Below are 110696 nucleotides of genomic sequence, written 5' to 3'. Positions count from 1 at the left end.
CAGCAGCCGCGCGCATAATCTGGTTTTCATTGACGTCATCCCCGTCGAGAACCTCGACAAGAGCGCCCTCTCGCATCACGGCCACGCGGGCGCAAAGGCCAATGATTTCTGGCATTTCCGATGAGATAACGATGACCGAGTGCCCCTCATGGGCAAGCACGGAGATGAATTGGTAAATCTGTTGTTTGGTGCCGACATCAATCCCGCGCGTGGGTTCATCGATGATGACGATCCCGGGCTCGGTTTCCATGATCTTGGCCAAAAGGAGCTTTTGTTGATTGCCCCCTGACATGCGTCCGGCGGCGACGCGGGTATCTCGGACGCGGATATCAAACCGGCGCTTTGCCCGCCCCATAGCCTGCACTTCGCTCGCGGGCGACAGAAGGCCTCGACGCGCGTGACGGTCAAGTGATTGCAGCGTCAGATTCGGGGTCATCCCCTCATCGAGCAAAAGCCCCTTCCCTTTGCGGTCTTTGGTCATATAGGCGAGACCCATTGCCGTTGCGGTCTTCATATCTCCTGCATGAAGAGCCACACCGTTGACCTCAACCGTGCCACTGACACGCGGATGCAATCCTATGACCGCTTCCATTAATTCCGTGCGGCCCGCACCGATGAGGCCCGAAAATCCGAGGATCTCACCCTTGCGCAAAGTGAACGACGCATTCTTCACGAAGCCCGTGCTCAGATTGTCCACCTTCAGAACCACAGGCGCATCGACATCGGGTTCGGATTTGGACGGATAGAGGCTCGACAATTCGCGCCCGACCATAAGCCGCGCGATCATTTCGCTGTCGAGATTTCTTGTGTCTTCTGTTTTGATCCACTGGCCATCGCGCAGGACAGTCACACGGTCGGTCAGCTCCATCACTTCGTCTAGCTTATGCGAAACAAAAACGAAGCTCGCGCCCTGCTCGCGCAATTTGCGCACCTGCACAAAAAGGCGGTCCACTTCTTCTTGCGACAGCACGGCGGTTGGCTCGTCCATAAAAATCACCCGCGCATTGCGGCTGATGGCTTTGGCGATCTCCACCATTTGTTTGTCGGCAATAGTAAGGTCGGAAATCAACGTATTTTCGTGGATATTCGCGCCTAGTTCATCAAGCGCCTCTCGTGCCTTTTGCCGCATCGTTTTACGATCCAACATGCCGTAGCGCGTGATCTCACGGCCCAAAAACAGGCTTTCCGTGACGGTCAAATGGTCAGCGAGGTTCATTTCCTGGTGGATCAGAGCGATCCCGAGTACTTCAGCCATGCCATCGGGCGGCAGTTCAACCTCAACACCATCAAGGCACAGCACACCTGACGTCGGCGCTTCGAATCCCGAAAGGATTTTGACAAGCGTGGATTTCCCCGCGCCATTCTCCCCCATCAACGCATGTATCTCGCCTTTCCGAATGTCGAAGTCGACACTGAAAAGCACAGGTACATCATTGAAAGATTTAGAAATTCCGCGCGCAGACAGAATCACGGCACCGGCATCGCCTTGCATGTCAGTCATCATTCCTCCCAGAAGCTTCTAAACCTCTCCCTCCAAGGTATGTAAACCTTTTCATAATTCATGTAAAGGTTTACATAAAGTCGGCAAGACTGGCGAAAGCGCCGCGTTTCTGCCATGACCCTACGGGAACACGAGCTGGCATCAACAGGTCAAAACAAGGGGAGATTTTGGTGGCACCTAAGGATCAAGCCACAATTGAAGATGTCGCCCGCATTGCAGGCGTCTCGATTGCGACGGTCAGCCGTGCGGTCCACTCCCCTGAACGCGTTGCCGACTCCACCCGTAAAAAGGTCAACCAAGCGATCCTTGTGACGGGCTATACGACCAATGCGATGGCCCGCAGCCTGCGGATGGGCCGCTCCAATATCATCCTTGTTCTAGCTCCTGACATTGGTGACCCCAATTTCTCATCCACCTTGATCGGCATAGAAACCGAGGCCCGCGCACGTGGTCACGCCATTCTGATCGGCCACACCCAGAACGACCCCGCACGCGCCATTGATTACCTGAAATATGTCACCTCACACCAAGCCGCAGGCATGATCCTGTTCACAGGCCGCCTTCCCACAGGCGACGCCGTAAGCGCCATGCCATTGCCGCCCACTGTCGCGGCATTCGAGCCGATTCAGGACGGGACATTTCCCTACGTTGGCGTCGATGATTGCGCAGGCGGGCGTAAAGCCACCGAACACCTATTGGCCGCCGGACATCGCACCATTGCCTTTGTCGGCGACACACAGATGCGCATCGCTTATCAGCGGCGGCGGCAAGGGTTCGATTCAGCAATGGATGGCGCCCGCATCCCGCAGGAAAACAGGATCATCATCAACGGCGACGGAACAACAGCATCGGGGCAACATGCGGTCGAGCTTTTGTTTATGCGAGATCGGTTGCCCACCGCCTTTATGTGCGTCAATGACACCACCGCCATTGGCGTCATGAACGCACTCGCCGCACGACATTACAACGTCCCGCTCGACTTTTCCGTCATTGGGTTTGATGACGTGCCACAGGCCACCTATGTGTCCCCCCCGCTCACCACGATCCGCCAACCCCGCTCCATCATAGGGAAAGCTGCCATTTCACGGCTGTTCGACATGATTGAGAAGAAGGAAGGCGCGCAGGCTCCAACGGAGCAACTCATTGCACCCGATCTGGTTTTGCGCGGCTCGGTCACATCCCCCAAATTCACCCCCGACCACTAGGGGCCGCATCTGTACGTTACCGCTTGGCCAGGGCTTCATTCGCCTTTTTTAACGCTTGGCGGAAGACTGGCCCCGGAGCGCGCGCAATGACTGCCTCACAATAGCGAGCGACCCAGACAGGGCGCTGCATCTTCTTGAGCCGCTCCAGCATCTCTTTTTGATAGCGGCGATTTTCACGGCGACCGCGCAGCAGATGATAGAATTCCTTGTCGGTGAGCGTGCCAGATATCGCGCCCTCGACAATAGGCGTCAAAATCCCGAGCTGCACCCAAAGCGACGCTATGCGGTGCCCGAAATAGCGGCATCGCATCTTGCGGATATTATCGCCACGAAACAGCGCCGCGTGCATCGCATCAAGCGACGAAAGAGGATCATAGAACAGGTAAACATATTCAGCCGTTTTCACCATGTCAGGCGCGTATCCGTAGCGAGAAGAAAAATCCCGCGGCCATGCCTTGCGGTAGCGCGTCTCCCACGAGGCATCAAGACGTGACAAAGTGGCCTGCGGTGAGATCAAGACAACCCCCGCGCCGGGATGGGCAGCAGAGAACGCGGCTGCGGCATAGCCCCCCATAGATGCGCCGTAGAAAATCACCCGCTTGTAGCGATCAAAGAAGCCCTCGGCTTTGAGCCGGTCAAAGAAATCAAACACGGCCTCATCGCGATACCATGTCCAATCGTGAGCCATCATGCCAAGCATCGACCAACCGCGTTTCTCCACGAATCCGTAGCCCCACGGCATTTTCCCCACGCCGCGCGAATAGACATCGTCAAGGTTCTCGAACGTCACGATCAACGTATCGCCACGGTTCACCAAAAGTGCGGTATGCTGCGGACCCAACTCCTCATAGAAGCCTTCACGCTCCCCGATCTCGCGCAGGGAGGCCCGCCATTCGTCTTTGCTTTGCTCTGGAGCAATGTCCTCGGCCATTACGCACACTCCTTCAAGCGTTGCGTCACCTGCTCATACATCTCAAGGTCGGGCGCAAATGCTGTCTCAAGATTTTTGATGTCCTGTGCGGACAGACCCTCACGCCAGTCTTTCGATGTGGTTTGATGGCCAAATGACTTGCGGGTATCCTCGATCTCACCTGCTGCATCTCCACCAAAAATGGCCGTGATGATATGCGCCATTGCGGGCTTGATATCCTCAACCACACCCACAAAGTCGTAGGGGATTTGATCATAGGACATTTCCAATCGTTGCGACCGCCAATGACGATCCAGATTACGCGCTCCTTCGTCATGGGCCAGAATGTCTATGAAGGACGAAAGCGACATCGGCGCATCAATCGGACGCCCCAAATAGGTCATCAGGTTCGCGCGTTGCTTACCCACCGCATCGACCTTGTCCGCCCATGCCGACACCGTGCGGGAAATCGGCTCTCGTACAATGGTAAATTTGAACACATCATCACTGCGCACCGCGTCCTCAACCATCGCATTTGTCAAACCGCGCGGCCCCGTGAGCAGCAACGATTTGGGCGGGGCATGGACACGCTCCATCGACAAGTCTTCAACAATGCCCTTCGCCGCAGCGAGGTGCTTCATCAAAGTTGCAAGCACCGTTGTGCATGCAGCTTTGTGCATCTTCATATACAAAAAACGGCTCTCGGGCGGATCAAACGCAGGCAAATTCACAGTTTGCAAGAAATGGCGGCGATGCGGATAGTTCATCAGCATCTCATCAAAAAGAGCCATTACCGTTCCTCCGGAACAAATAACTTGGATGCATTTTGCACGATGGTATCGCGGCATTCCTTTATGAACTGCTTATCCACAAGAAAATCACGGGAAAGCTTATCCATAGAAGCATCGCTTTTTATCGCCGCAAGGCCGACCTTGGCCCGGAACAGTGCTTCATCCTCGGGCGTTCTCACTTTGGCCTTGACCACTTTAGGCGGAATAAGAGCCTCGTCAGGGTTGATCTCATGCTTATCCAGCAGCCGATCCATGTAGGAACCACGACGCGGGCGATTGTTTTCTTTCTCCTCGAGCCGCGGCTTCATTCGACGCGCCCAAAAATGCACGCCTCGCGTCTCGTCGGTAAACCGCTCCTCGACGTTGAAACGGCTAATGATCATATGGTTCCGATCTGGATAGCTCACGGGATAAAATGCAGCTTCAGGGCGCGCATGTTCGATCTCTCCCGTCTTTTGCAAAAAGTAGGTCACGGAGGCAGGGCCTGTAAAACCCCAATTTTGCGCAGTCATATGGACGGGGTGTCCAGCGTCACGCTCTGCTTCCAATTCACGGATTTGCCAAGGTTTCAACCACGGAGCAATGGCGTATTCATCTTTGAAAAAGTCCAGAAGTGCGTTGAGCGTTTCGCTCTCGCGCGGCAAACCCAAAACAGCATTGCACACCAACCCTGGCTTTTCCCAACCGAACACAAACCCAGACGGATCATCGAAAGGGCGATGACAATACATATCGGCATCGACCCAAATTTTGTCCGTTTTCTTGAGCAGATTGAGCCGCCACATATCAGCATGGATGGCAGGGCTGCCTGTGCGCACGTGGCGCAGCATCGGAGTAGATGGGTAAATCTCCTCGGCATCTGCGACATGCACACCTTTTGGCACATTAGGAATAGGTTCATAGGAATACAGGGTGATGTGATGCCCCATATCCGCAAAGCTCTTCAAACACAGCTGTTCCAGCCAACTCAATCGCCCACCGATCCAAAGAGACGCGATTTCTGGGAGTTGTTTCACCATAATAATGCCCTTAGCGCCGTAGGCGCCCCTCGTTACTTTGCCCCATGGATAGCATGGCATTAGTCACCTATCTACGCATATCGGAAGGCAACCGCATTCAATTTTCCTTAGACTACCCATGCCTCCCCAAAGCGTAAAGCATTGTCATTATACATAGAACAGCCCCCACCCAACTTGACTTAACGCCACCCATATGAGACCAATCAGGCCATAAAAACAGGCGTCTCAAGCGGTGAGCCACAGGTGCAAACCGGCCTTGGGATAACAGGTGGATACGAGTTTGAGTGCAGTTGGGATCACATGTGTCCGCGACGAAGGTCCGTGGCTTCTCGATTGGATTGCCCACCACCGCGCCCACGGTTTCACCCATTTCGTCATTGCATCACATGACTGTCTCGACGGATCGGACGCTATGCTTGACGCCTTGGATGAGGCGGGAATTATCACGCATCTGCGGTTCTCACCGAAAGCGGGCAAAGCCGTGCAATGGCAAGCCCTGCGCCTTTTGCAAGAACATCCGGCATATCGCGACGCCGACATGGCGCTCTTTTTTGACGCCGACGAATACCTTGTCCTGACAGAGGGGACGACCCTCGAAACCCTGTTGCCCGCAGAAGCCGACGCTGTGCCGCTGCGATGGCATCTGTTCGGAAACGGGGGGCATTCCGAGTGGGTAGACCGCCCCGTCACAGAGCGATTTACGAAGGGCAGTGCAAACGGAATACCCGTGCCCTTGGCGCATCTGTTCAAGTCGCTACACAGACCACAATCCTTTAACGGATTGGGCGTTCATCGCCCCAAAGGTCGCGCCACATGGTGGCTCGCGTCGGGCAAACCCGCCCACGACAAATTCAATGAATTGGAAGCGCTGATTCACTTACTCGGCGTGCCACAGCAAGACGAGCGTGCGTGGCTGAACCACTACTCCGTGCGCTCCATCGAAGAGTTCATTCTGAAATCGGATCGCGGGCTGCCAAACCATTTCAGAAAGCCCGTTGATGCAGGCTATTGGGCGCTGCGCAATTTCAACACGGTTGAAGACAAAAGGATCGCACCGATGCTTGACGCCAGCCGCAAGGAGCGTGCGGGATTGGCCGCGTTTGACGCGATGCATGACGCCTGTGTGGCCTATCACCGCGACCGCCTGTCCCGCCTCAAAAAAGACAAAGAAATCGTAGACTTGTTCTGGCAGTGTGAACTCATACCGACCTCGGTTGCCCCGTCAGGGGCGCGGTTTATGGCGCACATCGAAATGCTAAAGAACGCGGAGAGCAAAAAGACCGATGGCTAATTACGTCGCACACACCCTAAAGGCACAAGTCTTTGGGGATGTTATCTTGCTCGATGCCCTTGTGTCGGGCGAGACCACGGAGCTTTTCTTTCATCACGCCAGTGGTCTGACCGAACGCGTCGCTCGAAATCTGCTCTCCAAAGCGGAGATCAAATCTGTGGGCGGCGCAGCATGGATCACAGGCTCGACACCCACAGGCCCCGTAACAATGCCCGTGGGCGACCAGACGCGAGCCATCGCGTTTTCGACACCGACTCCCGAGTTAATGAGCGGACGCAATGTCGCCCTCGCCACACGTAACGGCGAGAGCGCGCATATGGTGTTGGACTGGCTACGCTTTCACATCACCCATCAAGGGCTCACAGGGGCGATCATCCTCGATCGCGCAGATCCCGACGCGAATGCGGCCTTTACCCAAGAGCTACAAGACGGGGTTGCCGCGCTCGACGCCGATCTTGTCGTGCTCCACCTTCACGCAACTGTTCCGCTCGGCAAGGACAGTCTCCCCCCCGAAGCGCATCCGTTTTCAACCCCTGGCGCACCGGGGAAAGACCGCATGGACATCCCCGCAAACGATGCATGGTCTGCGCCGCTGGCCGATGTTTTGGTCTATGAACTATTGCGACGCAAATACCTCGAACAGGCACGCGCCGTTGCCAATATCGAGGTCTATGATCTCGTGCCCAAAAGCGGCGACCTCACAATGTTCGATCTCGCACAGACGGCACCGAACGGTGTGGTGCAGCTGCTCGGGCGTCAGGCCTACCCATGGCGCGTAAAGGGCAACGAGCCGTCCTTTGCCGATCACATTTGCATTCAGTTTGACGAAACCCGCCGCCGTGCGCGGTGGTGTGCCGCCCCTGCCCGTCTGTCATCAGGGTCGGTTTTCCGTCTGATCCGCGTCGGCGGTGCGTCCCCCAAAGCAGGGTATGAGTTCTACCGCTTTATGGGACTTCGCCATCGCGCCCCCTCCGTGTCTAAAATCGTTCCGAAATCCTCACTGATCGAACATGCGCCACTCATAGAGATGTCAGAGGCCGAATGGGGCTATCAGCCCGTCTTGATGCCCGAGGAAACCGTGTCCAAGCCGCCACGCGGTGACAACTCTGTGGCCATTGTCACCTGTATGAAAAACGAGGGGCCGTTCATCCTTGAGTGGCTCGCCTATCACCGCGCCATCGGGGTCGAGGGGTTCTTGGTCTACACCAATGACTGCACCGACGGGACCGACACCTTCCTCGATCTGCTTCAGGAAAAGGGATACGTGCAGCACCGCGAAAACCCGTTCAAAGGCACAGGCCTCAAACCACAGCACGCCGCACTCCAAGCCGCCGAGCATGAAGAGGTTGTCGCAAATGTGGATTGGGCCATTTCGATGGATGTGGACGAGTTCATCAACGTCAAAGTCGGCGACGGCACCATGAGTGCGCTGTTCGACGCGCTACCTGATGCAAACCTGATTTCCTGCACGTGGCGTCTGTTTGGCAATGCGAACGTTCATGAGTACGAAGACAGCTTTCTACTTGAGCAATTCGACCGCGCCGCCCCTGAATTCGCCAACAAACCGCACCAAGCATGGGGCTTTAAAACCCTATTCAAGAATATCGGCCTGTTCAAAAAATTCGGGGTTCACCGCCCCAAGGGTCTCAAACCTCAAATTTGGGACAAAATCCGGTGGTATAACGGGTCAGGTAAACCCATGCCGCGCACAGAGTTTCGCAACGCATGGCGCTCCACCTCGGCGACCTACGGCTACGATCTGGTGCAACTCAATCACTACGCCGTTCGCTCGGCGGAGAGCTTCTTGGTCAAACGTGACCGTGGGCGTGTGAACCACGTGGATCGTGATCAAGGCCTTGCATACTGGTTTCGGATGAATAACAATTTCGAGCAAGAGACATCCATACAGCGCATGATCCCGAAACTGCGTGCCGAATTTGACCGTCTTATGTCCGACCCGGAGATCGCGGCCCAACATAAGGCCTGCGTTGCGGCGCACAGCGCGAAGATTGCCGAACTACGAGCCACCGAGACCTATACAAAGTTCTACAACGAACTGACGGGCCCACGGCTGGAAAAGCTCAGTCGCTTGCATACCCATTTCGGGGCCAATGTCTTCCTGAACGGGCCCGAATGCGTCCCGGATGAGGTGGTCGACAAAGACCCGAAGGAAAAATTCTTCTTTACGGTTGAGCGCGGAGAAACAGCACACTAAGGCGTGTGAAAGAGGAGGCAAACTGATGAAAGTCCATCTACATATCGGGGTGCATTTCACCAACACGACCCGCTTACTAAAGGCAGTACGCAAAAATGAACGCGTGTATCGCCGCCACGACGTCATCGCCCCTCCCGTCACTGCTTACCGCGCACAGATCGACGACATAGTCCAGCGCCTGAACGGTCAACCGGCCGCCCCTGAGGACAGCGAAGCATTCCTCAAAACGCTCACCGCAGGACAAACCGATGCCAGTGGCCTCATCATGATCGATGAACGGTGGTCTGGCCCCCTTGAACAGGCATTTGAAGAACGCATGCTCTACGCGGGTATTGCCGATCGTGTGCGGCGTGTCGCAAACGTGTTTACAGGCTCGGATGTGCGTCTATCCATGTCGATTATCAATCCCGCAACCTTTGTCGGCAGCCTTCTCGACAAGGGACGCGCAGCGGGTCAGGCGAATTGGTTTACCAAACACGTTCCCGCGCATGAGGTTTCATGGCTCCCCTGCATCGACCGCACACAGGAAGCCCTCCCCGATGTGCCTATCTCACTATGGACAGAAGAAGATGCCCCGCTGGTATGGGTGCGTATTTTACGCCATCTGGGCGATTTGGGCGATGATGTCACTATGCGCTCGCCGCTATCCGCAGTCCGCAGCATGTTATCTCATGAGGGTAGCGAACGTCTTTACGCTTATGCACAGAAATTTCCCCCCACGACCACCGAAGCCTTTGAGCGGATCGCCCTCGCGTTTCTCGACAAATACGAACAGGTCGACATCGTCGGTCCCGCCGAAGGCATTCCAGGATGGAACGAAGACGATCTCGAAGAGATCACAGCGGGATATGACGAGGACATCGCAGCCCTCTCCAAACGTGATGGCATCACAGTCATTCAGCCGCAGCAAGTCGCCGAGGATCTGGGCCTTAATCAATAAAAGACACGAAAACCGCCCCATATAAATCTAAATGATACTATAGGGCGTAAAATGTGGTAAGCTGAAGCATGCCACATATTCACCTTCGCCAATCAGATATCTTGGACAATGGAGCGACGTTCCACGTCTCACGTGCGGTTTTGAATCGCGCGCGCCCCAAAGCATTGCACACCCAAGACTACCATGAGCTTTTCTGGTTGGTGAATGGCAAAGCCCGTCTCCATCTAGAGGATCACAAGCACACTTTGATCGAAGGTGATTTGGTGTTTGTCCCTTGCGACACGCCCCATGGGCTGCAAGGCGTGGGTGAGGCCTGTCACATCGTCAATGTCATTGTGCTCTCGAACGAGGTAACCGCCCTTCTTAATCGCTATCCACGGGCCGCCGACTTTTTCGCGCCATCTGGACATGCGCCCGTGCTTCTGCATCGCGGTATCCGCGCCTTGTCACGGCTATCTTCTGCGGCTGTCACTCTTGAGTCTGCCCCCCGCACGACACTATCCCTTGAGGCGTTTTTGCTGCCCCTGATCTCGGAGCTTGTAGGCGACACCCGAAAGATGCCCGATGGCGTCCCCGCATGGCTCAAAACGGCATTGATTGCCGCGGACGACCCCGACACATTTCAGGACGGCGCAGCGGGTCTTGTGGCCGCCACAGGAAAATCACATGCGCATGTCTCGCGCTCGATGCAAAAATACTTCGCCATGACGCCATCCGACTACATCAACGCCCGCCGTATGGATCACGCCGCACGGCTCTTGGCGGGCACACCCGACTCGCTTGCGGAAATCGCCGAATCCCTCGGCATTTCCAACATGAGCCATTTTCACCGCCTGTTTCGGGCGCAATTCAACATGACGCCGCGTCGCTATCGCGAGAAAAATCAGAAGGGCGTCATTCAACCCGTTTGACCAACGGGTCAAATTCTTGTCTTTATTCTCAAGACCTGTCAGATTTGACGCGGAAAGAAGGATCACCCGATGACCGCCACACAGACCTCCGCCCCTCGCACCGACACGCCCGAGGCTATTTCGCAGCTTCCGCAACTCCACGAGCCGCGCAATCCCGGCATGGACCTCGACCTTGACTGGGTGCGCGGCGTGCAAGCCAACACCTCCGCCATCGAGCGGCGTTGCGCGACCTTGCCTGGCCGCAGAAGCGTCAAAAAAGACCACCAAGCGGCATGGCTGCTCAAAGCGATCACCATGATCGACCTGACCACCCTGTCGGGCGACGACACGGCAGGGCGCGTCAAACGGCTCTGCGCCAAGGCCGCGCATCCTGTGCGGGCCGACATCATGGCCGCTCTCGACATGCCCCCTATCACCACCGGTGCGGTCTGTGTGTATCACGACATGGTGGAAACGGCTGTGGCGGCTTTGGATGGCACAGGCATTCCTGTTGCAGCCGTGTCCACGGGATTTCCGGCGGGTCTGTCGCCGTTCCATTTGCGCGTCAAAGAGATCGAAGAAAGCGTGAAGGCAGGCGCCAAGGAGATCGACATCGTGATTTCGCGCCGCCATGTCCTTACGGGAAATTGGCAAGCCCTTTATGACGAGATGCGCGCCTTTCGCGAGGCCTGCGGCGAGGCCCATGTCAAAGCAATCCTGGCCACGGGTGAACTGGGCTCGCTGCGCAATGTCGCCCGCGCCTCTTATGTGTGCATGATGGCAGGTGCGGATTTCATCAAGACCTCGACAGGCAAGGAAAGCGTCAATGCCACCCTGCCCGTCTCGCTCACCATGATCCGCGCCATCCGCGATTATTATGAGCGCACGGGATACCGCGTCGGTTACAAACCCGCAGGAGGCATTTCCAAAGCGAAAGACTCTCTTGTCTACCTGTCGCTAATCAAAGAGGAGTTGGGCAACCACTGGCTATCTCCCCACCTGTTCCGCTTTGGCGCATCGTCGCTGTTGGGCGATATCGAACGCCAGCTTGAGCACCACGTGACAGGCCACTATTCCGCCGCTTGGCGTCACCCCATCGGTTAAGCCCGCCAGAAGGACCAAAGATATGACCGTTAAAGATATTTTCGAGACGATGGACTATGGCGCTGCTCCCGAAAGTGCGAGCGAAGCCTTGGCATGGATTGCAAACCGTGGCGGTATCGCGGGCAACTACGTGGATGGGACATGGGGGCCACTACGCGCCGACATCGACGTGATGAACCCCGCCACAGGCGAACGTCTCGCAGGGCTGACAAAATCCACGCCGGACGAGGTCGCCGCCGCAGTTGCCGCAGCACGTAAGGCACAACCCAAATGGGCCAAATTGGGCGGGCACAAACGCGCCAAGTTTCTCTATGCCATCGCGCGGCTCGTGCAAAAACATGCGCGGCTTTTGTCAGTCATGGAAACCTTGGACAACGGCAAGCCGATCCGCGAAGCCCGCGACGTTGATATCCCTCTGGTCGCGCGACATTTCTACTATCACGCGGGCATTGCCCAGTTGATGGACACTGAAATGAGCGACCGCGAGCCGCTTGGCGTTTGCGGTCAGATCATCCCGTGGAACTTCCCGCTGTTGATGCTCGCTTGGAAAATTGCGCCCGCGATTGCAGCGGGCAACACCGTGGTTCTCAAACCTGCGGAATACACATCGCTGACTGCGATGGTCTTTGCCGAGATTTGCACCGAGGCAGGTCTGCCCAAGGGCGTGGTCAACATCATCACGGGCGACGGGGACACAGGTGCGGCTTTGGTCGCCTCTGACGTCGATAAAATCGCCTTTACCGGATCGACAGGCGTCGGACGCGCCATTCGGACGGCCACCGCCGGAACGGGCAAATCGCTCACCTTGGAGCTGGGCGGGAAATCCCCATACATCGTGTTCGAGGACGCCGATCTGGACAGCGCTATCGAAGGATTAGTCGATGCGATCTTTTTCAACCAAGGGCAGGTCTGCTGTGCAGGATCGCGCCTCTTGGTCCAAGAGGGCATCGCGGAGGACTTCCATCGCCGCCTGATCGAACGCATGTCAAAACTGCGCATTGGCAACCCGCTTGATAAATGTATCGACGTGGGCGCAATCGTTGATCCTGTACAGCTTAATCGCATCAAAGAGCTGATGGCCAAGGGCGGGGCAGAAGGCACGGTTCATCAACCCTGCTCCGCGCCCGAGGGCTGCTATTACCCGCCCACCTTGGTCACGGGATTGCATAGCTCGTCCATGTTGATGCAGGAAGAAATCTTCGGGCCTGTTCTGGTTTCCACCACCTTCCGCACGCCCGCCGAGGCCGTGCAGGTCGCCAACGACACGCGATACGGTTTGGCCGCATCCGTGTGGTCCGAAAACATCAACCTTGCGCTCGACATTGCGCCAAAACTGGCCGCAGGTGTGGTTTGGATCAACGGCGCGAATATGTTCGATGCAGCAGCCGGATTTGGCGGCGTGCGTGAAAGCGGATTTGGTCGCGAGGGCGGATGGGAAGGCATGATGGCCTACACCAAACCCGCGGGCAAAACCGTGGCAATCAAGCCAGCGACCAAGCATCTCAAGCCCGACGCCGTGGCCGTCCTCGATCTCGACCGCACCTCGAAACTCTACATCGGAGGCAAACAATCGCGCCCTGACGGAGGTTACTCTGAGGCGGTCTTCTCCCCCAAAGGCAAACTGCTCGGTCATGCGTCACTGGCCAACCGCAAGGACGTGCGCAACGCTGTCGAGGCCGCGCACGCAGCAAAGGGGTGGAGCAAAGCCACCGCGCATTTGCGGGCGCAAATTCTGTATTATGTGGGTGAGAACCTCTCTGCGCGCAGCGACGAATTTGCCGCACGGATTTCGGCCCTCACAGGCACACCAAACGGCAAGGCACAGGCAGAGGTCGAAGAGGCCATTTCGACACTGTTCACCTTTGCAGCGTGGTGCGACAAATACGACAGCTCGGCCAAGCCCGTGCCAATGCGCGGCGTGGCCCTCGCGATGAAAGACCCCGTTGGCGTGATCGGCGCATTCTGTGATGATCGCCCGCTTGGCGGCCTGATCGACGTGATCGCCCCTGCCATCGCGATGGGCAACCGCGTGGTCGCCGTGGCCTCCGAGGCCTATCCGCTCGCCGCCACCGATTTCTATCAGGTGCTCGACACATCCGACGTGCCTGCGGGCGTGGTAAACATCCTTACGGGCAGCCACAGCGAGTTGGCCAAGCCTCTCGCTGGTCACTTGAACGTCGATGCTGTCTGGTCGTTTTCCTCCGCCGATCTGTCATCCACGATCGAGCGCGAAAGCGCGGGCAATTTGAAACGCACATGGGTGAACAACGGCCAGAGCCGCAGCTATCCCGCGCGGGAATGGCTTGCCCATTCAACCGAGATCAAAACGGTTTGGGTGCCCTACGGCGAAGGCTAATCTGTCAGGTCAGCGTTTCTTGCTGAACCATCCCTTGATGCCACGAGCAGTGTCACGGGTACGCTCGGTCGCGTCGTCCCATGCCTCGTCCACATCCTCGACCAGAGGATCAATGGTGCGTTCACGAAACTGTAGCCACATACGACGGATGAGCAAAAGAACGGTCGCAAAGAAGATCAAGAAGACAATGTTGAACCACGGAATGATCCGAACGTCCGGACCCTCGACTGCTTTGAACGCGATGGCATTTGGGAAGATCGACAAGATCTCGTTGCGCCAACCATAGTGCGTGACCGAATACCATTCGGGCGCGGCTTTCGTCGAAATGGCGTCGTTGGCCTCGGTATAGAGATTGGCCGTATCGAATTTGAAATAAGGCGGCCATCCCCAACCTGTGTCCTCATTCCGGTAAACCATCGATTTTCCGTTGGGATAGACTGCCTGAATGAATTGAACATCACGGGTTTGGTTGGTGGTCGAGCCATTGTCGGGCGCTTGCCAGAACATCGTCGTCCAACCTGTTAGATCTTGGCGCTCTTCATAGGTGTTCACGATCCGCACAATATCGTGCTGCGGCAAAACATAGTGAAAGAAACCGCCCACAAAGAGCACAACAAGGGTAACAAAGGTCCATTTAACGTAGCGCATTGGCGGCAGGCCTCACATGAAGTTCGTTATAAAGAAAATCGCACAAAATGCGATTAGGGGAAGGATGTAGACCAGAAGCAGAAGCTTTGGCCGAAAGGAGGCTTTATAGGCCTCCAGCCCAGCTTCGACATAGGCATCGCGGTCGCCTTTTTCACCCTCTTCGGCCCACTCATATTCCAATCGTTCGCGCATCAGAGAACGGGTGTAGATTGTGAGCAACAGATACAGAACGGTCAGTCCGGCAAATCCGAACAAGAAAAAGCGGAAAAATCCAAGCATGGGTCTTATCCCCGAAATAGGTCTGCGCCCAGTTTACGCCGCATGTGCGAAAAGTGCGAGGCTTATTGGGTGTTCGGTCCTTGCCCCACGCGCATTCCGTCCTGCGCATTGAGCCGTTCAATGCGTTGCGCCACCGAGAACCACCCAAGCGCCAGCATCGGCCCCAGACAATCACCGCCGATGCCGCGCGTTTGAGAAAATAGACCACTGTGACAACGGGCGCTGCGACACCCGCAGCGGCCACGGGAGCGCCGCCCAATCCGTATAGCCCCGCCATCATAGCGGCGGTGCCCCACCACAGCACCACAGCCGAAACACATGTCGCATAGATGGCGTGTCGCTGTCTGCGCGCCCGCTTTGGCGTCAACAGACGAGGGAGGTAGTACCCGCATACGGCCATGACCGTGACGGGTAAAGCCACCGTTAGAATAAAGCTCGCGTCGATCATCGCGCCCACGTGCTCACGCGCACCGCCTCACGCCATTTCCTTGGCAATTACAGCGCTCAAACGAGTGATACCCTCGACGATTTTCGCCGCAGACGACATTGAGAAGTTGAGCCTCAACGTGTTGGCGTTGGAGCCATCCGCGTAAAAGGCACCGCCAGGGACAAAGGCAACATTTGCCAGCAGAGCTTTTTCCAACAGGGCCTTCCCATCCATTCCTTCGGGCAATGTCACCCAGACAAACATGCCGCCCTCGGGTTTGCTCCATTGCACGCCCTCGGGCATATGTGCCGCCAACGCGTCGAGCATGGCCCGCATCCGCGTGCCGTACACCTCGCGTAGTGTCTCGACGTGGCTGTCAAAAACCGATGCGGCGACCTGTGCCACGGCGATTTGGTTGATCGTGGCGGTTTGCAGGTCTGCGGCCTGTTTGGTTAGAACAAGCTGCGCGATGACAGGCTTGGCCGCGACCACCCAACCAACCCGCAATCCGGGTGCAAGGGTTTTGGAGAATGAACCGAGATAGATCGTGCGACAGGCATCAATGTCGCCCTTTTGCGCGACCTCAAGCGCCAATATCGCAGGGCTCGCCTCACCAGTGTAACGCAGGGACTGGTAGGCAGCATCCTCGATCACAGCGCACTCAAGTGCCTCTGCACGATCCAGAATGGTGCGGCGCTCCGCTTCTGTCAGCGTGATGCCTGTCGGGTTGGCAAAGTCTGGGGACAGGTAGGCGAACTTAACATCTCCCCCTGCGTTCTCGGCCTCAGCGGCGATCTGGTCGGGCGCGCGGTTATCGGCAGGATCAAGACGATCATAGCGCGGCTCATAGGCGTTGAACGCGCCCAGTGCGCCCAAATAAGTTGGCCAACCGACGAGGGCGGTATCGTTTCGGTCGAGAAAGAGTTTGCCCAGATAGTCGAGCGCCTGCTGCGAGCCCGCGGTGATGAGGATGTTATCGCGGGTACACGGGACACCGAGCGTGGCCATATGTGCCGCGATCCAATCGCGTAGCGGCGTATAGCCCTCGGAGGTCGAATACTGCAACGCAACCCCTGCCGCTTGCTCGGAAAGCGCGGTAGTCATTGCTTCGGAAAAGGCTTCGCGCGGGAAATACGCAGGATCAGGAATACCGCCCGCAAAGGAAATGATGTCGGGCTGATCCAACAGTTTCAACAGTTCACGGATTTCAGATGCCGTCATACGCGATGTACGGTTGGCAAAGAGGTGATTCAGCGACATGGCACTTCTCCTGATAGACGTACGTGTGTCGCGCAGATTGTAATTTAAGTCAATATAGCTGACATAAATTTAAACATATTTACGCACCTCCTCAACATAGGTGCGCCCGCAGTCGGAACAACTGCGGGCGCATACAAATCACGTCGGGGAAGGACGACGCGTTTGGCGTAGTTTTGCGTTAGACCTCAACGGTCTCTGCTGTGGCGTCGGCCTCAATCGCCTTGTGCGTCTGAGGCGCACCCTTGGCGATCTCGATGCGCCGCGGTTTGAGCGCTTCGGGAACTTCACGGACCAAGTCGATATGAAGCATTCCGTTCTCGTGTGACGCACCTGTGACCTTCACATGATCAGCGAGGTGGAAACGGCGCTCGAACGCGCGTGTGGCGATGCCACGATGCAGATAGGTTTTATCCGACTCCGCCGTGCTATCCGATTTACGTCCCGAAATCACCAGAGCATTTTCTGTTTGCTCGATGGTAATATCGTCCGACGCAAATCCTGCCACGGCGATCGAAATGCGCCATCCGTCTTCAGCCGTTTTCTCGATATTAAAAGGTGGGTAGCTGGGCTGGCTGACATCTTGGGTCAGCATACGGTCCATAAGGTCGGCGATTTGGTCAAAGCCGACAGACGCACGGTAAAGTGGTGCAAGATCAAAGTTTCGCATGGGTATCCTCCTTTGAGCGATCCATAGGTTTAGCCTTCCCATAGCGTGCCATACGCGGGACAGGCGAAAGGCCGGACCCTTTCAAAGGCGTCCGACACTATCAAATTTGGGAATGGAGAATTGGAGTTTCAAGAGGGCAAGAAACGAGATCCTAGTCTTCGGTTTTCCCGACGACATATGTGGCCTCGGAAATCTCGTCCAAAAGGTCATGCGGCAATTCAACCTCAACCTTCTTGAAGAACCGCCGTTCACTCGACGCCAGTTTCATCAGGCGATCCAGTTGGCCTTCCAATGCGGTCCCGACGGATACTTTACGGCCTTGAAACTGTGCCTTGGCGGAGACAACGGAGACGATCTTCGGGCGACCGTTGCTCATTGAAAAAATCGGCGCACCTGACGAGCCAAAATCGACATCGCACGAGGTAACAAGCACACCGCCCTGCTTGGCCAAGACACTACAGGTCTCTTGCAGTGAGGCCGCTTGCGAACGGTAACGGGCATAGGACACAACGCCGACCTGTTGCCCGCTCTTTGCCGATGAGGCGACATCGAAGGGAACAACCGTTCCATCCCGCACTGGGCGGTCCAATTCAATTAGGGCTAGATCGCGGGTCAAACGCCCCTTTTTGTTCGCAGCATTGATCGAGAATTCAGGATGGATGATGGCACGGCGCACATTGCGGTAGGCCTGTGCATGTCCATTCCTGAAGCCCGCACGAAATGTAATCACCGACGGATCATGACGTTCGTGCGTTTTGATGTCGTACATGCAATGCGCTGCCGTCAAAACCAGTGACGGCGTAATCAACGCACCCGTACAAAAGCTTTCCCCCGCGAAATCCAAACGACCGACAGCTTCCCATCCTCGACTGTCATCGACCGTTCTAAACTTTTTGAGCTGGCTATCCGCATGTGCTTGGCCAGAAAAAAATGCCAACACTAGGATTGTCAGAAATCTCACCATAAGTTGTCCCCATGTCCTGTTCGGACTCATCTCTAATGAGCAATCTAGGCGCGATTATGTCAGATTTGAAAACAATTTAGGCGGTTTGGGGCCGCCTGTTGCCCAATCGAGCAACTCAACCGTATGCACGACCGGCACATTCAGGCCATCCCCCAACTGCATCATGCAGCCGATGTTTCCCGTGGCCACAACATCTGGGGTCTTCTCCGAGATTGCATTTATTTTCCGCTCTTTAAGGTTTTTTGAGATTTCAGGCTGCAAAAGATTGTAGGTGCCCGCAGATCCGCAACACAGATGCGAATCGCGTGGCTCCGTGACGGCGAATCCCGCCTGTTTGAGCAGGTCTTTTGGGTAGGTCTTGATCTGTTGCCCGTGTTGCAAAGAACAAGCGGCGTGATAGGTCACTTTCATCTCCTGCGCCCCGTCGCAATGGGCGGCCAAATCGAGTGTCATCAAAACTTCGGAGATGTCTTTTGCAAGACCTGCGACCACCGCGGCATCCTCGGCCAAGGGGTCGTTGCGAAACATATGGCCGTAGTCCTTTACGGTTGTGCCACAGCCCGATGCGTTGATCACAACAGCATCCAACCCCTCTCCACGCACTTCCGCCATCCACGCTGAAATGTTCTTTTTGGCGGAGGCATGGGACAGACTTTCCTTGCCCATGTGGTGGGTCAGCGCTCCGCAGCATCCTGCCCCTTTGGCCACGACCACATCACAGCCAAGCCGTGTGAGCAGGCGAATGGTCGCGTCGTTAATATCGGTATCCAGCGCCTTTTGCGCACAGCCTGTCATCAGGGCCACACGTTTTTTGCGTTCGCCTTGTGCGGAAAACACCTGAGCATCATCATTGCGCGATACGGGTGGGATGACCTTTGGCGCCATCGCCAACATCGCCTTGAGGCGCGGGTCGGGAATGAGGTGGCGCAACGGCTTGCCGATCTTGGCGCCCAAGAGCGCAAGACGGAACCGTGACGGGTAGGGAATGATCCGCGCCAAAGTCCATCGCAACATCCTATCCATCAGAGGGCGCTTGTAGGTTTTCTCCACATGTACCCGCGCATGATCAATGAGGTGCATATAGTGGACGCCCGACGGGCAGGTGGTCATACAGGCCAGACACGACAGGCAGCGATCAATGTGTTTGACGGTCTTTTCATCCGCAGGGCGGTCGTTTTCCAACATGTCCTTGATCAGGTAGATGCGCCCGCGCGGGCTATCCAATTCATCGCCAAGAACCGCATAGGTCGGACAGGTCGCCGTGCAAAACCCGCAATGCACACAGGAGCGCAGAATTTCATTGGCCCGCTCAATCGCAGGATCAGCCAGTTGTTCGGGGGTAAAATTCGTCTGCATTAGCCCATCATCCCACGATTGAATTTCTGATCTGGATCGAATTTGCGGCGCAGGCCCTCTGACAGCTTGGCCACCACTGTGTTCTCAGGATGGAATACGCCGAGGCGGCGTTTTGTCTCGTCACTGCCCCGTATCAATGTGGCATGGCCCGCGCCCATCTTGGCCCGCACATCCGTGCCCGCCTGCGTGAGCAACCAAAGCCGCCCGCCACCCCAGTCATAAATGACATCCTCTGGTTGCACCGCAGCCACCAACGCGGGGGCGTCTGACGGCTTAACGGCCACGCGCCACACATCGTTTGAGGAAGCTTGGAAGCGCGTCACATCACGGATCGCGCCCCATGTTGCACGATTGGCCTCCGCATCCCATTCAATTGTGCTGCTCCCAAATGTGGCAAGCGCCGATTGCAGGGCCCCCATTCGGTAGGAGACCGCGCTCTCAAATCCTTCAAGACGGATCAACGTCCGCGCAGGCTCGCCATTTTCACCGCGCAAATGCGCCGCCCCTGTGACGTCAAAGGGCGTACCAAGGGCAGCGGACATCGCGGACACCGCATCTGGCTCGGACAGGTCTTCGATGACCAATGTCGCTGCCACCTCAGGGATCGACTGGACCTTGAGGCTCACTTCGGTGAGCAGCCCAAGCGTACCGTGGCTCCCCGCCATGAGTTTGACCAGATCAAGACCGGTGACATTTTTCATCACCCGCCCACCGCTCTTGATCACCCGACCGAGCCCATCGACAAAGCCCACTCCGAGACAAAAGTCGCGACATGCGCCCACGCCCACACGGCGCGGCCCAGAAGCATTCGAGGCAACGACACCGCCAATGGTGGACCGACCGCTGCGCCCCAACAGCCCCCGAAAATCGGGGACTTCAAACGCAATGCGTTGACGCTCGGCCGCGAGCATTTTGCCTATCTCCTCCACAGGAACGCCCGCCGACACGGTCAGGGTCAAAGCCCCGGGGTCGTAATCCCACGTAGCATCACTTGCCGTGAGGGTTTCCCCCTCGGCGAGGCCAATTCTACGTGTGTCGCCTCCCTGAACGACAAAGGGGCCACCGTCACGCACACGGGTTGAGACATCGGCTTCCCATGCGGCGAATTCGGGGTGCTTTGCGCCAAGAATGCTCATGCCCGCATCCTCCGCGCATTTGATGCCGCGAGCGGGAAGACCTTGGACGGGTTCAAAATCCATGTCGGATCAAACACGTCCTTCACGGCCATTTGTGCGTCGAGATCATCAGGCGCGAATTGGTGGGTCATCAGATCGCGTTTCTCAACACCCACCCCATGTTCTCCGGTCAGACACCCGCCCACATCAACGCAGAGCTTGAGGATTTCCGCGCCAAGCGCTTCGGCACTTTCCAATTGCCCCTCTTCATTGGCATTGAACAAGATCAGCGGGTGCATGTTACCGTCGCCCGCGTGGAACACGTTTCCGACCATATGGCCGTATTGCTCGGACAACTCACCGATGCGCCGCAGTACTGTTGGCAGTTCGCCCACGGGAATAGTCCCATCGAGACAGATATAGTCGCCCATCTGCCCCATCGCCCCAAACGCCGATTTGCGGCCGAGCCAGATCCGCGCTGCCTCCTCCTCACTTTGGCTTTCGCGGATTTCAACAGGGTTGTGACGTTTGGCGATGTCGATGATGCGGGCCAGTTGGTCGGTCATTTCCTGCGCCGAGCCTTCAACCTCAATAATCAAAAGCGCCTCGCAATCAGGATAACCCGCTTTGGCAAAGGCCTCTGTCGCACGAATAATCGGACGGTCCATGAACTCGATCGCGACCGGATTAAGCCCCGCACGGATAATATCCGCGACACAGGCCCCCGCCACTTCGTTGCTGTCAAACCCCATCAACACGGGGCGCGCGCCTTCGGGTTTCGGCAAAATGCGCAGGGTAGCCTCTGTAACAACACCGAGCTGGCCTTCCGACCCACAAATCAGTCCGAGCAAATCCAAACCCGCAGCATCCGAATAGGCCCCGCCGATTTCGACGATCTCGCCATCGGCCAGAACCATCGTGACGCCAAGCAGGTTGTTCGTCGTCACACCGTATTTGAGGCAATGCGCCCCGCCGGAGTTCATCGCGATATTACCCGCAATGGCGCAAGCCAATTGGCTCGACGGATCAGGCGCATAGAAAAAGCCGTCACCTTCGACGGCCCCTGTAACGCTGAGGTTGGTCATGCCCGATTGCACCCGCACGAACCTGTTGGGGTAGTCGATTTCGAGCACCTCACGCAGACGCGCCACGCCGAGGATCACCGAATCCGCGGTTGGCAATGCCCCGCCCGCAAGTGACGTCCCCGACCCGCGCGGCACCACCGGCACACCCATATCATGGCAAATGCGCATAACATCGGAGACCTCTTTGGTCGTGCGCGGCAGCACCGCCACCAAGGGCGCACATTTATAGGCCGTCAGCGCATCGCATTCATAGGCGCGAATCTCTTCCGGAGCGTCGATCACAGCGCTCGCGGGCAACACCGCGCGAAGCCGCGTGACCAATTCGGGTTTGCGCGCAAGCACGGCGGCATTGGGGGTCGGCATATCCATAGGTCAGCTCCGAAAATGATTTCGCGACGCGATTGGTAAGTTTTTATAACCAATTTTTTCCTATAGCAACACGCCTTCTATCACGCTAAATCATCTTTCATGGAACTTCTTGAACAGCTTCATTTTTTCTCCGTCCTCGATGGGGTCGCCGTCGGTCTTTTGCTTGTCGCTTGGATTGGCATCGGTCTTATCATCGAGAATCCCCCCGCCAAGCTCCCCTCGACGTCTCACCTTGTCGCCGACTACAGGCGCATGTGGATGGTTCAGATGATCACGCGAGAGCCGCGTATTTTCGATGCCGCGGTCCTCGATAGCCTGCGCCAAGGCACCGCGTTTTTCGGCTCGGCTTGTCTTATTGCTATCGGCGGTGGGCTTGCAGCGATGTCGAACACGGAACGTCTGCGCGGCGTAGCCGAGGATTTGACGCTCGATGCGCCCTCAATCATTTGGGAAGTGAAAATTCTGCTCGCTCTGATCCTGATTACCAATGCATTTTTGAAATTCATTTGGTCCAATCGCCTGTTCGGTTACTGCGGTGTCGTCATGGCCTCAGTGCCAAACGAGATTGACGCCCCTGAAACCCTACCCCGCGCACTAAAGGCTGGGGAGTTGAACATCGCGGCGGCACGCGCCTTTAACCGTGGGTTGCGGGGCATTTATTTCGCACTTGGCGCCTTGGGATGGTTGCTCGGACCTATTGGCCTAATCGTGACGACCTGCGTCACCGTCTTTATCCTGCTGCGCCGCGAATTTGCTTCGGCATCGCGGCTTGTCCTGATGGAACGAGAAGAATAACCCCTACCCCCATTTCGATGGCCGTGCGCGATACTGTGACGGGCTTGCGCCGATGTGGCGTTTGAACTGGCGTGAAAAGAAATAGGGGTCGGAATACCCCAATTCTTCGGCAACCTGTTTGACCGTCAGCCCCATATCAAGCCGCCGAATGGCGTATTCCATCCGCTTTTGCTCGCGGTACTTCTGCGGCGTCATGCCAATGCGATCCCGAAAGGCACGGCGAAAATAGTCCTTGTTATAAGGTACCTCGGCCAAGGTTTCCTCAAAGACATAGCCCAACGGATCGGAGGCCAATTGCGAGGCCACCATAATGATGTGGACGGAAAGCTGATCCTGCGACGTCGGCATCGACGGCTCGTCTTTCCAACTTTGGAACGCTTCCTCTAAAAAGGCCAAGAGGATAACCATGAACTGGTGGTGTTGACTAACATCCGTAGCGCGGTCGGTATCTGCTTTGAGACAAAGTTCAACAATGGGTTTGATATTGTCCCAGTTCTTGAACCGCGCCTTATACGACAGGTTCATGGTGCTGATGACGTCGCCCCGGTTGAACAGGTTGAGCGTGAAATGCTGCGCCATGCCTTTGTAGGTAGGGTGCCCGTCAAGGAACCGCCCCCGAAACCGCGTAAACGACGGGATGAGCAAGGCCTCGCCCTCCTCCATCTCAAACGTCGTCCCCTCGATCTCATAAAGCGCCTTACCCTCAAGGACCATAATGAGGTCATGCACGGGCACGACTTTATCCACGCTCCACTCGGGGCCGTGAACCATCGGAATGGGCGAGCGGGCCAATTTGAGACGCAGCGCATCCATTGGCATTGAGACAAGTGAGAAATGTTCGCTTTTGTCCATCCTTTTATCCTGTAGCGCACATGTCCGCCTGCGTCACCCCCTACTAGTATACCAATCAGAAGAGGAATCGCAGTTGGCCTTTGCCATATTTTGGGTAAGCTGCGGTATTTAAGGGGGAAATGACCGAACGGCCTTTATCAGTTTTTTGAAAGCCTTCGGCATGAGAAGTTTGACATGAACGTTTTCGAACATAAGGCACATCGCGACACTGCGCCCTTTGCGGGAGGCAGCGATAATGGGCGGTGATAGCAAATATCTCGGCCTTTGGTATGTGGCTCCCTATCTGATCGGCCTGTTGATGTTCACAGGCTTTCCGTTTGTGGCGTCGTTCTATCTGAGCTTCACAGACTATGACTTGATGTCAAAGCCTGAATGGACGGGTTTGGACAACTACGTCAAACTGTTCACCCACGATCGCACCTTTGACAAATCGCTCAAGGTGACACTGATCTACGTGCTCACCACGGTGCCGCTCAAACTCACCTTTGCGTTGTTCATTGCCGTGGTGCTGAACTACCGCCTCAAAGCGATCAACCTGTTTCGCACGGCCTATTATGTGCCCTCCATCCTCGGTGGCTCCATCGCTATCGCTGTGTTGTGGCGCTATATTTTTGCCGATACGGGCCTCGTGAATATGGCAATCATCGCCCTGGGCGGCGAGGGAATTAACTGGTTCGGTGATCCCGAAAATGCGTTGTTTACGATTACACTGTTGCGGTGTTGGCAGTTCGGATCAGCAATGGTTATCTTTCTCGCCGCCCTCCAATCCGTTGACAAATCACTCTACGAGGCCGCCGCAATCGACGGTGCAGGCCCGTGGCAGATTTTCCGCAACATCACCTTGCCGCTCATCACGCCCGTGATCTTTTTCAACCTGATCATGCAAACCGTGCAAGCGTTCCAAGAGTTCAATGGCCCCTACATCATCACCCAAGGCGGCCCGCTCAAATCCACGTATCTTTTACCCCTCTATATCTACGACGAGGCGTTCAAGAGCTTTGACATGGGCTATGCCTCGGCCATCGCATGGGTGCTCTTTGCCATCATCATGGTGCTGACACTCATCGCGTTCTGGTCGTCGAAAAAGTGGGTCTATTACGCTGGCGACAAGAGGAGCTGATCTGATGACTGCGCTCGACCAACTCCCCGATACCGCGAAGGGAAAGCACCGCGAGCTTTCCCCGATGGAACTCAAGCTGCGCCGCAAAGCGCGGATCAACTCGACCCTGCGCTACACCATGCTGACGGTGATCGGTCTCCTTATGATCTATCCGCTGATCTGGCTGATTGGTGCGTCGTTCAAAACCAATGCCGAGATGTTTTCGTCGCCGTCGTTCTGGCCCAAAGAGCCGACTATTCAGGGCTACATTGATGGTTGGAAAACCTCGACGCCTTACACCTTTGGCAAGTTCTTTATGAACTCGTTGCTCATCATCATTCCCAAGGTGATCGGCACCGCGATTTCCTGCACACTCGTCGCCTACGGCTTTGCCCGCTTCGACTTTCCAGGCAAGAAATTCTGGTTCGCAACCGTGATCGCCACGCTGTTGCTGCCCAATGTTGTGACGCGCATTCCACAATACCTTCTGTTCCGCGACATCGGATGGCTCGATAGCTTCCTGCCGCTTTGGGTGCCCTCGGCACTCGCAGGGGACGCCTTCTTTGTTTTCATGGTCATTCAGTTCTTGCGCGCCATTCCGCGCGACATGGAAGAAGCCGCACGGGTAGACGGCGCCAACACCTTCCAGACGCTGATCTTCATCGTCGTGCCTATGTTGATGCCCGCGCTGATCTCCGTCTGCCTCTTCCAATTCATGTGGACGATGAACGATTTCCTCGGGCCACTGATCTACATCTCGTCGGTTGAAAACTACCCGATCAGCCTCGCGTTGAAACTGTCGATCGACACCACAGAAGCGTTCGCGTGGAACCAAATTCTCGCCATGTCGGTGTTGGCCCTCGCGCCCTCACTCTTGGTGTTCTTTGCAGCGCAGAAATATTTCATCGAAGGGATCTCGTCAGGGGGGGTCAAAGGCTGATGGCTGAACTAAAACTAAGAGCGGTCGAAAAGACCTACGGCAATGGCTTCAAGGCCGTGCATGGCATTGATCTTGATGTGGCAGAGGGCGAGTTTATGGTTCTCGTTGGCCCTTCGGGCTGCGCCAAATCCACCACCTTGCGCATGATTGCCGGCTTGGAAACCATCACGGGTGGCGAAGTCACCATCGGCGGCCAAGTGGTCAATGATCTGGTTCCGGGCAAGCGCGGCATCGCGATGGTGTTCCAGAACTATGCGCTCTACCCGCATATGAAAGTGCGGCGCAATCTGTCCTTTGGGCTCAAACTCAAACGCAAACCCAAAGCTGAGATCGAGGCGGCAACAGGCGAAGTTTCAGGCATTCTTGAAATCGAGGAGTTGCTTGACCGTTTGCCCAAACAACTGTCGGGCGGACAGGCACAACGTGTGGCCTTGGGGCGCGCACTCATCAAACACCCAGAGGTGTTTTTGTTTGATGAGCCACTGTCCAATCTCGACGCCAAACTGCGCGCCTCCATGCGGGTGCGCATCACCGATTTGCACAAACGTCTACGGGCCGAGGGACGTCCTGCGACTGTGGTCTATGTGACCCACGATCAGGTCGAGGCGATGACGATGGGCGACCGTATTTGCGTCATGAAAGATGGTCACATCATGCAAGTGGCCGATCCCGAAACGCTTTACGCCCGCCCTGCAAACGCCTTTGTCGCGGGGTTCATCGGAATGCCTGAAATGAATCTCGTGCCCGCTCGCTTGGTCAAAGGCAAGACACCCTCATTGACGCTCGATGGTCAAACAATCGCGGTGGAGGACGAACTCAAGTCCCGCATTACCAGCACCGAAGGAGACGTGACGCTCGGCATTCGTCCGCAGCACCTTGATGTGGTGCCTTTGGGCACAAGCAACGCGTTTGCGGCGCAGGTCACGCACCTCGAATTCATGGGCCACGAAGTCAACCTGCACGCCCGCGTTGGCGATGCGAGCTTTGTCGCAGTCATTCCCTCCGAGGCTTTCGATTCCTCGTGGCAACAAGGGGCAAAGGTGGGGCTCAAACCCCGTGCAGCGCGTATTCACCTGTTCGATGCCGAGACGACCGAAAACGTCTCACTCGGTGCGGACGCTTAAAACGATCCATAGATGGTTACCAAGGGAGGAACCGAACATGACCCGTAAAATCCTGAGCCTCGTGCTCGCTACAACGACGCTGGCAGGGGCGGCAAATGCCGCTGATCTGCGCATGAGCTGGTGGGGTGGTGACAGCCGCCACGAAGCCACCCAAGCCGCGCTCCAAATCTGCGGCGAGAAACACGGCCACACGATCAAGCCCGAATTCACGGGTTGGGGCGGCCACTTTGAAAAAGTCACCACCCAGATCGCGGGCGGCACAGAAGCCGACATCATGCAAATCAACTGGCCGTGGTTGCCAATTTACTCCGCAGACGGCAACGGTTTTGCCGATCTGAACACCCTGTCCGATCAAATCGACCTGTCCAACTGGTCCGCCGACCAGATCGAAGCAGGTTCCATGAATGGCAAACTCAACGGTCTTCCGATTTCCACAACAGGTCGCCTGTTTGTGTTTAACAAAACCACCTTTGACAAAGCGGGCCTCGCCCTTCCCACTACATGGGATGAGCTCTTGGCTGCCGGTCCCATCTTTGCCGAGAAACTTGGTGCTGATTACTATCCGTTCGAAGCAACATCGCTCGACGCGGCTTTGATCGTGACACTGTACGGCACGCAGATGACAGGCAAGGCACTCATTGACCCCGTCACCAACGAGATCAATTGGACCAAGGACGAGTTGGTTAAAGCCATTGAGTTCTATCAATCCCTCGTGGACAATCACGTCATCCAGTCGTGGAAAGAACAGGCCAGCACAGGCGTCAAGGCGCTGCACGAAAACCCTGCATGGGCTTCGGGTAAAATCGCAGGCACCTACCAGTGGGATTCCACATACTTCAAAATCTCCACACCACTCGAAGAGGGTCAGGAATTGGCCTACGTCGATCTGTTGAGCCAAGACGGTCAAAAGACCGCAGGCATCTACCGCAAAGCGTCGATGGTGTTCTCGATTTCCAAGAACTCCAAAGACCCTGTGGCTGCGGCTGAAATCGTGAACTGTTTGCTAAACGAAGCAGAGGGTGTTGACGCGATGGGCGCTGCGCGTGGGGTTCCGGCCTCTGCCGCAGCTCGCGCACGTTTGCTTGAGACCGACGGTATCAAGAAAGAACAGATCGACGCACAACAGCTCGTTTTGGATGCCGAAGGCCCTGCAATCCACCCCTTCATGGAGCACCCCGATGTGCGTTCCGCGATGCAAGATAACCTCGAGCTGTTTGCATACGGTGAAATCGACGCAGCCGCCGCTGCCGATGAGATGATCTACGGCATCCAAGAAGCCCTCGACGATATCTAAGCACCTCTCAATGGACGCCGCATTCAGTTGCGGCGTCCCCCTCCTCTTTTCATGGAATAATGGAATGGCCACGCTAGAGAGCCTTTGCGTGACGTCGCGGACTGCGACTGTCCTTTTGACGCCTGATGGCGCTCGTTTCACCCTGCCCGCCCCCATCGCGTGGCGCGTAACGGAAGCGACGGGCGCCGTTGTGGCGACAGGTACAGCCGTACATGCCCCCGTCTTTATCGAAGACCTCACACCCGCATCCGACTACACATTTACCTGCGATCTGGGATCTCTTTCGATCACCACGCCCGCCTGTGCGGGATTGATCGACGCTGCAACCTTCGGCGTAAACACCACCGCAAATGCGACAACAAACGCCGCTGCATTCGCCCGCGCCATCGCGGCTGTGCCAACGGGCGGGACGCTCACCGTTCCTGCAGGCATTTATGCGACCTATCCATTGTTTCTCAAATCCGACATGACGTTCTATCTGCCCGAAGGCGCGCAACTCGCTGCTCCCGAGACACGGCACGATTGGCCCATTCTGTCGGCATATGATGACCGAGACCGCGTTCTTGGCACATGGGAAGGCCAGCCCGAACCCTGTTTTGCCGCACTCATCACGGCCATAGATGCCAACGGATTACGTCTCACAGGCCGCGGCGTGATCGACGGCGGCGGGGACCGCGGCGATTGGTGGACATGGCCAAAAGAGACCCGGGACGGCGCGCGCCGTCCGCGCACTATCCATCTGGCCTATTCCGACGATGTACATCTGTCTGGCCTGACGGTGCTCAACTCTCCCTCTTGGACCATTCACCCCTACCGCTGCGATGGATTTTTGGCCGCAGCCCTCTATATTCAGAACCCGCCTGACAGTCCCAACACTGACGGGTTGGACCCCGAAAGCTGCCTCGACGCGCGGCTTGTCGGGCTTGATTTCTCCGTTGGCGACGACTGTATCGCGGTCAAAGCAGGCAAGCGTGGCGACTGCCAATCCGCTCACCTCGCGCCGACACGTCGCCTCACAGTGTCGCACTCCCGTATGGCCCGCGGACATGGCGCGGTTGTGCTGGGATCTGAAATGTCCGGCTCCATAACCGACATCGACATTTATGCCTGCGAATTCGTCGGCACCGACCGCGGTTTGCGCCTCAAAACCCGTCGCGGGCGAGGCGGTAAGCTTGCGCGGATCTCCATGCGCGATGTTCTTATGGATGGGGTTGGCACCGCCTTCTCGGCCAACGCATTCTATTTTTGCGACATCGACGGCAAGAGTGACGCCGTGCAAAACCGTGCTCCGTCGCCCGTCTCGGAGACAACACCCATAATTCACGACATCACCTTAGATCGCATTCATGCACGAAACGTCGCGACAGCAGCCGTCGCGCTACTCGGCCTCCCAGAGGCCCCGATCACGGGAGTTACGCTCTCCAATTTCTCGGTCGGCTACGATCCAAGTGCAACCGAAGACATCCCCCTCATGGCCTGCGGAGTGGCCCCCGTGCGCCATGGTGGGATCATCGCCACATTTGCCGACATTTCTGGCACGCTCACCCTCGTTGAGCCGCAAAAGGACCACGCCCTATGTTGACCGACTATTTTGACAGTTTTCTCTACAACTATGCCCCCTATAAATCTGGCGCATGGTGCTACGAAGATGGCCTGATCTACCGCGGTCTTGAGGTGCTGTATAAGGCAACAGAGGATGAGCGGTATCTTGAGGCTCTACGCGTGCGTGTCGACGCTAAGATTGACGATGACGGGCATTTGCGAGGCTATGATCCCAATGACTATAACATCGACAATGTGCAATCGGGTCGGGCGCTTGTCGCCCTTACCAAAATCACTGGCGAGCAACGATATCTTGATGTCGCAAGCCAGCTCATGCGCCAACTGACCCACCACCCACGAACGAAATCAGGCGTCTACTGGCACAAATTACGTTACCCGTGGCAGGTCTGGCTCGACGGCCTTTACATGGGGCCGCCGTTTCAAATCAGCTACGCGCAAGCCACGGATCAACCCGATTTGATCACGGATGCCATCACTCAGATTTCCACCGCTATGGAGATGACCCACAATCCCCAAACGGCCCTTTACGCCCATGCGGTTGATGAAGCCCGAATGCAGCCTTGGGCCGATCCTGTCACAGGGCAAAACCCCGCACATTGGTCACGGGCCTTGGGGTGGCTTGCAATGGCGTTGGTCGATGTAGCCGAACTTGTTGGGACAAAAGCCTTTGCCCCCTTGGAAGCTCGTACCCGTGAGTTTCTAACCGCCATTGCCGCCCACAGAACACCAAATGGTCTGTGGCAACAGGTGTTCGACCAGCCCGATCTGAACGGCAACTACGAGGAAAGTTCGGCCTCTGCGATGTTCACCTACGCCCTCGTGAAAGGGATCGACCTTGGCCTATGGGACGGAAACCGTGACGGGCTTGTTCAGACTCTATTTGACGGTGTAATGAAGGCCAAAAACGGAGGCGGTCTGGAAATGGTGAATATGTGTCATGTCGCAGGTCTGGGTCTTTATGAGGATCGGTTCCGCGATGGGTCGGCGGCCTATTACATCAGCGAAGCAACTTGTTCGGATGACGCCAAAGGAGTCGGACCATTGATGATGTGTCAGGCGCTTGATCTAAGTGCGGGCGTCCCGCGCTAATGGCGCAGGGCCTATGCCTGACACCACAGCAAGCCGCGCAGTTTCGCAAAGCGGAGGTGTTGGCGTGGACAGGCAAGGCTGGCTCCGCGCGATATGATCCGTGGGAGCCAATGCACCCGCCCCGTACTCTCGACTACATCGTCGCCGCGAATGGTCCATTTGCGACCATACAAAGCGCCGTTGATCAGGCGATCCGCGCAGGTGCGAGGCCTGATGGGGCGCCTTATGTGATCTCCATCTCCGAAGGCTATTACACTGGTCCAGTCTATATTCCCGCATCCGCGCCGCCAATGACCCTGTTTGGCGCAGGGCGAGATGTCACCACACTTGCCGCAGGCATAGATGCGCAGATGTCAGGAGATCAATACCGTGCCCGATTTGGTGCGCAGTTTGATCAAGCCGTGCCAGCGACACGCGCCATTTTTGAACGCATCGCCGCGCGTGAGACACTCACAACGTGCAACACGGGCGTGTTGCGGATCGAGGCGGATAACGTAAGCGTCTCGGGCCTAACCATTGAAAACCTCTACGCCTGTGACCGCGCATCAGCAGCACCAAAAGGGACCGAGCCCGACGCTCAGGGACGGTTCGCACACGGGCAGCACCAAGCCGTAGCGCTGCATGTCGCGGGGGCAGACCGCGTGCATCTCCATGCGCTACACCTGCGCTCGTTTCAGGATACGCTTTACGTGCAATCCCCCCTGCCTTTCTCCTCCGCACGGACCTGTGTTGAGGACTGCATTATTGAGGGCGATGTGGATTTCATCTTTGGTCAAGCCACCGCCTACTTTGACCGCTGCACCCTCATGACACGCGGCGAACGCGGGGCTATGTCATGGGTCGTCGCCCCTAGCACGAATATCAACACCCGCTACGGCTTTGTGTTTCACGACTGTGACTTCACCCATGACGGAGCGGAGACGGGCCGCAATGGCACGAGTTTTCTGGGGCGACAGTGGTTCGAAGGCGTTCGAGCGACCCCCTACGGCCCCCTTCCTCGCAATTACGCCTGTCACATAGGATCGGTATCGCAAGCACAGGATGGCGGCGGCACAATCAGCCGCCCGACACTTGAGGCGGTTGGCAAAGCGGTGGTCATCGGGTCACGCATTGGTTCCCACATCGACGCGCAAAACCCGTGGGACGATTGGGGGACGGTATGGGGACCACGCTACCGTCCCGCACAGGCCTCAGGTTCCGACTTCCTACACAACCTCGCTGCATGGCTTGACCGCGAGGGCCTTGAATATGCGCACATCGATCCATCCGACATTTGGCTCGGCATCGCGCCATAGCACGCCCCGAGGCCGACTCTATCTACGTCCTTCACGCAACCATGCGAACACGGTCAACGCCGACAGGATCAACAGCCACGCCCAAGGCGGCAACAGCGGTTTGAGCGATGTGGATTGCGTCAGATAGGCCTCACGAGGAGTAATCCCAATCCAACCGCGTCCTGCTGCGGGACGCCCCTCGGCCACGCGGCGCACATCGGGAATCCCATCAGCCAAAGCAAACACCCCACCACGCGTTGCGGCGATAGTAGGAGCAAGTTTATCGCCCGTCGCAATCGTTTCCTCGAATTCACGCGGCGCGGCAGGGCCAAGCACCATCACCGCCTCCTGCTCGCCCTCGGTGAGACGGTAAAGCCCCATCTGCGCGCCCTCGAATTCGGCCACATACCGACCAGGGCTGATCTCATCTAGCTCCACCGTGGATGTCGACCCGTCGGGGGCTTCAATCTCGACTGAACGATCTCCCTCGGATAGGGTGCGGCGCGTGATTGTCATGGTGTTGCCTTGCGCCGTGGCGGTCAGGGATTCCTCCTCCAGCTCCGGCTCTTTCATCATCCAATGGGCCAAACGGCGCAACAATTCCAACTGTGGACCACCGCCTTCGACACCGCGAGTCCAAAGCCATGCGTGATCCGAACCAAGCACCGCAACGCGCCCTTCGCCCACACGATCAAGCACCAAAAGCGGCCGCCCTTCGGCCCCCGACATCACAACCTCCCCTGACCGCGGCTCAAGCTCGATCTGGCGGAACCACCGCCCCCAAGTTGGCTCGTCGCTCGCCGACATCAAGCCACCTAAGCCTTCGGTCACGGGATGCCTTGCACCCGTTTCTGTCAGATGCGGTTTATAGCCTTCTTCGATCACGATGCCCGTCGGCGCGGCGGGGATCACACGCGACAGGGCCGAGCGGTAAATACTGTCAGCAGTTGCAAAATCCGGCCCCGCGGCAAATAGCACAGCGCCGCCATCTTCGACATAACGCGCAATGTTGTTGAGGTAGTCCCCGGGTAAAATGCCCCGCAATTTGTAGCGGTCGAAAATGATCAGATCAAAATCATCGACCTTTTCCATGAATAACTCACGGGTCGGAAAGGCGATAAGGGACAACTCATTCACTGGAACGCCATCTTGTTTGTTTGGCGGGCGCAAAATGGTAAAGTGGACGAGATCCACGGAAGCATCAGATTTCAACAGATTGCGCCATGTGCGCTCACCGTTGTGGGGCTCACCAGAGACGAGCAACACGCGCAAACGATCACGTACGCCGTTGATTTGCACCATCGCGGAATTGTTGCGTGCTGTGAGTTCGCCACGGGCCTCTGGCAGTGTAAACTGGATGACGTTCATTCCGCCATGCGGCAAGACCACAGGCACCTCAATCGGGCGCCCCACGGGGATCGTATAGGTCTGCGGCTCACCTCCGTCGATGGCTACCACGATTTGAGACGTATCACCGATGTCCGCAGGCACCGCACCTTGATCCTCGACCATCAGCGTCAAAACCACTTCCTCATCGAGGATGGCAAACGACGGCGCATTTTGCACCAACAGCCGACGATCCCAATCAGTAGCCTCGCCCGTCATCAACAGATGCAGAGGCGCAGGGAGGTCGGGCACGACACCTGCATCATGAAGTTGTCCGTCCGAGAGCAAAATCGCCCCCGCAAGCCGTCCGCGTGGCTCATTGGCCATCGCCTCGGACAATCGGGTCATCAACAGCGTTCCACGGTTATCCGCCCCGTCGCCCAGTGTGACCACACGCAGTTCCGTATCGGGAAGTCGTGCGATCTGTGCCTCGATCGCGGCACGGGCTTGCGCTACTTGTGCGGGACGGTCCGATAAAGATTGTGACGCGCTTTCATCCACCACGAGGATCACGATGTCGGTCAACGGATCGCGTTGTTCTTCCTGCACCGCAGGATTGGCCAGCGCGATCAAAATACCCGTCACGGCAAGCGTCCGCCATGCCCACCCGCTCAATCCCCGCCACGCTGCAATCGCCAAAAGCAGGACCGCGACCGCGGCAATAACAGCGAGCGCCATCAGCGGCACAAACGGGTCCAATGTTATATCGCGGATCATTGGCCCAACCTATCAAGCAGCGCAGGCACATGGACCTGATCGGATTTATAATTGCCCGTGAGAATATACATCACGAGGTTCACGCCAAAGCGGTAGGCGATCTCACGTTGACGCTCGCCACCAAACCCGCGCGCCAACGGTCGCAGCGGACGTCCTGTCTCGTCCATCGCCCAAGCCGCCGCCCAATCGTTGCCGCCGATAATGACAGGGGTTACGTTGTCGTTGAGATTGCGAAACGGCATTCCCTCTACGCCCTGCGCATCTGCGGGGGCCGCCTCGACCCAAAGATCACCGCCCGTGTAGCGCCCAGGAAAGTCCTGCAACAAATAGAACGTGCGGGTCAAAACGTGGTCGGCGGGGATCGGCTCCAAGGGAGGAATGTCCAGCGCGGAAGCCAGTGATTGAAGTTTGTTGCCCGTGGGCGTCGCCGCGCCAAAGCGGGCGACATCCCCGTCCCGCGTGTCAAAAAGGATTGTGCCTCCCGTGCGCAGGTAGGCATTCAAACGCGTGTAAGCCTCCGCCGAGGGCAATGGTTGATCGACGGTGACAGGCCAATAGAGCAGCGGGAAGAAACCCAAATCATCTGTTTCGAGGTTCACCCCTACTGGCTCGGCAGGCTCCACAGAGGTGCGTTGTGTCAGCACTTGCGACACACCAAACAGTCCTGCCCGCGATAGCCTGTCAACGGTCTCATCGCCCGTCATTACATAGGCCAAGGCCACCTCTTCCGTGGCCGCCAGAGCAAAGGCCTCATCTGTATCTTGGGCTTGAGCATCGGGGGCGGGCATCGCCAGCACAAGCGCCAAAAGCGACGCCGCCGCCCTTGGACCAAGCAACCGCCCTGAGAGCAAAAGCGAAGCAAACAGGTCCGCCGCCAACAGGGCCAGAGCCGCCAATAAGAGGCTCGGTTTGAGGGATTGTTCTGTGGCTTCACTTACCCCGACAACAACCGTCCCTGCGGGCCATGACGCTGCTTCCAATCGCGTTTCTGGCGTCACCACATTGAGCGCAAGGGAGGCCTGTGTCGATTGATACAGCCCCGCAGGTGTCTGCGCCGAGGCGACCGCAGTTGCGAAGACGTCGCCTTCAACCGGCGCACGATTTCGCGCATCCCGCAACGCCCCGAACCCATCCAATATGCTGATAGGTTGCAAAGCTTGCCCCGCGAGGTCCGTCTCATCCAATGCCACACCGCCGGTGGCCGCGCTCAACCGATCCAGCATCGACACGAACAAGCCCGATAGCGGTAAGGTCGACCATTCGGCATTGGCCGTGACATGGAACAAGACAACCTGCCCTGCGCCCACGGATTTGCGTGTCACAAGCGGTGTGCCATCGGCCAAGGTCGCAATCACCCGCGCCGCAAGATCGGGATCGGGCTGCGCCATAACCTGTGCCGAAACACTCACATCATCGGGCACATCGAGCCCGTAGAAAGGGGAGGTTTCCGCAAAGGGGCGCAACGTCTTAGGCTCGCCCCACGACATTGCACCGCCAATCGTGCGCCCCCCCGCCCGCAAGCGGACAGGCATCAACGGGTCTTCATCTTCGCGCGACACGTCGGACGCGGCAAGACGTGGCCCCGCGAAACGCAACAACAGGCCACCCTCATTCATCCAATCCAAAAGGTCCGCCGTCTCACCACCCGATAGGCGTGCAATATCGGCCAAAACAATCACATCGGGATTGGCGGCGATGAGATCCTCCAAGCCGCCCGAAATCACGTCAGCCTTATCGCTCAATGCCGTGCGGATGTAGTGCAGTTGCGACAAAAGCTCCAAGCCTTCGCGGCTTTCGCGCACCGTGACGAGGCCGACTTCGCGTCGTTTCAAGCTATCGTCTGTTAAGCGCACAGCGGCAGCGGAGCGATGCCCGTCCACCTCAAACCGCGTGACACGGTTGCGCAGTTCGGGCGGCAAATCGAAAGCCGCCGAGGTCTGTGTCTCACCCGCAGCGAAGTCCACATCCAAGCGCGCCAAAATCCGTTCAACACCGGCGGGGTCGGGACCACGGGCAACCACAGACACCCGATCCGTCCCCGCCCCATCGCGGCGCAAAACCGGCACGTTAACGCCCGTCGCGGAAACCGTCGCGGGACCAAGCGCAAAAATGGGACGCTGATTTTCAAACACCGTCACGCTGCCTTTTTGGGTCAGGAGATCAAGAATCGCCTCACGCCCTTCGCGCTCCAATCCATCTGACAGCCATAAGGAGTCGAAGGCCACATCCATCTCGGACAACGCAGCAAAAGTTGCTTCCATATCGGGCGCGAAAGGTTGTGGGGCAAATCCTGCAAGTCGTGGTCGCCACTCATTTGGCGCGCGGAACTCAAGGCCTCCTGTTGGCAAATCTGTTGCCGCGACGATCGCCACGGTTCGGTCGTCCGCTGCAGCCTCATCAAGCGCCTCGGAGACCCGCCCCATGCGCAAAGACCAATCATGCGCAGAGGCCCATGACGCATCAAGCAACACAACAAGCGGACCAGTGCCACCCCGTTCGGTACGCGGGTTCAAGACAGGACCAGCAAAGGCCAGAATGAGCGCGGCGATTGCCAACATGCGCAACACCAACAGCCACCACGGCGTACGATCTGTCTCGACCTCCTCATCCGTGAGCCCAAGCAAAAGGGCCACGCCTGGAAACCTGCGGCGCAGTGGTGCGGGGGGCACGGCACGCAGCAAGAACCACAGGATCGGCAGAGCCAACAAGCCAAGCAACATCCACGGAGCGGCAAATCCAACTGGGCCAAGAACAAGCATCAGCGTGGTCCCTCTAGCGCGGCGTAGAGCCACAAAAGTGCGGACTGTGCGGAACTGTCGGTGTGATGCGTGTCAAACCGCCAACCCGCGCTTTGCGCCAACGTCGACAGGCGGTCTTTACGCTCGGCCAATCGGTCACGATAGCGGTCGCGCAGATCTCCTGCACGTAGGGTTTCATGGGACATCGCCCCACCCATAGAGGTGAAAATCGTGCGTCCTTGGTAGGGGAACGCCTCTTCGGCAGGATCAAGAATCTGGAACAATGCCCCCTTGATGCCAAGGTCTGCGCATTTGGAAACGGCCTCCTCGACGGCTTCAATCGGCCCCATGAAATCAGACATTAACACCGCGTTTGAATGGGGCAGGAATCCTGTGGCATCGGGAGTGCCGTAATCGACCTCATCAATCGTTGAAAGACCCTCGGCAATGCGGGTCAGTTGCAATGCGCCTATGCGTGGCGGAGTGCCGAGCGAAGCAAGCGCTACCCGTTCACCGCCCTTCATCAACAGGATCGACAGCGCCATCGCAAGTAGTCCGGCACGCGCTCCTTTCGAGGGGATATCCTTGGACGAGGCGAATTGCATAGCGGCGGAGCGATCCACCCACAAATGCACCGATTGCGCAGCCTGCCATTCCTTTTCCCGCACAAACTGTGCATCGGATTGTGCCGAACGACGCCAGTCAATTGAACGCGCACTGTCGCCCATTTGTGCAGGGCGGTATTGCCAGAATTCGTCTCCCATCCCCGCCTGTCTGCGCCCGTGCCCGCCAAGCAGCAAGGTTCGCGCAAGACGCTCGGCCTGCGCTTGCAAGTCGGGCAGCGGCGCGGCGAGCGCTTCGGCGCGGCTGCGCAAAGTGGAGGGGGCTGGTTCACTCACGCGGCTGACCGTGCCTTGGAGGTAATCTCGGCCACCTGTGCGATGATTGACGCGAGGTTTTCGCCACGGGCACGCGCCGCAAAGGTCAGTGCCATACGGTGGATCAACACAGGTTGCGCCATCGCCAAAACATCCTCGGGGGACGGGGCCAATCGCCCGTCAAGCAAAGCCCGCGCACGACAGGTCAACATCAAGGCCTGAGCGGCACGCGGCCCCGGCCCCCATGCCACAGAGGCATTCACCACATCAGGCGCATCGGCGGTATCGGGACGACAGGCTCGCACCAGATCGAGGATCAATTCCACAACCTGCTCGCCGACAGGCATTTTGCGAAGTAGTTTTTGCGCGGCGATCAATTCGGTGGCGGTAAACACCGCGTGGGCCTCATTCTCCTCCGCGCCCGTGGTAGCGATGAGGATATCGCGCTCGGTGTCGCGGTCGGGGTAGCCCACGTCAACCTGCACCAAAAAACGGTCGAGTTGGGCTTCAGGCAATGGGTAAGTGCCTTCTTGCTCCAGCGGGTTTTGCGTGGCGAGCACATGGAATGGCGCCTCAAGGTCGTGGGGCTGACCCGCGATAGTGACAGATTTTTCCTGCATCGCTTGTAGAAGTGCAGACTGGGTGCGCGGCGAGGCGCGGTTGATCTCGTCGGCGAGTAAAAGCTGACAGAAAATCGGCCCTTCGATGAACCGAAACGACCGCGTGCCATCAGCGGCGGTTTCCAGCACTTCGGAGCCAAGGATGTCGGCAGGCATCAGATCGGGCGTGAATTGCACCCGTGCGCCATTTAACCCCATGACGGTTGAGAGTGTATCGACGAGACGGGTTTTCCCCAAACCGGGCAGACCTAGCAAGAGCGCGTGACCGCCGCAGAGCATGGACGACAGGACCAGATCGACCACCGTATCCTGCCCGATGAAGCGGCGGGTGATCGACACTTTGGCCGCATTGAGTTTCTCGCCGAGGGCTTCGATCTGGGGCACAAGGTCTTGATCAGACATGGCTTCACCTTTTCTACGAATTCGTGTCACTATGGTTGGGCCTATTAGTGACAGGTATCGCGCCAGACACAAATGGCAAAACCGTGAGAAAGGTGAAATTCCCGTGAGCGTTTCCGCAGAAAGTATCGCCGCCGCCGTACGCGCCGCCAAAGGACGCGGATTACCGCCTGTCGACAAATGGAACCCGCCGTTTTGCGGCGATCTGGATATGCGCATTGCGCGGGACGGGACGTGGTTTTACCTCAGCACACCTATCGGGCGGCCACAGTTGGTGCGGTTGTTTTCCACAGTGCTTAAGCGCGAAGGCGATGATTATTTCCTTGTCACCCCCGTGGAGAAAGTCGGCATCACCGTCGATGACGCGCCTTTTCTGGCCGTGGATTTTGACGTTACAGGCACGGGCAAGGATCAGTCGCTGACATTTCATACCTCGTTGGGGGATCAATGCGTAGCAGGGACCGATCATCCACTGCGGTTCGAGACACGCGACGGCGAACCCGCGCCTTATGTTGAGATCCGCTCACGGCTCGACGCGCTCATTGATCGCAAGAGCTTCTTTCGACTGGTCGAACTGGGCGTGGAACACGAGGTAGACGGCACCGTGATGTTTGGTCTCTGGTCGAGTGGGGTCTTCTTTCCCATCGCGCCTGCAAGCGATTTGTAACGCCATGAAGTTTGCCGCGAACCTCACCTTTATGTTCAAAGAGTTTCCATTCCTTGAGCGCTTTGCTGAAGCCAAAGCGGCGGGGTTTAACGCGGTTGAGGTCTTGTTTCCCTACGACGAGGCCGCGTCCGAAATTGCGCGACGCATGGCAGAGTTGAACCTCGCGATGGTGTCGCTCAACACGCCGCCACCGAACTGGGCGGGGGGAGAACGCGGCTTTGCCGCCGTACCAATGGGAGAAGCCCGCTTTCGCAAAGATTTCAAACGCGCCTTGCGCTTCGCCGATTTTCTGCGCTCGGACCACATGCTCGTCATGGCGGGCAAGGCCAAGGGGATCGTGGCCCGCGAAACGTTCAAGCGCAATTTGACGTGGGCCGCTGATGAAGCACCGCGCCAAAGCCTGACCATCGAGCCTGTGAATGCAGAAGATATGCCCGGATATTTCCTCAATGATCTGGCTGAAACCGCCCAACTGATCCGCGACATTGATCGACCTAATATCGGGCTTCAATTCGACCTCTATCATATTCATCGCATGACGGGGGATGTGATGAAAGCATGGGAAGAGCACGGGGATCTGGTGCGCCATATCCAAATTGCTTGTCCCGTGGATCGTGGCGAGCCTGACAAGGGCGAATTCGCATTCGCCGATTTCTTCAATGCCGTCAAAAAGAGCGGCTACAAAGGCTGGGTATCGGCGGAATATACGCCGCGCAAACGCACCGCCGAAGGCTTAGGCTGGATGACCGATCTCGCCCCCTTCGCTTGAAGCCGCACCTGCACACCCCAGCGACAATAACCTCCACGGCTGCGGCAACCCGTAGAGGTTTTATGGCCTATTCTGGTGGCGCAGCGCTGATAAACGAAAAACGCGCCACTCTTGCGAGGGCGCGTTTTGTCTCATTCTTGCGTTGAGGTATCAGTCGCCGAGTTTGGCGTGCACTTCGTCAAGGTCGACCTCAGACAGAGGCATCTTGTTTCCCGGATTTTCAAAGTCGTATTTGAACAGTTGGAAATCGCGATGGAAAATTTCCCACATCAGGTGCATGGACAGATCGTCAAAATAGTCCTCAACGGGATGCAGACGTTTGGGGCCGTGACCTTCGCTTTCGTTGAACCGCGGAATCTTGGAGAGGTCTACGGTGTGCGGTGTCTCAATGTGATCAAGCACCTCCTGCATCCCCTCGTTAAACTTCTCGGTGAAGAAAATTTTGTCATAGGTGCCGCCGTTCACGATGAATGTCGCTACATGTCCTGACATGCCCGACCAGTGAATGTCGGGGTCCATCGGACGACGCCAGCGAATGGTATCACGCACGAACAACAAGAACCGGCGGAACGATGCAATCTGATCGAACTCTTCCTTGCCGTCATCGCCTCCGACCTCAACACCGTATTGTTGGATCAGCTTGGGTACGAGATTACCACGATAGCGACGACCATTGCGCTGAATGCCGCAAATCTTGTCGAAAAAAGATGACAGCACACGGGTGTAAGGATTGCGCACACAGGTGAACGCATAGGAGGCATGAGCTTTAACATTCGCCTCAATCAATGGTTGGCTGTTTTCTTGCGCCCATTTATGCAGTTTTTCAGTGCTGTCATGGATGTCGCCGTCGAAAAATTCGCCATGATCCGAATAATACATAATCTGACCAATGGTCGAACACGCGCACTTCGGCACAACGCGGTAAACAACACTTTCGCTCTCGGTCATCCAGGTTCCAGGGAAGCCCATATTCACAAATACTCCTCACGACCGCCCCCCAGGGCAACCTTTTATGCTTTAAAAGCAAATTTTCCTTGTTTATTCAATGTTTGGTTACACCTATAAAGATACAATCAGGCAAAAATGAGGTCACTGGCTCCAATATGGCACGAATTGCGTTCATTCTTCTGTGCCACAGAGATCCTGAGGCAATTGTGCAACAGGCTGAGCGGCTTACGGCAGCGGGTGATTTCATATCGATCCACTTCGATGCGCGCGGAGGGAAAGAGGCCTACAACACCGTAAAAACAGCACTATCCAGAAATCCCAACGTCACCTTCGCACACAAACGAATCAAATGCGGCTGGGGGGCATGGAGCCTCGTCCAAGCGACCCTTTATGCGGTTGAAGCCGCTGAAAAAGCCTTTCCCCGCGCGACTCATTTTTACATGGTGTCTGGCGACTGCATGTCGATCAAATCCGCCGAGTTCATGCATGATTTTCTCGACCGCGACGACGCCGATTACATAGAGAGCTTTGACTTCTTCGAGAGCGACTGGATCAAAACGGGGATCAAGGAAGAGCGGCTGATTTACCGTCATTTCTTCAACGAACGTACACATAAGTGGTTGTTTTACAAAAGCATGGCCCTCCAAGAGAAACTTGGGTTAAAGAGGGAAGTGCCCGCAGATTTGCATGTGATGATCGGTTCGCAATGGTGGTGTCTGCGACGCCAAACCATCGAACGAATTCTCGAATTCACCCGCAAGCGGCGCGATGTCATGGCGTTCTTTCGCACAACGTGGATTCCTGATGAAACCTTTTTCCAGACACTGGTGCGCCACCTTGTGGCAAAGGAAGAAATCAGGAACCGGACACTCACCTTTTTGATGTTCACCGATTACGGCATGCCCGTGGTCTTTTACAACGACCACTATGACATGCTCGTCTCGCAGGACTATCTGTTTGCACGCAAAATCTCTCCCGATGCGACCATACTGAAAAAACGTCTCGGTGATTTGTTCGCCGCCCAAAACGTCACATTCAAAATCTCCAATGAGGGACGCTCGCTGTTTCAGTTTCTAACAGGCAGAGGCCGCATTGGCCGCCGCTTCGGGCAGCGGTTCTGGGAATCTGAGAGCACCTTGGGCCGTGACCGCGAACTGTTGATTGTGACCTGTAAGAAGTGGCACGTCGCCAAGCGTCTGGTCGCAAAAATCAACGAAAAGACAGAGCTTCCAAGCCTCGAATACCTGTTCAACGAAGAGAACACACCGCTCCCCGATCTGGGTGGCATCGAGAAAAGCCTGTGGAAGCGGTCACGCCACCGCCGCGCATGGGTGCGCATGTTGTTCGATTATTACCAAACCGACCGCATGCTGATTTGCATCGACCCCGGTGGGTTTGATCTGATCAATGACTTTTACGCGGATCGCTCCAGTACGCGACTATTGGATATTGAATGCAATTACACGCCCGAGTATCTGGCGGGACATGCCAAACGGGTCGGATTGGCAGGGGAAGCCACCCCGCAGGACGCGCTTGAGAGATTGTTGCCCACGATCCGTAGCGACATCAATCATGAGGCCGACCGCATTCGCGATCAGGACTATGACAACTACTTCCTCATGCGCGAAGATAATTCCCAAGACGAGAATTCCGCAATCATTGCGCGGTTCCTCGACATTTCCATTGAAGACGCGCAGGATATCGCCGCGACACCGCATCTTTTCGCTGACTAACGAGCGGCGTGAACATTCCGCGCACGGTTGCGCTGCACGACCTGAGAAAGACCCGACATGCCTTATGACTACGACGATCAAAACGTTTTTGCTAAAATCCTTCGCGGGGAAATCCCGTCGAAACCGATTTACGAAAGCGATCACGCCATCGCCTTTCCCGACATTACCCCGCAGAAAAAGCACCACATTCTTGTGATCCCAAAGGGACCGTACCGCTGCTACGACCACTTCGTTCAATCTGCATCCGATGAAGAACAGTTGGACTTCTTTCGGGCCGTGGGCACCGTTGCGAAACAACGTGGTCTTTCGGAGGCGCATGGGGGCAACGGCTATCGCCTCATCACCAACTCAGGGCGCGACAGCCACCAAGAAGTGCCCCACTTCCATGTGCACCTCTTGGGTGGAGAACCCGTTGGACCACTGACCGCGAGCTAAGATTCGTGCTGCATGTTCAAAAGATAAAGGGCGACCACTGGCCACCCTTTTTATCGAACATATCCGAATCAATTCGGCGCGGTTAGCGACCTGACGTCAGGTCGACGAACACATCTTCCAAGTCAGGCTCTTGCGTGCGCACATCCCCGATGATGACACCTTGAGCCTTAACCGCGTCCAAAACATCGTTGGCCGAGGCTTGCGCGCGTGAATAGGTAAAGGACAGAACGCCGTCCTTTTTACGTTCAAACCCAACGCCCTCAGGCAAATCAAACGTCTCGGGTGAACCTCCTTCAGGTTCGATCAACAGCGTCTTGGCATCCATACGGCCCAACAGGTTTTTCGTCGTATCGCGCACGATCATTTCACCGTGGTTAATAATCGCGATTTCGTCGCACATTTCCTGAGCTTCTTCGAGGTAATGCGTTGTCAGGATGATAGTCATTCCGCGCTCTTCGTTGAGGCGGCGCACGTTTTGCCACAGCATCTGACGCAGTTCGATATCAACCCCCGCAGTTGGCTCGTCCAGCACCAGAATTTGCGGCTTGTGGACAAGCGCTTTGCCAAGAAGAAGCCGACGTCGCATCCCGCCCGAGAGCGTCCGAGCATAGGCATTTGCCTTATCCGTCAGCCCCACAAGTTCAAGGATTTCATCCGACCACCGATCTTTCTTCGGCACGCCGTATAGCCCCGCTTGGACTTCCAAGGCTTCGCGTGGCGGAAAAAACGGATCAAGGTTCAATTCCTGCGGCATCACGCCAATCGCGGCGCGACTTTGACGGGGATTCACGTCTTGGTCAAAGCCCCAAATTTTCACACGCCCTTCTGTTTTAATCGTCAGTCCCGCAAGGATATTGATAAGCGTTGATTTGCCCGCGCCATTCGGGCCAAGCAAACCAAAAATCGATCCCTTGGGAATGTTGAGATCAACCCCTTTGAGTGCTTCTTTGGGCCCTGCGCCCCCCTCGCCGCGATAGGTTTTCCGCAGCCCTTCAATTTCAATAGCATTGCCAGTCATGGCCACTCCCTCACAGCGCAGAATCTGCACAACAATCACTTGTCGCGCCCGCATGGATCGTTATCATACGCCCTTGACTTAGGCCCTTCGGTTCCGATGGGCAACTCCCACCGCCTGCGCATGCCCCACGCGAATTTGCATGAGGCCTGAACAGTGACGACAGAAAGAGCGACATACCTATGACGATCCAAGCCCCAGAAACCGAAGTTGTCTCCAAGTGGAAAGTGGCCTGTGATGGCGGCGAAGGGGCGCTTGGCCACCCGCGTGTCTGGCTCTCCATTCCCAAAGAAACGGGTTATGTCGAATGCGGTTACTGCGACAAAAAATTCATCCACGAAAGCGCCAAACTGTCTGACGCAAAGTAACCTTAAAACTGCTGCTCTCCTTCGGACTATCTTAATGGACACCTGATAGCTTTTCTTCAAACACGAAGGGGAAGCAATCATGCTGTCACAAGAAACCATCACTCTGGTGAAGAGCAGCTACAAGGCCGTCACAGACGCCCGCCCCGAGCTATTCGAGGATTTTTATACCCGTCTGTTTGTCATCGCCCCTGAGGTGCGCGATCTCTTTCCGAACCGACCACGCGAGCAGGCGGTAAAGCTCGAAGCGATGCTACAACTAGCGCTCTCGTCCCTCGACGCACCTGAGGCCCTCACGCCTTTGTTGCATAAACTTGGCTTTGCCCATGTGGCGTATGGTGTTCAAGAAAAACACTACATCGTCGTTGGAGAAGTGCTTTTGGACACCCTTGCCGCGCAAGCGGGTGATCTTTGGACTGCGGAGGTCTCAGCCGCTTGGTTTGCCGTTGTCAACTTCATCGCCTCCTCCATGATCGACGGGGCCCGCGCAATGGCGGCGTGACGTGGAGCGACGGAGGATATCCACCCACAAGATGCAACTGAAATTGGCTCGATTGCTGCACGCATGGTTGCAGCCCCTGCACCGCCCTCTATGATCCGCATAAACGCGCATATGGAAAGGCTCGACTATGGCATTCGGCAAGGGACATCACCTGCATCTGATCGACGGATCGGCCTTCATCTTTCGCGCCTATCACGCTCTCCCACCGCTGACGCGCAAATCCGACGGTCTACCCGTCGGGGCTGTGGCGGGGTTTTGTAATATGCTCTACCGCTACATCGAGGCGAACACGGGCGCAGACGCGCCGACCCATGCGGCTGTGATCTTTGACCACTCGGGCAAGACATTTCGCAACGATCTCTACCCTGCGTATAAAGCCAACCGTCCGCCCGCGCCTGAGGATTTGCGGCCGCAATTCCCGCTCACGCGCGACGCCACCCGCGCCTTTAACGTCTCGTGCATCGAAATCGAGGGTTTCGAGGCGGACGACATCATCGCCACCCTCGCCCATCAGGCCCGCGATGCAGGCGGTAGCGTGACCATTATTTCCTCCGACAAAGACCTGATGCAATTGGTCGGTGACGGTGTGGAAATGCTCGACCCGATGAAGAACAAGCGCATTGACCGCGAAGGTGTCGAAGAGAAGTTCGGCGTCGGACCAGAGCGCGTTGTCGATGTTCAGGCCCTCGCAGGCGACTCGGTCGATAACGTCCCCGGCGCGCCCGGCATCGGCATCAAAACAGCGGCTTTGTTGATCAACGAGTACGGCGATCTCGACACCCTCTTGGCGCGTGCCGAAGAGATTAAGCAACCCAAACGCCGTCAAACCCTGATCGAGAATGCCGAGCTGATCCGCATTTCGCGCGACTTGGTGCAGCTTGATTGCGACATGACGCTCGACTTCTCACTCGACAGCCTTGAGGTGCAGGAGCCCAACACCGACGACTTGCTCGCCTTTCTTACACAGATGGAGTTTCGCACCATCGTCAAACGCGTGGCCGAGCGGTTCAATGTCGCCCCTCCAGTGATTGAGGACGCGCCCGCCGCGACACCCGCCGCAGCTGCCGAACCCGACATGCCACCCATTGATGTCGATAAGTACGAATACGTGCGCACAATGGGCGCGCTGGAGCGGTGGATCGGCGCCATCTACGAGCGCGGCTATGTCGCCGTAGACACGGAAACCACGGGTCTCGACGCGATGCAGGCGGAACTTGTGGGAATTTCGCTTTGTGTCGAAGCGGGCACTGCCTGCTACATCCCTGTCGGTCACACGATGGGCGAGGACGACCTGTTTGGCGGCTCGAACCTCGTGGATGGTCAACTACCCAAAGACATGGTTTTGGACGCGCTGCGCCCCGTTCTTGAGGATGAGTCGATCCTCAAAATCGGTCAGAATATGAAATACGACGCCAAGATTTTTGCACGCAACGGCATCCGCGTCGCGCCCTATGACGACACGATGTTGCTGTCCTATGCCTTGCATGCAGGTATCCACAATCACGGCATGGATGCGCTTTCAGAACGCTACTTGGACCACACGCCGATCCCGACCAAGGAACTCTTGGGCTCGGGAAAATCAATGATCACCTTTGACAAAGTGGACCTCGACAAAGCGGTAAAATACGCCGCCGAGGATGCCGATATCACGCTGCGCCTGTGGCAGGTGTTCAAACCCAAACTGCACACCGAAAAAGTCACCACCGTCTACGAGACACTGGAGCGTCCGCTATCGCCCGTATTGGCGCAAATGGAAATGGCAGGGATCAAAGTCGACCGTGATGTGCTCTCGCGCATGTCCAACACCTTCGCTCAGAAAATGGCGGGTCTTGAGGCTGAAATCCATGAGCTTGCAGGAACCGCATTTAACGTCGGATCGCCAAAGCAATTGGGTGAGATTCTGTTCGACCAGATGGGATTGGAAGGCGGCAAAAAGGGGAAGACAGGCGCCTATGCCACGGGGGCCGATATTCTCGAAGACCTCGCATCTGAGGGTCACGATTTGCCGGCGCGGGTTCTGGATTGGCGTCAGCTGTCCAAACTGAAATCTACCTACACCGACGCGCTTCAGACCTTTATCCACCCCGATACAGGCCGCGTGCATACCTCATATATTCAGACGGGTGCGGTGACGGGACGTCTCGCCTCTTCGGACCCCAACTTGCAGAATATTCCCGTGCGCTCCGACGAAGGTCGCCGCATTCGCGAGGCCTTTGTCGCGGATCACGGCAAGAAACTCGTATCTCTCGACTATTCCCAGATCGAGCTGCGCATCCTCGCCCATGTCGCAAACATCGAAAGCCTCAAACAGGCGTTCCGTGATGGATTGGACATTCACGCCATGACCGCGTCCGAGATGTTTGGTGTCCCGATTGAGGGCATGGACCCGATGGTCCGCCGCCAAGCCAAAGCCATCAACTTCGGCGTGATCTACGGCATCTCAGGGTTCGGCCTTGCCCGCAATCTGCGCATACCGCGCAAAGAGGCGCAGGGCTTTATCGACCGCTATTTCGAACGATTCCCCGGCATCAAGGAATATATGGACGAAACAGTGGAGTTTGCCAAAGAGCATAAATATGTGGCTACCCTGTTTGGTCGCAAAATCCACACGCCAGAAATCGGCGCAAAAGGACCACAGGCAGGTTTTGCCAAACGCGCCGCGATCAACGCGCCTATTCAGGGTACAGCCGCAGACATTATCCGTCGCGCCATGATCCGTATGCCCGAAGCGATCAAAGACCTCCCTGCCACCATGCTGTTGCAGGTGCATGACGAATTGATTTTCGAAGTGGACGAAGATGCCTGCGATCAGGTGATCGAAGTGGTCAAGGACGTGATGGAAACCGCCTCCGATCCGGCGGTGAAGCTCGATGTCCCCATCGAAGTGGACGCGGGCATTGGCGACAATTGGGCTGAGGCACACTAAACCGCGCCACAGTCACACCGACAGAAACAAAGGATCATTTAGAAGGGTTGGCTGAACCGGATCTGAATCGTCTCTGCGCCAGGGTTCACAGGGTCCAGATTGGCGTTGGAGCGGTGATCGATGCTGAGCGCAAGCCGCCTGCCGCTGTCCCATTCGTAGCCGATTTCCAAGCCCGAGCGGAACTCCACCGACGCCCCAAGGTCAATGGACCCACCGAGATCATAGAGACCCGCCATCGCCGACAAATCGCCGTAGAATCCGTTGTTCTCGAACACAGACCATGCCACGCCGACACCAGCCCAAGAATTGTCGCCCGAAGCGTAGGAAATCCCCGCCATAGGCTGAAAGCCACCGTAGTTACGACCAAATTCGTAACGCAGGTAAATTTCCGATTCAGAAAAACTTTCACGAAATCTGACACGGCCAACCGAAAGGGAAAGCCGTGCAGGTTCCATCTCTTTCTCGAAGCAGCTCGTGTCATTCGTGCAAGAGTCCCAAATCTGGTTCCCCATGCTCGCCAGAGCCAAAGCTATAAAAATTGATGCATCCATAACCGCGGTTCTATGCTCACGGTTAGAAAAGTCAAATTAAATTCGCGTCCTCGAACAGTGTCTTGAGGTCTGCTTCAGGCCGTGGACCAATGTGAGAAATGACTTCGGCTGCGGCGACACAGCCCATACGGCCACAAATCTCGAGGCTTTTTCCCGTGGCAAAACCATAGAGGAACCCCGTGGCAAACTGGTCGCCCGCCCCAGTGGTATCTACGGGTTGAACGCGGGTCACAGGCACCACAACTTCCTCATCTCCGCGCACCAGTATCACACCGCCTCCACCACGCGTGCAGACCACAAGACCACATTCAGAGGCTGCGGTTTCAAGCGCTGTTGACAGGTCTGTCTCGTAGAGGCTTTCCCACTCGTGTTCATTGCCAATCACGAAGTCCATCGATTTAACGAACTCACGGAAATCGGCGCGGTGACGATCAACACAGAACGGGTCGGAAAGCGAAATGCCCACCTTGCCGCCTGCGGCTTTGGTCAGTTTCGCGGCCTGATCAAAGGCGTGTTTGCCCTTGTCCTTGTCATAGAGGTAGCCCTCAAGGAACATAATGTCGGTATCGGCGGCCACATCGGCGCTCACGTCGTCGGCGGAAATTTCTGACGAAATGCCAAGATAGGTATTCATCGAGCGCTCGCCGTCGGGAGACACGAAAATCATTGACCGCGACGTGGGCAATTCACCTCCCTCGACAGGCGCGTTGACAAAGGCACAGCCATCTGTGGCCATCTCGGAAGCATAGAACCGACCAAGAGCGTCATCATGGACGCGCCCGATGAACCCTGTTTTCAGACCGAGATTTCCCAAGCCAGCAAGCGTATTGGCAACCGATCCGCCAGGGGTTTGGACGCGGTTGTCCATCGCCCCGTAAAGCATCTCACCACGGCCTTGTTCGACCAGTTGCATAATGCCCTTTTCGATCCCCAAAAGGTCGAGCGTGCTGTCAGTCGTGTGTGTGATGACATCCACGATGGCGTTGCCGATACCGACAATCTGATAGGCTTTAGTCAATGTTCTTCTCCTCGAAGTCGCACAGGTCCCGTATCAAACAGGTGCTACACAAAGGGTTGCGCGCTTTACATGTGTACCGACCGTGAAGGATCATCCAATGGTGCGCATGTTGTTGAAATTCTGCGGGAATATTATCTTCTATGGCGCGTTCAACCGCGACGACATCCTTGCCCACGGCCACGCCAGAGCGGTTGCCGAACCGAAAGATATGCGTATCAACGGCCTGTGTCGGGACATGCCACCACATGTTCAGAACTACATTCGCCGTTTTGCGCCCAACGCCAGGAAGGCTTTCCAGAGCAGCGCGAGACGAGGGCACTTCGCCGCCGTATTCCTCAACGAGAATCCGGCTCATCTTGATGACGTTTTTCGCCTTGTTGCGATACAGCCCGATGGTTTTGATATGCTCTATGAGGGCCTCTTCGCCGAGGTCGAGCATCTTTTGCGGCGTGTCGGCAATTTTAAACAGCTCTGCCGTGGCCTTGTTCACGCCTTTATCGGTTGCCTGCGCCGACAGGGCAACAGCAACAACAAGCGTGTAGGCATTCACGTGATCTAGCTCACCTTTCGGCTCGGCTTGTGCCGCGCGGAACCGCGTAAATATCTCGTAAATCGTTTTATAATCGAGTTGTTTGCTCATGGGATGTCCTATGCCCCGATGTGCGCCTCAGGGCAAGTAAAGGATTAACACTCGACATTTTCTTAAAACTTTCAGCAAAGGCCCAACCGTCATTCACCCACTGTTTAGAAAAACCTCGAAAGATAGTGAGGAATGAAGAGCGAGTTTGAGAATGCACGATCACACAGGAACCCGACTGAGCGGCGGGGATGACACAATTTGTCGAAACCCGAGAGAGGGCATTTCCGGTTTCGGGTCTGGCGCCATGATTGAGACCAGTGAAGGGCCTCAACCCGTCGAGTGGCTGCGCGCGGGCGATTTGGTCCTCACGCGCGACCACGGCTATAGACCGCTACGGTGGGTTGGTCGAAGTGAGATGTCACACGCCCATCCGATCCGTATTTTCGCGGGTGCGTTTGGCAAACGGACACCAGAGCACGACCTCGTCCTATCGCCACACCATCAGATCTTGATGAGCTCACCGCTTGTCCCGCTATATTTCGCTGAAGACGAAGTCCTCGCTCCCGTCAGCGCCATAACCACCGAAGCTGAGGAAGATTACGTCAGCCGGAACCCCGACCACGCCTTATGTCATCTGCTCTTTGACCAACATGAGGTCGTTCTGGCCGAGGGTGTATGGTTGGAAAGCCTGTTTCCTGATGCTCCCTATCTGGATCTTCTGGGACGCGATTCGGAACAGGATATGCGCGACGCCATCGGCACCAATCTCGACACAATGATCACGGCACGGATGGTTTTAAATTCCCGCGAAGTTGCACTACTCAAACCGCGCTCCGCCATCGCAGCGCGCCGGATGGTGGCCTGAACAGGCACATGCGCCTTTGGCCAAGTTTCGGGTCGGTGTTTGCACGCTGTCAGGTTAAGGTACGATCCAAGCCAAGAGGGATCGACCGTGACCAAATCCGTTCAAAACGCACTGACAGACGCACCAACGCGCCATGATAGCCCGCTTTCGGATCGCTATCATTACAACGTGATCCGACGGGCCATCGACCTGATTGATGCGTCTGATGTCCCTTTGTCCCTCGACGATCTGTCAAAGGACCTGGGCATGAGCCCCCATCATTTCCAAAAAACATTCTCGAAATGGGCGGGCGTGTCACCAAAACGCTATCAACAATACCTCACCCTTGGCACAGCAAAATCACTTATTCAAACGCACCACACAATGGTCGAGGCCGCCGATGCGGCAGGTCTGTCGAGTGCGGGGCGCCTGCATGATCTGTTCTTACGGTGGGAAGCCATGACCCCGGGCGAGTTCGCGCGATCTGGTGCGGATATGGTCGTCTCTTACGGATGGTTCGACACGCCATTTGGCGAAGCGCTTGCGATGGCGACACCGCGAGGGATGTGTGGCTTGGCGTTTACTTCCGAGACATCGCGCGATGCCGCGATGGCCGATCTGACCGCGCGTTGGCCTGCCGCCACTTACCACGAGGCTCCCGACCATGTCGCACCTCATGTCGAGGCGGCCCTTGGAGGCGGGCGAGCAAAGTTGCACCTGATTGGCGCTCCTTTCCAGATCAAAGTGTGGGAAGCCCTGCTTTCCATCCCCTCGGGCAAAGTCACGACCTATTCCGATATTGCCTCGGCCGTGGGCAATCCCAAAGCCGTGCGTGCAGTCGGAACTGCCGTGGGGCGCAACCCCGTGTCATGGCTCATCCCGTGCCACCGCGTGTTGCGCAAATCAGGCGAACTTGGCGGCTATCACTGGGGGTTGCCTGTCAAACGCGCGCTCTTGGCCTACGAGGTGACCCAAGCGGATGCCCGAGACGAAACACGAGCCGCGACAGCATAAGCAGGAACCCGCCACATTCGCGTGATCACGGCTATTCACAGGTGCGATAGGAACTCGTCAGCGCTAGAAGCGTTGTAAGAGCAGAAGTTTTTGAAAGAGGTCCTTCAATGAAGTCCCGTTTCCTTATTACCGCACCCCTCGCCGCTGCCGTGTTTCTAAGCGGCTGCATGGAGCCCATGGTTTCTGACAACCCAAATGCCAACGCCAAACAAGGGGCCATTGCAGGCGCTCTGATCGGCGGATTGGCAGGGCTATCCTCGAACGACGACAAGCTCGTTAAAACGGCCGTGGGCGCTGCAATCGGTGGCGCAATTGGCGGCGCAATCGGACAGCAGCTTGACCGTCAGGCCGCCGACCTGCGCAACGACCTTGGCAATGATCAGGTGAAGATCGTCAACACAGGGTCCGAGTTGATCGTCACCTTGCCACAGGACATTTTGTTCGCCGTGGACAGCGCCGTTGTGGTCCCAAGCCTACAGGCCGACCTACGCACGCTTGCCTACAACCTGCGCGACTACCCCAACACAACAGTGCAAGTCGTCGGGCACACCGACAACACCGGCTCAGCGACGTATAACCAAGAATTGTCGACCCGTCGCGCTTCCGCAGTCTCGACCATCCTGACCGCGAATGGCGTCGCCTCTGGCCGCATTCAGGCCTATGGCCGTGGCGAGGATGCTCCAGTCGCTACCAACCTCAATGCCGAGGGTCGTGCACAGAACCGTCGCGTAGAAATCATCATCACACCGATGACCTGATACAAAGACAAAGCGTCTGATAAGGGTCGGCTTTTTGTCGGCCCTTTTTTATGGCACCCTCTTATCTGCGGTCATATAATCTGACCAATTCAAATGTGAGGTCGACATGCCGTTCCAAAAAATTGACGCCGCGAAGCTAAGCGCTTCCGTGGTGCAGCAGATCGAACTTCTCATCCTGCGCGGTATATTACGCCCCGGGGAGCGCCTCCCGTCTGAGCGTGACCTGTCGGAACGCATGGGCGTCTCCCGACCGTCGATCCGCGAAGCTGTCGCCAGCCTCTCGGACAAGGGGCTGTTAGAGACCAAGGCAGGCGCAGGTATCTATGTTGCCGACGTGCTGGGCTCTGCTTTCTCCCCTGCCCTTGTGCAACTGTTCGGCGCACATGACGAGGCCGTGTTTGACTACATCGCCTTTCGCCGCGACATGGAGGGATTGGCCGCAGAACGCGCCGCACGGTTTGCATCGGATACAGACTTGCAGGTCATACAGACCATTTTTGACAAAATGGAAGCCGCTCATCCCAAGCGCAACCCGACGGATGAGGCCCGCCTTGATGCCGAATTTCACCTGTCGATCATCGAGGCGAGCCACAACGTCATCATGTTGCACATGATGCGGTCGATGTTTGATCTGTTGCGCGAGGGTGTGTTCTACAATCGCTCCGTCATGTTCAAACAGCGCACCAATAGGGCGCAACTCCTTGATCAACACCGCGACATCAATGCAGCGCTACAATCGCGTGATCCCGAGCGAGCCCGCGCCGCCGTGACCCAACATCTCGACTATGTGGAACGGGCGCTGAATGATCAGCAAAAATTTGAGCGCAACGAGGAAATCGCAAAGTTGCGCTTCGATCACGAGCAAGAGCGGCATTAACCCCCGCGACACCCCATGCGACCGCCCCAACGAAAAAGCCCCACCAATCTGGCGGGGCTTTATCATTTTGGGGTCTGATGGAGGACGCGTGGAGCGTCCGATCAGTGAAGTTTCGCGCTCACTTCTGTGATGGCATCATCAATGAGCGAGTTGGCCTCTGCGGCTGTCATGTTCTTGGCAATGACATCCTGCGCAGCACCGATTGCAACGGTGACAGCGGTGTTACGAACATCGCGGATGGCGGAGGCTTCGGCAGAAGCGATTTGCTCCTCAGCCGCGGCCAAACGACGGGCGATAGACGTTTTGAGGTCTGCTTTGGCTTTTTCGGCAGCAGCTTCAGCGTCGAGCTTGGCTTGCTTGATAATGGCATCCGCCTGTTCCTGAACTTCGCGCTGTTTGCGCTCGTAGGAGGCGAGAACCGATTGGGCCTCTTCGCGCAGAGCGCGGGCTTCGTCGAGTTCGGAACGGATGTCAGCTGCGCGTTTGTCGAGCATTCCCACGATCATGCCAGGCACGCCGAATTTCACCAGTATCCCGATGAAAACGATGAAGCCAAGCAACACAACGAAATTGGTGTTGTGCAACGAGAAGAATGGACCCGACGCAGCGAGTGCCGGTGTCGCGGCGGTGGTAGCGATAAGAGCAATAAGTTTTTTCATGATCTTACCCTTTCAACCGCGCGTTAATGGCCGCAGTAATCGATTTGGCGTCGGCCTTTGCACCGAGTGCCGCCACGATTTCCTTGGCTGTGTCTTTGGCGACGTCTTTGACGGCGTCCATTGCACCTTCGCGGATTGCCGCGATGGCCTTTTCCGATTCTGCAGCTTTCGCAGCAATATCAGCGTCCGCTTTTGCGATTGCGACGTCCAAATCGCTCTGGATCGCGTCGCGTGCGTCCTGAACAATTCGCTGTGCTTCGGCTTTCGCCTCGGCCAGTGCCTGATTATAGGCATCTTCCGCATCGACAGCCTTGAGCTTTAGCTCTTCGGCGGCGGCAATGTCATTCATGATCGTGCCGGACCGTTCTGCGAGCACACTAGAAATGCGCGGCAAAGCGATTTTCGACAGCACGAAATAGATCACGACGAGCGTGACCAAAAGCCAGAAAATCTGGTTCGGGAACGTAGAGAAGTCCAGCTGCGGCATGCCGACTTCAGCAGCACCGTGTGCTGCATCCACAGCATCAGCAGCGTGGGCCTCTGCCCCGTGCGTCTCTGTTGCCATCTTGTCCTCCTGACTCTGTCCTAATCCTTCGGTCTGACCGAAGGGACCCCTGTGTTACGCGAGGGTGGGCCGACAATGCGACCCACCCTGCCGTAAGGATGGAGCGTCAGATCAGACGGCGAACATCAACAGAAGAGCGACGAGGAACGAGAAGATCCCGAGCGCTTCTGCAAAAGCCATGCCGATGAAGAGGGTAGCAGTCTGCGAAGCAGCTGCGGATGGGTTACGCAGAGCGCCTGCGAGGTAGTTACCAGCAACGGTACCAACACCGATAGCTGCTGCGCCCGAACCGATGCCTGCAAGACCAGCACCGATGAATTGACCCATATTTGCGATATCGCCTTCCATATTCCTATCTCCTTACGTTTTGGGAATTGGTTAGTAGTTTTCGTGACGTGTTGACTTAGTGCGAAGGATGCAGCGCATCTTTCAGATACACACACGTCAGGATGGTGAACACGTAAGCCTGAATGAAGGCTACGAGTAGCTCGAGGCCGTACATGGCGGTGATTGCCAGAACGGAAACGGGGGAAATGATGGTGATCGCGGCAAAGCCTGCGAACACTTTCACCACAGCGTGACCGGCCATCATGTTACCCGCAAGACGGATAGAGTGGCTAACGGGACGCACAAAGTAGGAAATCAACTCGATGATCGCGAGAACCGGACGCATCGGAAGCGGTGCGGAGGTAATCCAGAACAGACCGAGGAATTTGGTGCCGTTTTTGACAAAGCCAAGCACGGTCACAGAGACGAACACCAACATCGCGAGCACCGCGGTGACGGCAATGTGTGTGGTCGTTGTAAAGGACAGCGGAATCAGGCCGAGCATGTTCGAGAACACGATGAACGAGAACAGTGTCATAATGTATGGGAAGTAGCGAACGGCGTCTTTGCCGGCGACATCTTCAACCATTTTATGCACAAAACCGTACATCAGTTCGGCAACAGATTGGATACGCGAAGGAACAACAGCGCGACCGCGCGAGCCCAGAACCAAGAGACCGATGACGCACAACACAGCGATGCCCATCCACAGCGTCACGTTCGTGACTGTGTACCAATGAATAGGACCGTCACCAAAAAGAGGAGTAACCTTGAACTGATCCATTGGGTGGATCGCCAGACCGCCTTCGGAGCCGTGTGCTTCTTCAGCCATTTTAATCCCTCTCGTCGTCTGCGGGGTTGCCCGCGTTGTTCTTTTCGTCGGCATCCGCCAACTGTTGCTTTTGCATCTCTGCCGCCGTGCGCATCATCGTTTTGACGCCAGCCGCGAGACCCAATCCGACAAACAGCACCAGGAAAATCGGGATCGTCCCGAACAACCCGTCAAGGGTGTACCCAATGCCGAAACCGATCATCAGACCGGCCACCAATTCGATCACCATCCGCCAAGCCATATTAGCCTGAGAAAAGTGCTCTTCTCCTTTGGAGGTGCGCGGCGCTTGCGCCCCTTTCGCCTGCGCGATCCGCTCTTCCAGTGCGCGCAAACGCTTTGGATCATGCGGGTCTGTCATAGACGTTTTACCCCCTAAGGTCGTTGACGCGGAAACTAGGGGGAGGGCGCATCAGAGTCAATAAGACACATGCAGACCCAACCCATTGAAATGTATACAATTTCAAATCATCGCATCGGGTCAGATCGGCTCTTTTGCGGCAAACGGTGACAAATACGTTATTCAACCAAATGGTTGACCAACGCACGCGTCCTCCCTATCGCTCTGGATCATGGCTCCTGATCTTGACCTCATCTTCGCCGCTTTGGCCGACCCGACCCGCAGAGCGATCCTCGTTATGCTGCTCGAGGATGATATGGCCGTGACCGATGTCGCCGAGCCATTCCAGATGTCTTTGGCCGCAGTATCGAAACATCTCACCATTCTGACCCGTGCGGGCCTCATCACCCAAGAGAAGCGCGGGCGGGTAAAATGGTGCAAACTCGAACCTGACGCGATGAGCGCCGCAAGCGTATGGATGCAGGGATTCGGTCAGTTCGAAGAATTGGATCTCGACGGGTTGGAGCGGTTTTTGGAACACGAATTGCGCGACGAAGACAATACGACCGCCTAGCCGCCGCTCACGGCTCGTGCTTGAGCAACAAATAAAGCGCGAGGATGGTCAGACCGATTCCGCCAAACACCAAGACCGAAGGCACCCCGTGGCCTAGCGCAATTTCCCAAACGATCACCCATGACGGCGTGAGATAGGTGTAGGCCATAACCTTGGCCGAGGCGAGGCGAACAGAGGCAAAGGCCAATAGAGACGCCGTGGTCGTGGTCGCCACGATCGAGATATAGGCCAAGGTAATCCAGACAATCGGCGGCAGAGCCCCCCAATCGGTGGCAACCAAGTCGCGCCACCCAAAGGCCATCAGCACAATCGTAGCGGAAACCAAAATGAAGAAGGTGAAGACAAAGGTTCGTTCGCCGCGCGAGAACTTTGGGACCAGTGGCGTGTAAAGAGCATGGGCGACAACACCTATGAAATAGATGGCCTCGCCGCGCCCGACCTCAAAAGCCAGAAGAGCCGAGAGGTCTGCGCGAAAAATCACCCAAAGCGCACCCGTCGCACCCACCGCCAAGGCAAGCGCGATGCGGCGCGTCGTGATCTGACGCATGATCAAGTAACCGAAGAACGCCGCGAATACCGGTGTAAGCGTAAATACCGCCGAGGTGGACACGGGTGTTGCCGTTTTAAGCCCCTCGAACATCATCACGAAATAAAGCGCGAAGAGACCGCCGAGAATCGCATAGCGCCACGGCGCACGTAGCGCCTCACGCGGAATACCCCCTGTGACCATCGCCAACATCCCGACGACAACAGAGGCGATGATGAAGCGCGCGCCATTGAGCGCGAATGGCGAGATTTCATTGGCCGCCATAGAGCCAAGCGAAAACGACCCAGCCACCAAGCACGAGAACACGAGCATGGCGATATGGCCCTGACGTCGATCGTGGCTCGACGCACTATGAGGCACTGGGCCAGTCCTTTGCGTGGGCTTTGAGCATGGTGAGAAACGCTTGAACTTTGGGCGTGCGGTGCAAGTCCACATGGGTGACAAGCCAACTGACGGTTGCCCATTCAGGACGTGCAGGCATCAATTCAACCAGATCGGCATGGGCCATGGCGTCGCGGGTAGACATAAAGCCCGCACCTACGCCGGCCAGAATCGCCATTGCCATTGCCTCAATCTCAGAGGTGCGAAACGTAATCCGGTCGGGACTGACGTTCTCATGCAGCCACGTCATAAAGGGCGCTCGGCTCATCGGATCATCATGGCCGACAAACCGCAATTCGCTCAACAGACGGTCTGGTGCCGGATGCCCAAAAGCCTCAAGATAAGAACGGTGCGCATACAAAGCGATATCTTGGGAAAAGAACGGCTGCGCCACGTTGTCGGGTTCTTGTGGCGGCTTGCCTGCGCGAATAGCCACATGGGCTTCGCCGTATTCGAGCCGAAACACCCGCTCCCCCGTCAAATAGCGCACGATCACGTCCGGATAGGCCTCTTGGAACTTGGCCAGGAACGGTGCCATGAGTTTCGCCATTCCCGGCAGTGACGTGACGACCAATTCGCCTGAGACATCTTCTCCGCGTCCTTTGATCCGACTGGCAAGTTGGGAAAACTGGTCATCTGTCGCCTGCGCCACCGTCAACAAGTCCATACCTGCTTCTGTAGGGGTGTAGCCGCGCGCGTGCCGCTGAAAGAGCTTCACGCCAAGCTGACCCTCTAGAGCATCAATGTGACGTATCACGGTCGCATGATGCACTCCAAGGATCTGCGCGGCGCCTGACACGGTGCCCAATTTGGCCACCTGATATGCTGTGCGAATTTCGTCCCAATTTTCAGACGTCATGACCTGCACCCGTGCGATGTTGCGAAGTGTAAGGCTCTAAATTGACTTAGCTCTGCAAAATTACAAGCGAAATTGGCATATACACTTAACCACATGGCATTGTTTCCTTCGGAAAGGCCCGAAGCCACATCGCATCAATGGAATCTAGCGTGTCTTGTGAAAACCGCGTCAATTCGGTCCAATACATGCCAGAGGGCACATAATATCCCGCCTGTGTCTCCAGATCACGCGCCGCTTCGACCTGTGTGGCGTTGAACGGCAGGGGGGCAATAGCATCAAAAAGCACCCGCACATCGTGTCGCGGATAGGGCAACACACTTTCAGCCTCGCTCAGATTGATCACGGCGCAATCTTGCGCCGCAGCGAAATACTGCAACCGCCGCGCCTTTGCGGGTAGGGATTTCAATGTCGGATCATCGCGCAACGGGTCTGCCGCGCCCGTGCCGTAGAAATGGGTCTGGCTCGACGCGGGATAGACCATATCGCAGCCGAAAAAGCACATCACCCGCGGGCGCAGCGCATGAAGCGCCCAGTAAGCGGCGGTAAACGCCATCGTTCCGCCCGCATAGACGAAACCGCCATAGGCATTTTGCGCAGGGACATACTGTGCGCTTGTGACGACCTGTTGTCCTGCTTTGACAACTTCGGGTCGGCGTTCGGGTGGAAAATCATCGGGATGGATGTGATGGGTCCAGTCAGGCACAGCCCGCCATGCGTTATTGATGGCAACCACAGCGTCAAAATTGCTCAGATCCCATCGAGCGGCATCTGGGGCCGCTGGGCCGCTGCCAAGGATCAAAACCCGCTCCATCACTTTCTCCTGACGTTTCGCCTGACATAGATCATAGCCCGCAACGGTCCACACTTCATGTCCGAAATTCTGCGCAAGCGGCATCCGCCCTGCCCTCTTGACTCACGCCCCCCCCGCGCGTAAACGCAGCACAACATTTTCCGGAAGCACTAATCCTTCCGGTCCTTAGGCCCATGCGCCAGGATCGCCCCCCGTCAGCGAGTTTCGCCCACGGGGGCCAAAATCCATTTGGCGTTTGAATTTCACCGCTTCGTCCCCAGATGAAGCATATCGTCAACAGGTAGGGAGACCGCCATAATGTTTGAAAATCTGTCAGATCGCCTCTCAGGCGTCTTCGACAAGCTCACCAAACAAGGGGCCCTGTCCGAAGATGATGTCAAAACGGCACTGCGCGAAGTGCGCGTGGCCCTGCTTGAGGCTGACGTCTCGCTGTCCGTGGCGCGTGATTTCGTCAAAGCCGTCGAGGCAAAAGCAACCGGTCAGGCCGTCACCAAATCCGTGACCCCCGGTCAGCAGGTCGTGAAAATCGTTCACGACGAGTTGGTGCATTTCCTCGCGGGAGATGAGGCCGATATCGGCGCGTTGAAGGTCGACAACCCACCTGCCCCGATCCTGATGGTCGGTCTGCAAGGTGGCGGTAAAACCACCACGACCGCCAAACTGGCCAAACGTCTCAAAGAGAAACAAGGCAAGCGCGTTCTGATGGCCTCGCTCGACGTTTATCGTCCTGCGGCGATGGAACAGTTGCGCGTCCTTGGCGAGCAAATCGGCGTCGACACCCTGCCCATCGTGGCGGGCGAGACCCCTGCGCAAATCACCAAACGCGCCAAGCAGCAAGCGACCATGGGCGGCTATGACGTCTATATGCTCGACACTGCGGGCCGCCTGTCCATCGACGACACGCTGATGGCCGAGGTCGAAGCCGTGCGCGACATCGCCAACCCGCGCGAGACGCTTCTCGTGGTCGATGGTCTCACCGGTCAGGATGCTGTGCATACAGCAGAAAACTTCGACGGGCGCATCGGGATTTCGGGCGTTGTGCTGACCCGTATGGACGGCGACGGTCGCGGTGGTGCGGCTCTCTCCATGCGTGCGGTCACGGGCAAGCCGATCAAGTTTGTCGGCCTTGGCGAGAAGATGGACGCTCTGGAGGAATTCCACCCCGAGCGGATCGCGGGCCGAATCCTTGGCATGGGCGACATTGTCTCCCTCGTTGAGAAAGCCCAAGAAACCATTGAGGCCGAACAGGCCGAACGCATGATGAAGCGCTTCCAAAAGGGTCGCTTCAACATGAACGACCTCAAGATGCAGCTCGAACAGATGCAAAAAATGGGCGGCATGGAAAGCATTATGGGCATGATGCCCGGCATGAAAAAGGCCGCATCGCAGATCAAAGACAGCGGCTTTGACGAAAGCGTGTTCAAGCGCCAGATCGCCCTGATCCAATCCATGACCAAACTGGAACGCGCCAACCCGCAGATTTTGCAAGCCAGCCGCAAGAAACGCATCGCCAAAGGGGCCGGCCTTGGCGTGCCTGAACTGAACCAGCTTCTCAAAATGCACCGCCAGATGGCCGACATGATGAAGAAGATGGGGAAAATGGGTAAAGGCGGCATGTTGAAACAGGCTGTTAAAGGCATGTTCGGCGGCAAGGGTGGAATGCCCGATATGCCCGACATGAATGACCCCAAAGCGATGGAAGAAGCCGCAAAAGCCCTCGGCGGCGCAGGTGGTCTCGGCGCACTTGGTGGCATGGGTGGCGGTCTTAAGGGCGGGCTTCCCGGGCTCGGCGGCGGCGCGCTTCCCCCTGGTCTGTCTGGCTTCGGGAAAAAGAAATAACGTGACCCAAGCCCCCACCATAACCACGCAACGCCTGACACTGCGCGCCCATCGCGCCAGTGATTTTGACGCCTACGCCGACACATTTGCCTCGGATCGTGCGCAATTCATGGGCGGCCCAATGGCGCGGCGCAAAGCATGGTTCGCCTTCTGTGCGGACATTGCCCAGTGGTCGTTGTTTGGACATGGCGCATGGGGCGTGGAGCGCAATGAGGACGGTGCATTCATCGGTCAGGTTGCTGTCGGCAAGCCACCACATTTCCCCGAAGTCGAATTGGGGTGGATGTTGTGTGACGGCGCCGAGGGGCATGGATACGCCTTTGAGGCGGCAACGGCTGCGCGTGATTGGGCCTATGTCGAACCGGGACGCGACACACTCGTGTCCTACATCGACGCAGAGAACACCCGCTCGATTGCCCTTGCAGAGCGCCTTGGTGCCGTCGTTGATCCAACCGCAGCAACACCTGACGACGAGGACTGCCTTGTCTACCGTCACCCAGACCCCGCCGCGTTGCAAGACGGCGGAATGGAGGCCTACGCATGAGTGATTCCGTGACACGCGCCCAAGAGATTTTGGCCGAGCATCGCGACAGCATCGACCGTCTCGATGCCATCCTTGTCTACACCCTTGGCGAGCGCTTTGCGCAGACCCAAGCGGTTGGCAAGCTCAAGGCTGAATACGACCTTCCGCCCTCCGATCCGGCGCGGGAAGCTACACAAATCGCACGGCTCGAAGATTTGGCAAAACGCGCCAACCTTGATCCTGAATTCGCTAAGAAATTCCTGAAATTCATCATTCAGGAAGTCATCCAACACCACAAACAACACCAAGATTGCTGAGGTTTTTCAGAGAAAAACCCAAGCTCAATAGCTATCAATAGGAGAAATTATCATGGCTATGAAAATCCGGCTCGCCCGCGGCGGTTCCAAAAAACGCCCCTTCTACCGTATCGTTGCTGCGGACGCCCGTATGCCACGCGATGGCCGCTACATCGAAAAACTCGGCACATACAACCCGCTGCTCGCCAAAGACAACGAAGATCGCGTCCAGATGGATGTAGAGCGCGTAAAATACTGGCTCAGCCAAGGCGCACAGCCAACTGACCGTATTTCCCGCATGCTCGAAGCGGCTGGCGTTATTGAGAAAAAAGTACGCGCCAACCCAATCAAAGGCGCACCAGGTCAAAAAGCTGTGGCCCGTGCCGAAGAAAAAGCAGCCAAAGCTGCCGAGGCCGCTGAAGCCGCTGCCGCACCTGCTGAAGCACCCGCAGAAGAAACCGCTGCTGAAGAGTAAATCTCGCCAGCGCAGATTTTCTGTGACTATGACAGACCCGAACGCGACACCCTCGCGTTCGGGTTTTTGTTTATTCCAAAGCGCGGGGACGCGCCTTTAACTGCAATTGGGGTATGGCATTTCGTCGAAGTATGTTCGAAATTAGCGCGGAAGATTTCGCGACTATCGCAAACGCCATGAGGGCCAAATGACAAAGAACATGATCGTAGTCGGTGCCATCGCAGGTGCATTCGGTGTGCATGGAGATGTGCGCATCAAATCGTTTTGCGCCGTGCCCGAGGATATTGCCACCTACGGCACACTCATGTCCGAAGATGGCACCCGCAGCTTTGACATTACACTGACCCGTTCAATCAAAAACGGGTTCTCCGCACGCATTGAAGGCATCGAGACCAAGGAAGAGGCTGATGCTCTTCGCGGTGTGACGCTTCACGCAAGCCGTGACGCGCTGCCCTCCTTGCCAGATGACGAGTTTTACCATGCCGATTTGATCGGTTTGGAGGTCTGCGACACGGGCGGCACGGTCTTGGGCAAGGTCAAAGATGTCCTTAACCACGGAGCAGGCGACTTGTTGGAAGTGGACGGGCCAGCTTTGAAGGCCTCCGTTTTGATGCCCTTCACCCGCGCTCATGTACCGACCGTAGACCTGACAGCGGGGCGTCTCATCGTCGATCCCCCTGAGGGTCTGTTCGAGTGACGCGACGCATCCTGATCCATCCTGGTTTCCACAAAACAGGCACGACCACGCTGCAAGAAACACTCCGCGTCAACCGTGCGCTCTTGACCCCGCATGTCGAGATGTACATTGCGGGCGACCTGACACAGGCGCTTTTGGCCGGGGCCACCATCGAGTTTTCCGCCGACCGCCGCAAACAGACCCGCGACATCATTGCCGAGGAAGCCGAAGCTCTATTCGACTCGTTTGAACCAGATGACCCCCGACCTATCCTGATGTCCAACGAAAGCCTCTCTGGCCACGGGATCGGTCACAAGGGGGTGCATCGCTACGCCGCGACCGCCCCCGCAATGAAGGTCATTCACGATGCGTGGCGCAGGGTTATGGGGCCAGAGGCCCCTTTCGAGATCTATATCTCCACCCGTCAAAAAGGATGGCTTGCGTCGTGCTATTGGCAACGGCTCAAAAAGAAACGCTTTCGCATGGCTCTCGACGAGTTCGAGGAAAAATTCGCAAGTGCCGCCGACCATGCAGCCATTATCAAGGCCACCCGCAATATGCTTCCTGATGTCCCCGTGACGAGCTGTGACGTCGCTGACGCGGGCCACCCTGTGCGTCCCGTCCTTGACCTTCTGGGCCTTGGCGAATTGTTCGACGACCTCACTCTACCCGCCAATGAGAACACTTATCCGGGCGGTGATGCGCGTGACCGCTTGCTCGCGCTCAACCGTTCCGATCTGTTTGGGCCGGAATACTGGGTGTTAAAAACGGCCATTATAAATGGCGAAAACACGTCTGACCTTCCCCTCGGTGATCAATTTGATCTAAGAGACGATCATGAGTGAAGATACCCCCAAGCCTAAATCCCACGGTCGCCTCGCAGTGCGCCCATCCTTGCGCCCGCGCGACCTGATGACCGACGCCCCCGATTTGGCAGGGGTATGGACGGCCAAGATCATCACGCTGTTCCCTGAGGCCTTTCCGGGCGTTCTTGGCGAAAGCCTCACGGGCAAAGCCTTGACCGAAGGCAAATGGCAGTTGGAGAAAATCCACCTGCGCGAATTCGGGATTGGCAAGCATCGCAACGTTGATGACACCCCTGCGGGCGGCGGTGCGGGGATGGTCTTGCGTCCCGATGTGATGGGCGAGGCGATTGATTTTGCCCAAGAGGGCACACCACCCAACCGCGAAGACTGGCCACTTGTTTACCTCTCGCCACGCGGCAAACGGTTCGATCAGGCCACCGCGCAACGATGGTCAAAGGCGCAAGGCGTGACAATGATCTGCGGGCGCTTTGAGGGGTTGGACGACCGCGTCCTCTACCACTACGGAATTGAGGAAGTCAGTTTGGGCGATTTCGTCCTGACGGGTGGAGAGATTGCCGCCCAAGCCATGATTGACGCCACGGTGCGTTTACTCCCCGATGTGCTTGGGAATGCCGAGAGCATCGAGGAAGAAAGCCACTCGAATGGCCTGCTTGAGCACCCGCAATTCACCAAACCCGCCGAATGGCGCGGGCTGCCGATCCCCGATGTTTTGATGTCGGGCCATCACGGCAAAATCGCGGAGTGGCGCCAGAAGATCGCCGAGAAAATCACGCAAGAGCGGCGCCCCGATATGTGGGACGCCTATCTTGCGCAAACCCGTGAGAAAACACTAAAGAAATGAGGTTAGAATCATCTTGCCCGAGGGTGAAATGCGGCCTATACACCGCCCGTCCAGCATCGGAATCGATGTGTGGACTGTTTTGCTGTTCGCTCGGGTGCTTTCTTCGGCCCCAGCATGAGCCGCGCCAAAACACCAACAAGTAAAGTCGACCGAAATCTCCGGCGGGCACATGATGACCCGAAAGAAGACACGGAGCTCTGGGACGCGCGAAACATTCGTGGACACATACCACGAGAATATATGGAGAAAGCGATGAACCTAATCGCACAACTGGAAGCCGAGCAGATTGAAGCTCTCGGCCATAAAATTCCGGATTTCAAAGCTGGCGACACCATCCGTGTTGGCTACAAAGTGACCGAGGGCTCGCGCTCCCGCGTCCAGATGTACGAAGGCGTGTGCATCTCCCGTAAGAACGGCACCGGCATTTCCGGCACCTTCACGGTTCGCAAGATTTCCTTTGGCGAAGGTGTGGAGCGTGTATTCCCACTGCACTCCACCAATATCGACAGCATCGAAGTTGTCCGTCGCGGCCGCGTTCGTCGCGCCAAACTGTACTACCTGCGTGATCGCCGTGGTAAATCCGCACGTATCGCAGAAGTCACCAACTACAAGCCGCTCGACGCCAAATCCTAAGGAGCAGATCGATGAAAGCCGATACACATCCCGAATACCACCTCATCGACGTCAAAATGACCGATGGCACTGTGGTCAAGATGAAATCCACTTGGGGCGCCGAAGGCGACCAACTGGCCCTCGACATCGACCCCTCCGTGCACCCTGCATGGAACGGCGGCTCGACCCGTCTGATGGACCAAGGTGGTCGCGTCTCCAAGTTCAAAAACAAATACTCCGGCCTCGGCTTCTAAGCCTAGTCCCATATTGTTTTGCAAAGGGTCCGCAGAATATTCTGCGGGCCTTTTTTCTTTTGCGCCCAGCTGCATCACCCCGTCACGGATTGCCTCGCCCGACACGAAACGCCCTTGCACAGAGGGGGGGATCAACGGCATACAGGAACACATTAAGAGGCACGCGCCCGATCCGAAAAGGGCGCGACAAAGACGAGGTCAGGGTACGTGGCACATATTATTGTTGTTGGGAATGAAAAAGGCGGAGCAGGCAAATCGACCGTCTCCATGCATGTCGCAACGGCTCTATCGCGGATGGGATATCGTGTTGGCGCATTGGATTTGGACCTGCGTCAGAAGACCTTTGCACGCTACCTTGAGAACCGTCTGTCTTATTGCCTGCGTGAGGGCATCGACCTTCCGACGCCTGAATATCGCGACCTTCCCGCAGTCAACTCCGAAGACCTTGAAGAGGGTGAAAACCTCTATGATCGCCGCCTGTCCTTGGCCGTTACGGGCCTTGAGGACACTTGCGATTTCATTCTGATCGACTGCCCGGGATCGCACACCCGCTTGAGCCAGGTCGCTCACTCCTTGGCCGATACATTGGTCACGCCACTCAATGACAGCTTCATTGATTTTGACCTTCTGGCCCGTGTCGATCCCGACACCAACAAAATTCTCGGCCCGTCGGTTTACTCCGAAATGGTATGGAACGCGCGTCAACTACGTGCACAAGCGGGCCTCAAACCGATTGATTGGGTGGTACTGCGCAACCGTCTTGGGGCGCAAAACATGCACAACAAAAAGAAGATCGGTGATGCAATGGAAGACCTGTCCAAACGGATCGGTTTCCGCGTCGCACCAGGGTTCTCGGAGCGGGTGATTTTCCGCGAATTGTTTCCACGCGGCTTGACCCTGCTCGACCTCAAAGATGTCGGCGTGAAAAATGCATTGAACATTTCCAACGTCGCCGCCCGTCAGGAAGTCCGCGATCTTCTCAAAGAGATTAGGCTGCCCGACGTCGAAGTCAATTTTTAGAACTTACACACGTTTCTATTTGAGCGTCACGACGGAAACGGATTCGGGATCTATACCCTGCGCCATCAAAGCCGCTTTCGCATCTACGCCAACTTTGTCTGACGGCACGTGAACTGATTTCGGAGTGAGCTTGACCGTTTTTGGACGGTCTCGCCACAGCTTGCGCGGGTCATATTTCTTGTAGAACGGTTGCTCATAGATCGGATCAGGGCCTGACATATCAATGTCGGAATAGGCCGATTTCACCGAACCTGACGCAAGCGCAGACAAATCCCCCGTTTGAGAGGCATGGCGCAAATTGTCAGATTTGAAAAAGATAAAAAATACCGCTGCGGCAGTCAGCATCACTGCCTGAATAACCATTTTATACATGTATCGCCCTCTCAGAAACCTGCCGTCATCTTATGATCTTGAGACAGAAATCTGGTCAAAACGGGCGAGGATTTGACCATTGCGGGCAGCACGGCCTTTTTTGTGCTTCCCGTTCACGTCGAGCGTCGCAGGATCAATATGGACGCCACGCTGCGTTTGGAATGCGATTGCCAGTAAAGACAAGACGATCAACCCGACACCAATGCCAAGCATCATGTAAATCTGTCCCGACGAAAGGGTTTCGGCAAAGGCTTCTATACGTGCTGTAAGAGGGCTAATATCAAGCATCTCAAACGTCCTTCTGTTCATTTCCTAGCCCCAAGTTGGCAGCGGATCTGGGCAGAAATCGGGCGTGGGTATGAAAAATAAGTGCCGCTTGGGCAGACCTATTCGGCGGCCACCTGTATCATCACCCAGTCCAAAATGGAGGCCACATCGGCCGCCACTGGCGTGGCAAGACCGTCACAAAAGGCATCAAATGCGGCACGTTTGTCGGGACTGACGCCAACAATAACGGGGACACCTTCGGCAAGAGCCATGCCAATCACATCGCGAAATCCACGGCCTTCGACTTCTTGTTTTCCGAATTTATTAATGATCAAAAGCGCAGGGGAGCATGTGGCCATATCCGCCTCCACGGACGCCACGGCCCGCTCCAACCCGTCAGGGTCAAGCCGACAGCCTCGTGCGTGAGGGCCAAGCGACTGGCTGATGCGCACCAAAGTGCCCGAGGACAGGATGTGCAGGTCCATATCGCACATCGACGTGCCTGCGCGGTCTGTATTCACCTGAACCGCCCCCGCCACACGCAGACCCTGATCACGCAAAGACGTGGCAACAGCTCGCAAAATCGCGTCTGTCTCGCCCTGCCCTTGCCCTGAAACGACAGCCAGCATGTTTGATCCCTTGTCAGTTCCCTATGCGGAATACAGAATGGCGGTGAGTGGGGAAAGCGCAAAACACGTACACCCATCGGGAAGCGCCCACCGATCTGGGCCGCACGCAAAAGGGGCGAGATGACACGGATCGCAGGGCTGATATTGGCGGGCGGGCAAGCTCTACGCATGGGCGGTGGCGACAAGGCGTTTGTGACGCTCGGCGGCACCACCTTGTTGCAGCGCTCCATCGCGACACTATCGGCGCAATGCGACGCGCTGGCCATTAGTGCGAATGGCGATCCCGCTCGCTATGCCGAGCATGACCTACCCGTCCTGCCTGACACCCTCCCCCAGCGCCAAGGACCGCTCGCGGGCATCCTCGCGGGGATGGAATGGGCGGCGCAGTTAGGGGTGGATCAGCTCTTTACCGCGCCCGTAGATACGCCGTTTTTGCCCGCCGACGTCGTCGCACGATTGGCCGCTCATGCGGGAGACGTAGGACTCGCCATTGCCGCAAGCCCTGTCGATGATCAACGCCGTCTGCATCCAGTTGTTGGGGTCTGGCCAGTTCGTCTCGCCGCAGCCTTGCGCGATACTTTATCACATGGGGAACGGCGGGTCGGGCGTTTTGCACAGGCCAACGGTGCCGTTGTGGTGCCGTTTGATGGCGACGATGCCCGTGACCCGTTTTTCAACATCAACACGCCTGACGATCTAGCAGCAGCCCAAGCCGTCCTCGATCAATAAGTCATCCGCGTTTGATCAGATAAGTCTGCACATCGCCTGTGTCATCGAGTGACAGAAATTCATGGCCTGCCTCGGCACAAAAATGCGGCACATCAATCACCGCAGCAGGGTCCGACGCAACCAAGCGCAACACCGCACCAACAGGCATCTCTAACAACGCCTTACGGGCCTTGAGGACGGGCAAGGGGCACAGGAGTCCGACGGCATCAATGTCGCGGTCGGCCATGTTCAGCTTTTGGGCTCGAAGGCATCGCTCGCACGATCAAGGTGACGGGCCATTGCGGCCACGGCGCCCTCTTCGTCATGGGCTGCAATCAAATCAACAATCTGCATATGCTCGGCCAAGGTAATTTCTTCTTTCCCTGACCAATGCAGCAACGACTTATGATAATCAAACAACCAGCCCAACATCGCCTCGGACACCGAGGTGATAATCGGGTTTTGGGCCGTTTGGGCAATCCTTTTGTGAAACGCGACATCGGCCTCAATAAAGGTCGTAGAATCGCCAAGACACTCTCGTTGCCGCTCTACGAGTTCGCGCAGTTCAGCCACATCCTCGGCAGTCGCGTTCTGCGCTGCCACGCGGACCAATCCCAGTTCGAACATTTGCCGCGCTTGTTTGAGGTGGGCGAGATTGGCGGGCGCTGACGACAGCACAAGACGCGCAATATCGGAGGATTGGTTGAGAACGGTACTGGCATCTACAGCGTTGACGCGGGACCGTTCCCCATGACTGATTGTGATCAGCCCGCTGTTGTGTAGGGATTGCAAAGCCTCACGGACCGCCGGACGCCCCACGCCAAAACGGTCCATCAAGACCCGCTCCGAAGGCATTGTGTCCCCAGCAGCCAAATCCCCCGAGGTAATCATATCGCGAAGCTTGTCGAGCACTTGGTCTGAAAGCTTACGGCGGGTGATCTTTTCGCGATCATCTTTACGTGGTGTATTCTTCGCCACCTGCATGTCTCCGTCAGCATTTTTTCATTTGTAGTATAGGCCCGCTCAACAGGCCGCAGCAACACAGGGATATATACCCAATGTTTCTGCACCAGTCACGCCTTACACGATATCCGCGCGACGCACAGGTCTGATAGCAGATGCAGCGCGGTTCGTATGCTAAAAAGGGAGGAAGTGGTGCACCCGAGAGGATTCGAACCTCTGACCCCCTGATTCGTAGTCAGGTACTCTATCCAGCTGAGCTACGGGTGCGCTCAGGGGGCGATTTACCGAGTGCGGCGGGGGGGCGCAAGAGGCATTCGACATGAAATTTAAAAAAGTGTCACAACGAGCGAGATCGACGGCTACTCAGCGGCCTTTGCGGTATCGGTCGAAGGCTGTTCGTTATGGGCTTCGGCAACAGGCTCTGCCTCGGTAGCAAAGCCTTTGGGCAAATGGATACCAAACACGGTGCCCGTCTCGTCGCTGCGCTCCAGGAGAAGTTTACCGCCGTGACCACGGATCAACTCCGCAGCTATCGCAAGCCCGAGACCAAAACCGCCCTTGCGAGTTCCGCCTTGGAACGGCTGAAACAGGTGGTCGCGAGCCTTTGGCGGCAGGCCGGGCCCTGTGTCGGAAACGGTCAACACCCATTGGGTTTCATCTTCGCGCGCAGCAACGCTAATCTCGCCGCCGTTGGGCTGTGTCGCCAAAGCCTGTCGCGCATTGCGCACAAGGTTGGACAGGACACGGTGCATTTGTTCGGCATCGGCCCGCATGACCATCGTGGCAGGCACATCCTCGGCGAACGAAATATCAGCATCACCCGACGAGAGCCGCTCGCCCTCGATCACATCACCGACCAGTTCCGCGACACGCACACCCGACATGGTGGGTGATGGTTCCTCCGCCTTGCCAAAGGCAAGCGTACTTTCACACAGGTTCACGGCGCGTTGGATGGAATTCATCAGTTTGGGCGCGGAGCGGATCACGGCAGGGTCTTGTGAGGTCTCCAAGCGATCGGAGAACAGTTGGGCCGTGGTCAAAATATTTCGCAGGTCATGGGAGATTTTCGCAACCGCACCACCAAGTTGTGCAAGGCGGTCTTTTTGGCGCAGCGAGGACGTCAGGTCAGTCTGCATCGAACACAGTGCGATCTCGGCCTCGCGCAACTCATAGACCTTTGCGGTCGGCTCAATGATTCGGCGCGCATCCTCAGGCGCCTCGGCATAATGCGTCATTGCTCCCACCACGCGCTTGATCGGATGGACGATGAGCGCCCGCACGGCAAGGAACAAGAGAAGCGCCGTGAACAACGAGATCGCCGCCGACAGCATCAGGATTCGCACGCCATACTCCACCATCGCCGTTCGCATAGGCTCGGTCGGCAATGTCACCTCGATCAACAAGCCCGCCTGCTTCACAGGATCACCAATCACTCGGATCACGCGGTTGGTCGGGTCCAACAGGGTCGCCGTCGCGTCACGGATCAGCTCATATGCAGAGGCATCACGCAGATCATAGGTCGCGTAGATCTGTTCGGGGATTGGTGAAGACAGCACAAGCTGGCGGATTTCATTACGGCGTAGCACGACGTTATAGACGTCTGCGTTGGCGAGTAGCTCGTCCTCAAGATTCATGTCGAGACTGTCATTGGCCAACAACGCAAGCGAGGCGATTTGTGCGCGTTCCAAACGGGACAACAGGAAGTCTTCGCGAAATCGTGCGATGGAGGGGACAAAAATCATGATCTCTGCGGCCATCACAAAGATGATCGTCAGCATCAGGAATCGTCCTGTCAGCGAGTTAATAAACCGCGAAAACCTCATAAATCCTTTCCGATCCCCCTACGGCAAAAGCCGTTGGACCAGTTTTACCACTGTTTTGACCTTTGGATTATCAAACAGTCTAGGGGTAAAATAGGCACCCGCAGCGCGTTTGTTAAGCTCTGCGAGTGTCGGATAGGGCGCAATCATGCCTGCGACTTGGCTCATCTTCAGGTTTGCCGACAGCGCCAAGCCCCAAAAGGAGATCAATTCGCCTGCATCCGGACCGACGATTGTCACGCCCACAGGGCGACCTTTGACCACCATGACCTTGATAAACCCGCCGCCTGCGCGATTGGTGGCAATGGCGCGGTCGTTGCCTGACACCTCGGCGCGGACAACTTCCAATTTGTCGCCATAGGTCTCGCGGGCATCAGCCTCTGACAAACCCACCTGCGCCAATTCGGGCGTGGTATAGGTGGCGTGCGGGATGTGGTGCGAGGAGGCTTTCGCAGGAAGACCAAACAGTAAGGAGCGGATCACAACACCCGCCTGATAGCCCGCCACATGGGTGAATTGCAGATTTCCGGACACCACATCACCAATCGCATAGGCGCGGCGGTTGGAGGTGCGCAAGCGAGCATCGACCTTGACCCCGCCACGGTTGCGATTGATCTCGCCCTTTTCCAAAGCGAGATTTTCGGAATTGGCCACACGGCCCGTCGCCACCAAAAGATGCGATCCCGTGATTCGTCCGCCGCTTTCAAGATCAAGCGTGATGTCACCCTGTGTGCCCGACACCCGCACGACCTTGTCATTTTCGATGATCTTCACACCCTCGGCTTTGAGTGCGGCGATGACGACCGCTGCGGCCTCGGGGTCTTCACGCGACAGAGCCGTTGCCGCCTCGATCACCGTGACCTCACAGCCCAAGCGCCGATGCGCCTGTGCCATTTCCATACCAATCGGCCCTGCCCCTAGAATCAACAGATGTGCGGGGGCCTCCCGCAGCGCCCAGAGGCTTTCGTTGGTCAGATACGGCACCTCGGCCAACCCGTCGATCGGTGGTACAAACGCCCGCGACCCCGTCGCAATCACAAAACGACGCGCGGTGATCTCTGTATCCCCCGCCTCAACCGTCTTGGGCGATGTAAACCGTGCATGCTCGCGGATGACCGTGCAACCCAACTCTTCAAACCGCTCTTGGCTATCGTGAGGCGCGATGGTGGCGATGGTGTTTTGCACGTGTTCCATCGCATCGGCGTAACCCATCCCCTCTTTCGCGGCATGCAGCAGCGCTTTTGACGGCACACAACCGGCGTTCAAACAATCGCCACCCATCTTGCCCTTTTCAATCAGGACCACGCGCGCGCCCATTTGAACGGCCCCTGAGGCGACGGACAATCCACCTGAACCGCCGCCAATCACACAAATATCTGTTTTAATCTTTTTCATGAGTTAAGCGTCCCGTTTCGTACGATAATTGAGAAAAATTGGCAAAATCGCCAAGGCGCAGAGGCCAAGGATCGGCAAGAGAATATGTGGCTCGAAAATTAGACCCAGATCAGGTGTCGTTCCGGCCTCGAATACTTTACCGAGCCCCGCGCCTACGGATGTGTAAATCACGGTCCCCGGAATGATCCCGACCGCGGTTGAGATCGCAAATCTATGGAAAGACGCGCCTAGCAAGGCAGGAAGCAGATTGGCCACAAAAAAGGGCACCACGGGAGCCAAACGCATCAAGAAGAGCATCGACCATTGGTTCTCATCCAGGCCGCGCTTGATCCGCTGTGTGCGTTCCGAGCCCGCCTCCATTTTGGCCGACAGCCAATCACCTAGCCCCCAACGCGCAGCAAGAAACAACAGACAGGCGCCCGATGTCGCCCCCAAGATGTTAAACAACGCCCCGGGGAAGGTTGCGAACAAAAAACCGCCAGTTAAAGTCGCAATAGTCGCTCCAGGAAGGGAGAAGGCAACGATACTCGTATAGGCCGCGATGAAAAGCGCGACAGACAGGCCATAATGCGCATCGCGATAGGCCAAAAGCACCTCACGATTCTCTGCCAAGGCCTCAAAGCTGAGCGAATCGCGAAACAAAACGGCCAATCCAAAGGCAATCGCGATCAAAATGACCAACGGCGCGGTGTGGCGACGTGACTTCGGGGGATCTATATGTGCCATATGGCCTCTCTTATTGACTGTTCGCGCTAAACTGCGCCCTATGCGCCCTAATTGCTACTGTCAGTGCCCCTCTATTGCAGCGACCTCACGCGCCATTGATCTTTCGCGAGCAGTTCTTTCGGGATTTTGTGTCTACAGGCGGAAATGTTACAGAATTCCCCTCGACACGAATTGACAAGCGGGTCTCGGGCACCTAAACGCAGGGCTTCAATGAATGTCGGCCTTCGAATCCCTCTACGCGGAATTTGGGCCATGACCAAACCGATGGAGATGGCGCGATGAAACGCACCTTTCAACCGAGTAACCTCGTCCGCAAGCGTCGCCACGGTTTCCGTGCACGTATGGCAACTAAAGCGGGCCGCAAGATCCTGAACGCACGTCGCGCACGCGGCCGCAAATCGCTGTCCGCATAAGGGCAGCCTTCGGGCTCTACGAATATGACACCGCCGGACGCACCCGAGGGAATGGCTATTGCCGGAACCGAAGGTCAGCGATCGGCGGTTTTGTCATGCTCTAATGACACCCCTCGCCCATCGTTGACAACGCTGACCAAGCGCGCAGACTTTCTGCGCGCTGCCCGCGCACGTCGTCAGGGCACGGGCAGTTTCCTGCTTCAAGCGCGCAAGCGTGACGCCGACGATCCCGCTACAGGCATCCGCGTCGGCTATACCTGTTCCAAAAAGGTCGGCAACGCGGTCAAGCGCAACCACGCCAAACGGCGGCTGCGTGAAATTGCGCGAATGGTCTTACCCGAGCTTGGCCATGACGGATGGGACTACGTGTTGATCGGCAAGGCCGGTGACACCTCCGCCCGTCCGTTTGAGCTTCTCCTCAAAGATTTGCGCTACGCGATGCGCAAAGTGCATGGCGACAGATCGGGGAAACCATCATGACCCCGCTCGCCTTTGTCGTCTCCCTGCCTGTGCGCGCCTATCGCCTGATCTTTAGTCCCATCGTGGGCTTCAACTGTCGCTACCAACCGACGTGTAGCGCCTATGCGATGGAAGCCCTCGAAAAACACGGCGCGATCAAGGGCTCCATACTGGCGGCCAAACGCATCGGGCGCTGTCACCCGATGGGCGGCACTGGTTACGATCCTGTTCCCGACCCCAAATCATCCGAAGAGGACACTCCAGATGCGTGATGAACTCGACGATATCCATCCGCTGTTCCACGGCGCACCCTCAACCACCGAGTTCAAGAAGCTGCGCAAACGTATTGTCCGCAATACCCGTGAGGCCATTGAACAATACGGGATGGTCGAGCGCGGCGCGAAATGGCTTGTCTGCCTGTCGGGCGGCAAGGATAGCTACACGCTTCTGGCTGTTCTTTACGAATTGAAATGGCGCGGGTTGCTGCCCGTTGAATTGATCGCCTGCAATCTGGACCAAGGGCAACCCGGTTTTCCCGCAACCGTTCTGCCCGAGTTTCTCGAAAAAATGGGTGTGCCCCATCGCATCGAGTATCAAGACACCTATTCCATCGTGATGGACAAGGTTCCCGAAGGCCGCACATTTTGTGCGCTGTGCTCTCGTTTACGGCGTGGCAACCTCTATCGTATTGCCCGCGAAGAGGGCTGTTCGGCGGTGGTGCTTGGCCATCACCGTGACGACATCTTGGAAACCTTTTTTATGAACCTGTTCCACGGCGGGCGGCTTGCAACCATGCCACCCAAATTGGTGAACGAGGAAGGCGACCTGTTTCTCTATCGCCCCCTTGCGCATGTCGCCGAAGAAGACTGTGAAAAGTTCGCGACCGCAATGAACTATCCGATCATTCCGTGTGACCTATGTGGGTCACAAGACGGGCTGCAACGCCAACAGGTCAAACAGATTTTGGACGGGTGGGAGAAAAACGCCCCCGGTCGCAGACAGGTCATGTTCAAAGCCCTCACCAATATACGCCCCTCGCATATGCTGGACCCAAAACTCTTTGATTTCCTCGGTTTGTCTCTCGAAGAAAAAAGTGAAAAGTCTACGGACATTCCCGACCTGCGTTAACTCGGCGGCCACCTTTTTAAGTTTAGGTCTCACCTGACGATCGTCCGTAAGGGGACGAAGCGACATGTGAGGTGGTCCGCGTGAGACAACTGGTGAAAATTCCAAACGTTGCGACAGTGAAGCGTCTGCTCGCCAGCCCTCAAAGTGCTGCGTTTTTACCAGCGATTTTCCTCGCGACCTATTGGCTTGGCGGAGAAACTGCCCTCATTATTACAACGATTTTGTTCCCTGCCGCAGTCTACGCCATGACCGGCGCCACGACATGGTCACGCGCCCCCTCTGAAACTGATGGTCTGACGGGATTACCGCTGCGCCCTGCCATTCTTGTTGCCTTGGATCACGTTTTGGAACGCCACGACGCCAATGGGCGCACCACGGCCTGCCTGTTGATTGAAATTGAAAATGTCGCCGCCCTAACAGCCTCCTACGGAACCGAGACCAGCGACAAGCTATTGAAAATAGCGGCCCGTCGCATTGGCGATACCATGCGAGAGCACGACGTGGTCGCAAAACTTGATGGCAATCGTTTTGCTGTCGCACTTGCCCCTGTACGCCGCGCTGACCTCGAAACTCTTATCCAGTTATCCTCACGCATTCAGGCCGCTCTGGCCGAGCCCTATTCGATTGACGCGGCAAAGATCTACGCCTCCGCCTCCATCGGGTTTTGCACGCCAAGACGGGCACCAGCGCAATCGGGTGCCGCCTATCTTGATGCCGCTGAAGCCGCGCTTATGGACGCGATCCACAATGGCCCTGGGTCGATTCGCGCCTATTCGGCCGACCGCATCCACCGCCCTCTCGAACATAGTATCGATCCGGATGAGGTTGGGATGGCACTCGAAAACGGGCACATCGTGCCGTGGTTTCAGCCTCAGGTCTCCACGGATACGGGCGAAGTCGCAGGAATGGAGGCCCTGGCGCGGTGGGAACACCCCGACAACGGCGTCATTCCCCCATCAAAATTTCTCCCCGTGATTGAGGAGTTGGGACTTTTGGAAAGGTTGGGGGAGGTCATACGTTTTCACGCCATGTCAGCGCTCAAGAACTGGGACCAAAACGGAGTGCATATTGGCTCGATCTCCGTCAACTTCACCGCTACAGAGCTTGCCAATCCCAAACTTGTCGAAAAGCTAAGTTGGGAACTGGACAGGTTTGAGTTAACCCCAGACCGCCTTGAAATTGAAATTCTGGAAAACGTGATTGCGGCCACCGACGATGACATCATTCCGCGAAACATTCGCGCCCTTAAGGCCATCGGATGTCGCATTGATCTCGACGACTATGGCACGGGGCATGCCTCCATCGCCAATATTCGCCGCTTTTGCGTAGACCGGATCAAAATCGACCGCTCCTACGTCACCCGCTGCGATTTGGACCGTAACCAACAGGATATGCTTGCCGCCATTCTCACAATGGCCGAACGGTTGGAGTTGGATACCTTGGCCGAAGGGGTCGAAACTCTGGGCGAACACGCCATGCTCGCGCAACTTGGCTGTGGCTATGTGCAGGGCTTTTCAGTGTCCCGCCCCCTTAGAGAATCCCAAGTCCAAGACTGGGTTGTGCAGCATCTCAAGAAAATCGGAGACGCGCCACAGATCGGGCGTCGCGCAGGCTGATCCATCGCATCAGGCCACATAGGCGCATCAATGAGTTCACTTTCCCGCAAAACCCCCAAGTTTTGGGCAAAACTGCTTGACCTTTGGGCTCTAGGCAGGTTGAACCTGCGCAGATGGAATTCCAATAATTAGGCGGCCGGAATGGACGATCAAAACAAGAATCTGATCCTTGCAGTTGTGCTCAGCGGGATTGTGTTGCTCACGTGGACCTATTTCTTCCCCGCACCAGAGCCAGTCACAGATCCGAACGCACCCGTTGTTCAAATGGGCACCGACGCGCAAAATGCGGCGGACGGGACTGTTGCACTCGCACCACCATCTGCCGACAGCGTGTCCGGCACGACAACCGTCAGCACCCAAACGGCAGAGCAAATTCCTGATGCGCCGCGCATCGACATTGAGACAGACCGCGTTGTTGGCTCGATCTCCCTGATCGGTGGTCGCATTGATGACCTCTCGCTCAAAGACTACAACGTCGAGCTTGATAGCGACGAAATCGTGACACTGCTCACACCTGTCGGTTCCGATGCGCCCTACTACGCCGTTTATGGCTGGGCGCCAGGTGGCGACATGACGGCCGACGATGTGCCCGGAGCCAATACCGAATGGTCGGTTGAGAGCGGCGAGGCCCTTAGCCTCGACTCTCCCGTCACATTGGTATGGAACAACGGCAAAGGCCTGCTCTTCCGCCGCACGATCGCCATTGACGAAAACTACCTCTTCACCATCACTCAGTCGGTCGAAAACGCTGGCGCGGATGCCAAACGCATGGCCGCTTACGGTATCGTCGCCCGCCACGGCACTCCCGAAGTGTCCCGCTACTTTGTGCTGCACGAAGGTCTCGTTCGCCTGACGGATAAGACACTCGAAGAGGCCGATTACAAAGACATCGCCGACTATGAAATGGTCGCTCGCGAAGGCGCACAAGCCTCGGTCGAAGATGTCGCGGAGAATGGTTGGATCGGCTTTACCGACAAAAACTGGATGACCACACTGGTTCCGCAACCAGGTCAGCCCTTCACCTCCGTTGTGAAATACGTGGCCAATCCAGAGATTTATCAAGTCGAGAGCCGCCTGCCCGCTCAGACGATCGAACCTGGTGCCACCATCGAAAACACCACCTATCTCTTTGCGGGTGCAAAGGAATGGGAAACGATCAAACACTACCAAGACGATACGGGCATCTATCGCTTCGTCGATTCGATCGACTGGGGTTGGTTCTTCTTCTTCACCAAGCCGATTTTCCGCCTGCTGCACGCCCTGAACGCCATCATTGGCAACATGGGGTGGTCGATCATTGTTCTGACGCTGATCATCAAAGGCATCATGTTCCCGCTGGCCTACAAATCCTATGTCTCTATGGCACGGATGAAAGAGCTTCAGCCTGAGATGGAAAAGCTCAAGGAAGAAGCTGGTGACGACCGCGAAAAAATGCAGCGCGGCATGATGGAGCTGTACAAAAAGAACAAGGTGAACCCTGCTTCCGGCTGTTTGCCCCTGATCTTGCAGATCCCTGTGTTCTTCTCTCTCTATAAGGTGATTTTCGTCACCATCGAATTGCGCCACGCACCATGGATTGGCTGGATTCGCGACCTCTCCGCGCCCGATCCCTCATCCATCCTGAACCTGTTTGGCTTGCTGTCTTTTGCCCCACCAGAACCCGGTTCGCTCTTTGCGATCCTCTCGCTTGGCATTTTGCCAATTCTGCTCGGCATTTCCATGTGGTTGCAGCAAAAACTGAACCCTGCGCCCACCGACCCAAGCCAGAAAATGATCATGGCTTGGATGCCATGGGTGTTCATGTTCATGCTCGGTAGCTTTGCCTCTGGTTTGGTGCTTTACTGGATCGCAAACAACACCATCACATTCACGCAGCAGTACCTGATTATGCGCAGCCACGGGCACAAGCCTGAAGTTCTCGGCAATATCATGAGTTCACTGCGGCTCAAGAAAAAGGAGGACGCGTCCTAACGGGCGCGTCTCACCGCATGGAACTCACTTTTCCCATCGTAGAACCTGACGCAGCGGCCCTCGAAAAGGGCCGTTTGCTGTTTGCTGGAGAGACCGATTTCGTCAAAGGTGTCGTCGCAATGGACGGTATGCCGCCCGATGATCGCATTGAGGTCTGCTTTGCAGGGCGTTCAAACGTGGGGAAATCCTCTCTGATCAACGCACTCACAGGTCGCAAGGCACTTGCCCGCGCGTCCAACACGCCAGGACGCACACAGGAGATCAACTTCTTCACCTGTGCCGACAGTCACTACCTCGTCGACCTTCCCGGCTATGGCTACGCCAAAGCGCCCGTCAAAACGGTCGAGAAATGGCAACGCCTGCTCAAAGCCTACCTGTCAGGCCGCGCTACATTACGCCGCGCTTTTGTCCTCATCGACAGCCGTCATGGTGTGAAATCCGTGGATGAGGAAATCATGTCGCGCCTCGACAAATCCGCCGTCACATTCCAGATCGTGATGACCAAAGCGGATAAGGTTAAGGATGCAGAGCGCGAAAAGATCATGGCGCAGGTCCGCTCCAAGATCGCGCAGCACCCCGCCGCCTACCCCGAAATGATCGTGACATCATCTGAAAAGGGATGGGGCGTGGACGTTTTGCGCGCAGTGATCGCCACCCTGATCTGATCCGTATCAGTCTCGTTCTCCGATCACCCACCATTGCTTGCAGGGGCATAGCCCTTCGCTGTATTGAGGAGCAACGCTCTCGATGGATGCCACGGAAATGAAGAAGCAAGATATGAACAGAGACTGGATTGCGACCGCCCGCACTCTTTCCCAAGCCCTGCCTTTTTTGCAGCGCTATGAGGGAGCAACCGTGGTGATCAAACTCGGAGGCCATGCGATGGGCTCCGACGAGGCGATGGAAGATTTCGCCCGCGACGTCGTGTTGATGCAGCAAGTCGGCGTCAAGCCCGTGATCGTGCATGGCGGCGGCCCGATGATCAACCAGATGCTCGACAAACTCGGAATCGAAAGCAGCTTTGTGGGCGGCAAGCGTGTCACTGACAAGGCCACGGTTGAAGTCGTCGAAATGGTCCTGTCAGGTCTCGTGAACAAGCGTATTGTTCAGGCCATCAACAGCCAAGGCGGCCGTGCAGTCGGCATCTCCGGCAAAGACGCCAATCTGATGGTCTGTGAGCAAACCAACCCTGATCTGGGCTTTGTCGGCACTCCTGTTGAGATGGACCCGCGTATCATCCGAGAGCTTGGCAACGAGAACCTCATTCCCGTCATCGCTCCACTCGGCGCAGGAAAAAACGGCGAGACATTCAACGTCAATGGCGACACCGCGGCAGGGGCTATCGCGGGGGCACTAGCCGCCGACCGCCTCTTGTTGCTCACCGATGTGTCTGGCGTCAAAGGTAGCGACGGACAGGTACTGACCTACCTGAACTCTGACCAAATCCGGTCCTTGACCGAAGACGGCGTGATTGCAGGGGGCATGATCCCCAAGACCCAAACGGCTCTGGACGCCCTAAAAGATGGTGTGCGCGCCGTGGTCATTCTGGATGGGCGTGCGCCCAATGCCTGTCTGCTTGAGCTGTTCACCGAGCATGGTGCTGGGTCACTGATCCGCGACACCCCGCAGAACAAGACGTCAGGATAGTCGATGTCTCTTCGTCTCATTGTAATGCGCCACGCCAAATCAAGCTGGGACGATCCGCTACTTTCCGACTTCGAGCGCACTCTCAATGAGCGCGGGCGACGCAATGCCGCGACGATGGGGCGATGGTTAGCAAAGATGGGTTACCTGCCCGATACAGTCGTCCTCTCGTCCTCTGTGCGCACCACGCAGACCAGTGAGCGCGTGTTAGACGCCGCAGGAGTCGTTCCTGCGCAGATATCGACAAAGGCGCTCTACCACGCGCCAGACTTTCAAATTCTACGCACGCTCGCACAGGCTCAGGGCGACACGGTTCTCCTGATCGCCCATAATCCCGGAATCGGTGATTTCGTCTCGCATTTCGCCGCGCAGCCCGTCGTTCACCCTGACTTTGTTCGCTACCCGACCTGCGCCACCACCGTGTTTGAGGTCAATGCGGTGACATGGACACATGCAAAGTTTGGTGAAAATACCGTGCTTGATTTCGTCATCCCGCGCGATCTGGAAGACTAATCCACCCAACATTCCGAATGTAAAAAGGGCGCCCCGTAGAGCGCCCTTTTGTTTGATCGTATGTCTTGCGCGGTCGTTAGTGACCGAGGATCTGACTAAGGAAGAGTTTTGTGCGATCCGATTGCGGATTGTTAAAGAACTCTTCTGGTTCGTTTTGCTCGACGATCTGCCCTTGGTCCATGAAGATCACCCGGTTCGCAACCTGACGGGCAAAGCCCATCTCGTGGGTCACGCACAGCATGGTCATGCCCTCTTCCGCAAGTTCGATCATGGTGTCGAGCACCTCTTTGATCATCTCGGGGTCGAGCGCGGAGGTGGGCTCATCAAACAGCATGATACGCGGCTGCATACACAGCGAACGCGCGATAGCCACACGCTGCTGCTGACCGCCCGAAAGCATACCAGGGTATTTATCGGCCTGTTCGGGGATCTTCACCTTTTCGAGGAAGTGCATCGCCAAGGCTTCGGCTTCCTTCTTGGGTGTTTTGCGTACCCACATCGGCGCGAGCGTGCAGTTCTCCAAGATGGTCAGATGCGGGAAGAGGTTGAAGTGCTGAAAGCACATACCAACTTCCGAGCGAATCTTGTCGATGTTCTTAAGATCAGACGTCAGCTCGATCCCGTCGACGATGATTTGACCCTTTTGGTGCTCCTCAAGGCGGTTGATACAACGGATCATCGTGGACTTACCAGAACCGGACGGCCCCGCGATTACGATCCGCTCGCCTTGATTCACGGTGAGATTGATGTCGCGCAGGACGTGAAAGTCCCCATACCACTTATTCATATTGGTGATCTGGATCGCGACTTCGTCGGAGACCTGCATTTGACTGCGGTCGATGGAACGTTCTTGTGCGAGAGACATGTTCTAGGTCTCCTTTCTTAATGGTGATCTGTGCGAAGCTTGCGCTCCAACCACTGCGAATATTGCGACATGGCGAAGCAGCTCGCCCAGAAGACAAGTCCGATAAAGATGAAAAGCTCCCAGTAAACCCCATTCCACGCGGAGTTAGCGCGGATGGCGTTCGACAGGCCGAGCATGTCGAAGATACCGATGAACATCACGAGCGTGGTGTCCTTGAACAGCCCGATAAAGGTGTTCACGATGCCTGGGATGGAGATTTTCAATGCCTGCGGCATGATGATCAATCGCTGCGCTTTCCAGTAGTCAAGGCCAAGCGCGTCAGCCGCTTCGTACTGGCCCTTGGGGAGAGCCGCGAGGCCACCACGGATCACTTCGGCCATATAGGCAGAGGAGAACATGGTGACCATGATGATCACACGGATGGTCAGGTCAAAGTTGGTGTTAGGCGGCAAGAAGTAGTTGAGGATCAGCGAGGCTGTAAACAGCAAGGTGATCAACGGCACACCGCGAATGAACTCGATGAAACCGACACAGATAACCTTAACGATCAGCAGGTCGGATTGACGTCCGAGGGCGAGAACCACACCAATCGGAAGCGACAGGGCAATGCCCGCGATACCGATAATCACACAGATCATAAAGCCACCAAGTTCGCGGCTTTCAACTTCCTTCAAGTGACCTATTGGGAGGGATGCATCGAGTGCATCCACGACAGACGGCCCGATAAACATCCACCACACGATTGCAGCGACAACGGCCCCGATCAGCGCGAGGACGTCCCCAAAACGCACGAGGGCTTTCATAGCGAGGGCACCAATGACAAAGCCAACAGCAACACCAACGGGGCCCCAGATCGTCCCGCCCCAGACAAGCCAAACCATGAGGAATGGAAATGCTGCCGATATCCAAAGAAGTTTGCGCGGCAAGGCGTCAAACAAAATGGGCGCAATCGCCAAAAGCATCAAAAAGAATGCCAGATTGGCACGCCAGTATTCAGTGCTTGGATAAAAACCGTAGAGCAGTTGGTTCCAACGTTCGGTCAAAACCGCCCAACAGGCATAATGCGTATTGCCGAATTTGGCGTTCAGGATGTCACGACATTCGGACAGGCTACCCGCCGACCAAACGCCCCCCAACATCCACGGAAGTGTCCCCGCAAGTATTTTGTAGACCACGAAGATCGAGACGAGTGTCAGAATGGAATTGAACCATCCCGAAAACAGATTCTCTTTGATCCACCGCACCGCCCCGATTTGGGATAGCGGAGCGGGCTTTTGTTCTAACATTGTGTCGCGGACGTAAGCGACAGGTTGTTTAGCTGTATCGCTCATCTCACCGCTCCTTCAGCTTCACAGATTTGTTGTAGAAGTTCATGCTTGACGAAATGACCAGCGAAACAAGCAAGTAGATCAACATCATCAAAAGCATGGATTCCAACTCACGGCCCGTGGTGTTGAGCGTTGTGCCCCCCAGGGTCGAACGAAGGTCCATGTACCCCACCGCGAGCGCAAGCGAGGAGTTCTTGGTCAGGTTCAGATATTGCGAGATGAGTGGCGGAATAATGACGCGCAACGCCTGTGGCAAAATCACAAGGTTCATGGTCCGTGACGGACGCAAGCCCAGTGCATAAGCCGCCTCGGTTTGCCCCTTGGAAACCGCAAGGATCCCCGAACGGACGATCTCGGCGATGTAGGAGCCCGTGTAGAAGCTCAGAGCGAGCCAGAGCGCGAGCATCGAGTTGCGCAGGTGTAAGCCGCCTGTGAAGTTGAAGCCCTTGAACTCGGGATAGGACAACCCGATCGGACGCCCCATGATGAAGTAAACCAAGAGCGACGGGACGAAAAAGATCGCCAGCTTAATCCAGAAGGTCGGCAGGATTTGACCCGTCGCCTCAAAGCGCCGCAGAGCAAATTTGGAAAACGCCCAAATGCCCAACAGCGACAGCAAGAAGACGATCACCACAATAGCAGAGCCTGACCCCCAAACGGGCACAGGGACATAGGTGCCACGGTTGGTTACGGCGACACTGTCCCAGAACCACATCGAAGAGGCCGCATCCGGTCCCTTGAACGAGCGCGGTTGCGGTAGGCTTTCTGAGAGAACCGCCATGAAGGCCAGAATCCACAACAACACTGGGATGTTGCGGAATGTCTCGACATAGACGGTCATTATTTTGGCGGTGAGCCAGTTTTTGGACAGGCGCAACACGCCCGCAACGACCCCGATGACCGTTGCAAGGATGCAGCCCATAAAGGCGATCATCAACGTGTTCAACAGCCCCACAACCGCGGCACGCAAGTGCGTATCCGAGGACACATACGGGATGAGCCTTTGGTTGATGTCGTAGTTGGCGGATGAGCCAAGGAAATTGAAATTTATATCTTTGCCGAGTGCTTCGAGGTTGATGATCGTGTTACGGACCACAAACGCAGCAAACGCCATAAACACGATCAATGCGATCACCTGAATGGTAATCGAGCGATAGCGCGTATCGTAAATCAGCTGACTTAGGCGAAAGCTCTCGTTGTTCGGCGGATCAGTCATAGTCGTCATATGAGACGGCCCCCTGTGTTCCCCTGATAGCCCTTCATTCGATACGGGTACATTTGCACCGTTCGTGAGGGATCTTTTTGTTATTCGGATAGGTCAATGAGAGAAGGGCGCGAAATATCCGCGCCCTTCAATAACAATGTTCTTAGCGGAAAGGTGGGGAGTACATCAGACCACCTTCGGTCCACTGTGCGTTCAGGCCGCGTGCGAGACCAATAGGTGTGCTTTCACCGATGTTGCGCTCGAAGCTTTCGCCATAGTTGCCGACTTGGGTGATGACGTTGAGTGCCCAGTCGTTATCGAGACCGAGCATAGCGCCCAGTTCACCTTCGACGCCCAAGAGACGGTTGATCTCTGGGTTGTCTGTACCTTTGGCCATTTCTGCCGCGTTTGCGGAAGTCACACCGAGCTCTTCAGCCGAGACCATAGCGTTGAGAGTCCAGCGGACAATATCGCCCCATGCGCTGTCGCCGTGACGAACAAGCGGGCCAAGTGGCTCTTTGGAGATGATTTCAGGCAGAACCACGTAACCTTCGGGGTTCTCGAAAGAAGAGCGCGAAGAGGCCAAAGCAGAGGCGTCTGTTGTGTAGACATCACAAGCGCCAGCAAGGAACTGCGTCTGTGCTTCGGTGAAGCTATCCACGGGCACGGGTTCGTACTCCATGCCGTTCACGCGGAAGTAATCAGCGAGGTTAAGCTCTGTTGTTGTCCCTGTTTCGATACAAACAGTTGCGCCAGAGAGTTCTTTCGCGGAGGACACGCCGAGGTCTTTGGGGACCATGAAGCCCTGACCATCGTAGTAGTTCACGCCAACGAATGTGTTTTTGAGGTCCACATCGCGTGTGAATGTCCATGTCGTGTTACGTGCAAGAACATCAATTTCGCCAGACGACAAAGCGGTGAAGCGCACGGCGGAGCTCAACGGAGTGTATTCAACGGCTTCTGGGTCGCCAAAGATTGCGGATGCCACAGCACGGCAGAAATCAATGTCGAAGCCTTTCCAAACGCCATTTGCGTCTGGAGCAGCAAAGCCAGGTGTCCCGGTGTTCACGCCACATTTCAGCGCGCCGTGCTCTTTCACGGCGGCGAGTGTTGGCGATCCGCCATCCTGAGCCATCGCGGAGCCGGCAGCAAGGCCAGCTACAGTCAGCGCACTAAGAAATACTGATTTTTTCATTTTTACCTCTTCCTGATATTGCGCCTATTGTGGCGCTCATTCCAACCGCCGGGCGGTCGGTGTAGACATCGAATTGGGCGATTGCCCCTTCAATATGTCGAGTTGAGAGGATTCATTCCAAATCGTCAAGGGCGCTATCAGGAAATCGTATGTTTACTCTACGTTTCCCGCAAAAGATGTCCAAAAGATCGAGGATTTAGGCGCGTTGTTCTAATTTTGGATCGCGTGGAAAAATTTATGCGCATTCAAAAAACTCGTACGCTTTATGGCGGCTTCTTCTGCGGCTTCTTCATCTTCACCCCATTGCTCCGACTGGAACATTTCGTCGACGCGCGAAATTGCCCAAAGCGCTTCGATGGGATGGGCATTTCGCGTCGCGGCAAGGCCAATGACAAAACTGCCCGACAAGGACACGAGATCATGAAACGCCGCCAGTTCAAATGATGACATTTCAGCGGCCAAGGCTTGAAGGCGGTCGAGCGAGTTGCGCGGTTGCGGTACGTGAATCACTCCGACACGCGGCTCGAGCGGGGCATCGAACTCGGAGGCAACCCAGTCCAGTAGCGGGTCCCACGCCGCCTTCTGCCGCTCGACCAGCGCCTCTGGGTAGGCCGCACGATAGCACAAAAGATCGCTATCGGCATAATCGGCGATCATTGTGACAACTTCACCATGCACCTGCCCTACCCGATCAATGGCCGCATTGGCACTGCGGGTCGCGGGCATGGTTTCGGGATCAATCTTACCCTCTTGAGCATCCCATTCCGCAGCGATCAGCTCGGCAAAGGTCTGGGTTGGCACGATCAGCGGCGCTTTGGCGGGGGTCCGCACGGGGCGCCCGTCGAGATGAACGGCAAAGCCATCCGCCTCAGGAACAACGGTCGCCTCTTTCCAAAATCGTTTTGCCGCCCAGTCCGCCATAGTGCCTAACCCTTCCAAATCTCATCAAGTGCCGCAGGTAGTTCTGCAAAATCATCCAGAACACGCGCCGCCCCTGCGCTCATAAGCGCGTCTCTGCCGTGATAGCCCCAAAGCACGCCAAGACCATGGCAACGTGCAGCGCGGGCCATCTCCATATCGTATGTCGTGTCGCCCACAACAATAGTCTCCGCCGCCGAGGCATTCGCATCCGCGAGACAGGCCGCAACCATAGACGGGTTGGGTTTCGAGGGATGTTCGTCGGCACTTTGTGCACTCACGAAGAGGTCCGAAAACGCCCAATCGGCCATCATCGCGTCCAAGCCTCGCCGGCTGTTTCCCGTTGCAATGGCAAGAGCAACATCGTCTCGCGCACCCAAAGCCCGCACCGCGGCTTCGGCCCCCGCATAGAGCGGAAATCCCTGCGCGCCAACATTCTGACGTATCGCACTGAACGTGTCCTTATAGGCCGCAATCATACGCTCGAGCGTGTGGGGTTCGGCCTGCGGCGCAAGTTCGGCCAAGGCATAAGGCAGAGACAAGCCTACGATGCTCAATAAGGTACTACGGTCGGGACATGGCAGCCCCGCCTCGGCAAATGCAGCCGCCATCGACGACACAATATGCGCTTGGCTGTCGACCAAGGTGCCATCAACGTCGAAGATGACGAGTTTCATCAGTGCAGGTCCTCAAAGGGGTCGTCACTGGCGATATCCTCGCTCCACCCGAAGGTGTCCCAAGAGTGCGCCATATGCTCTGGAAGCGGCGCTGTGACCGTGATGGGTTTGCGCGTGACGGGGTGCTCAAACGTCAACGAGCGCGCGTGCAGGTGCAGCTTCTTGGAGATAATTCCCCCCAATTGTGCGCCCCATCCGTCTCCAAGGTTTTCTTGGCCCGAACCACCGTATTTGCCATCCCCAATGATCGGGTGACCGATTTCGGCCATGTGGACACGCAGCTGGTGCGTGCGGCCCGTGATCGGCTCCATCGCGACCCATGAGGCCCGTGACGCCACTCGGTAAAGAGTGGCGTAATGGGTGTGAGCGCGTTTGGCGCCTTCGGTGCTGTCAATCTCACGCGGATGCACGGCGATCATCTTTTCGCCCTCGCCGCCTTTGCCGCGACCGCGAGCTTTGACCAAACCGTATTTGATCTCCCCGAGGTAGGGCGTGGGAACGCCCGCAACGAGCGCCCAATAGATTTTGCGCGTGTTGCGGTGGCGGAAAGCTTCGGTCAGCTTGCTTGCCATCGCTGGCGTTCGCGCGAGGACCAAAACGCCCGAGGTGTCTTTGTCGAGACGATGCACGAGGCGCGGTTTTTCAGCGAAATCCTCTTGCAAGGCGACCGAAAGACCATCGACGTGGCGCGTCTGTTTGGAGCCGCCTTGCGTCGGTAGCCCCGCAGGCTTGTTGATGACGATTAGATGGGCATCTTTATAGAGCACACAGTCACGCATCATCGCGGCGTCTTTGTCCGACACGCGCGTCGCCTCTTTGGCATAGGTCACATTGGTGTCGGGCAATGGCGGGATGCGAATCTCTGCGCCAGGCCCGACGCGAGTGCTGGATTTCACTTTTGCGCCATCCACACGCAGATCGCCTTTGCGGCACATCTTTTCAATCTGCCCCTGTTTGACCTGAGGAAACACTTTGCGCATCCACCGATCAAGGCGTTGCTCTGGCTGGTTGTCATCAATGATAATCGTCTGGACACGGCTCATGCGTAAAAACTCCGGGCAGCGTATAGTCCGAGGGCAATTCCCCCAAGGGCGAGGACGAGTGTGCCGATCACATAGGCCGCTGCCAACCCGATCTCGCCGCGCTCGAATATCGTTATCGCATCAAGCGAAAACGCCGAATAGGTTGTGAAGCCACCAAGTATGCCCGTCATGATGAGCGGCGCGAATTTGTTGCCGTTTTCATGGGCAAGGACCACGACGATCACCCCCATCAAAAAAGACCCCAGAAAATTCACGGTGATGGTTCCCCACGGGAATCCTTTTCCCAAAAGACGCACCATTCCAAGCCCCGTCAAATAACGGGCCGAAGCGCCGATTGCGCCACCGATGGCAACTTGGATAAGAGGCGTCATGGGTCAGGTTCCTTTCCCGCCCGTCTTGGGTCGCAATGGGCGAGATGTCAACTCTCGCGCTGTTCCCGCAGCTTCTGGAAATAGGCCACCCGCTTGGCCAGATCACGTTCAAACCCGCGTTCAACGGGATGATAGAACTGGGTGCGCGGCAAGGTGTCAGGGAAAAAGTTCTGCCCTGAAAACCCGTCTTCGGCATCATGGTCATAGGCGTAGCCTGCGCCGTAACCTTGCTCCTGCATCAGCTTAGTGGGCGCGTTGAGAATGTGTTTGGGCGGTGGCTCGGACCCCGTTTTGCGCGCGGCCTCCCGCGCGGCCTTATAGGCCACATAACCCGCATTGGTTTTAGGGGCGAGGGCGAGATAGATGACCGCCTGCGCCAAGGCCAGTTCGCCCTCGGGCGAGCCGAGCCGTTCAAAGGTTTGCCATGCAGTCATGCAAATGGTTTGCGCCTGAGGATCGGCAAGCGCGATGTCTTCCACCGACATGCGCAACAGACGACGGGCGAGATACCGGGGATCTTCACCGCCCTCCAACATTCGCCCGAACCAGTAGAGCGCAGCGTCAGGGTCAGAGCCGCGCACCGATTTATGCAGCGCCGAAATCAGATTGTAATGCTCGTCACCGGACTTGTCGTATTTCGCGGCGCGGCGCATGAGGCGTTTGGTCAATTCATCGGTGTCGAGATCACCCGACACTTTCCATGCCATGATCTGTTCGATCAGGTTCAAGAGCGTGCGCCCGTCCCCATCAGCCATCTCCCACAGCGCCCGCTTGGCTCCCTCATCAAGCGGCATCTTGCGGCCCAACTCTTGCTCGGCACGGGCTCCGAGTTTGGCCAAATCCTCGACACTGAGGCGTGTCAGCACCATGACCTGCGAGCGCGACAGCACAGCGGCGTTCAACTCGAAAGACGGGTTCTCCGTTGTGGCGCCAACAAGCAGGATGGTGCCATCTTCCATATGCGGCAAAAACGCATCCTGCTGCGCTTTGTTAAAGCGATGGATCTCGTCCACGAACAGCAACGTACCCTGCCCGTTTGCCGCGCGTATTTTCGCAGACTCGAAGACCTTTCGCAGTTCTGGGACTCCAGAAAAAATCGCCGAAATCTGAACAAAGGCAAGATCGGTCTCATGGGCAAGAAGTCGGGCGATGGTGGTTTTCCCGACGCCAGGAGGGCCCCAAAAAATGATCGAGGACAGCGAGCCCGACTCGAGCATCACACCAAGCGGAGCATCTGCGCCAAGCACCTGTTCCTGACCGATCACCTCGGCCAACACCTTTGGTCGCAAGCGGTCCGCCAAGGGACGCGTCGCGGTGTCACCCGTAGGGACCGAAGGGGTTTGTGGGGCGAAAAGATCACTCATGGCGCAATCCTACGCGCTTGCCGCGCGACAAGGAAGTGTCCAGCCACAGCAAACGCACATGGCATTACAGAAGATTAATATCTTTGGCTTTTTGAATGGCTTCCGAGGTCGTGCGGGCCATAAGGCGTTCTCGGGCAGAGACCAACCGCGCCTTGAGCGCACTCTCGGAAATGCCAAGTTTAGCGGCAGCGGCGGCGTAGCGATCCCCGGACGCGATGCAGCGCAGCGCTTGGACTTGGGCTGGGGTAAGCTGTTGTCTGGGTTCGGAAACCTGATGAAGAATACGTGCAATTTTGGCGATGCTCTTGATTTCAGCATCAGTGAATTCACGATCGGAGCGCGCGGAGGCAACAATCGAACGTGAGCGCACTTCGCCACAGGACACGGACACGCCATACTTGAGGCTATAGTCAGCAGCCTGCCCCATGATGTTGAACGGATCGGGCATGCCCGCTTCGCTCCATCGCGTTGTTCCCTCGCAGCTCAATCCCCATGCAATCATCGGGTCACGAAGCGCAAAAGCATTGGCCGTGTAATGTTTGATCCAATCGCCCGGAAAGGTGACGTCGAGCAACAAGGGAGCGGCATAGCGGATATGAAGAGCCGCAGAATATCCCGATGGACTAAGAGCGCCCAACTTCGAAAGAAGACGCGTCATCTCTGAGGGGCTACTCATCTGACTCTACCTTAATTTACACAACTATGACGAATTCTTGATCATCAAACACATAACGCCATAGGGGCACAGAGGCGTTCATGTCTTGGCCGTTTAGACGTAGGCCGAAACTTCCCTGAAAAAGGGGGGAGGTAACGGCACACAAAACCTAAACTTTTAGGCAAACGGTCTGTCTAAAATGACGTTGTCCGCCATGGAAATCAAGGCGCAAATTGCGCAGACACCTTTGCGACGTAACGAAAAAGCCCCGCCAAAATGGCGAGGCTTTCTAATTGTGCCGTTCGCAAAAAGATTAATCTTCTTCAGCGTATTCAGCTTCCTCAGCGGCAAGGCGGGCTTTGTCAGCAGCGCCTTTTGCAGCGGGATCGCGGTCAACCAATTCGATGATGGCCATAGGCGCCATGTCACCGTAGCGGAAGCCTGCTTTGAGAACGCGGGTGTAACCACCTTTGCGCTCTGCGTAGCGTGGGCCAAGCACTTCAAAGAGTTTCGCAACATCTTTGTCCTGCTTGAGCACAGCAGCAGCCTGACGGCGGGCGTGAAGATCGCCACGTTTGCCCAGAGTGATCAGCTTGTCCATGATGCGCTTAAGCTCTTTGGCTTTAGGCAGCGTGGTTTTGATCTGCTCGTGCTCGATGAGCGAGCCGGACATGTTGGCGAAGAGCGCCTTGCGGTGCTCGTGGGTACGGTTGAGGCGGCGGTAGCCTTTTGCGTGACGCATTTGGTATCTCCTAAATCGTCGTTATACTTTGTCTGACCAGCGATGCGTGTCACCGGTTCTCCTTGGAGCCACTTTCACAAGATTGCGACCCGTTTGTTCAAAACTTGCAAGACTTCAAGGCAGTCCCCTTCACCTCTTGCAAGACTTTGTGACCCGAATTTCAAACAATTCTGCGGTCGAATTCGGCCCCGAAACACTGCTTCGAGGCCGAAAAATCTTTAGAACTGGTCTTCGAACTTTTTGGCCAGATCTTCGATGTTCTCTGGTGGCCACTCTTCGACGTCCATGCCGAGGTGCAGACCCATGCCCGAGAGCACTTCCTTGATCTCGTTGAGAGACTTGCGACCGAAGTTCGGCGTGCGCAGCATTTCTGCTTCGGTCTTCTGAATGAGATCGCCGATGTAGACGATGTTGTCGTTCTTGAGGCAGTTTGCCGAACGGACAGACAATTCCAACTCGTCCACTTTCTTGAGAAGCAGCGGGTTGAATTCGAGACCGTCGTCTTCTTCCTGACGACCAGCAGCTTCTGGCTCGTCAAAGTTGACGAAGATGCCGAGTTGATCCTGAAGAATGCGCGCAGCAAAAGCCACGGCGTCCTCTGGGGTCACAGAGCCATCGGTTTCGACTTTCAGCGTGAGTTTGTCATAGTCGAGAACCTGACCTTCGCGGGTCGGTTGCACGTCATAGGACACTTTTTTCACGGGGGAGAAGATCGCGTCCACGGGGATGAGGCCGATTGGCGCATCCTCGGGTTTGTTCTTATCCGCTGCGACGTAACCTTTGCCGGTGTTGACGGTCAGTTCCATGAACAGATCGGCACCATCGTCGAGGTGACAAAGCACGTGGTCTTTGTTGAGAACCTCAATACCTGCGCTCTCGGAGATGTCACCAGCGGTGACAACAAGAGGGCCCTTTGCGGAGATGGAAAGACGCTTTGGCCCTTCGACTTCCATGCGCAGAGCAACGCCTTTGAGGTTGAGGATAACATCGGTGACATCTTCGCGGACGCCGGCGATGGAGGAAAACTCATGCAGAACGTTGTCGATCTGAACGGAAGTGATCGCCGCACCTTGCAGCGACGACATCAGAACGCGGCGCAATGCGTTGCCCAACGTCAGGCCAAAGCCGCGCTCGAGCGGTTCGGCGATGATGGTCGCTTGACGTGCTGGCTCGTTGCCAGGTTTCACTTCAAGTTGCTGGGGTTTGATGAGCTCGGCCCAATTCTTGTGGATCATGCAGTAGCCTCCATGCTTGTTTCTTGCCCATGTCCGTAAGCGAGAAACGTCCCGAGGGATCTAAAAACGCAAAAACGGACCGCGCACAGAATGGTGCGCGATCCATAAATAGTTCGCGGTGATTACACGCGGCGACGCTTTGGTGGGCGGCAGCCGTTGTGTGCAATCGGGGTCACGTCGCGAATGGACGTGATGTTGAAGCCGACAGCGGCGAGTGCGCGCAATGCGGACTCACGACCAGAGCCTGCGCCCTGCACTTCGACTTCGAGTGTTTTAACGCCGTGATCCTGCGCTTTTTTACCCGCATCTTCCGCAGCCATCTGAGCGGCGTAAGGTGTGGATTTTCGCGAGCCTTTGAAGCCCATGGTGCCAGCAGACGACCAAGCGATCGCGTTGCCCTGCACGTCGGAGATCAGGATTTTGGTGTTGTTGAAGGTCGAATTCACGTGAGCAACGCCGGAGGCGATGTTCTTGGAGACCTTTTTCTTGGTCGTACGGCGAGTATCGCGTGCCATTGATCAGATCTCCCTTATTTCTTCTTACCAGCAATGGCCTTTGCAGGACCTTTGCGAGTGCGAGCGTTGGTGTGTGTACGCTGACCGCGTACGGGGAGATTGCGACGGTGACGCAGGCCACGGTAGCAGCCGAGATCCATCAGGCGCTTGATGTTCATCTGAACTTCACGGCGCAAGTCACCTTCAACGGTGTAGTTGGCGTCGATGTGCTCGCGGATAGCGAGAACTTCGGCGTCAGACAATTCGTTAACGCGACGAGCGCGGTCGATGCCTACGGCTTCGCAGATGGCTTCAGCAGAAGTGTTGCCGATACCGGTGATGTAAGTGAGGGCGATTGGAACCCGCTTTGCAGTCGGGATGTTTACGCCGGCGATACGTGCCACGTGGTATTTCCTTTTCGTTGCGGTTCCGTAAGTCCAGAACCTTTTTTCACAACGTCAAACCCGCGGGTGTCTTTACCTGCGGGCGTCAGCTGAATTCTATGATCATCGCGACGGGAGCGACCCGTTTGCGAATCTTTAATCCCGTTAGGGATGATGTGCCATACGGAGGTTTTGGCGGACCGTCAAGAGGTCCGCCAACAATTCCCGTTTACGCCAAAGCCTTGGCGATGGCGGCTGCGACGGCATCGACGTCTTGCAGACCGTCAACCGAACGCAAATCCCCGCGGGCGTGGTAGTAGCCGATGAGGGGAGATGTTTTCTTGTAATATTCCATGAGGCGCACCTTGAGGCTTTCCTCATTGTCATCTGCGCGGGCTTGGCCACCTGCGGCGACGGCCTCTTTGGCGCGATTGACAATACGATCCACCAGAGCCTCGTCATCAACTTCCAACTGGATCACGACGTCGAGTTTAACCCCGTTACGTGACAGCAGGTCGTTGAGCGCGTCGGCCTGAGCGAGGGTGCGTGGAAAGCCGTCAAAGATAAAGCCAGCGGCGTTACCTTCGCGGATTTTCTCTTCGATCAAGCCGATCACGATCTCGTCGGTCACAAGTTGCCCTGCATCCATGATCGCGGCGACTTTTTTGCCCATATCGGTGCCGGATGTGCGTGCAGCGCGGAGCATATCGCCCGTTGAAAGCTGCACCATGCCACGCTCCTCCACGAGGCGTTGCGCTTGCGTCCCTTTGCCTGCGCCGGGTGGTCCAAGCAGAATAATATTCATCGTCTAGCGGTCCCTCTTTTGCTGCGCTTCCTCCCGCGCAGCTGCGACTTTTCGATCAGCCCCTCATACTGGTGGGCCAGCAGATGAGACTGGATTTGCTGAATCGTATCCATCGTAACAGACACAACGATCAGAACCGAAGTCCCCCCGAAGTAGAAGGGGATCGCGAACTGGGACCGCAGAATTTCAGGCAGCAGACAGACGGCTGCGAGATAAGCAGAGCCAAGAACGAGAACACGGGCGACGATATAGTCGAGGTGCTCTTCGGTTTTCTTCCCCGGACGGATGCCCGGAATGAAGCCGTTTTGGTTCTTCAGGTTCTGCGCGATATCGTCGGTCTTGAACGCGACGTTGGCCGTGTAGAAATAGGCGAAGAAGACGATCATCGCCGTGAAGAACAAGAAGTAAAGCGGTTGCCCGGGGCCGAAGTAGGCCAGAAGCGTGGACATCACGGGACCGAGGTCGTTTTGACCCGAGAAGGTCGCGATCGTGGTTGGCAACAGCAGAAGAGAGGAGGCGAAGATCGCGGGGATCACACCTGCGGGGTTCACCTTGATCGGCAGGTGGCTCGACTGGGCGTCGTAGACTTTCATGCCCTGCTGACGGCGCGGATACTGGATATGCACCTTGCGCAGAGAGCGCTCCATGAACACCACGAAGGCAATCACGGCCACGACCATCACGATCACAAAGAGGATGATGGCGGGCGAAATCGCACCCGAACGGCCCGAGGCGAAGAACTGCGCCAGCGCACCGGGCACCTCGGCGACGATGCCGACGAAGATGATGAGAGAGATACCATTGCCGATGCCGCGTTGGGTGATTTGCTCACCGAGCCACATCAGGAACATGGTGCCGCCAACGAGTGTGATGATCACGCCTGCACGGAAATACCAACCCGCTTCATGGGCCAGATCGCCCGCTTCAAGCGAGGCAGCAAGGCCGTAGGCTTGGAACAGAGCCAACAGCACGGTGCCGTAGCGTGTGTATTGGTTGATCTTTTTGCGACCTGAATCGCCCTCTTTCTTGAGTTGCTCAAGGGAGGGAACCATCGCCGTCAGGAGCTGCACGATGATCGATGCGGAGATATACGGCATGATGCCGAGCGCAAAGATGCCCATCCGCCCCAATGCCCCACCGGTGAACATCGACAAGATGCCGCCGATACCTGCGGAAGCCTGTTCCATAAACTCACGAAGTGCGTTGCCGTCGATGCCGGGCACGGGAATATACGTGCCGAGGCGATAGACGATCAACAGACCGAGGGTGAATACTATACGCTGACGAAGCTCTTTGGCTTTCCCGAGGGTGCCCCAGTTGAGGTTCGACGCCATCTGTTCTGCTGCGGATGCCATTTAGGTCTCTCTATTCACGAACAGCGCCGCCTTATCGGTTTCCCGACAGGCGGCGCTTGGAAAACTTACAAGCTGATGTAAGGGGCGAGGCCCCTCACCACAACCCTTATTCGGCTGCCGCTTCGGCCTTGGCTGCTACGGTGAGCGTTCCGCCCGCCTTTTCAACAGCTGCAATAGCAGATGCGGAAGCACCTGTGACGTTGAGCGTCAGCTTGGATTTAACGTCGCCTTTTGCGAGAACGCGGATGCCGTCAAGCTTGCGGCGCACGAGGCCGGATGCGACGAGAACATCTTCGTTGATCTCTGCTTTGGCGTCGAGTTTGCCTTCTGTCACGAACTTCTCGATCAGGCCGAGGTTCACAACAGCGAACTTTTTGCGGTTTGGTTTGTTGAAGCCACGCTTTGGAAGGCGTTGGTAGAGGGGCATTTGCCCGCCTTCGTAGCCTGCAATCGCAACACCCGAACGGGATTTTTGACCTTTGATACCACGGCCACCCATTTTACCGGTGCCGGAACCTGGACCACGGCCAACGCGTTTGCGAGGTTTGGTGGCGCCTGCGTTGTCACGCAATTCATGTAGTTTCATGTCGCTTCTCCTATGCCGGAACTGCCCTCCAGCGACGGAGTGGGCAAACACGGCTTACAAATATTGATTCTCAACGGACCTTTGTCCGCTTGGGGCGTATAAACGGCAGGGGGTGTATTGGCAAGTGGCTTGACCCTCGCCCTTCCCTCGACAGGACTACCTCTTGCCATGATCTCAGATCGTCGGTGCCTCTCGCGCGAATTGTCGCACCTCACGGAGAACCGCTAGTCACGTGTAGCTGACGCAGTTGTTATCAAGGCAAAGGCAATTCCGCCGCAGACCAAGGCGCAGGCAAGGACCGCGCGTGCCGTGAGCGGTTCATCGAGCAGAACGATTCCCGCGCCAAGAGCAATGATGGGCACCGAGAGTTGCGCCAGTGCCGCAGTGGTCGCGCCAAGGTGCGGCAGCAAGCGATACCACAGCGCATAGCCCAAGCCCGATGTCAGCCCGCCGGAGACGATGGCGATGATCACGCCCCGCGCCCCAAAAGATTCGCCACCGACAAAGGCAAGGCACAGGATCGCCGCGAGCGGCAGGGCATAGGCGAAATTCCATGCCGTCGCCCGAAGCGGGTCCGACTGGCGAGTTCCAACGAGGGAATAGATCCCCCACCCCAGAGCCGCCGCGAGCATCAGCCCCACCGCGCCAAGAGGCATATGGATTGCGCCTGTTGGCCAGACGAGGACGCAAAGCCCACCAAGCGAGATCACCATGCCGACCCAACGCCGCGCGGCAATACGTTGCCCCGCGAGGAATGCGCCGAAGAACATGGTGATCTGCACACCGCCGAACAGCAACAGCGCCCCCACCCCTGCATCAAGCGACACATAGGCGAAGGAGAAACCGACGATATAGGCGGTCAGCGCCACCACGGCGATGACATCAGGCTTGGGACGGTGGCGTGCCCTGTCGCCTTCTCGCCACAAGAGCGCCAACAGAACAAGCGCGCCCGAGGCGAGGCGGATGAGTGCAAATCCCGCTGGACCGATGTCTCCGCCCGAAAGTCCGACGCGGTTGAGAATCGAATTTGCGGCAAAGGCCACCATTGTGAGGAGCGTCAGAAGAAAGAGGGGCATGTCATGATTCCTAGAGGCATGTCGAAGCGTCGGTGGGCAAATGGAAAGCGCCCGCTTGGGACGAAGAGCGGGCGCTTGTCGAATGAAACGAATTGATAGTGTGGCGTGTCCTAACCCAGTTCACCGTCTTTATACCAATGGGCAAACTTGACCTCGGAAGCCGTGCCGACAAGCTCCGCGAAGTGAGCGGGGTCTTGGGTGCCGCCATCGCGTCCATTGTAGTGGTAGGGGTAGACGTAGGTCGGCTTGAAGGTTGCAACGGCCTCGGCGGCTTGTTCCGCGGTCATTGTGAACGGCAGATTCATGCACAAGAAGCATAGATCAATGTCGGTGAGCGCCAACATCTCGGGGGTTGGCTCGGTATCGCCCGAGATGTAAGTGCGGAACCCGTCGAGGCTGAGGACATAGCCGTTGTCACGGCCTTCGGGGTGGAAATTCATCCGCTCCTCGGTGATGTTATGGGCGGGAATCGCGTCAATGGTCAGGCCGTTCCACGTGTGGCTCTCGCCATTGGCCATCGCCATCGTACCGTCTTTGAGGCCCTCGGGCAGCATGTCGAACACGGCGGGGTTTGTGATCAGTTGAGCAGAGCCCTTGAGCGCGGCAAGCGTGTCGGCGTTGTAGTGGTCGCCATGCTCGTGGGTCACGAGGATCAAATCGGCAGCGGGTAGATCGGCATATTCGGCAGGATCACCCACAGGATCAACGTAGATTACCCCTGCGGCGGTCTGCATGACGAATGAGGCGTGATGGACGGGATGAACGGTCACGGCCCCTTCGGCAAAACTGTCGGCCATGTGATGATCGGCCCGTGCGGCGAAGGGCAGAACTGTGATCACCCCACCCGCTGCGGCAGCGTGAGTGAGGAACGAACGGCGTGTGTGCGTCATTGTAGATCTCCCTGAATGTTATTCACAACAGTTAGGGCGCAACGGCGGTGAGGCAAATCAAAACGAAGTGAGAGCGGCAGGCAAACGAAAACGCCCCACCCGCAAGGGTGAGGCGTTCTGTTCGTCGACGTGACTGTAGATTGAAGCTGATCAGAGACCCGTAGCGAGCTTGCGCGACAGGGGTTCGATCTGACCACGGTTCAGACCGATGTCATCGAGCATCTGGTCGTCGAGGCTCGCCAACGCGCGGTAGGTTTTGCGGTAAGCTGACCAACGACGCAGCGGAGCCACGATAGAATCAAGAAGAACGCGAGCTGGGGATTGGCCGAACTCAACGGCCCGTGAGGAGGAAATAAACGCCATTGTGAGCGGTCCTTATGTTGATGTGTGTCACGCGAAATTGCGTGTATGGCGTCCATCTAGTGATATGCGTGGCGTTTGACTTCCCCCTATTTGGGTCTAGCCGATATGCAATTTCTGCACAAAATCTGCGCAGTTTGAAAACATTCTGTTTTTTAAGCAAATGCACGAAAAAGAAGGCGCAATATGGGGTGTTGCACAATGCAAAACGCCCCGTGGCAAAACCACGGGGCGTCTTTAAAGTCTAAATGCAGATGGGCTTAGCCGCGCTCTTCGATGATCTCAACGAGGTGCGGAATTGATTCCACCATGCCACGGACGGAAGGTGTATCTTCCAATTCGCGGGTTTTGTGCATTTTGTTGAGGCCGAGGCCAACAAGTGTCGCACGCTGTTTAGCGGGGCGACGGATCGGAGAACCGATCTGTTTTACAACGATAGTTTTAGCCATGTGTCCGACTCCTTACGCTTCTGCGGTTTCAGCAACGTCAGCAACAGGTGCGTCATCCTTGCGGAGGATTTCAGCAACTTTTTTGCCACGACGCTGAGCCACGGAACGCGGGGATGCCTCTTTGCGGAGACCGTCCAGCGTAGCGCGGATCATGTTGTAGGGGTTCTGAGACCCGGTGGATTTTGCAACAACGTCCTGAATGCCGAGCATTTCGAAGACGGCACGCATTGGACCACCTGCGATGATACCAGTACCCTGTGGGGCGGTACGCATCACAACGCGGCCTGCGCCGTGGCGACCTTCCATGTCGTGGTGCAAAGTGCGGCCCTCTTTGAGAGCAACGCGGATCATCTGGCGCTTGGCTTGCTCGGTGGCTTTACGAATGGCCTCAGGGACCTCTTTCGCTTTACCTTTACCGAAGCCAACACGGCCTTTTTGGTCGCCAACAACGACGAGTGCGGCGAAGCCAAAGCGCTTACCACCCTTCACGGTCTTGGAGACGCGGTTGATCGCGACTAGGCGATCAGCAAATTCTGGTGTTTCGTCACGATCGCGGCGTTGGCCACGACGGTTATCACGTTCTGCCATAGAACTATCCTTTTAAGGTGGCGCATTTCGCGCCGCATACTTTCAATCGCAGTGACGAGCACGTCAGACGTACCCGTCCTGGATCATCGGGGGGACGGAACCCCGTCCCCCACATGTACTTAGAACTTCAAGCCACCTTCACGGGCAGCTTCGGCCAAGGCCTTCACTTTACCGTGGAAGAGAAAACCGCCGCGGTCGAAGTAACATACTTCGTGGCCGGCTTTCGTAGCACGCTCTGCCAATGCTGCGCCAACTTTGGCAGCAGCTTCGACGTTGTTCTTCCCAACGACACCGAGATCTTTTTCGAGAGTCGATGCGGAAACGAGGGTTACACCCTGAACGTCGTCGATCAGCTGAGCGCTGATGTTCTTGTTGGAGCGATGGATCGACAAGCGGAGCTTGCCAACATTGCCCTTGCGAAGTTTGTTCCGGACGCGCAGGCGGCGCTTCAAGAACAGGTCTCTTTTGCTGTTTGCCATTTTGAGCGTCCTTACTTCTTCTTACCTTCTTTGCGGAAGATATACTCGTCTTTGTATTTGATACCTTTGCCTTTGTAGGGCTCGGGTTTACGCCATTCGCGGATGTTAGCCGCGACTTGACCGACGAGTTGTGCGTCAGCACCTTCCACAACGATTTCAGTCTGTTTCGGGGCGGTGACGGTTACACCGTCAGGCACCTCAAAATTGACCTCGTGCGAGTAACCGAGCGACAGTTTCAGGGTGTTGCCCTGCATCTGTGCACGATAACCAACACCGTTGATTTCGAGTTCTTTTTTGAAGCCTTCAGTCACACCAGTCACCAAGTTGGCGATGACTGTGCGCGACATGCCCCATTGCTGACGAGCACGCTTGGAATTGCCACGAGGTGTGACAGTGATTGCGTTTTCGCCGAGCGTCAGGGTGACGTCATCAGTTGCGGTGAAGGAAAGGGTTCCTTTGGAACCTTTAACTTCGATGGTCTGGCCGGAGACAGTGGCAGTTACGCCGCTGGGCAGGTCGACCGGTTTTTTACCAATACGAGACATTCCGCGCTCCTTAGAAGACCGTGCAAAGCACTTCGCCGCCAACATTGTTGGCACGAGCGTTTGCGTCCGACATCACACCCTTAGGGGTGGAGACAATCGACACACCGAGGCCCTGACGGACTGTAGGGATGTCTTTAACACCGAGGTATACGCGACGGCCGGGCGTAGAAACACGCTTCAGCTCACGGATAACAGGGGTGCCTTCGTAGTATTTGAGGCTGATTTCGAGGGTCGGGTGACCGTTGACATCAGTGCCGCTTTCGTAGCCGCGGATATAGCCCTCATCGAGCAGCACATCGAGGACCCATGCGCGCAGCTTGGAAGCTGGCGTGGAGACCACGGATTTGCCGCGCATCTGAGAGTTGCGGATGCGGGTAAGCATATCGCCGATAGGATCGTTCATAATATCTCTCCCTTACCAGCTCGATTTCACCATACCGGGGATTTGGCCATTCGAGCCAAGTTCCCGCAGCATGATACGGCTGACCTTGAGCTTACGGTAGTAAGCGTGAGGACGACCTGTCAGCTGACAGCGGTTGTGAAGACGTGTAGCCGAGCTGTTACGCGGCAAGTCTGCAAGCTTCAAAGAAGCGCGGAAACGCTCTTCCATCGGCTTCTCTTGATCATAGATGATCTCTTTGAGAGCGGCGCGTTTAGCGGCGTATTTTGCCACCAACTTCTCGCGCTTACGCTCACGTGCGATCATGGATTTCTTAGCCATGTTCTCTAACTCCTCGCGCGATTAGCTGTTGAAGGGCATGTTGAACGCAGTCAACAGGCTCTTGGCTTCAGCGTCGGTTTTCGCCGTCGTGGCGATTACAACGTCCATACCCCAAACTTCGTCAACTTTGTCGAAGTTGATTTCGGGGAAAACGATATGCTCTTTGATCCCCATGGCGTAGTTGCCACGGCCATCAAAGGATTTGCCCGATACGCCGCGGAAGTCGCGGATACGAGGCATAGCAATCGTGATCAGACGATCGAGGAATTCATACATACGGTCGCCACGCAGGGTGACTTTCGTGCCGAGAGGCATGTCTTCGCGAACGCGGAAACCAGCGATGGATTTCTTGGCGGTCGTGGTGAGTGCCTTTTGGCCGGCGATCGCTGTGAGATCTTCCTGAGCGGATTTCGCTTTTTTGGAATCACGCACGGCTTCAGCGCCGCAACCGATGTTGAGAACGATTTTGTCCAGACGCGGGATCATCATGTCGTTTTTGTAGCCGAACTCTTCTTTGAGTGCGGCACGAATGGTGTCCTTGTAGAGCGACTTGAGACGCGGGGTGTATGTGTCAGCGTCGAGCATCAGATTACGTCCCCTGTCGTTTTGGCGAAGCGTACTTTTTTGTCGTTTTCAATTTTGAAACCGACGCGGGTTGCTTTGCCGTTTTTGTCAAGAAGTGCGAGGTTGGACAGGTCGATGGGCATGGCTACCGGCTGACGGCCGCCATCTGCACCTTGTGTCGGTTTCGCGTGACGGATGGCGACATTGACGCCTTCCACAATTGCTTTGCCTTTGGCGGGGATCACAGAGGAAATTTCGCCCTGTTTGCCCTTGTCCTTACCGGCAAGTACGACGACCTTATCGCCTTTACGGAGTTTAGCAGCCATTACAGCACCTCCGGAGCAAGCGAGATGATCTTCATAAAGTTTTTCGCGCGAAGCTCACGAACAACTGGCCCAAAGATACGTGTACCGATTGGCTCATTGTTGTTGTTGAGGATCACAGCAGCGTTGCGATCAAAACGGATCGCTGTGCCGTCATCACGACGAACTTCTTTGGCGGTGCGAACGACGACGGCTTTACGCACGTCCCCTTTTTTCACACGGCCGCGCGGAATGGCTTCTTTCACCGAAACGACGATGATGTCACCCACGGACGCGTAACGACGGTGAGAACCGCCGAGGACCTTGATGCACTGAACACGGCGAGCGCCGCTGTTGTCAGCTACATCCAGATTGGTCTGCATCTGGATCATTTAGTTTCTCCCGACCTTTGGGGTGGCCTGCAGCGGCCAAGTTCCCCAGGGTTTCGATTAAGCTGGGAGGAAGCTTATCTGATCAGATCAGACAATAACTTCCCAGCGCTTGGTTTTCGACTTCGGCGCACATTCCTGAATACGGACGGTATCACCAACGTTGAACTGGTTCGTTTCGTCGTGAGCCCGGTACTTTTTGGACTTACGGATGGTCTTTTTGAGAACCGGGTGCTTGAAGCGGCGCTCCACGGACACGGTTACAGTTTGTTCGTTTTGGTTCGAGGTTACGACCCCGGAAAGAATACGCTTAGGCATAGGTGTCGCTCCTTATTCAGCCGCTGCTGCGGCTTTTTCGTTCAGAATAGTTTTCACAAGAGCAGCCGCGCGGCGTGCTTTGCGAATCTGAGCGGTGTTTTCGAGCTGACCCGTGGCCTGCTGAAAGCGCAGGTTGAAGGATTCTTTCTTCAGGTTTGCCAATTCTTCGCGGAGCTGGTCCGGCGTTTTGGCACGCATCTCTTGGGCGTTCATATTCGCCTCTCCTTAATTCCTAGTGGCACCGGAATGCCCCCTTTTGGGGTGACATTCAGCCCGGTGGGTTATGTCAACGCATACGACTCCCCTGTCGGGGAATCTACGCGATGCGTTCCTATAAGGGGGTAAGGCCATGCTGGCAAGGGCCAGATTGCCAACAACCGTACAAACGTGGGTTAATTTGGCAGTTGAACGGGATAATACGTCCCCGTCCAACCTTCTTGCGTATCGCGGGCCTCGATCTTCACCTCGATCACACCGTCAGGGATCTCCACGCCCGATAAAGAGCGCGTGAAGGGTTGCTCATCGACATGTGGGTGGGTGAGGACGCGGTGGCCCAACTCGGTCCCGTCCAGAGCCAACACCCGCCAACCGTCGGCATAGTGATCCCAGCCCGTATCAGGATGCGACAGCGTGACGTCGAAACGCCACGCCTCTCCCGAACGGGCAACCTCGACCGCGTCGATTACGGGAGGGTCCGCGGCGAGCGGGGTGGCTGCAAGGAGGAAAGCGACAATATATTTCATGGCTCCACCTTAACCCGTCCCGCGCCGCGTGCCACATCACATCTTTATCAGCAAAAACCCCGCGCACAGGGCACGGGGCTTTCGCAGGGATCTCGCGGGCTTTTAAACCCGAAGGGATTGGCCCTTATTCTTCTTCTGCCTCACCGGCGGAGACATATTTCGACGCGTAGTTCTGTTCGCCAATCCGCTCGATCAGGCTCAGTTGCAATTCCAACCAGTTCTGGTGGCCAACTTCGTCAATTGCGATGGTCTCGAACAATTTCTTCGACTTGAGATCGCCCGCCTCATAGGCAGCTTTCGCGGCCTTGGTGTAAAAGGCAGTGGCTTCTTTCTCGTCCTTGAGATCCTTCGCAAACATGTCTTGCAGCGACTTGGCGATTTTCGGCGTAGCAGCAAAGGCCATTTCCGGCTCGCCGCCCAATTCGAACATCCGCTCAAGGAACAGGTCCGAGTGTTCGGTTTCCTCGGCAAACTCCTCGCGCATCTGGTCGGCCAGTTTGTCGAGCCCCCAGTCGTCAAGCACATGGGCGTGCAACTGGTATTGGTGAGCGGCAGTCAGCTCCATTTGAAGTGCTGTATTGAGGTTCTTCAGTGTGGTTTCGTTGGTCATAATATGGCCTCCTGTTCATCTGTATTATACATGGGGCTTCAGACGAAAATTTCATCCCGAGATTGCTCTTTTTCTGCCCACATGCGATGTGGCAAAAGGGCACCCCCGTGCCACCCCCTCATTTCGTGGAGACCAACATGGCCGATATTGAATCCCTTTTCGTCACCCGTCTTTACAAAGCCCGCCTCAACGAGGTTGGCGCCGAAATCAGCGAAGAGGAGTTGGTCAACAGCTGCTATTCCATCGCTGAAGATGATGAGGCGGGCCAACAGTGGTGCGAGGACAACAACTATCCCGGCTACACCTCTTACGCCTCGCTGACCGACCTGCCGTGGCGTTTTCCCGTGTTCAAGGACATGGTCGATGCCCTCGACAAACACGTCGCCGCCTTTGCGCAGGATTTGCAGTTCAACCTTGATGATCGCAAACTCGTGCTCGAAGACCTGTGGATCAACATCCTGCCCGAAGGGGCCTACCATTCGGCCCACATCCACCCGCATTCGGTGATCTCGGGGACGACCTATGTGGCGATGCCCGAAGGGGCCTCGGCGCTCCGCCTCGAAGACCCGCGCCATTCACGCATGATGGCCGCCCCACCCCGCCTCAAAGACGCACGGCGCGAGATGCAGAACTTCATCTACCTGAAGCCCGAAGTCGGTGACGTGATGCTCTGGGAAAGCTGGTTGCGTCACGAGGTGGTGATGAACCAAAGCGAGTTTGATCGGGTGTCGGTGAGTTTCAACTATCGGTGGGGAGAGTGAATGACATCGAGAACTACACGGCTCAAAGGGGGCCACAATGACTGACCCCAAGTCGCTATACAATGAAAGCGACTTGGCGGCACTTGGGTTTGCTGTAACCCAAGCGGCAAGCCTAGAGAACGCTTTGCGAGCTAGCGTGGTTTTTAGCAACACTGGTGCTAATTATGGGCAGCGTTTCACTCTTAGCGACCATCATGAGTTTAGACACGTCTATACTGAACTTGGGCTCCCAAAACTCATTCAACTCGTAAACGAAAAGCTTCCCGAGTCGAGCATTTCTGACAGTGACAAAGAATTTTTGTCGTCCTTGCTCATCGGTGAGAATGGTTCGAAAGACTGTTTCTACATTTATTGGCGCAATCTTCTTTGTCACGCCCCCATGATGCCCCGACCCGATGGGTCTTTTGACTTCCGTTTTTATGATCGAGATGTCTTTAAGACCCTATCAGGCCCAGAGCCTAGCGAAGGAGCCGTCACGTCATCTGACTTACGCGAATTGGCGCATAAATTTGGGAAGGCTGCGCTGATAATTGCAACAGAGTTCTATCCACGACCGTAATTTTGCCCCCGCCAATCACTCAGCGGGGGCGTTTTCGTTTCCCCCTACCCGCTATGGCTCATCACTTCCTTGCCGTTGTGCAGCAGGCGTGAACGCCATGGGATGGGGTTGCGCAGGGCGAAGTGGGCCATGCAGGAATTCTCCGCCTCTTCCATCAAATCACGGATACGCTCTTCGGGCTCATCGCTGTCGATCAAGACGTGGGTTTCGATGTGTTCGGTGGAGCCTTCGGTCGTGTGGCCCATGTCGCGCATTGTCGACAGGTTGGTTTTAAAGCCGACCTTTTGCTCGATCTTCATCGACTTAATCTTGATCCCGCGGGCGGTGTAAATGTCCGTGAGGTGCGTCATCAGGCAAAACCCGATCCCCGCGCACATGAAGGCCAATGGCGGCGGTGCGGTGTCGTCACCCACGGGCGTCTGCTCGTCACAAAAGAGACGCACAGGCGAGAAGCCCGGGATATTGACCTGCACAACGCCTGTTTTCTTTTGGCGCTCGGTAGACTCGGCGGTCATGACGACCTCGAACTCCAATGGCTCGGGCGGACGGCCCTTTTTAAACGGTTTCGGCTTGAACTGTGTTGGCTGTGGCAAAGCGTCATTGCGCTCGCCGACGTGATAGGTGGCGTCGGACATAGAGGTCTCCCTTTTGGTGTGTTGTATCCCACGACGATCTGCGTGGATCGAAGCCACCCTGTCAGGAAATCTGAGGTGCGAAAAGGGGGCGCGTCCGCCTCGGATACGAACAGCAAAAAGCCCCGCCATTTCTGACGGGGCTTTCTATCTTTTGGACCTAGGTGCGCTCTCGTCGCTTTTGCTTACAAAAGCAACTGCGCACGTTGGTCGTAAACGCTTGCGCGCTATGCGACCTTACCAGTCTTCGCGAACCACAGTGCGGGTTTTGATCGGCAACTTCATTGCAGCGAGGCGAAGAGCTTCGCGCGCGATGTCGTCCGATACACCGTCGATTTCGAACATGACACGGCCAGGTTTGACCTTACATGCCCAATAATCCACGGAACCTTTACCTTTACCCATACGAACCTCGGTGGGTTTCGATGTAACGGGCAGGTCTGGGAAGATGCGGATCCAAACACGGCCTTGACGCTTCATGTGACGCGTCATGGCACGACGTGCAGCTTCGATCTGACGTGCAGTTACACGCTCGGGCTGCAGGGCTTTGAGGCCGTACGTGCCGAAGTTCAGATCAGAACCGCCTTTGGCCTCACCGTGGATACGGCCTTTGTGGGCTTTGCGGAATTTAGTACGCTTTGGCTGAAGCATGGCTCAGGTCTCCTTAGCGACGGCCGCGGTCGCCGCGAGGCGCCGGACCAGCTTGGGCTTCTTCTGCGCGACGGTCACGAGCCTGTGGGTCGTGTTCCATAATCTCGCCTTTGAAGATCCAGGTTTTAATACCAATGATGCCGTAAGCCGTTTTTGCTTCATACGGTGCATAGTCGATGTCTGCACGCAGTGTATGGAGCGGAACGCGGCCTTCGCGGTACCATTCAGTACGCGCGATTTCAGCACCACCGAGACGGCCCGCAACGTTCACTTTGATACCGAGGGCACCCATGCGCATTGCGTTTTGTACGGCACGTTTCATTGCGCGGCGGAAGGACACACGACGCTCAAGCTGCTGTGCGATGCTCTCGGAAACGAGGGCAGCGTCCAGCTCGGGCTTGCGCACTTCAACGATGTTGAGGTGCAGTTCGCTGTCTGTCATCGTGGCGATTTTCTTGCGCAGGGTTTCGATATCTGCGCCTTTCTTGCCAATGATGACACCGGGACGTGCAGTGTGGATCGTGACGCGGCACTTTTTGTGCGGACGTTCGATGATCACACGGCTAATGCCGGCTTGCTTGCATTCTTCTTTGACGAACGCGCGGATTTTGATGTCTTCGAGAAGAAGATCACCGTAATCCTTGGTATCGGCGTACCAGCGGCTGTCCCAGGTGCGGTTGACCTGGAGGCGCATGCCAATCGGGTTGACCTTATGACCCATTAGTTTTGCTCCTCAACTTGACGCACCTTGATGGTGATTTCAGCGAACGGCTTCATGATCTTGCCGAAACGGCCACGAGCGCGCGGACGACCGCGTTTCATGGTCAGGTTCTTACCAACCCAAGCCTCTGCAACGATGAGTTCATCGACGTCGAGGTTGTGGTTGTTTTCGGCGTTAGCGATAGCCGACTGAAGGCATTTCTTCACGTCTGCTGCGATGCGCTTGTTGGAGAAAGTGAGGTCCGTAAGGGCCTTGTCCACTTTCTTACCACGGATCATCTGAGCCACGAGGTTCAGTTTTTGCGGGGAAACGCGAAGCATGCGGGTTTTCGCCATTGCTTCGTTGTCTGCCACGCGGCGGGGATTCTTATCCTTGCTCATGGCTTACTTCCGTTTCGCTTTTTTGTCTGCGGCGTGACCGTAGTAAGTCCGTGTAGGTGCATACTCACCGAACTTCTGACCGATCATGTCCTCAGAGACGTTGACGGGGATGTGCTTGCGGCCGTTGTAAACACCAAAGGTGAGACCAACAAACTGCGGCAGGATTGTGGAGCGGCGCGACCAGATCTTGATGACCTCGTTGCGGCCCGACTCGCGGGATTTTTCAGCCTTCTTGAGGACATAAGAGTCCACAAATGGGCCTTTCCATACAGAGCGTGCCATATTTTAGCGACCCTTCTTCTTAGCGTGACGCGAGCGGATGATAAGCTTGCTGGACGCTTTTTTCTTATTGCGCGTTTTTGCGCCTTTGGTCGGCTTGCCCCATGGTGTCACTGGGTGACGACCACCAGACGTACGACCCTCACCACCACCGTGTGGGTGATCGATCGGGTTCATAACAACACCACGGACCGATGGACGCACGCCTTTGTGGCGGATACGACCAGCTTTACCGAAGTTCTGGTTGGAGTTGTCGGGGTTGGACACGGCACCAACGGTGGCCATGCATTCCTGACGGACCATACGCAGTTCGCCCGAAGAAAGGCGGATCTGAGCGTAGCCACCATCGCGACCAACGAATTGGGCGTAGGTGCCTGCGGCACGAGCAATCTGACCACCTTTGCCGGGCTTGAGCTCGACGTTGTGGACGATTGTACCAATTGGCATGCCGGAGAACGGCATTGCGTTGCCTGGCTTAACGTCGGCTTTTGCAGATGCGATCACTTTGTCGCCTACAGCCAAACGCTGAGGAGCAAGGATATAGGCTTGCTCGCCGTCTTCATATTTCACAAGCGCGATGAACGCGGTGCGGTTCGGGTCATATTCGATACGTTCTACAGTAGCGGATACGTCAAACTTATTGCGTTTGAAATCTACGATACGATAGAGACGCTTCGCCCCGCCGCCTCGGCGGCGTGATGTGATCCGTCCGGTATTGTTCCGACCGCCCGACTTCGACAAACCCTCAGTAAGGGATTTGACGGGGCGACCTTTCCAAAGCTCCGAACGGTCGATCAGAACCAACCCACGTTGGCCAGGCGTCGTCGGCTTATACGACTTGAGTGCCATTCTTTCTGTCTTCCGTTTTGAGCAGACGGTAACCAAATGGGCCCCGTCCGATGTTTAGCCCCCCGAAGGTGGCCATGTTATAGGCCCCCGAAGGTGCCCGAATTCACAATATCAAGAGGCCCCAGAACGAATCCGAGGCCACGCGATGGCTGCATCTAGCAAGGTTAGGAGGTCGAGTCTAGTGGGGAGTGCCAGTTTGTGTTAGTGTTAAACGTCTTTCAGTAAATTTCCAGAGTGACGTGGGAATACTTCGATGAACCGATTAGACCACGAACGTCCAGAATTAAGACTCAAAGATAGTGGCAAAGTCACTCGAAAAAGAGCCTCACAAAAAGCACATGCCCCCAAAACTTCCGAAATGAGTGGCTTTATTTCCAATCAAGACTGCTCTGCGACCCAACCTCCCGCCACTCCGGGCTAGAGTTTTTCGCCTTTTCTCAGCATGACGGGCTGGTATCGCCATCTGAGTTTGCCAGCATTATCGGGGGGATGTTCCCAATCGCGCTGTGCGGTCGTTCTTCGTTGTCGTCTCTGCCATTGCCCGGCAGGGTTATGCGGAGCATGATCCC

General features: G+C 56.5%; 127 protein-coding genes and 1 tRNA gene (1 of these 128 running past the window's edge). 49 read left to right on the top strand and 79 right to left on the bottom strand.

The features are described from left to right. Positions 1-1501: the 5' portion of a sugar ABC transporter ATP-binding protein gene (locus tag ACN0TS_RS13715; RefSeq protein ID WP_417259926.1), read on the bottom strand. Its footprint begins 20 nt before the window's first position; only the first 1501 of its 1521 coding nucleotides appear in the window; the start codon lies at positions 1499-1501; the stop codon falls past the left edge of the window. Positions 1502-1671: 170 nt separating this feature from the next. Here ACN0TS_RS13715 and ACN0TS_RS13710 point away from each other — a divergent pair, with 170 nt between their 5' ends. After that, positions 1672-2706, top strand: a complete 1035-nt coding sequence (locus ACN0TS_RS13710; protein WP_417259925.1) for a LacI family DNA-binding transcriptional regulator — start codon at positions 1672-1674, stop codon at positions 2704-2706. Between the two features lie 16 nt (positions 2707-2722). Here ACN0TS_RS13710 and ACN0TS_RS13705 read toward each other — a convergent pair whose 3' ends face one another. Genes ACN0TS_RS13705 through ACN0TS_RS13695 form a run of 3 tightly spaced genes read right to left on the bottom strand, consistent with a single transcriptional unit; the run spans position 2723 to position 5426 of the window. Further along, entirely contained in the window at positions 2723-3637 is a 915-nt protein-coding gene (locus ACN0TS_RS13705) for a phosphoadenosine phosphosulfate reductase (RefSeq protein WP_417259924.1), read from the bottom strand. Continuing rightward, positions 3637-4407 (bottom strand): sulfotransferase family 2 domain-containing protein, encoded by a 771-nt coding sequence (locus tag ACN0TS_RS13700; RefSeq protein ID WP_417259923.1) that lies wholly within the window; start codon positions 4405-4407, stop codon positions 3637-3639. Before ACN0TS_RS13700 ends, ACN0TS_RS13705 begins: the two co-directional genes overlap by 1 nt. After that, on the bottom strand, positions 4407-5426 hold the full coding sequence (locus ACN0TS_RS13695) for a hypothetical protein (RefSeq protein ID WP_417259922.1): 1020 nt from the start codon (positions 5424-5426) through the stop codon (positions 4407-4409). The genes ACN0TS_RS13700 and ACN0TS_RS13695 overlap by 1 nt, the downstream gene beginning before the upstream one ends. A 280-nt stretch (positions 5427-5706) precedes the next feature. Here ACN0TS_RS13695 and ACN0TS_RS13690 point away from each other — a divergent pair, with 280 nt between their 5' ends. The 6 genes from ACN0TS_RS13690 to ACN0TS_RS13665 all read left to right on the top strand — a co-directional run bounded on the left by ACN0TS_RS13690 (position 5707) and on the right by ACN0TS_RS13665 (position 14222). Continuing rightward, on the top strand, positions 5707-6717 hold the full coding sequence (locus ACN0TS_RS13690; protein WP_417259921.1) for a glycosyltransferase family 2 protein: 1011 nt from the start codon (positions 5707-5709) through the stop codon (positions 6715-6717). Then, positions 6710-8932: a glycosyltransferase family 2 protein gene (locus tag ACN0TS_RS13685; protein WP_417259920.1), complete on the top strand. Its 2223-nt coding sequence runs from the start codon at positions 6710-6712 to the stop codon at positions 8930-8932. The genes ACN0TS_RS13690 and ACN0TS_RS13685 overlap by 8 nt, the downstream gene beginning before the upstream one ends. A gap of 25 nt (positions 8933-8957) precedes the next feature. After that, complete coding sequence (locus ACN0TS_RS13680; RefSeq protein WP_417259919.1) at positions 8958-9872, top strand: hypothetical protein; 915 nt, start codon at positions 8958-8960, stop codon at positions 9870-9872. A 68-nt stretch (positions 9873-9940) separates the two neighbouring features. After that, the gene (locus tag ACN0TS_RS13675; protein ID WP_417259918.1) at positions 9941-10783 is read left to right on the top strand and encodes a helix-turn-helix domain-containing protein; all 843 of its coding nucleotides are present in this window, start codon (positions 9941-9943) and stop codon (positions 10781-10783) included. 69 nt (positions 10784-10852) lie between these two features. Beyond that, the gene (deoC, locus tag ACN0TS_RS13670; protein WP_417259917.1) at positions 10853-11866 is read left to right on the top strand and encodes a deoxyribose-phosphate aldolase; all 1014 of its coding nucleotides are present in this window, start codon (positions 10853-10855) and stop codon (positions 11864-11866) included. Between the two features lie 22 nt (positions 11867-11888). After that, positions 11889-14222: an aldehyde dehydrogenase family protein gene (locus ACN0TS_RS13665; RefSeq protein ID WP_417259916.1), complete on the top strand. Its 2334-nt coding sequence runs from the start codon at positions 11889-11891 to the stop codon at positions 14220-14222. Positions 14223-14231: 9 nt separating this feature from the next. Here the strand turns inward: ACN0TS_RS13665 and ACN0TS_RS13660 are convergent, their stop codons facing one another. From ACN0TS_RS13660 to ACN0TS_RS13620, 9 genes are all read right to left on the bottom strand, one after another. Next, positions 14232-14870, bottom strand: coding sequence for a DUF1523 family protein (locus tag ACN0TS_RS13660; protein ID WP_417259915.1), 639 nt, complete (start codon positions 14868-14870; stop codon positions 14232-14234). Between the two features lie 12 nt (positions 14871-14882). Further along, a complete protein-coding gene (locus ACN0TS_RS13655; RefSeq protein WP_417259914.1) occupies positions 14883-15149 on the bottom strand; it encodes a hypothetical protein in 267 nt (88 codons plus the stop codon). Between the two features lie 62 nt (positions 15150-15211). Beyond that, positions 15212-15541: a hypothetical protein gene (locus ACN0TS_RS13650; protein ID WP_417259913.1), complete on the bottom strand. Its 330-nt coding sequence runs from the start codon at positions 15539-15541 to the stop codon at positions 15212-15214. A gap of 83 nt (positions 15542-15624) precedes the next feature. Then, positions 15625-16836, bottom strand: coding sequence for a PLP-dependent aminotransferase family protein (locus tag ACN0TS_RS13645; RefSeq protein WP_417259912.1), 1212 nt, complete (start codon positions 16834-16836; stop codon positions 15625-15627). A gap of 178 nt (positions 16837-17014) precedes the next feature. Further along, entirely contained in the window at positions 17015-17503 is a 489-nt protein-coding gene (locus tag ACN0TS_RS13640; RefSeq protein ID WP_417259911.1) for an Hsp20 family protein, read from the bottom strand. A gap of 151 nt (positions 17504-17654) precedes the next feature. Further along, the gene (locus ACN0TS_RS13635; protein WP_417259910.1) at positions 17655-18467 is read right to left on the bottom strand and encodes a trypsin-like serine peptidase; all 813 of its coding nucleotides are present in this window, start codon (positions 18465-18467) and stop codon (positions 17655-17657) included. 54 nt (positions 18468-18521) lie between these two features. Further along, positions 18522-19823 carry a glycolate oxidase subunit GlcF gene (glcF, locus tag ACN0TS_RS13630; RefSeq protein ID WP_417259909.1) on the bottom strand — a complete coding sequence of 434 codons (1302 nt, stop codon included), beginning with the start codon at positions 19821-19823 and terminating at the stop codon, positions 18522-18524. Continuing rightward, positions 19823-20959 carry an FAD-binding protein gene (locus tag ACN0TS_RS13625; protein ID WP_417259908.1) on the bottom strand — a complete coding sequence of 379 codons (1137 nt, stop codon included), beginning with the start codon at positions 20957-20959 and terminating at the stop codon, positions 19823-19825. The genes glcF and ACN0TS_RS13625 overlap by 1 nt, the downstream gene beginning before the upstream one ends. After that, positions 20956-22392 carry an FAD-linked oxidase C-terminal domain-containing protein gene (locus ACN0TS_RS13620; RefSeq protein ID WP_417259907.1) on the bottom strand — a complete coding sequence of 479 codons (1437 nt, stop codon included), beginning with the start codon at positions 22390-22392 and terminating at the stop codon, positions 20956-20958. The genes ACN0TS_RS13625 and ACN0TS_RS13620 overlap by 4 nt, the downstream gene beginning before the upstream one ends. A 99-nt stretch (positions 22393-22491) precedes the next feature. Here ACN0TS_RS13620 and ACN0TS_RS13615 point away from each other — a divergent pair, with 99 nt between their 5' ends. Beyond that, entirely contained in the window at positions 22492-23187 is a 696-nt protein-coding gene (locus ACN0TS_RS13615; RefSeq protein WP_417259906.1) for a DUF599 domain-containing protein, read from the top strand. 3 nt (positions 23188-23190) lie between these two features. On the opposite strand, the gene ACN0TS_RS13610 is transcribed toward ACN0TS_RS13615, so the two are convergent. Further along, complete coding sequence (locus ACN0TS_RS13610; protein ID WP_417259905.1) at positions 23191-24039, bottom strand: helix-turn-helix domain-containing protein; 849 nt, start codon at positions 24037-24039, stop codon at positions 23191-23193. A 235-nt stretch (positions 24040-24274) separates the two neighbouring features. Between ACN0TS_RS13610 and ACN0TS_RS13605 the strand changes: the two genes are divergently transcribed. The 7 genes from ACN0TS_RS13605 to ACN0TS_RS13575 all read left to right on the top strand — a co-directional run bounded on the left by ACN0TS_RS13605 (position 24275) and on the right by ACN0TS_RS13575 (position 32443). Continuing rightward, a complete protein-coding gene (locus tag ACN0TS_RS13605; protein ID WP_417259904.1) occupies positions 24275-25159 on the top strand; it encodes a carbohydrate ABC transporter permease in 885 nt (294 codons plus the stop codon). Between the two features lie 64 nt (positions 25160-25223). Then, on the top strand, positions 25224-26078 hold the full coding sequence (locus ACN0TS_RS13600; protein WP_417259951.1) for a carbohydrate ABC transporter permease: 855 nt from the start codon (positions 25224-25226) through the stop codon (positions 26076-26078). Then, the gene (locus ACN0TS_RS13595; protein WP_417259903.1) at positions 26078-27202 is read left to right on the top strand and encodes an ABC transporter ATP-binding protein; all 1125 of its coding nucleotides are present in this window, start codon (positions 26078-26080) and stop codon (positions 27200-27202) included. Before ACN0TS_RS13600 ends, ACN0TS_RS13595 begins: the two co-directional genes overlap by 1 nt. Before the next feature lie 37 nt (positions 27203-27239). Next, positions 27240-28496: an ABC transporter substrate-binding protein gene (locus tag ACN0TS_RS13590; RefSeq protein ID WP_417259902.1), complete on the top strand. Its 1257-nt coding sequence runs from the start codon at positions 27240-27242 to the stop codon at positions 28494-28496. Between the two features lie 64 nt (positions 28497-28560). Continuing rightward, entirely contained in the window at positions 28561-30078 is a 1518-nt protein-coding gene (locus ACN0TS_RS13585) for a glycoside hydrolase family 28 protein (RefSeq protein WP_417259901.1), read from the top strand. Next, a complete protein-coding gene (locus tag ACN0TS_RS13580; protein ID WP_417259900.1) occupies positions 30072-31148 on the top strand; it encodes a glycoside hydrolase family 88/105 protein in 1077 nt (358 codons plus the stop codon). The genes ACN0TS_RS13585 and ACN0TS_RS13580 overlap by 7 nt, the downstream gene beginning before the upstream one ends. Continuing rightward, positions 31148-32443, top strand: a complete 1296-nt coding sequence (locus ACN0TS_RS13575; RefSeq protein ID WP_417259899.1) for a pectinesterase family protein — start codon at positions 31148-31150, stop codon at positions 32441-32443. The genes ACN0TS_RS13580 and ACN0TS_RS13575 overlap by 1 nt, the downstream gene beginning before the upstream one ends. Before the next feature lie 18 nt (positions 32444-32461). Here the strand turns inward: ACN0TS_RS13575 and ACN0TS_RS13570 are convergent, their stop codons facing one another. The 4 genes from ACN0TS_RS13570 to ACN0TS_RS13555 are packed head-to-tail and all read right to left on the bottom strand — an operon-like array spanning position 32462 to position 39163. After that, positions 32462-34525: a hypothetical protein gene (locus ACN0TS_RS13570; RefSeq protein WP_417259898.1), complete on the bottom strand. Its 2064-nt coding sequence runs from the start codon at positions 34523-34525 to the stop codon at positions 32462-32464. Next, positions 34522-37284 (bottom strand): DUF4159 domain-containing protein, encoded by a 2763-nt coding sequence (locus ACN0TS_RS13565; protein ID WP_417259897.1) that lies wholly within the window; start codon positions 37282-37284, stop codon positions 34522-34524. The genes ACN0TS_RS13570 and ACN0TS_RS13565 overlap by 4 nt, the downstream gene beginning before the upstream one ends. Then, positions 37284-38162 (bottom strand): DUF58 domain-containing protein, encoded by an 879-nt coding sequence (locus ACN0TS_RS13560; protein WP_417259896.1) that lies wholly within the window; start codon positions 38160-38162, stop codon positions 37284-37286. The genes ACN0TS_RS13565 and ACN0TS_RS13560 overlap by 1 nt, the downstream gene beginning before the upstream one ends. Beyond that, positions 38159-39163 (bottom strand): AAA family ATPase, encoded by a 1005-nt coding sequence (locus tag ACN0TS_RS13555; protein WP_417259895.1) that lies wholly within the window; start codon positions 39161-39163, stop codon positions 38159-38161. The genes ACN0TS_RS13560 and ACN0TS_RS13555 overlap by 4 nt, the downstream gene beginning before the upstream one ends. A gap of 103 nt (positions 39164-39266) precedes the next feature. Here ACN0TS_RS13555 and ACN0TS_RS13550 point away from each other — a divergent pair, with 103 nt between their 5' ends. Both ACN0TS_RS13550 and ACN0TS_RS13545 read left to right on the top strand, forming a co-directional pair. Then, entirely contained in the window at positions 39267-39827 is a 561-nt protein-coding gene (locus ACN0TS_RS13550) for a DUF1285 domain-containing protein (RefSeq protein WP_417259894.1), read from the top strand. A gap of 4 nt (positions 39828-39831) precedes the next feature. After that, a complete protein-coding gene (locus ACN0TS_RS13545; protein ID WP_417259893.1) occupies positions 39832-40596 on the top strand; it encodes a hydroxypyruvate isomerase family protein in 765 nt (254 codons plus the stop codon). Positions 40597-40746: 150 nt separating this feature from the next. Here ACN0TS_RS13545 and ACN0TS_RS13540 read toward each other — a convergent pair whose 3' ends face one another. Then, positions 40747-41565 (bottom strand): sulfotransferase family protein, encoded by an 819-nt coding sequence (locus ACN0TS_RS13540; RefSeq protein WP_417259892.1) that lies wholly within the window; start codon positions 41563-41565, stop codon positions 40747-40749. 134 nt (positions 41566-41699) lie between these two features. Here ACN0TS_RS13540 and ACN0TS_RS13535 point away from each other — a divergent pair, with 134 nt between their 5' ends. Next, positions 41700-43277, top strand: a complete 1578-nt coding sequence (locus ACN0TS_RS13535; protein ID WP_417259891.1) for a DUF5928 domain-containing protein — start codon at positions 41700-41702, stop codon at positions 43275-43277. Positions 43278-43334: 57 nt separating this feature from the next. Further along, a complete protein-coding gene (locus ACN0TS_RS13530) occupies positions 43335-43712 on the top strand; it encodes an HIT domain-containing protein (RefSeq protein ID WP_417259890.1) in 378 nt (125 codons plus the stop codon). 82 nt (positions 43713-43794) lie between these two features. Here ACN0TS_RS13530 and ACN0TS_RS13525 read toward each other — a convergent pair whose 3' ends face one another. Next, complete coding sequence (locus tag ACN0TS_RS13525) at positions 43795-44730, bottom strand: ABC transporter ATP-binding protein (RefSeq protein ID WP_417259889.1); 936 nt, start codon at positions 44728-44730, stop codon at positions 43795-43797. Between the two features lie 179 nt (positions 44731-44909). Between ACN0TS_RS13525 and ACN0TS_RS13520 the strand changes: the two genes are divergently transcribed. The 3 genes from ACN0TS_RS13520 to polA all read left to right on the top strand — a co-directional run bounded on the left by ACN0TS_RS13520 (position 44910) and on the right by polA (position 48520). After that, the gene (locus tag ACN0TS_RS13520; RefSeq protein WP_417259888.1) at positions 44910-45095 is read left to right on the top strand and encodes a zinc-finger domain-containing protein; all 186 of its coding nucleotides are present in this window, start codon (positions 44910-44912) and stop codon (positions 45093-45095) included. A gap of 79 nt (positions 45096-45174) precedes the next feature. Beyond that, entirely contained in the window at positions 45175-45594 is a 420-nt protein-coding gene (locus ACN0TS_RS13515; protein WP_417259887.1) for a globin domain-containing protein, read from the top strand. Positions 45595-45721: 127 nt separating this feature from the next. Continuing rightward, positions 45722-48520, top strand: a complete 2799-nt coding sequence (gene polA / locus ACN0TS_RS13510) for a DNA polymerase I (protein ID WP_417259886.1) — start codon at positions 45722-45724, stop codon at positions 48518-48520. Between the two features lie 38 nt (positions 48521-48558). On the opposite strand, the gene ACN0TS_RS13505 is transcribed toward polA, so the two are convergent. From ACN0TS_RS13505 to nth, 3 genes are read right to left on the bottom strand one after another with little or no spacing between them, the layout of a single operon-like run. Continuing rightward, positions 48559-49071 carry an acyloxyacyl hydrolase gene (locus tag ACN0TS_RS13505; RefSeq protein ID WP_417259885.1) on the bottom strand — a complete coding sequence of 171 codons (513 nt, stop codon included), beginning with the start codon at positions 49069-49071 and terminating at the stop codon, positions 48559-48561. 31 nt (positions 49072-49102) lie between these two features. Further along, positions 49103-50089: an adenosine kinase gene (locus tag ACN0TS_RS13500; RefSeq protein ID WP_417259884.1), complete on the bottom strand. Its 987-nt coding sequence runs from the start codon at positions 50087-50089 to the stop codon at positions 49103-49105. Further along, on the bottom strand, positions 50082-50729 hold the full coding sequence (nth, locus tag ACN0TS_RS13495; protein WP_417259883.1) for an endonuclease III: 648 nt from the start codon (positions 50727-50729) through the stop codon (positions 50082-50084). Before nth ends, ACN0TS_RS13500 begins: the two co-directional genes overlap by 8 nt. 151 nt (positions 50730-50880) lie before the next feature. Between nth and ACN0TS_RS13490 the strand changes: the two genes are divergently transcribed. From ACN0TS_RS13490 to ACN0TS_RS13475, 4 genes are all read left to right on the top strand, one after another. Beyond that, positions 50881-51534 carry a Hint domain-containing protein gene (locus ACN0TS_RS13490; protein ID WP_417259882.1) on the top strand — a complete coding sequence of 218 codons (654 nt, stop codon included), beginning with the start codon at positions 50881-50883 and terminating at the stop codon, positions 51532-51534. An 87-nt stretch (positions 51535-51621) separates the two neighbouring features. Then, entirely contained in the window at positions 51622-52527 is a 906-nt protein-coding gene (locus ACN0TS_RS13485) for a methylated-DNA--[protein]-cysteine S-methyltransferase (RefSeq protein WP_417259881.1), read from the top strand. Positions 52528-52634: 107 nt separating this feature from the next. Further along, entirely contained in the window at positions 52635-53285 is a 651-nt protein-coding gene (locus tag ACN0TS_RS13480; protein WP_417259880.1) for an OmpA family protein, read from the top strand. Between the two features lie 106 nt (positions 53286-53391). Continuing rightward, a complete protein-coding gene (locus ACN0TS_RS13475) occupies positions 53392-54162 on the top strand; it encodes a FadR/GntR family transcriptional regulator (protein ID WP_417259879.1) in 771 nt (256 codons plus the stop codon). Between the two features lie 101 nt (positions 54163-54263). On the opposite strand, the gene ACN0TS_RS13470 is transcribed toward ACN0TS_RS13475, so the two are convergent. The 5 genes from ACN0TS_RS13470 to ACN0TS_RS13450 form a co-directional block, all read right to left on the bottom strand. Further along, entirely contained in the window at positions 54264-54821 is a 558-nt protein-coding gene (locus tag ACN0TS_RS13470) for a F0F1 ATP synthase subunit B (protein ID WP_417259878.1), read from the bottom strand. Positions 54822-54825: 4 nt separating this feature from the next. Continuing rightward, on the bottom strand, positions 54826-55386 hold the full coding sequence (locus ACN0TS_RS13465) for a F0F1 ATP synthase subunit B' (protein ID WP_417259877.1): 561 nt from the start codon (positions 55384-55386) through the stop codon (positions 54826-54828). Positions 55387-55497: 111 nt separating this feature from the next. Further along, positions 55498-55734 carry a F0F1 ATP synthase subunit C gene (locus ACN0TS_RS13460; protein ID WP_417259876.1) on the bottom strand — a complete coding sequence of 79 codons (237 nt, stop codon included), beginning with the start codon at positions 55732-55734 and terminating at the stop codon, positions 55498-55500. Positions 55735-55789: 55 nt separating this feature from the next. After that, the gene (locus ACN0TS_RS13455) at positions 55790-56545 is read right to left on the bottom strand and encodes a F0F1 ATP synthase subunit A (RefSeq protein WP_417259875.1); all 756 of its coding nucleotides are present in this window, start codon (positions 56543-56545) and stop codon (positions 55790-55792) included. A gap of 1 nt (position 56546) precedes the next feature. Further along, positions 56547-56903, bottom strand: coding sequence for an AtpZ/AtpI family protein (locus ACN0TS_RS13450; RefSeq protein ID WP_417259874.1), 357 nt, complete (start codon positions 56901-56903; stop codon positions 56547-56549). A gap of 211 nt (positions 56904-57114) precedes the next feature. Here ACN0TS_RS13450 and ACN0TS_RS13445 point away from each other — a divergent pair, with 211 nt between their 5' ends. Next, on the top strand, positions 57115-57456 hold the full coding sequence (locus tag ACN0TS_RS13445) for an ArsR/SmtB family transcription factor (protein WP_417259873.1): 342 nt from the start codon (positions 57115-57117) through the stop codon (positions 57454-57456). A 7-nt stretch (positions 57457-57463) separates the two neighbouring features. On the opposite strand, the gene ACN0TS_RS13440 is transcribed toward ACN0TS_RS13445, so the two are convergent. From ACN0TS_RS13440 to ACN0TS_RS13430, 3 genes are all read right to left on the bottom strand, one after another. Next, positions 57464-58315 (bottom strand): DMT family transporter, encoded by an 852-nt coding sequence (locus ACN0TS_RS13440; RefSeq protein ID WP_417259950.1) that lies wholly within the window; start codon positions 58313-58315, stop codon positions 57464-57466. A 37-nt stretch (positions 58316-58352) separates the two neighbouring features. Next, the gene (locus ACN0TS_RS13435) at positions 58353-59243 is read right to left on the bottom strand and encodes a LysR family transcriptional regulator (RefSeq protein WP_417259872.1); all 891 of its coding nucleotides are present in this window, start codon (positions 59241-59243) and stop codon (positions 58353-58355) included. 85 nt (positions 59244-59328) lie between these two features. After that, complete coding sequence (locus ACN0TS_RS13430; protein WP_417259871.1) at positions 59329-60138, bottom strand: hypothetical protein; 810 nt, start codon at positions 60136-60138, stop codon at positions 59329-59331. Positions 60139-60351: 213 nt separating this feature from the next. On the opposite strand from ACN0TS_RS13430, the gene ffh reads away from it, so the two are divergent. From ffh to ACN0TS_RS13380, 10 genes are all read left to right on the top strand, one after another. Next, entirely contained in the window at positions 60352-61893 is a 1542-nt protein-coding gene (gene ffh, locus ACN0TS_RS13425; protein ID WP_417259870.1) for a signal recognition particle protein, read from the top strand. A 1-nt stretch (position 61894) separates the two neighbouring features. Next, the gene (locus ACN0TS_RS13420; RefSeq protein WP_417259869.1) at positions 61895-62437 is read left to right on the top strand and encodes a GNAT family N-acetyltransferase; all 543 of its coding nucleotides are present in this window, start codon (positions 61895-61897) and stop codon (positions 62435-62437) included. Beyond that, a complete protein-coding gene (locus ACN0TS_RS13415; RefSeq protein ID WP_417259868.1) occupies positions 62434-62733 on the top strand; it encodes a chorismate mutase in 300 nt (99 codons plus the stop codon). Before ACN0TS_RS13420 ends, ACN0TS_RS13415 begins: the two co-directional genes overlap by 4 nt. A gap of 52 nt (positions 62734-62785) precedes the next feature. Beyond that, positions 62786-63187, top strand: a complete 402-nt coding sequence (gene rpsP / locus ACN0TS_RS13410) for a 30S ribosomal protein S16 (protein WP_417259867.1) — start codon at positions 62786-62788, stop codon at positions 63185-63187. 187 nt (positions 63188-63374) lie between these two features. Continuing rightward, positions 63375-63884, top strand: coding sequence for a ribosome maturation factor RimM (gene rimM, locus ACN0TS_RS13405; protein WP_417259866.1), 510 nt, complete (start codon positions 63375-63377; stop codon positions 63882-63884). Next, positions 63881-64708 (top strand): hypothetical protein, encoded by an 828-nt coding sequence (locus ACN0TS_RS13400; protein ID WP_417259865.1) that lies wholly within the window; start codon positions 63881-63883, stop codon positions 64706-64708. The genes rimM and ACN0TS_RS13400 overlap by 4 nt, the downstream gene beginning before the upstream one ends. After that, positions 64701-65531: a tRNA (guanosine(37)-N1)-methyltransferase TrmD gene (gene trmD / locus ACN0TS_RS13395; protein WP_417259864.1), complete on the top strand. Its 831-nt coding sequence runs from the start codon at positions 64701-64703 to the stop codon at positions 65529-65531. The genes ACN0TS_RS13400 and trmD overlap by 8 nt, the downstream gene beginning before the upstream one ends. 252 nt (positions 65532-65783) lie before the next feature. Further along, a complete protein-coding gene (rplS, locus tag ACN0TS_RS13390) occupies positions 65784-66164 on the top strand; it encodes a 50S ribosomal protein L19 (protein WP_417259863.1) in 381 nt (126 codons plus the stop codon). A gap of 11 nt (positions 66165-66175) precedes the next feature. Further along, positions 66176-66397, top strand: coding sequence for a 50S ribosomal protein L31 (gene rpmE, locus ACN0TS_RS13385; protein WP_417259862.1), 222 nt, complete (start codon positions 66176-66178; stop codon positions 66395-66397). A 207-nt stretch (positions 66398-66604) separates the two neighbouring features. Continuing rightward, on the top strand, positions 66605-67417 hold the full coding sequence (locus ACN0TS_RS13380; RefSeq protein ID WP_417259861.1) for a division plane positioning ATPase MipZ: 813 nt from the start codon (positions 66605-66607) through the stop codon (positions 67415-67417). A 15-nt stretch (positions 67418-67432) separates the two neighbouring features. Here ACN0TS_RS13380 and ACN0TS_RS13375 read toward each other — a convergent pair whose 3' ends face one another. The 3 genes from ACN0TS_RS13375 to ACN0TS_RS13365 all read right to left on the bottom strand — a co-directional run bounded on the left by ACN0TS_RS13375 (position 67433) and on the right by ACN0TS_RS13365 (position 68685). Then, complete coding sequence (locus tag ACN0TS_RS13375) at positions 67433-67789, bottom strand: hypothetical protein (RefSeq protein WP_417259860.1); 357 nt, start codon at positions 67787-67789, stop codon at positions 67433-67435. Between the two features lie 30 nt (positions 67790-67819). Further along, on the bottom strand, positions 67820-68077 hold the full coding sequence (locus tag ACN0TS_RS13370) for a hypothetical protein (RefSeq protein WP_417259859.1): 258 nt from the start codon (positions 68075-68077) through the stop codon (positions 67820-67822). A 98-nt stretch (positions 68078-68175) separates the two neighbouring features. Continuing rightward, positions 68176-68685, bottom strand: a complete 510-nt coding sequence (locus ACN0TS_RS13365) for a DUF2478 domain-containing protein (protein ID WP_417259858.1) — start codon at positions 68683-68685, stop codon at positions 68176-68178. Between the two features lie 120 nt (positions 68686-68805). Here ACN0TS_RS13365 and mobA point away from each other — a divergent pair, with 120 nt between their 5' ends. Then, the gene (gene mobA / locus ACN0TS_RS13360; RefSeq protein ID WP_417259857.1) at positions 68806-69414 is read left to right on the top strand and encodes a molybdenum cofactor guanylyltransferase MobA; all 609 of its coding nucleotides are present in this window, start codon (positions 68806-68808) and stop codon (positions 69412-69414) included. 1 nt (position 69415) lies between these two features. Here the strand turns inward: mobA and ACN0TS_RS13355 are convergent, their stop codons facing one another. From ACN0TS_RS13355 to ACN0TS_RS13330, 6 genes are all read right to left on the bottom strand, one after another. Further along, entirely contained in the window at positions 69416-69640 is a 225-nt protein-coding gene (locus ACN0TS_RS13355; protein ID WP_417259856.1) for a sulfurtransferase TusA family protein, read from the bottom strand. 2 nt (positions 69641-69642) lie between these two features. Beyond that, positions 69643-70377, bottom strand: a complete 735-nt coding sequence (gene nanR, locus ACN0TS_RS13350; protein WP_417259855.1) for a transcriptional regulator NanR — start codon at positions 70375-70377, stop codon at positions 69643-69645. A 169-nt stretch (positions 70378-70546) separates the two neighbouring features. Beyond that, a tRNA-Arg gene (locus tag ACN0TS_RS13345) sits at positions 70547-70623 on the bottom strand. A 92-nt stretch (positions 70624-70715) separates the two neighbouring features. After that, entirely contained in the window at positions 70716-72134 is a 1419-nt protein-coding gene (locus ACN0TS_RS13340) for a sensor histidine kinase (protein WP_417259854.1), read from the bottom strand. Between the two features lie 63 nt (positions 72135-72197). Next, positions 72198-73571 (bottom strand): dihydrolipoyl dehydrogenase family protein, encoded by a 1374-nt coding sequence (locus ACN0TS_RS13335; RefSeq protein ID WP_417259853.1) that lies wholly within the window; start codon positions 73569-73571, stop codon positions 72198-72200. Between the two features lie 3 nt (positions 73572-73574). After that, on the bottom strand, positions 73575-74297 hold the full coding sequence (locus ACN0TS_RS13330) for a TVP38/TMEM64 family protein (protein ID WP_417259852.1): 723 nt from the start codon (positions 74295-74297) through the stop codon (positions 73575-73577). A 278-nt stretch (positions 74298-74575) separates the two neighbouring features. Between ACN0TS_RS13330 and rpmH the strand changes: the two genes are divergently transcribed. The 9 genes from rpmH (at position 74576) to ACN0TS_RS13285 (ending at position 82041) form a co-directional block, all read left to right on the top strand. After that, a complete protein-coding gene (rpmH, locus tag ACN0TS_RS13325) occupies positions 74576-74710 on the top strand; it encodes a 50S ribosomal protein L34 (RefSeq protein WP_012177012.1) in 135 nt (44 codons plus the stop codon). 24 nt (positions 74711-74734) lie between these two features. After that, positions 74735-75190 carry a ribonuclease P protein component gene (gene rnpA / locus ACN0TS_RS13320; protein WP_417259851.1) on the top strand — a complete coding sequence of 152 codons (456 nt, stop codon included), beginning with the start codon at positions 74735-74737 and terminating at the stop codon, positions 75188-75190. Further along, positions 75187-75441: a membrane protein insertion efficiency factor YidD gene (gene yidD, locus ACN0TS_RS13315; RefSeq protein WP_417259850.1), complete on the top strand. Its 255-nt coding sequence runs from the start codon at positions 75187-75189 to the stop codon at positions 75439-75441. The genes rnpA and yidD overlap by 4 nt, the downstream gene beginning before the upstream one ends. Further along, positions 75434-76297 carry a tRNA 2-thiocytidine(32) synthetase TtcA gene (gene ttcA / locus ACN0TS_RS13310; protein WP_417259849.1) on the top strand — a complete coding sequence of 288 codons (864 nt, stop codon included), beginning with the start codon at positions 75434-75436 and terminating at the stop codon, positions 76295-76297. Before yidD ends, ttcA begins: the two co-directional genes overlap by 8 nt. An 80-nt stretch (positions 76298-76377) precedes the next feature. Further along, positions 76378-77913: a putative bifunctional diguanylate cyclase/phosphodiesterase gene (locus ACN0TS_RS13305; RefSeq protein WP_417259848.1), complete on the top strand. Its 1536-nt coding sequence runs from the start codon at positions 76378-76380 to the stop codon at positions 77911-77913. Positions 77914-78054: 141 nt separating this feature from the next. Beyond that, positions 78055-79884: a membrane protein insertase YidC gene (gene yidC, locus ACN0TS_RS13300; RefSeq protein ID WP_417259847.1), complete on the top strand. Its 1830-nt coding sequence runs from the start codon at positions 78055-78057 to the stop codon at positions 79882-79884. Between the two features lie 17 nt (positions 79885-79901). Further along, positions 79902-80549, top strand: a complete 648-nt coding sequence (gene yihA / locus ACN0TS_RS13295; protein WP_417259846.1) for a ribosome biogenesis GTP-binding protein YihA/YsxC — start codon at positions 79902-79904, stop codon at positions 80547-80549. Positions 80550-80646: 97 nt separating this feature from the next. Then, positions 80647-81531 carry an acetylglutamate kinase gene (gene argB, locus ACN0TS_RS13290; RefSeq protein ID WP_417259845.1) on the top strand — a complete coding sequence of 295 codons (885 nt, stop codon included), beginning with the start codon at positions 80647-80649 and terminating at the stop codon, positions 81529-81531. A gap of 3 nt (positions 81532-81534) precedes the next feature. Then, entirely contained in the window at positions 81535-82041 is a 507-nt protein-coding gene (locus tag ACN0TS_RS13285) for a SixA phosphatase family protein (protein WP_417259844.1), read from the top strand. Between the two features lie 76 nt (positions 82042-82117). Here ACN0TS_RS13285 and ACN0TS_RS13280 read toward each other — a convergent pair whose 3' ends face one another. From ACN0TS_RS13280 to ACN0TS_RS13120, 33 genes are all read right to left on the bottom strand, one after another. After that, entirely contained in the window at positions 82118-82906 is a 789-nt protein-coding gene (locus ACN0TS_RS13280) for an amino acid ABC transporter ATP-binding protein (protein WP_417259843.1), read from the bottom strand. Between the two features lie 17 nt (positions 82907-82923). Beyond that, the gene (locus tag ACN0TS_RS13275; protein ID WP_417259842.1) at positions 82924-84237 is read right to left on the bottom strand and encodes an amino acid ABC transporter permease; all 1314 of its coding nucleotides are present in this window, start codon (positions 84235-84237) and stop codon (positions 82924-82926) included. A gap of 1 nt (position 84238) precedes the next feature. Beyond that, on the bottom strand, positions 84239-85459 hold the full coding sequence (locus ACN0TS_RS13270; RefSeq protein ID WP_417259841.1) for an amino acid ABC transporter permease: 1221 nt from the start codon (positions 85457-85459) through the stop codon (positions 84239-84241). Between the two features lie 142 nt (positions 85460-85601). Next, a complete protein-coding gene (locus tag ACN0TS_RS13265; RefSeq protein WP_417259840.1) occupies positions 85602-86633 on the bottom strand; it encodes an amino acid ABC transporter substrate-binding protein in 1032 nt (343 codons plus the stop codon). Positions 86634-86843: 210 nt separating this feature from the next. Beyond that, positions 86844-87554 carry an ATP12 family chaperone protein gene (locus ACN0TS_RS13260; RefSeq protein ID WP_417259839.1) on the bottom strand — a complete coding sequence of 237 codons (711 nt, stop codon included), beginning with the start codon at positions 87552-87554 and terminating at the stop codon, positions 86844-86846. A gap of 5 nt (positions 87555-87559) precedes the next feature. Then, positions 87560-88228 (bottom strand): HAD-IA family hydrolase, encoded by a 669-nt coding sequence (locus tag ACN0TS_RS13255; RefSeq protein ID WP_417259838.1) that lies wholly within the window; start codon positions 88226-88228, stop codon positions 87560-87562. After that, positions 88228-89271, bottom strand: a complete 1044-nt coding sequence (locus ACN0TS_RS13250; protein ID WP_417259837.1) for an RluA family pseudouridine synthase — start codon at positions 89269-89271, stop codon at positions 88228-88230. Before ACN0TS_RS13250 ends, ACN0TS_RS13255 begins: the two co-directional genes overlap by 1 nt. Further along, positions 89268-89642, bottom strand: coding sequence for a fluoride efflux transporter CrcB (gene crcB / locus ACN0TS_RS13245; protein WP_417259836.1), 375 nt, complete (start codon positions 89640-89642; stop codon positions 89268-89270). Before crcB ends, ACN0TS_RS13250 begins: the two co-directional genes overlap by 4 nt. A gap of 47 nt (positions 89643-89689) precedes the next feature. Next, positions 89690-91006: a replication-associated recombination protein A gene (locus ACN0TS_RS13240; protein ID WP_417259835.1), complete on the bottom strand. Its 1317-nt coding sequence runs from the start codon at positions 91004-91006 to the stop codon at positions 89690-89692. 64 nt (positions 91007-91070) lie between these two features. Then, positions 91071-91682 (bottom strand): helix-turn-helix transcriptional regulator, encoded by a 612-nt coding sequence (locus ACN0TS_RS13235; protein WP_417259834.1) that lies wholly within the window; start codon positions 91680-91682, stop codon positions 91071-91073. 292 nt (positions 91683-91974) lie between these two features. After that, positions 91975-92403, bottom strand: a complete 429-nt coding sequence (rplQ, locus tag ACN0TS_RS13230; RefSeq protein WP_417259833.1) for a 50S ribosomal protein L17 — start codon at positions 92401-92403, stop codon at positions 91975-91977. A 218-nt stretch (positions 92404-92621) separates the two neighbouring features. Further along, on the bottom strand, positions 92622-93638 hold the full coding sequence (locus ACN0TS_RS13225; protein ID WP_417259832.1) for a DNA-directed RNA polymerase subunit alpha: 1017 nt from the start codon (positions 93636-93638) through the stop codon (positions 92622-92624). Positions 93639-93760: 122 nt separating this feature from the next. Next, a complete protein-coding gene (gene rpsK / locus ACN0TS_RS13220) occupies positions 93761-94153 on the bottom strand; it encodes a 30S ribosomal protein S11 (RefSeq protein ID WP_417259831.1) in 393 nt (130 codons plus the stop codon). A gap of 14 nt (positions 94154-94167) precedes the next feature. Beyond that, positions 94168-94536, bottom strand: a complete 369-nt coding sequence (gene rpsM, locus ACN0TS_RS13215; protein WP_417259830.1) for a 30S ribosomal protein S13 — start codon at positions 94534-94536, stop codon at positions 94168-94170. Between the two features lie 208 nt (positions 94537-94744). Beyond that, positions 94745-95320, bottom strand: coding sequence for an adenylate kinase (locus ACN0TS_RS13210; protein WP_417259829.1), 576 nt, complete (start codon positions 95318-95320; stop codon positions 94745-94747). After that, complete coding sequence (gene secY, locus ACN0TS_RS13205; RefSeq protein WP_417259828.1) at positions 95317-96675, bottom strand: preprotein translocase subunit SecY; 1359 nt, start codon at positions 96673-96675, stop codon at positions 95317-95319. The genes ACN0TS_RS13210 and secY overlap by 4 nt, the downstream gene beginning before the upstream one ends. A 106-nt stretch (positions 96676-96781) precedes the next feature. Continuing rightward, positions 96782-97261, bottom strand: coding sequence for a 50S ribosomal protein L15 (gene rplO / locus ACN0TS_RS13200; RefSeq protein ID WP_417259827.1), 480 nt, complete (start codon positions 97259-97261; stop codon positions 96782-96784). 224 nt (positions 97262-97485) lie between these two features. Then, on the bottom strand, positions 97486-98337 hold the full coding sequence (locus tag ACN0TS_RS13195) for a DMT family transporter (RefSeq protein ID WP_417259826.1): 852 nt from the start codon (positions 98335-98337) through the stop codon (positions 97486-97488). Positions 98338-98447: 110 nt separating this feature from the next. Next, positions 98448-99227: an MBL fold metallo-hydrolase gene (locus tag ACN0TS_RS13190; RefSeq protein ID WP_417259825.1), complete on the bottom strand. Its 780-nt coding sequence runs from the start codon at positions 99225-99227 to the stop codon at positions 98448-98450. Positions 99228-99377: 150 nt separating this feature from the next. Next, the gene (locus ACN0TS_RS13185; protein ID WP_417259824.1) at positions 99378-99590 is read right to left on the bottom strand and encodes a DUF1127 domain-containing protein; all 213 of its coding nucleotides are present in this window, start codon (positions 99588-99590) and stop codon (positions 99378-99380) included. 257 nt (positions 99591-99847) lie between these two features. Next, complete coding sequence (gene rpmD, locus ACN0TS_RS13180) at positions 99848-100036, bottom strand: 50S ribosomal protein L30 (RefSeq protein ID WP_086450752.1); 189 nt, start codon at positions 100034-100036, stop codon at positions 99848-99850. A gap of 12 nt (positions 100037-100048) precedes the next feature. Continuing rightward, the gene (gene rpsE / locus ACN0TS_RS13175) at positions 100049-100624 is read right to left on the bottom strand and encodes a 30S ribosomal protein S5 (protein WP_417259823.1); all 576 of its coding nucleotides are present in this window, start codon (positions 100622-100624) and stop codon (positions 100049-100051) included. Positions 100625-100743: 119 nt separating this feature from the next. Next, a complete protein-coding gene (gene rplR, locus ACN0TS_RS13170) occupies positions 100744-101103 on the bottom strand; it encodes a 50S ribosomal protein L18 (RefSeq protein WP_417259822.1) in 360 nt (119 codons plus the stop codon). 11 nt (positions 101104-101114) lie between these two features. Next, positions 101115-101648, bottom strand: coding sequence for a 50S ribosomal protein L6 (gene rplF, locus ACN0TS_RS13165; protein ID WP_417259821.1), 534 nt, complete (start codon positions 101646-101648; stop codon positions 101115-101117). 10 nt (positions 101649-101658) lie between these two features. Next, on the bottom strand, positions 101659-102051 hold the full coding sequence (gene rpsH / locus ACN0TS_RS13160) for a 30S ribosomal protein S8 (protein ID WP_417259820.1): 393 nt from the start codon (positions 102049-102051) through the stop codon (positions 101659-101661). Positions 102052-102063: 12 nt separating this feature from the next. Continuing rightward, positions 102064-102369 carry a 30S ribosomal protein S14 gene (rpsN, locus tag ACN0TS_RS13155; protein ID WP_417259819.1) on the bottom strand — a complete coding sequence of 102 codons (306 nt, stop codon included), beginning with the start codon at positions 102367-102369 and terminating at the stop codon, positions 102064-102066. Positions 102370-102390: 21 nt separating this feature from the next. Continuing rightward, on the bottom strand, positions 102391-102954 hold the full coding sequence (gene rplE / locus ACN0TS_RS13150) for a 50S ribosomal protein L5 (protein WP_417259818.1): 564 nt from the start codon (positions 102952-102954) through the stop codon (positions 102391-102393). Continuing rightward, positions 102954-103259 (bottom strand): 50S ribosomal protein L24, encoded by a 306-nt coding sequence (gene rplX / locus ACN0TS_RS13145; protein ID WP_417259817.1) that lies wholly within the window; start codon positions 103257-103259, stop codon positions 102954-102956. The genes rplE and rplX overlap by 1 nt, the downstream gene beginning before the upstream one ends. Beyond that, a complete protein-coding gene (rplN, locus tag ACN0TS_RS13140) occupies positions 103259-103627 on the bottom strand; it encodes a 50S ribosomal protein L14 (RefSeq protein WP_092764388.1) in 369 nt (122 codons plus the stop codon). The genes rplX and rplN overlap by 1 nt, the downstream gene beginning before the upstream one ends. 87 nt (positions 103628-103714) lie before the next feature. Continuing rightward, positions 103715-103942: a 30S ribosomal protein S17 gene (gene rpsQ, locus ACN0TS_RS13135; RefSeq protein ID WP_417259816.1), complete on the bottom strand. Its 228-nt coding sequence runs from the start codon at positions 103940-103942 to the stop codon at positions 103715-103717. Between the two features lie 12 nt (positions 103943-103954). Then, positions 103955-104155: a 50S ribosomal protein L29 gene (rpmC, locus tag ACN0TS_RS13130; RefSeq protein WP_417259815.1), complete on the bottom strand. Its 201-nt coding sequence runs from the start codon at positions 104153-104155 to the stop codon at positions 103955-103957. A 179-nt stretch (positions 104156-104334) separates the two neighbouring features. Then, positions 104335-104685 carry a hypothetical protein gene (locus ACN0TS_RS13125; protein ID WP_417259814.1) on the bottom strand — a complete coding sequence of 117 codons (351 nt, stop codon included), beginning with the start codon at positions 104683-104685 and terminating at the stop codon, positions 104335-104337. 124 nt (positions 104686-104809) lie between these two features. Further along, positions 104810-105295 carry a bacterioferritin gene (locus ACN0TS_RS13120; protein WP_417259813.1) on the bottom strand — a complete coding sequence of 162 codons (486 nt, stop codon included), beginning with the start codon at positions 105293-105295 and terminating at the stop codon, positions 104810-104812. A 137-nt stretch (positions 105296-105432) separates the two neighbouring features. On the opposite strand from ACN0TS_RS13120, the gene ACN0TS_RS13115 reads away from it, so the two are divergent. After that, positions 105433-106056: a TIGR02466 family protein gene (locus ACN0TS_RS13115; RefSeq protein WP_417259812.1), complete on the top strand. Its 624-nt coding sequence runs from the start codon at positions 105433-105435 to the stop codon at positions 106054-106056. 37 nt (positions 106057-106093) lie between these two features. Then, positions 106094-106615 (top strand): hypothetical protein, encoded by a 522-nt coding sequence (locus tag ACN0TS_RS13110; protein ID WP_417259811.1) that lies wholly within the window; start codon positions 106094-106096, stop codon positions 106613-106615. A gap of 44 nt (positions 106616-106659) precedes the next feature. On the opposite strand, the gene ACN0TS_RS13105 is transcribed toward ACN0TS_RS13110, so the two are convergent. The 6 genes from ACN0TS_RS13105 to rplB form a co-directional block, all read right to left on the bottom strand. Then, on the bottom strand, positions 106660-107250 hold the full coding sequence (locus ACN0TS_RS13105; RefSeq protein WP_417259810.1) for an OsmC-related (seleno)protein: 591 nt from the start codon (positions 107248-107250) through the stop codon (positions 106660-106662). Positions 107251-107484: 234 nt separating this feature from the next. After that, positions 107485-107898 carry a 50S ribosomal protein L16 gene (gene rplP, locus ACN0TS_RS13100; RefSeq protein ID WP_417259809.1) on the bottom strand — a complete coding sequence of 138 codons (414 nt, stop codon included), beginning with the start codon at positions 107896-107898 and terminating at the stop codon, positions 107485-107487. 13 nt (positions 107899-107911) lie between these two features. Further along, positions 107912-108619: a 30S ribosomal protein S3 gene (rpsC, locus tag ACN0TS_RS13095; protein WP_417259808.1), complete on the bottom strand. Its 708-nt coding sequence runs from the start codon at positions 108617-108619 to the stop codon at positions 107912-107914. Next, positions 108619-108999 (bottom strand): 50S ribosomal protein L22, encoded by a 381-nt coding sequence (rplV, locus tag ACN0TS_RS13090; RefSeq protein ID WP_417243620.1) that lies wholly within the window; start codon positions 108997-108999, stop codon positions 108619-108621. The genes rpsC and rplV overlap by 1 nt, the downstream gene beginning before the upstream one ends. 3 nt (positions 109000-109002) lie before the next feature. Continuing rightward, entirely contained in the window at positions 109003-109281 is a 279-nt protein-coding gene (gene rpsS, locus ACN0TS_RS13085; protein ID WP_417243621.1) for a 30S ribosomal protein S19, read from the bottom strand. 3 nt (positions 109282-109284) lie between these two features. Further along, positions 109285-110127, bottom strand: coding sequence for a 50S ribosomal protein L2 (gene rplB / locus ACN0TS_RS13080; protein ID WP_417259807.1), 843 nt, complete (start codon positions 110125-110127; stop codon positions 109285-109287). Positions 110128-110696: the final 569 nt, after the last annotated feature.

Origin of the sequence: Celeribacter sp. (assembly GCF_048266405.1) — a bacterium.
Taxonomy (GTDB): domain Bacteria; phylum Pseudomonadota; class Alphaproteobacteria; order Rhodobacterales; family Rhodobacteraceae; genus Celeribacter.
The sequence above is the reverse complement of the archived record's forward strand: the minus strand, read 5'-3'. Positions and strand labels throughout refer to the sequence as shown.

Coding starts and splice junctions, on each gene's coding strand:
- ACN0TS_RS13705 (WP_417259924.1), bottom strand. CDS start 3,637: ATGGCCGAGGACATTGCTCCAGAGCAAAGCAAAGACGAATGGCGGGCC.
- ACN0TS_RS13700 (WP_417259923.1), bottom strand. CDS start 4,407: ATGGCTCTTTTTGATGAGATGCTGATGAACTATCCGCATCGCCGCCAT.
- ACN0TS_RS13695 (WP_417259922.1), bottom strand. CDS start 5,426: ATGGTGAAACAACTCCCAGAAATCGCGTCTCTTTGGATCGGTGGGCGA.
- ACN0TS_RS13685 (WP_417259920.1), top strand. CDS start 6,710: ATGGCTAATTACGTCGCACACACCCTAAAGGCACAAGTCTTTGGGGAT.
- ACN0TS_RS13680 (WP_417259919.1), top strand. CDS start 8,958: ATGAAAGTCCATCTACATATCGGGGTGCATTTCACCAACACGACCCGC.
- ACN0TS_RS13675 (WP_417259918.1), top strand. CDS start 9,941: ATGCCACATATTCACCTTCGCCAATCAGATATCTTGGACAATGGAGCG.
- deoC (WP_417259917.1), top strand. CDS start 10,853: ATGACCGCCACACAGACCTCCGCCCCTCGCACCGACACGCCCGAGGCT.
- ACN0TS_RS13665 (WP_417259916.1), top strand. CDS start 11,889: ATGACCGTTAAAGATATTTTCGAGACGATGGACTATGGCGCTGCTCCC.
- ACN0TS_RS13660 (WP_417259915.1), bottom strand. CDS start 14,870: ATGCGCTACGTTAAATGGACCTTTGTTACCCTTGTTGTGCTCTTTGTG.
- ACN0TS_RS13655 (WP_417259914.1), bottom strand. CDS start 15,149: ATGCTTGGATTTTTCCGCTTTTTCTTGTTCGGATTTGCCGGACTGACC.
- ACN0TS_RS13650 (WP_417259913.1), bottom strand. CDS start 15,541: ATGCGGGTACTACCTCCCTCGTCTGTTGACGCCAAAGCGGGCGCGCAG.
- ACN0TS_RS13645 (WP_417259912.1), bottom strand. CDS start 16,836: ATGTCGCTGAATCACCTCTTTGCCAACCGTACATCGCGTATGACGGCA.
- ACN0TS_RS13640 (WP_417259911.1), bottom strand. CDS start 17,503: ATGCGAAACTTTGATCTTGCACCACTTTACCGTGCGTCTGTCGGCTTT.
- ACN0TS_RS13635 (WP_417259910.1), bottom strand. CDS start 18,467: ATGGTGAGATTTCTGACAATCCTAGTGTTGGCATTTTTTTCTGGCCAA.
- glcF (WP_417259909.1), bottom strand. CDS start 19,823: ATGCAGACGAATTTTACCCCCGAACAACTGGCTGATCCTGCGATTGAG.
- ACN0TS_RS13625 (WP_417259908.1), bottom strand. CDS start 20,959: ATGAGCATTCTTGGCGCAAAGCACCCCGAATTCGCCGCATGGGAAGCC.
- ACN0TS_RS13620 (WP_417259907.1), bottom strand. CDS start 22,392: ATGGATATGCCGACCCCCAATGCCGCCGTGCTTGCGCGCAAACCCGAA.
- ACN0TS_RS13615 (WP_417259906.1), top strand. CDS start 22,492: ATGGAACTTCTTGAACAGCTTCATTTTTTCTCCGTCCTCGATGGGGTC.
- ACN0TS_RS13610 (WP_417259905.1), bottom strand. CDS start 24,039: ATGGACAAAAGCGAACATTTCTCACTTGTCTCAATGCCAATGGATGCG.
- ACN0TS_RS13605 (WP_417259904.1), top strand. CDS start 24,275: ATGGGCGGTGATAGCAAATATCTCGGCCTTTGGTATGTGGCTCCCTAT.
- ACN0TS_RS13600 (WP_417259951.1), top strand. CDS start 25,224: ATGGAACTCAAGCTGCGCCGCAAAGCGCGGATCAACTCGACCCTGCGC.
- ACN0TS_RS13595 (WP_417259903.1), top strand. CDS start 26,078: ATGGCTGAACTAAAACTAAGAGCGGTCGAAAAGACCTACGGCAATGGC.
- ACN0TS_RS13590 (WP_417259902.1), top strand. CDS start 27,240: ATGACCCGTAAAATCCTGAGCCTCGTGCTCGCTACAACGACGCTGGCA.
- ACN0TS_RS13585 (WP_417259901.1), top strand. CDS start 28,561: ATGGCCACGCTAGAGAGCCTTTGCGTGACGTCGCGGACTGCGACTGTC.
- ACN0TS_RS13580 (WP_417259900.1), top strand. CDS start 30,072: ATGTTGACCGACTATTTTGACAGTTTTCTCTACAACTATGCCCCCTAT.
- ACN0TS_RS13575 (WP_417259899.1), top strand. CDS start 31,148: ATGGCGCAGGGCCTATGCCTGACACCACAGCAAGCCGCGCAGTTTCGC.
- ACN0TS_RS13570 (WP_417259898.1), bottom strand. CDS start 34,525: ATGATCCGCGATATAACATTGGACCCGTTTGTGCCGCTGATGGCGCTC.
- ACN0TS_RS13565 (WP_417259897.1), bottom strand. CDS start 37,284: ATGCTTGTTCTTGGCCCAGTTGGATTTGCCGCTCCGTGGATGTTGCTT.
- ACN0TS_RS13555 (WP_417259895.1), bottom strand. CDS start 39,163: ATGTCTGATCAAGACCTTGTGCCCCAGATCGAAGCCCTCGGCGAGAAA.
- ACN0TS_RS13545 (WP_417259893.1), top strand. CDS start 39,832: ATGAAGTTTGCCGCGAACCTCACCTTTATGTTCAAAGAGTTTCCATTC.
- ACN0TS_RS13540 (WP_417259892.1), bottom strand. CDS start 41,565: ATGGGCTTCCCTGGAACCTGGATGACCGAGAGCGAAAGTGTTGTTTAC.
- ACN0TS_RS13535 (WP_417259891.1), top strand. CDS start 41,700: ATGGCACGAATTGCGTTCATTCTTCTGTGCCACAGAGATCCTGAGGCA.
- ACN0TS_RS13530 (WP_417259890.1), top strand. CDS start 43,335: ATGCCTTATGACTACGACGATCAAAACGTTTTTGCTAAAATCCTTCGC.
- ACN0TS_RS13525 (WP_417259889.1), bottom strand. CDS start 44,730: ATGACTGGCAATGCTATTGAAATTGAAGGGCTGCGGAAAACCTATCGC.
- ACN0TS_RS13520 (WP_417259888.1), top strand. CDS start 44,910: ATGACGATCCAAGCCCCAGAAACCGAAGTTGTCTCCAAGTGGAAAGTG.
- ACN0TS_RS13515 (WP_417259887.1), top strand. CDS start 45,175: ATGCTGTCACAAGAAACCATCACTCTGGTGAAGAGCAGCTACAAGGCC.
- polA (WP_417259886.1), top strand. CDS start 45,722: ATGGCATTCGGCAAGGGACATCACCTGCATCTGATCGACGGATCGGCC.
- ACN0TS_RS13505 (WP_417259885.1), bottom strand. CDS start 49,071: ATGGATGCATCAATTTTTATAGCTTTGGCTCTGGCGAGCATGGGGAAC.
- nth (WP_417259883.1), bottom strand. CDS start 50,729: ATGAGCAAACAACTCGATTATAAAACGATTTACGAGATATTTACGCGG.
- ACN0TS_RS13490 (WP_417259882.1), top strand. CDS start 50,881: ATGCACGATCACACAGGAACCCGACTGAGCGGCGGGGATGACACAATT.
- ACN0TS_RS13480 (WP_417259880.1), top strand. CDS start 52,635: ATGAAGTCCCGTTTCCTTATTACCGCACCCCTCGCCGCTGCCGTGTTT.
- ACN0TS_RS13475 (WP_417259879.1), top strand. CDS start 53,392: ATGCCGTTCCAAAAAATTGACGCCGCGAAGCTAAGCGCTTCCGTGGTG.
- ACN0TS_RS13470 (WP_417259878.1), bottom strand. CDS start 54,821: ATGAAAAAACTTATTGCTCTTATCGCTACCACCGCCGCGACACCGGCA.
- ACN0TS_RS13465 (WP_417259877.1), bottom strand. CDS start 55,386: ATGGCAACAGAGACGCACGGGGCAGAGGCCCACGCTGCTGATGCTGTG.
- ACN0TS_RS13460 (WP_417259876.1), bottom strand. CDS start 55,734: ATGGAAGGCGATATCGCAAATATGGGTCAATTCATCGGTGCTGGTCTT.
- ACN0TS_RS13455 (WP_417259875.1), bottom strand. CDS start 56,545: ATGGCTGAAGAAGCACACGGCTCCGAAGGCGGTCTGGCGATCCACCCA.
- ACN0TS_RS13450 (WP_417259874.1), bottom strand. CDS start 56,903: ATGACAGACCCGCATGATCCAAAGCGTTTGCGCGCACTGGAAGAGCGG.
- ACN0TS_RS13445 (WP_417259873.1), top strand. CDS start 57,115: ATGGCTCCTGATCTTGACCTCATCTTCGCCGCTTTGGCCGACCCGACC.
- ACN0TS_RS13440 (WP_417259950.1), bottom strand. CDS start 58,315: ATGCTCGTGTTCTCGTGCTTGGTGGCTGGGTCGTTTTCGCTTGGCTCT.
- ACN0TS_RS13435 (WP_417259872.1), bottom strand. CDS start 59,243: ATGACGTCTGAAAATTGGGACGAAATTCGCACAGCATATCAGGTGGCC.
- ACN0TS_RS13430 (WP_417259871.1), bottom strand. CDS start 60,138: ATGCCGCTTGCGCAGAATTTCGGACATGAAGTGTGGACCGTTGCGGGC.
- ffh (WP_417259870.1), top strand. CDS start 60,352: ATGTTTGAAAATCTGTCAGATCGCCTCTCAGGCGTCTTCGACAAGCTC.
- ACN0TS_RS13415 (WP_417259868.1), top strand. CDS start 62,434: ATGAGTGATTCCGTGACACGCGCCCAAGAGATTTTGGCCGAGCATCGC.
- rpsP (WP_417259867.1), top strand. CDS start 62,786: ATGGCTATGAAAATCCGGCTCGCCCGCGGCGGTTCCAAAAAACGCCCC.
- rimM (WP_417259866.1), top strand. CDS start 63,375: ATGACAAAGAACATGATCGTAGTCGGTGCCATCGCAGGTGCATTCGGT.
- trmD (WP_417259864.1), top strand. CDS start 64,701: ATGAGTGAAGATACCCCCAAGCCTAAATCCCACGGTCGCCTCGCAGTG.
- rplS (WP_417259863.1), top strand. CDS start 65,784: ATGAACCTAATCGCACAACTGGAAGCCGAGCAGATTGAAGCTCTCGGC.
- rpmE (WP_417259862.1), top strand. CDS start 66,176: ATGAAAGCCGATACACATCCCGAATACCACCTCATCGACGTCAAAATG.
- ACN0TS_RS13375 (WP_417259860.1), bottom strand. CDS start 67,789: ATGTATAAAATGGTTATTCAGGCAGTGATGCTGACTGCCGCAGCGGTA.
- ACN0TS_RS13370 (WP_417259859.1), bottom strand. CDS start 68,077: ATGCTTGATATTAGCCCTCTTACAGCACGTATAGAAGCCTTTGCCGAA.
- ACN0TS_RS13365 (WP_417259858.1), bottom strand. CDS start 68,685: ATGCTGGCTGTCGTTTCAGGGCAAGGGCAGGGCGAGACAGACGCGATT.
- mobA (WP_417259857.1), top strand. CDS start 68,806: ATGACACGGATCGCAGGGCTGATATTGGCGGGCGGGCAAGCTCTACGC.
- ACN0TS_RS13355 (WP_417259856.1), bottom strand. CDS start 69,640: ATGGCCGACCGCGACATTGATGCCGTCGGACTCCTGTGCCCCTTGCCC.
- nanR (WP_417259855.1), bottom strand. CDS start 70,377: ATGCAGGTGGCGAAGAATACACCACGTAAAGATGATCGCGAAAAGATC.
- ACN0TS_RS13340 (WP_417259854.1), bottom strand. CDS start 72,134: ATGCTGACGATCATCTTTGTGATGGCCGCAGAGATCATGATTTTTGTC.
- ACN0TS_RS13335 (WP_417259853.1), bottom strand. CDS start 73,571: ATGAAAAAGATTAAAACAGATATTTGTGTGATTGGCGGCGGTTCAGGT.
- ACN0TS_RS13330 (WP_417259852.1), bottom strand. CDS start 74,297: ATGGCACATATAGATCCCCCGAAGTCACGTCGCCACACCGCGCCGTTG.
- rpmH (WP_012177012.1), top strand. CDS start 74,576: ATGAAACGCACCTTTCAACCGAGTAACCTCGTCCGCAAGCGTCGCCAC.
- rnpA (WP_417259851.1), top strand. CDS start 74,735: ATGACACCGCCGGACGCACCCGAGGGAATGGCTATTGCCGGAACCGAA.
- yidD (WP_417259850.1), top strand. CDS start 75,187: ATGACCCCGCTCGCCTTTGTCGTCTCCCTGCCTGTGCGCGCCTATCGC.
- ttcA (WP_417259849.1), top strand. CDS start 75,434: ATGCGTGATGAACTCGACGATATCCATCCGCTGTTCCACGGCGCACCC.
- yidC (WP_417259847.1), top strand. CDS start 78,055: ATGGACGATCAAAACAAGAATCTGATCCTTGCAGTTGTGCTCAGCGGG.
- yihA (WP_417259846.1), top strand. CDS start 79,902: ATGGAACTCACTTTTCCCATCGTAGAACCTGACGCAGCGGCCCTCGAA.
- argB (WP_417259845.1), top strand. CDS start 80,647: ATGAAGAAGCAAGATATGAACAGAGACTGGATTGCGACCGCCCGCACT.
- ACN0TS_RS13285 (WP_417259844.1), top strand. CDS start 81,535: ATGTCTCTTCGTCTCATTGTAATGCGCCACGCCAAATCAAGCTGGGAC.
- ACN0TS_RS13280 (WP_417259843.1), bottom strand. CDS start 82,906: ATGTCTCTCGCACAAGAACGTTCCATCGACCGCAGTCAAATGCAGGTC.
- ACN0TS_RS13275 (WP_417259842.1), bottom strand. CDS start 84,237: ATGAGCGATACAGCTAAACAACCTGTCGCTTACGTCCGCGACACAATG.
- ACN0TS_RS13270 (WP_417259841.1), bottom strand. CDS start 85,459: ATGACGACTATGACTGATCCGCCGAACAACGAGAGCTTTCGCCTAAGT.
- ACN0TS_RS13265 (WP_417259840.1), bottom strand. CDS start 86,633: ATGAAAAAATCAGTATTTCTTAGTGCGCTGACTGTAGCTGGCCTTGCT.
- ACN0TS_RS13260 (WP_417259839.1), bottom strand. CDS start 87,554: ATGGCGGACTGGGCGGCAAAACGATTTTGGAAAGAGGCGACCGTTGTT.
- ACN0TS_RS13255 (WP_417259838.1), bottom strand. CDS start 88,228: ATGAAACTCGTCATCTTCGACGTTGATGGCACCTTGGTCGACAGCCAA.
- ACN0TS_RS13250 (WP_417259837.1), bottom strand. CDS start 89,271: ATGAGCCGTGTCCAGACGATTATCATTGATGACAACCAGCCAGAGCAA.
- crcB (WP_417259836.1), bottom strand. CDS start 89,642: ATGACGCCTCTTATCCAAGTTGCCATCGGTGGCGCAATCGGCGCTTCG.
- ACN0TS_RS13240 (WP_417259835.1), bottom strand. CDS start 91,006: ATGAGTGATCTTTTCGCCCCACAAACCCCTTCGGTCCCTACGGGTGAC.
- ACN0TS_RS13235 (WP_417259834.1), bottom strand. CDS start 91,682: ATGAGTAGCCCCTCAGAGATGACGCGTCTTCTTTCGAAGTTGGGCGCT.
- rplQ (WP_417259833.1), bottom strand. CDS start 92,403: ATGCGTCACGCAAAAGGCTACCGCCGCCTCAACCGTACCCACGAGCAC.
- ACN0TS_RS13225 (WP_417259832.1), bottom strand. CDS start 93,638: ATGATCCACAAGAATTGGGCCGAGCTCATCAAACCCCAGCAACTTGAA.
- rpsK (WP_417259831.1), bottom strand. CDS start 94,153: ATGGCACGCGATACTCGCCGTACGACCAAGAAAAAGGTCTCCAAGAAC.
- ACN0TS_RS13210 (WP_417259829.1), bottom strand. CDS start 95,320: ATGAATATTATTCTGCTTGGACCACCCGGCGCAGGCAAAGGGACGCAA.
- secY (WP_417259828.1), bottom strand. CDS start 96,675: ATGGCATCCGCAGCAGAACAGATGGCGTCGAACCTCAACTGGGGCACC.
- rplO (WP_417259827.1), bottom strand. CDS start 97,261: ATGAAACTACATGAATTGCGTGACAACGCAGGCGCCACCAAACCTCGC.
- ACN0TS_RS13195 (WP_417259826.1), bottom strand. CDS start 98,337: ATGCCCCTCTTTCTTCTGACGCTCCTCACAATGGTGGCCTTTGCCGCA.
- ACN0TS_RS13190 (WP_417259825.1), bottom strand. CDS start 99,227: ATGACGCACACACGCCGTTCGTTCCTCACTCACGCTGCCGCAGCGGGT.
- ACN0TS_RS13185 (WP_417259824.1), bottom strand. CDS start 99,590: ATGGCGTTTATTTCCTCCTCACGGGCCGTTGAGTTCGGCCAATCCCCA.
- rpmD (WP_086450752.1), bottom strand. CDS start 100,036: ATGGCTAAAACTATCGTTGTAAAACAGATCGGTTCTCCGATCCGTCGC.
- rpsE (WP_417259823.1), bottom strand. CDS start 100,624: ATGGCAGAACGTGATAACCGTCGTGGCCAACGCCGCGATCGTGACGAA.
- rplR (WP_417259822.1), bottom strand. CDS start 101,103: ATGGCAAACAGCAAAAGAGACCTGTTCTTGAAGCGCCGCCTGCGCGTC.
- rplF (WP_417259821.1), bottom strand. CDS start 101,648: ATGTCTCGTATTGGTAAAAAACCGGTCGACCTGCCCAGCGGCGTAACT.
- rpsH (WP_417259820.1), bottom strand. CDS start 102,051: ATGAACGATCCTATCGGCGATATGCTTACCCGCATCCGCAACTCTCAG.
- rpsN (WP_417259819.1), bottom strand. CDS start 102,369: ATGGCTAAGAAATCCATGATCGCACGTGAGCGTAAGCGCGAGAAGTTG.
- rplE (WP_417259818.1), bottom strand. CDS start 102,954: ATGCTCGACGCTGACACATACACCCCGCGTCTCAAGTCGCTCTACAAG.
- rplX (WP_417259817.1), bottom strand. CDS start 103,259: ATGGCTGCTAAACTCCGTAAAGGCGATAAGGTCGTCGTACTTGCCGGT.
- rplN (WP_092764388.1), bottom strand. CDS start 103,627: ATGATCCAGATGCAGACCAATCTGGATGTAGCTGACAACAGCGGCGCT.
- rpsQ (WP_417259816.1), bottom strand. CDS start 103,942: ATGCCTAAGCGTATTCTTTCCGGGGTCGTAACCTCGAACCAAAACGAA.
- rpmC (WP_417259815.1), bottom strand. CDS start 104,155: ATGAACGCCCAAGAGATGCGTGCCAAAACGCCGGACCAGCTCCGCGAA.
- ACN0TS_RS13125 (WP_417259814.1), bottom strand. CDS start 104,685: ATGAAATATATTGTCGCTTTCCTCCTTGCAGCCACCCCGCTCGCCGCG.
- ACN0TS_RS13120 (WP_417259813.1), bottom strand. CDS start 105,295: ATGACCAACGAAACCACACTGAAGAACCTCAATACAGCACTTCAAATG.
- ACN0TS_RS13115 (WP_417259812.1), top strand. CDS start 105,433: ATGGCCGATATTGAATCCCTTTTCGTCACCCGTCTTTACAAAGCCCGC.
- ACN0TS_RS13110 (WP_417259811.1), top strand. CDS start 106,094: ATGACTGACCCCAAGTCGCTATACAATGAAAGCGACTTGGCGGCACTT.
- ACN0TS_RS13105 (WP_417259810.1), bottom strand. CDS start 107,250: ATGTCCGACGCCACCTATCACGTCGGCGAGCGCAATGACGCTTTGCCA.
- rplP (WP_417259809.1), bottom strand. CDS start 107,898: ATGCTTCAGCCAAAGCGTACTAAATTCCGCAAAGCCCACAAAGGCCGT.
- rpsC (WP_417259808.1), bottom strand. CDS start 108,619: ATGGGTCATAAGGTCAACCCGATTGGCATGCGCCTCCAGGTCAACCGC.
- rplV (WP_417243620.1), bottom strand. CDS start 108,999: ATGAGCAAGGATAAGAATCCCCGCCGCGTGGCAGACAACGAAGCAATG.
- rpsS (WP_417243621.1), bottom strand. CDS start 109,281: ATGGCACGCTCTGTATGGAAAGGCCCATTTGTGGACTCTTATGTCCTC.
- rplB (WP_417259807.1), bottom strand. CDS start 110,127: ATGGCACTCAAGTCGTATAAGCCGACGACGCCTGGCCAACGTGGGTTG.